We start from the raw sequence: 93,154 nt of genomic DNA on the forward strand, positions 1-93,154 counted from the left end.
GGGTGGCGACAAGGAGATCCCCTACCTGCACATGGTCAAGGAAGAGAACCCCTTCATGGGCTTCCGCGCCGTGCGTTACTGCCTGGCCAATCCCGACCAGTACAAGGTTCAGCTCCGCGCCCTGCTGCGCGCCAGCGCCTTTGGTGACGTCAAGATCATGATCCCGCTCGTCACCTGCGTCGAGGAGGTCGTGGCCGTCAAGGAGCTCGTCGAGCAGTGCAAGGCCGAGCTGACCGAGGAGGGTCGCAAGTTCAACGAGAACATCGAGGTCGGCATTATGGTCGAGACGCCTGCCGCTTCGCTGCTCGCTGACCGTCTGGCCGAGGTCGCCGACTTCTTCTCTATCGGCACCAACGACCTGATCGGCTACACCATGTGCGCCGACCGTGGTAACGACACCATCTCCAACCTGTACCAGGTGTACTATCCCGCCGTGCTCCGCTCGCTCAAGAACATCATCGAGAGCGGCGTGAAGGCCGGTATCATGGTCGGCATGTGCGGCGAGGCCGCTGCCGATCCGCTGCTTGAGCCGCTGCTGATCAGCTGGGGCCTGGAGGAGTTCTCGATGAGCGCTCCGTCCATCCTGCGCGCCCGCAAGACCATCAGCCAGTGGACCAAGGCCGAGTGCGACGAGCTCGCCGAGAAGGCGCTCGCCTGCAACACCGCCGCCGAGGTCAAGGCACTGCTCGAGTCCGCAGCTCGCTAATTTGGTATCAGAGGTAACCGCGTGGTTGGAATGGGCCGGCCACGCGGCCCTCACATATACAGGGGGTACTGTAAATGTTCTACACGCTAACCGCTAACCCGGCTGTCGACATGACGGTTTCGAGCTCTCCGCTCGAGCCCGACGAGAACGTCCGCACCGGCTCGGCCAGCTACACGGCTAACGGCAAGGGCCTCGACGTGTCCTTCGCCTTTAAGAAGATGGGCGTCGACACCGTCGCGCTCGGTTTCTTCGCCGGCTTCACGGGCAAGTTCATCGTCGAGGAGGTCATGAACCTGGGTTGCCTCTGCCGCCCGGTCTGGACCGACGGTATCACGCGCATCAACACCTACGTCAACGATGGCCAGCACGAGTACGGCATCCTGAACCCCGGTGCTCCGATCACGCCGCAGCATCAGGAGGAGCTCTACAACATCCTGGACACCGCGGGCGATCTTGAGTGCCTGATCGTCTCCGGCTCCGTGCCTCCCAAAGCTACGCCCGACTTCCTGGCTCAGGTCATGGAGCACGCTCAGGCCCGTGGCGCCGACGTCGTCCTGGACCTGTCCTCCGACAAGCTCAAGGAGCTCGCTCACAAGAAGCCGCTGCTCATTAAGCCGAACCATCACGAGATGAAGGCTATCTTCGGCGTGCCGGTCGACACCGACGACGAGGTCCGCGTTGCCATGAAGCTGGCTCACGAGGCCGGCGTCCAGAACGTGCTGCTCACCCGTGGTAGCCGCGGTGACGCTTACTTCTCCAACGGCGAGGACATCTGGTATGCCAAGCGTGAGTTCAACATCAAGCTTGTCTCTTCCGTCTGCGCCGGCGACTGCACCCTCGCTGCGTTCCTGCACAAGTGGTACAGGGATCGCGACAACGTCGAGGAGGCCATGAAGCTCGCTATGGCCACCGGCGCCAACGTCGCTGAGTCCGTCGGCATCGGCGACTTCGGTCACGTTGACGAGTACAGCAAGCGCGTTGCCGTCCGTAAGCTCGATCGCAAGTAAGCGAAACGCGACAAACTCGTGCGCATACGGCGTCCCGGTTTCGACCGGGGCGCCGTTTTTTTGTCCCACTCGAACCTCGGAGCCGCGCTTCACGCGTTCCACACCGTTCACCGAGTTGTTGTAGCCTTTTGCCGAAGCGTGGAATATACTTTCATTAACACGTTGCTTCGTGAAAGGAACATTCATGATTTACACGCTTACTGCAAATCCCGCTATTGACTACAACATCTCCTGCGATGGCCTGTCCGCCAACACCGTCACCCGCACCCGTAACGCTGTCTACACCCCCAACGGCAAGGGTCTCAACGTTTCTTTTACGCTCGACCACTACGGCGTCGACACCACGATCCTTGGATTCTTCGCCGGCTTCTCGGGCGAGTTCATCGTTAAGGGCGCCGAGGCCCTTGGCGTGCCCGTCAAGCCTGTGTGGACTGACGGTATCACGCGTGTCAACGTGTTCCTCAACGCCGGTCCCGACACCGAGTACAACATGGTTAATGCCGGTGCCGCCATTAACGAAGCCAACGAGCAAGAGATGTTTGAGCTCATCGATTCACTTGACGACATGACCTGCCTGGTCATTAGCGGCTCGCTGCCCCCCAACACCTCCGAGGGCTTCCTTGCCGAGGTCCTGCGCCGCGTCAAGGCCAAGGGGGCCGAGTTCGTGCTCGATATCTCGAGCCATCAGCTGGCAGACCTCATTGCCATGGAGCCGCTGCTGATTAAGCCCAATGACGACGAGCTGCTCGATATCTTTGGCATTAAGGTAAGCGGCGGCGACGATGAGTCCGTCAAGGGTGCCATGGCCGAGCTGCACGCCAAGGGCGCTAAGAACGTGCTGCTGACGCTCGGCGGCGCCGGTGCGTACTTCTCCAACGGCGAGCACATCTGGTTTGCCAACCGTACTTTTGAGGTTAAGCTGCTGTCGACGGTGTGCGCCGGCGATTCTTCGCTGGCCGCCTTCCTGTCCGTGTGGCACGACGCCCCGGAGCGCGTCGAGGACGCCCTGCGTCTCTCGATGGCCACCGGCGCTAACGTGGTCGAGTGCCCCGGTCTGGGCGACTTCGCCAAGGTCGATGAGTATCAGAAGGGTATTGCAATCCGTCAGGTTTGCTAGTTTCGGCACCTTGCCTGAATAGTTCAATTATTTCGCATCCGTCTTAGACCAGGACGGATGCGTTTTTGTTTATCGGACTTGCGTGTGCAGTGGAGGCTGTTTCTTGCTAGACTTCTTGCAGACGCAATCGATAGCCAATTTGATAGTCGCAGGAGGCCATAGGCATGTGCAATGTTTCGCTCAACGGTACGCAGCCGACCGATGCCTCTATCCGTGTCCTGCGTGCGCTTGAGGCAGCAGGTCTTGAGGCTTGGTACGTGGGTGGTTGGGTACGTGATGCGCTGATGGGATGCCCCAGCCACGATGTCGACATGTGCTGCAGCGGCCTGTGGCTGGAGTCCAAGGCGGCACTCGAGGCCGCCGGCATTGCGGTAGTTGAGTCGGGCATTAAATTTGGCGGCATTACGGCTATTTGCGATGGCGAGCGCATTGAGGTCACCACCTATCGCCTGGACGGCTTCTATACCGACGGTCGTCATCCTCAGAGTGTGGAGCGCGCCGCTTCGCTTGAGGACGATCTGGCGCGCCGCGACTTTACCGTCAATGCCATGGCGTGGCATCCCGAGCGCGGCCTTGTCGACCGCTACGATGGCCAGGGCGACCTAGACCGCAAGCTGATTCGTGCCGTCGGAGATCCCAAGCGCCGCTTTAACGAGGATGCCCTGCGCATGTTGCGTGCGGTGCGTTTTGCCTGCCGCCTGGACTTTGTGATTGAGCCCGAGACCAAGTGTGCCCTTGCCGAGTGCGCGCCGCTGCTCGATGCCGTGGCGCGCGAGCGCGTGGGTATTGAGCTCGAGGGCATTCTATCGACCGGCCACGGGGGAGACGCGATGCTGCGCTACCCCGAGCTCATCTGCGCCGCCGTGCCCGAGCTTGCGCCGGCTCGTGGGTTTGACCAGCGCAGTGTCTATCATGCGTTTAACGTCTACGAACATATCGCCCGCGTGCTGACGGTGGCAGGGGAGCTGGCGCTGTGCGATGGCGTGGCGCCTTCGCCGAGCTTAATGTGGGCAGCGTTTTTGCATGACGTCTCCAAGCCCGATTGCTTTACGGTCGATCACGCCGGCAGCGGCCACTTCTACGGTCATCCCGAGCTCGGCGCCAAGAAGGCGCGCGTCATTATGGATCGCCTGGCGCTCTCGCACGATTTGGTGCGCGATGTGTGCCTGCTCATCAAATACCATGACAAGCCGCTGCGCCCCGAGCGCTCCTGCCTGCTCAATATGATGCGCGCGCTTTCGGGCGAGGGCGTCGACACGCCGCGTCTGATGGACGAGCTCATGGATCTTAAGCGTGCTGACACACTTGGTAAGGCCCCGTCGTGCTTCTATTACGTCGAGACGATTGAGGAGATGCGCGCGATGGCGCACGAGCTGCTGAAGGCGGGGGAGCCCTATACGCTCAAGATGCTCGCCATTAACGGCGGCGACCTGATCCGCGCCGGTGTGAAGCCGGGGCCCGAGCTAGGCCAGCTACTCAACGCCGCCCTCGAAGCCGTTATCGAGGACAACATCCCCAACGATCGCGAAACCCTTTTGGTTCATCTCAACTTGAATTAGCTAATTAGTTGACCTGCGCGTTCCATAACCTGTCGACAATTTTTCGGCAATTTGGAATTTCTTCTTGCGCTGATGTTTTTTGTCCCGTAATATATTTCCTCGCAGCACGGCAGTGCAGATGTCATGTGGCCCGTTCGTCTAGCGGTTTAGGACGCCGCCCTCTCAAGGCGGAGATCACCAGTTCGAATCTGGTACGGGCTACCACTTCTTTTCTGCCGAGGCCTATGGCCCGTTCGTCTAGCGGTTTAGGACGCCGCCCTCTCAAGGCGGAGATCACCAGTTCGAATCTGGTACGGGCTACCACGCATCTGATACCCGGTCTTTCCACGGAAGGCCGGGTTTTTTATTATCAAACAACTGTCTGTCATTCCCGTTTGAACAAGAGCTTTGCGTTCTGCTTATGGCCCTTACGGGTACAATAACCAAGATATTTTGACTGTTAGAAGGAGTCTCATGACGGAGTCCTCTCAGCATACGTCCAAGCCCCAGGTCGAGGTTGAGGACTCGGGCGGCGATGACAATAAGAGCGCACGCCGCGGCGCAATCTTTATCGGCGTTGTGCTGGTGGGTTATATCGTCTATCTGGTGGTAACCGGGCAGATGGGGCAGTTCTGGGCTGCTATGTCGAGCGTCCAGGCGCCCTGGCTCGTTGTCGCGTGTCTTTGCATGTTCATGTATCTGTTCTTTGGCATTGTGGCCTATGCGATCGCCGTCTGGCTCGACCCCAATTCACCCGTCGGCATTCGCGATCTGATCTCGGTCGAGGCGAGTGGCATTTTCTTTGGCAACCTGACGCCCATGATGATGGGCTCTACGCCTGCCCAGATCTACCGCCTGACCAAGGCGGGCCAAAATGTCGGCGAGGCCGGAGCCACGCAGTTCACGCGCTTTATCGTGTATCAGTTTGGCCTCGTTGCCTGGGGGGCTATTCTACTGCTTGCTCGCATGCCGTTTTTTGCCGAGCGCTATGGCGACATGACGCTGCTGTGCGTCTTTAGCTTTGGTGGGCACTGCTGCATCTTGCTGGGCATCTTCGCCGTCGCGCTCATGCCTAAGACCGTCACGCGCGTTGCCCATTGCATCATCAATTGGCTCGAGCGCATAGGTGTCTCGGCCACTAAGATCGAGGGATGGCGCACGTTTGTCGACGGCGAGATCTACTCCTTCTCCGAGAAGTTCAAGCTTTCGGCCGGACATTTTTCTTCCATGCTGCTCACCGTGTTTATCACCATGCTGCAGCTCGCGTTTTTCTATCTGGTTCCATATTTCCTGATGCTTGCTTTTGGCCACCACGAGGTCGACTTTTTTTCGGTCATGGCCGCGAGCGCCTTTGTCCAGCTGCTGAGCTCTGCGGTTCCCTTGCCCGGTGGAACTGGTGGCGCTGAGGGCGGCTTTGCATTGTTCTTGGGTCATTTCTTTGGGTCGGCTTCGACCGCCGGCTATCTGCTGTGGCGCCTCATTACATTTATTGCGCCGACCATTTTGGCTGCGCCCCTGCTGGGCCTTAAGAGCGCCCACAACGAGAGCATCCATGCGCGCTGGGATCGCGTGATGCGCAAGCTCGGCCGCGAGCCTCAGACGCCCTCTGCGCCCACTAAGCCGCACCCCACGAATGCTGTTACCGTTGATCCCAGGAAGCACGCTCAGAAGGCTTCTGGGACCGCTAAGCCGGCTCATAAAGCCTATGTGCGCCAGACGGGCGACGGTATCCGCGTATCTCCGTCGGCGCTCAATAAGAAGAAGCACCCTAAGTCGCGGTAGGGCAGTCGTGCGTTCTTCATGATGCGGGGCATAGTTGTGCTGTATGGGGGATAATCCTCTTACGTAGATTATCTCTCATCTGTTGATGAATGCCCGTATATCGAAGGGACACGCCCATGGCCACCAGCAAACCGCGTATTGATCGCCGCATCGTTCGCAGCCGCAATGCCATCCTTTCCGCTTTCGAGCGCCTGCTCATGGAAAAGCCGCTGGCAGACATTACGGTGAGTGCCATCGCGCGCGAGGCCAATGTCGACCGCAAGACCTTTTACGTTCACTTTGGTACGGTTGACGGCCTGCTCGATGCCATTGCCGTCGATGTGGTGGAGATGATTGTCGACTCGGTCGAGAAAACGCTTGCTTCCATGGACGGCGACACTAACGAGCGCGCCCTGGGCGCGGCGGCGACCTTCTTTAAAACCGTTAACGAGGCGTTATGCAACAACCTGGTGCTCAATCGTCAGCTGATCGAGAACATTCCGCTCGATGATTTTATGGCTCGTCTTCGTGCGCCGCTCGAGCACGAGATTGCCGAGCGCGACTTGCTGCCCCACGGCCTCAAGGACGAGATGTTCGATTACTATCTGGCGTTTTTGCTGTCCGGTATTATCGGTATCTATCGCACGTGGGCGCTGTCTGACGGTTCGGTTCCTATCGAGCGTGTCTCGGAGGTCGCCAACGACCTGACTCTCAATGGCCTGTCGAGTCTGGAATCTCGCTTGGATTAGGCCTAGTTGGGCTCGTCGGCGTGGAAATTCCTGTTCACGAGGTTCTCCGGTGCCTTGGAGACCTCGCCGGCGTAGGAGCTGTAGCCTGAGGATTCTTAAAAGAAAGCCCAGTTTATCCTTCCCACTCCAATTGGGAATCCTCCGATGCGCCTTCGCACGCTCGCATGACCTCGATACCGTGCGAGCGTGCGAACTCGACGAGCTCTGCGTTGCGGGCGTTTATGGTGCCGAAGGCGGCGGGACACACGATAAGGCGCGCGCAGTGGACGAGGAGCTCTTTGGCGCGGGCCATGGTTCTATCCCCGATCGGCTCGAAGGCGCGCTCGGCCACGCATTCCGCCGCCAGGTCGCGCGCGAGCTCGCAGTCGATGTCCCCTTCGTGCAGAACGCCCGTGTAGAACGCCTTGCCCTGCCGGATGAGCTGGCGAAACACAGCCGACCCCGTACCTGCGCCGGCGATGACGAATGTGTGCGCATCGCCGTGCGGGCGTCCAATTTCCACGCTGCCGAAGCGCTCGTTGAAGGTGCCATGTTGAAGGCCGTAGAGCTCGCCAATCGTCTCGCGCGTGAATATGTCCTCGGGTGCGCCGGCGCGGAAGACCCGGCCGTCCTTCACGCAAATCACCTTGTCGGCGCTTTTCTGCGCGAGCTCGAGTTCGTGGATGGACATGATGACAGCCACATTCCGCGATTTCGCAAGGTGGCGAAGTATTCGCAGCAGGTCGATCTGGTAGCGGATATCGAGATACGACGTGGGCTCGTCGAGCACGAGCACGCGCGGATCCTGCGCGATGGCGCGTGCGAGCATGACGCGCTGGCGTTGCCCGTCGCTTATCTGCATAAAGTCGCGCTCGGCGAGCTCTTCCACATGTGCGGTTTTCATGGCCTCGTCGACCCGACTTTGGTCGTCGGGCGAGAGTGTGCCCATTCGCCCGGTGTAGGGGTGCCTTCCCGCCTCTACGACATCGCGGCAGGTGAGGAGCTCGGTCCGGGGGCGATCTGTCAGCATAACGGCAAGGTTCCTTGCAAACTCCGCCGTCTTCCATCGGGAAACCTCCCGCCCGTCGAGCTCGACCGCGCCGGCAAGCGGTGCCAGATGGCGTGTGATGGTTTTCAAGATGGTCGACTTGCCCGAGCCGTTCGGCCCGATGAGCGCCACGACGTCGCCCGCGCGAACCTCCAGATCGACGCCTTCGACTACGACCTTCTTGTCGTAGCCCGCCGACAGGTCGCTTATGTGGAAAAGCGGCGCTCCGTCAGCCTGCGTTTCGACCGTAGTTTCGAGGTTCGGCTCCGCTCGGAGGAGGCGTTCCGCGCGCAGTTCCGCACGAGCCGAAAGTGCCTTCTGGCGCTTTCGTGCGAGCTCAGGACTGTCTAAGCATGGAATGTCCCCTCCGAGCGTTTTGGGCCGCGGCACGAATTCCCCCATCTACCTCACCCGCTTCTTCAACATGAGCGCGATAACCACCGGAGCGCCGAAGATGGCGGTGACGGCGCTGATGGAAAGCTCGACGGGAGAGAACAGCGTGCGCGCGATCAAATCGCAGCCCGCGCAGAAGATGGCGCCTCCCAAGAAGCACGCAGGAATCACGCGGATGGGCTTCGACGACTTTAGCGCCGACTTCACGAGATGCGGAACCGCGATGCCTACGAACGACACCGGACCAGCGAACGCGGTCACGCAGGCGGAGAGCATGCTCGCTAGAAGGACGAGCACCACGCGGAAGCGTTCGACGTTCACGCCGACGCTTTTCGCGTAGGCTTCTCCCAGCTGGAAGGCGGAAAGGGGCTTCGATATCGCGAATACGCATGCGCTCACGGTGACCACCACGACCGCGATGACCGCGATGTCGTCCCAGCTCGAACCCGAGAAGCTACCCAAAGACCAGTTGTGCAGGTTCACGATGGACTGGTCGTCGGCGAAGGCGATGAGGAAGTTCGTCGCCGCCGAGCAGATGTATCCCACCATGACGCCCGCCACGATGAGCATGGCCATGGAACTTATGCGCCGTGCGATGAGGAGCACGAAGCCGATGGTGATAAGCGAGCCCAGAAACGCTGCGGCCACCATGGCCGGCGAGGACATGGCCTGGTTCGCGCCTAGAAGTACGATCATCGTAAGCGCGACGACGAACTTTGCGCCCGAGGAGACGCCCAAGATGAACGGGTCGGCGATGGGGTTGTTGAAAAACGTCTGCAGCAGGAACCCGGAAAGCGAAAGTGCCCCGCCGAGAAGCACGGCTGAAAGCACGCGCGGCAGGCGAATCTCCCAGATGACCTGGCTTTCCATGGAATTGGCCGCGCCGCCCGAAAGGATGCCGGGGATGTGGTCTGCGGGCACGAGCACGCTCCCGATGCACAGGTTGGCCCCGACGAGCACGATGAGGGCAACAGCGAGCAGCGCCGTCACGACGCGACACCGCGCGGCGCGCCCCGATTCGTCGTATGCCATGGAAAGCCGGCTTCTCATGGTGCTAACCGAGCTTCCTCAGATAATGGAAGTCGCTCGCGTCATTGCCGGTGAACGCCCCGTGCAGCTCGTCGATAATGTCGGCGGTAGAAGTCATCTGCTGGTACATGTCGGCGCTTGTGACCCAGACGTTGCCGTTCTTCACGGCTTTGAACTGCGACAATAGCGCGTTTTTGCCTACGAAGTCGTTCAAGGTGGTAACTGACTCGTCGATGGTGCCGTTGTAGACGATGATGTCGGCATCCTTCGCCGTCGCGTAGAAGCGCTCCATTTCGAGCGTTACTGACGAACCTGACGTCGACGCCGTCTGCGCGTCATCGAGCGCATAGCTGCCGCCTGCAAGCTCGATCATCTGCGCCACGTAGTCGCCCGCCCGCCGCGTGACGGCGGCCCCGTTCGAGTTAATGTAGAAATACGCCACGGTTTTACCTGACGACGCGAGCCCCGACGTTTGCTCGACGCGGGCCTTCTGCTCGTTGAACAGGTGCGCGGCCTCGTCTTCCTTGTCGAATAGGACGCCGAAAAGCTTAATCCACTCAACGCGCCCGAGTGCTTCGGGCTCGCTCGACGACTGTTCGGTGAGCACGACGAGCCCGAGCTTCTGCAGCTTTTCCTTCACATCGGGCGTGTGGTTGATCATGGTGTTCTCGATGGCGAGCGTGCAGCCCGAGGCCGATATTCGCTCGTAGTCGGGCGCGCTGTACTTGCCGCCGTAGGCGATCGCCCCACTTTCGAGTGCGCTTTTGAAGCCCACGACCGAGCAATCGTCGGCCTTCGTGCCCGACATGAAGATATTGTCGTTCGCATCGAGCGCGTCGACCAGGCACATCGTCGCCGATGACACGAGGTACACCTTGTCGGCGGGGCGCCTTATGACCGCGATGTCGGAGCTCAACCCATCAGGTACCTTCGCATCTTGCGGCACCACGAGGAAGCGCTCTCCGTTCGAAACACAGATAAGCCGCAGGCCGCCTTCGAACTCGTCGACAGTGAAGTGCTTGGCGTATTCAAGCTGAAGCGTCCCCGTCGGCTCCCAGCCGCAGCCCAAATCGGCGTTGTGGAAGTCGGCCGCGGCGCTTGAAGCCGTTCTCGCAGGGGAGCCGCCACTTGCATCGTCGCCCGATTTTTCCTTCATGGTGGATGGGTCGAAGTAGAGCGTGTAGTCGATGGTGTGCGGCGTCGACATGGCGACGGTCTCGGCCGACACGGCGATGTCCTCGTCGAGCGTGACGGGTATCTCGAACGTGGAGTTGCCGCCGTCGTTTACGGGCGCGTAGTCCACGCCGTCGACGGTCATCTTGTCGTAGTTCGAACTCGACCAGGTGATGGTCGCGGTGTAGGTGTCGCCATCCTTCACAATTGTGGTGGGTGAGGCGATGCTTGCGCGCCCTGACCCGCCGGAAAGCGAGACGCTCACAGTGTATTCCTGAGAGCCCGCCGTGGCACCGGTCGCGTTTGGGCTCGCACTGCACCCCGCGAAGGGAAGCGCGAGCAGGGCGACGAGAACGCAGGCGATTACGCGCGCCGCGATGCTGCGGCGCTTCCTGTTTTCCCCCTTGGGAAGAATCGACCGCATGGCGTTACTTCAGTGCGTTGGCGCGCAGATCGACGCCGGCGGATTCGAATACGAGCGTGCGGTCGTACCACCGCTCCCTTTTAATGCTCCACGCGGCGCAGGCGGTGTCCTCGTCGAGCGCTTCAACGGGCACGTCGTAGGTGTACTTGCCTTCCGCGTTTTCCACATAGGGGATGAAGTCGGCCTCGCTCGCGGCGGCAGCCTCGTCGCCCGTGCCCATGAAGAGCTTGCCGTAGCCCGTGCCGGAAAGCGTCATCACGCAGTGCATGGAGCCGTTTTCCACGATGAGCTGGGCGTCCACAATCCTGAACATGTTCGAGCTGGAATCTACGGTGATCGGATAGGTGCCGTCGGCCACCTTGTCGGCGGTGATGGGGGCAGCGCTTGCGCCCTCGGGCGCATCGGCCGCCTGTTCGGTCTTTTCCTGGGAATCGGCATCGCTTGCCTTTGCGCTGTCGCTCGAATTTCCGGCGCAGCCGGCGAGCGAGAACGCGCAAAGCACCGCCGACAGGGCGAAGACAAGGGTTTTCTTCAACAAGGGGGGGGGTTCCTTTCAATCGGTTTGACCTCCCGCGCCGTGCGGTGGGCGGGCGGGATGCGAATGAAACGGGCATGCGCCGTCGGTCCGGGAAGGCGCATGCCCGTTTCACGGGGACGCAACCGGCGCCTCCGTGCGCGGCGAGTTTACAGCTTGGCGATGGCGTCGTCCACGTGCGAGACGTAGATGTCGTCAACCGCGGCGTTCTGTCCCAGGCCCTGGAGCAGGCACGTCACTTCGAAGCCGGCGGCCACGAACTTCGCAGCCCAGCTGTCGGGGTCGGTCTCGTCTGCCATGTCGTTGTTCGCGTGGTCGCCCGCGACCACCATGAACGGCGCGAGCACGGCCTTCTTGTACCCTGCGGCGCTCGCAGCGGCGATAACATCCTCGCAGGTCGGTTCAGCCTCGACGGTGCCGACGAAGAACTGCGTCAAGCCCTCGTTCTTGAACACTTCCTGCATCTTGGCATAGTCGGCGTTGGAATCGGCTTCGGTGCCGTGGCCCATGAGGCACAGCGCCGTCTCGCCGTCGTCGAAGGACGCCATGTTCTCCTTAATGGCTGCGGCCACCTTCTTGTAGTCGTCGTCGGAGGTGAGCAGCGGGTCGCCGAGCGAGATCTTGTCGAACTTGTCGGCGTACTTGTCGAGCTCGTCTTTCACGTCGGAGTATTCCAGGCCAGCCATGAGATGCGTCGGCTGCACGACGATTTCCTTCACGCCGTCTTCCACGCAGCGGTCGAGCGCCTCGGTCATGTTGTCGATCGTGATGCCGTCGCGCTTCTTCAGCTTGTCGATAATGATCTGCGCGGTGAAGGCGCGGCGGATGTCATAGTCCTGCCAGTACTTCTCGCGGATAGCGTCTTCGATGGCGCCGATGGTGATGTGGCGCGAGTCGTTGTAGCTCGTGCCGAAGCTCGTGACGAGGATGACCGGCTTCGCGGCCTTCTCCTTTTCACTCGATTTCCCGGAACTCGCGGAGGTGTTGGAGCAGCCCGCGAGCGCGACTCCGGCGAGCGCGACGGCTCCGGTTGCTGCGGCGCCCATGAAGCCGCGGCGTGACATCTGGTCGGACATGGTTTTTCCTTTCCTCGGTTTGCCGGTCCCCCGGCGACAGTTGCTTGTCGGCACAAGCGAAAGAAAAGCGCACCCCTCGGGGTTCACAAGGAGCTAACGCCACGGCGATGCCGTGAGGAAAAGGCGAAGCAGTCTGGCTTGGGGCGCGAGGCGGTTCGCCCGCGCGTCCTATACAGTAATGTCCCTTGCCCAGGATTCCCACCTGGTTCCCTCCGCAAGCCAGCGCGGGCTGTGCGGGCGCCGCGCCGGTCATTTCCTTTTATCCGATTGTCATATGCTCGTTGCCGAAACTTTTACTATGATAGTGGGCACTTGTGAACGTGTCAAAGCCAGGGCGGGCTGCATTGCGCCTCCTGCCTGCGTATTTGCGCCGATTGCCGCCGCAGGCGCCGTGTTTTGCCCGCTGCGCGAATGGCGGCGTAAACGGTTGCGATGAGAAACGGGAAGGGAAGGCTCGGATGATTCATATCGTTGGCGCAGGCTCGGGCGCCGCCGACCTTATCACGCTGCGCGGGGCTCGTCTTCTGCGCGCGGCCGACGTGGTCGTTTGGGCGGGGAGCCTTGTGAACCCCGAGCTGCTCGCCGAGTGCAAGGAATCCTGCATCGTCTACGACAGCGCGCACATGACCTTGGAGGAAGTGCTCGACGTGATGTGCGCGGCGGATGCGCGGGGCGAGGAAGTGGTGCGCCTGCACACGGGCGACCCGTGCCTGTACGGCGCCATCCAGGAGCAGATGGACGCACTCGACGTGCGCGGCGTGGACTACGAGGTGGTGCCCGGCGTGTCGAGCTTTTGCGGTGCCGCGGCGGCGCTTCGCCAGGAATACACGCTGCCGGGAATCAGCCAGTCGGTCGTGATCACGCGGCTTTCCGGACGTACCCCCATGCCCGCGGGCGAGGGCATGCGCACCATGGCGGAAAGCGGCTCGACTATGGTCATCTTCCTGAGCTCGGGTATGCTCGCCGAGCTTTCCGCCGAGCTTTTGGCCGCGGGCCGCAGCTCCGACGAGCCGGCGGCGCTCGTGTACAAGGCGACCTGGCCTGAGGAGCGCGTGGTGCGATGCACAGTGGGCACGCTCGCCGATGCGGGCGCGCGAGAGGGCATCGACCGCACCGCGCTCGTGGTGGTGGGCCGTGTGCTCGGAGCTCGCGGCGGGCTTGCGCACAACGGCGCGCAAGCGGAGTCGTATGAGCGCAGCAAGCTTTACGACCCTTCGTTTGCCACGGGGTATCGGAAGGCGAGCAGCTAGCGTGGCCTTCGAGCACTACATATATACCGGGACGACGCGCCTGCGCTGCGGCTACACCACGGGGAGTTGCGCCGCGCTCGCGGCGAAGGCGGCCTGCGAGATGCTCTTGTCACGAGAGCCCGTCGGCCGCGTGTCGATCGTCACCCCCGGCGGGCTGCCCGTCGAGGCGAACGTGGTCGACGCATGCATCGGCGAGGGGTGCGCCCAGTGCGCCGTGCGAAAGGACGCAGGCGACGATGCCGATGTGACCGACGGCGTGCTCGTGTACGCGCGCGTGGGACATGCGGGGTCGGGCGCGGGCGCTGCGGGCAGCAAGGGTGTGCCCGCGCGCGAATCGGAAGTTTCCGTCGATGGCGGCGTGGGCGTGGGGCGCGTGACGTTGCCCGGGCTCGAGCAGCCGGTGGGGGCGGCCGCCATCAACGCGACGCCGCGCACGATGATTACTTCGGCGGTGCGCGAGGTGTGCGCCGCGCACGGCTTTTCTGGAAATATTGCTGTGACGATTTCGGTACCCGAGGGTGTTGCCCTTGCCGGAAAGACCTTCAACCCGCACCTGGGGATAGAGGGCGGCATCTCCATCCTGGGCACGACGGGCATCGTCGAGCCGCGCAGCCTCGCTGCCTTGCGCGACAGCATCGAGCTCGAGATCCGGCAGCATGCGGCTATGGGGCGGCGCGGAGTCGTGCTCACGCCCGGCAACTACGGCGCGCAGTTCATCTCGGGGCATTTCCACCTAAACGGTGCGCCGGTGGTCTTCATCTCCAACTTTGTGGGCGATGCGATTGATTGCTGCGTTCGCGAGGGATTTACCAATGTCCTTCTTGTGGGACACATCGGCAAGCTGGTGAAGGTCGCGGGCGGCATCATGGACACCCATTCGCGTACCGCCGACTGCCGCGCGGAGATTCTGGCCGCCCACGCGGCCTTGGCCGGCGCGGGCGCGAAGACCGTGCGCGAGATCATGTCGTCGGTCACGACCACGGCGGCGCTCGAGGTAATCGAGGCCGCCGGCGTGGGGGACGCTGCGCGCGCCTCGCTCGCTGCGGCAATCGAGGACAGGTTGCGCCGCCGCGCGGCGGGCGCATGCGACATCGCCGCGGTCGTGTTCGACGCCGAGCGCTGTGAGCTTTTCCGCACGTCGGGCGCCGATGCAGTTATCGGGGAATTGGGGGCGACGTATGAGTAAAGGCGTGCTGTACGGGGTGGGCACGGGGCCTGGCGACCCCGAGCTGCTCACGATCAAGGCCGTCCGCACAATCGAATCGTGTCCGGTCATCGCCGCACCGCAGACGGCGGACGGGGTCATGGTCGCGCTCGACATCGTGCTCGGCGCCGTCGACCTTACAGGCAAGACGGTGATCCCCGTGCGATTCTCGATGACGCGCGACGCCGAGCGCCGCGCGGCCGAGCATGCCTCGCTTGTTCGCGAGCTTGTCGCGCACCTGGATGCGGCCCGCGACGTCGCGCTGCTGAACCTGGGGGACCCAAGCATCTACGCCACCTTCCAGCGCATAGCGCCCGACGTGCGCGCCCGCGGGTTCGAGGCGCGCGCCATTCCCGGCGTGCCGAGCTTCTGCGCGGTCGCCGCAGCGCTCGAGCGCGACCTCACGCCCGAGATGTCGTCGCCTCTGCACATCGTGTCCGGCGGCTACGACGACGTGCGCCGCGCAATCGGCTGGCCGGGGACGAAGGTGGTCATGAAGGCGCGCCGCTCGCTTGCGGACACGAAGCGCATCCTTCGCGAGGAGGGCGCCTTCGACGGTTCCGAGCTCGTAGAGGACTGTGGGCTTCCGGGCGAGCGCGTGTACCGCTCGCTCGACGATGTGCCCGATCGGGGCAGCTACTTCTCGACGATGGTGGTGCGCTAGATGAGGGTTTCCTGCATAGCGTTCACTGAGAGGGGATATGCGTTGGCGGAGCGCACCGCACGCGCGCTTTCCGATTGCGCGCAGACAGGTGAGGATGACCCTGGCTGGGACGTTTCCGTTTCGCGCGGGTTCGGCGAGGGGAAGGCCGACCTGCGCGCATGGACGGCGCTCGCGTGGGAAGCGTCGGACGCGCTTCTGTTCGTGGGCGCGGCGGGCATCGCCGTGCGGGCGATCGCGCCGCATGTCGCCTCGAAGGCAACCGATTCCGCGGTTGTGGTGATCGACGAGGCGGGGCGCTTTGCCGTCCCACTTTTGTCGGGGCATTTGGGCGGTGCGAACGAGCTTGCGCAAACTGTGGCACGCGCGGCAGGGGCCATCCCCGTCATCACCACGGCGACCGACGTCCGCGGCGTGTGGGCGGTGGATACGTGGGCGCGCTGTGCGGGGCTCGCTGTTTCGAATCCCGAGGCTATCAAGCGAGTGTCGGCACGGCTGCTTTCGGGCGGGCGCGTGGCGCTCTATTCCGACATGCCGATTTCGGGACAGCCGCCTGAGGGGGTTGACATTGCGTCCGACCGCGCTCGGGCCGATATCGTCGTGTCGCCGTTCGCTGGCGCGAATGCAGGTGCGTCCGTTCGCGCGGCGGAGACAACGGGCGAGGTCGTACCCGCCGGTGAGACGGGGAAGCCGGCGGGCGTGCGGGCTCAGGCGCCTGCGCCCGAGCCGCTTCGCCTTGTCGTGCCCTGCATCGTTGTGGGCATAGGGTGCCGCCGCGGTGCGTGCGCCGAAGCGATCGGGGAGGCGTTTCTTCTCGCGTGCGGGCAGGCGGGTATCTCGCCTTCGGCCGTGTGCGAGGCGGCGACGATCGACGTGAAGGCGCGCGAGGAGGGTCTGCTCGCCTTCTGCCGCGCGCGCAATATCCCGCTCGCGACGTATTCCGCAGAGGAGTTGTCGCAGGTCGAAGGCAGCGTTTCGCCATCTGATTTCGTGCGCGCGACGGTGGGAGTCGACAACGTGTGCGAGCGTGCGGCGCTCGCGGACGGGGGCATACTTATCTTCCCGAAGCTCGCTCACGGCGGCGTGACCGTCGCGTTTTCCAAGGTAACTATCGAACTTTCGTTTAAGGAGCGGTGATGGGAAAGCTCTTCGTAGTGGGGATCGGCCCGGGCGGCCCCGACGGCATGACGATTGCGGCTCGGCGCGCGCTCGAGGCGGTCGACATCGTTGTGGGGTACACGAAATACGTGGAGCTCGCGCTCGCCGCCGTGCCCGACGCGGCGCGTCTCGCGACGCCGATGATGCACGAGGTCGAACGGTGCCGCGTGGCGCTTTCGCGCGCGCAGAGTGGAGAAGCGGTGGCGCTCGTGTGCAGCGGTGACGCGGGCGTGTATGGCATGGCGAGCCCCGTGCTGGAGCTTGCGGAGGACTACCCCGATGTAGACGTGGAAGTTATCGCCGGGGCCACCGCGGCTCAGAGCGGGTCGGCGGTGCTCGGCGCCCCGCTTGCCCACGATTTCGCGGTCGTGTCGCTTTCCGACCTGCTCACGCCGTGGGAGGTCATCGAGCACAGGCTCGCCGCCGTGGCGAGCGCCGACTTCTGCATCTGTTTGTACAACCCGCGCAGCAGAAAGCGCGCCGACAGGCTCTCGCGCGCGGCGAAGATTATGCTCGAATGGAAGGCCCCCGACACGCTCTGCGGTTGGGTACGTAACATCGGGCGCGAGGGGCAGCAATCGGGCATGTGCAGGCTCTCCGTGCTGGGGGAGTTCGACGCCGACATGTTCACTACCGTGTTCGTCGGCAACGCGGACACGAAGCGCGTAGGCGGCCGTATGGTCACGCCGCGCGGGTATCGGGAGATTCCATGCGAAAGGTAACGATCATCGGGGCGGGGCCCGGAAACCCCGACTTGCTCTCGCGCGCGGCGCTCGACGCGATCGACATCGCCGACGTGGTCATCGGCGCTCATCGCGCGCTCGTCGGCATCGACGTGCCGCCCGACGTGGTGAGATGCGAGCTCGTTAAGACGGCGGACATCGTCGCCGCGCTCACCGATGCGGCGTCGTGGCAGCGCGCCGTGGTCGTGATGACGGGCGATGTGGGGCTGTTCAGCGGCGCGCGCCGCTTGGTGGAGGCGCTCTCCGGCGACGCGCAGGTGGACGTGCGCGTCATTCCCGGCATAAGCTCAGCGTCGTATCTCGCCGCGCGCCTCGCGCGTCCATGGCAGGATTGGCGCTTCGTGAGCGCTCACGGCGTGGCGTGCGACATTGTGGCCGAGGCCGAGCGCGCAGGTGAGCTCTTCCTCGCCACGTCGGGCGGGGAAGACCCCTCGCGACTTTCGGGCGAGCTTGTGCAGGCGGGCTTCGGGGACGCACGCGTGACGGTGGCCGAGCGCCTGTCGTACCCCGACGAGCGCATCACCTGCGCGACCGCAAGTGAAATCGCAGGTCAGACGTTCGACGACTTGAACGTGATGCTTATCGAGTTCACAGACTGCGCCGGGTCGCCTGCGGGCTCTAGCGCAGCCTCCGAGGCGCCGGCCGGCGCGTCTGCGCCCGCGGCGGCTTCTTTCGTGGCGGTCTCTGCGGGCGCATTCCGCGCCGCGAGCTCCCGCTGGCCGTACGCTTCCTCGGGCATTCCCGACGAGCTCTTCATCCGCGGCGACGTTCCCATGACCAAGCAGGAGGTGCGCGCCGTCGCGCTCGCGAAGCTGCGCCTTACCGCGACCGACACCGTGTGGGATGTCGGCGCCGGCACGGGGAGCGTGTCGATCGAGGCGGCGCTCGTCGCGCGAGCGGGGTCGGTATGGGCGGTCGAGCGCAACGCGGCCGGCGTGCGGCTCATCCGAGAGAACGCGGATGCATTCGGGTGCGGCAACGTGCATGCGGTCCCCGGTGTCGCCCCCGAAGCGCTCGCGAAACTGCCCGTCCCCGACGCCGTGTTCGTCGGCGGGAGCGCGGGCGAGCTTCCCTCCATCGTGGAGGCGGCTCTCGAGAAGAACTCGCAGGTTCGCCTGTGCGTGCCATGCGTCACCGTTGAGACGCTCACCGAGGCGTGCGCGCTCCTCTCGGGTTCGCGCTTTAAGGGGTTCGAGGCGTGCCAGGTGTCGGCCGCCCGCGCCGAGGCTGTAGGCTCGCACCATCTTATGAAGGCGCAAAACCCCGTGTTCCTCGTCAGCGCGCGTGGTGCGGCCGCGGATGCCGAGGAGCTTGCCGAAGTCGGGGCGCTTGCTGAATCGCCTGTCGGCGAGGACCCCTCTGCGGAGGGGAACCCATCCGTTGAGGTGGTCTCGCTTGCTAATTGCAACGCCGCAGGTGGGGAAGGCGGCGCCCGGTGATTACGTCCATCCCGCGCTTCATGGTCGCTGCGCCCTCGAGCGGGAGCGGCAAGACGGTCGTAACGTGCGCGCTCCTGCGCGCGCTCGCGCTCCGTGGTCTTGCGTGCGCGGCCTTCAAATGCGGCCCCGACTACATTGACCCGCTCTTTCATCGCCGCGTCGTGGGTGCGCGCTCGGGCAACTTAGACGGCTTCTTCACCGACGCCCCGACGCTGCGCGCCCTGCTCGCACGCGGCGCCGCGGGCGCGGATGTCGCGGTGCTCGAGGGGGTCATGGGCTTCTACGACGGCATGGCGCCCGGCGTGGCCGACGCGAGCAGCTATCAGGTTGCGCGCGACACGGAAACGCCGGTCGTTTTAGTGGTGAACGGGCGCGGGGCGTCTTTATCGCTCGCCGCCGTAATCCGCGGCATCGCCGAGTTCCTGCCTTGTGCGAACGTGCGCGGCGTCGTGCTGAACAAGACGAGCGCCGCTGCCTGCGCCTACGCGGCGCCTGCGATCGAGAAGCACACGGGCGTCGCGGTTTTGGGGAATATCCCCGCCGACGAGGCGTTCTCGCTCGAAAGCCGGCATCTGGGGCTTGTGACCGCCGACGAGGTCGAGCAGCTCTCCGCGCGCATCGACAAGATGGCCGAGCTGGTGGAAAAGAGCGTCGACGTCGACCGCTTGCTTGAAATAGCGGCGACGGCACCCGATATCCGCGAGGAACCTTACCGGTTGGAGCCGATCGCGGGAGCGCGGCCCATCGTCGCCGTCGCGCGTGACGAGGCGTTCTCGTTCTACTACGAGGAGAACCTGCGCGCGCTCGAGGACCTGGGTTGCGAGCTGGCCTTTTTCAGCCCCCTGTGTGATAGCGAGTTGCCCCGGGGGGCAAGCGCCCTCTATCTGGGGGGCGGCTACCCGGAGCTCCATGCGCGGCAGCTCTCCGAGAACGCGCCGATGCGCGAGGCGGTGCGGTGCGCGGTGGAATTCGGCATGCCGACGGTCGCCGAATGCGGTGGGTTTCTGTACCTGCAGCGCGAAATCGCCGATAGCGAGGGGCGGCGCTGGCCTGTTGCGGGCGCCCTTGAGGGCGCGAGCGAGAACGGGGGAAGGCTGTCCCATTTCGGGTACGTGGAGCTCACTTCCCAACGCGACGGGCTCTACGGGCCGCGCGGCACACGCATCCACGCGCACGAGTTCCACTACTGGCAGTCCACCTGCCCGGGCGGCGACTTCTGGGCGCAGAAGCCCCGGCGCGACAAGGGCTGGCCGTGCATGTCGACCACCCCGTCCCTGGTTGCGGGCTTCCCGCATGTGTACTATCCTGCGAACCCCGACGTTGCGCGCGCGTTCGCGTCTGCCGCAGCGTCGTTTGCAGAGAGGAGACGGCATGGCTGAAGCAACCGAAACCGCGCTTGCCTGCATCCGCGAGGAAGTCGAGCGCGCGTTCTCGTCGGCGCCGGGCGCCGTGCTCGAAGCCACGCTCTCCCGGATCGAGCCCGCAGACGAGTGCGCCCGCGCCGCCGCGTACGCCGCGTGGGACTCCATCGCGCACCCCTTGGGGGGATTGGGCGACTTTGAAGACGCCGTCGCGTGTATCGCCGCAGCTCAGGGGAGCGCCGAGGTGGCCGAGTTTCCCCGTGCGCTCGCGGTATTCTTCTCCGACAACGGGATCGTTGCCGAAGGCGTGTCGCAAAGCGGGCAAGACGTGACGCGAGCCGTCGCGCGCAACATGTGCGAGGGGGCCACGAGCGCCTGCCGCATGGCGGCGTTCGCGGGTGCCGAGGTCGTGCCCGTCGACGTGGGTATGGCCCGGGGCATAGAAGACGCGCGCATGGTGCGCGCGAACGTGCGGCGGGGGAGTGGCAACATCGCGCACGGCCCCGCTATGTCTCGAGATGGGGCCTTGCGCGCGATCGAGGTCGGAATCGCCGTCGCGTGCGGGCTTGCCCGCGCCGGCGTGCGCCTTCTCGCCGCGGGCGAGATGGGCATCGGCAACACGACCACCTCGGCGGCGGTGGCCGCAGTGCTCATCCGGGCGGACGCGCGGAGCCTCGTCGGGCGCGGCGCGGGGCTCTCGGACGCCTCGCTCGCGCGCAAGCGCGACGTGGTCGAGCGCGCTATCGACGCGAACTCGCCCGATCCCGCCGACCCGATCGACGTGCTCTCGAAGGTGGGCGGCTTCGACATCGCGGCGATGTGCGGCTTCTACCTGGGGGCCGCGGCCTCGAAGGCGCCGGCGCTCCTCGATGGGGTTATATCCTGCACGGCGGCCCTGTGCGCGGTGCGCCTGTGCCCCAACGCCTTGGGCTACCTCGTGGGCACCCACGCATCAAGCGAACCCGCAAGCCGGGAGCTCCTTCGCGAGCTCGGCATAAAGGCGCCCCTCGACGCAGGCATGCACTTGGGCGAGGGTGCGGGCGCCATGGCGTATCTGCCCCTTCTGGATTCTGCGCTGCGCGTGTACCGGGATGGGAAGACGTTCACGGCGACTGGCATGGCTGCTTACGAGCATTTCGAGGCCGGGAAATGACGGTGACGCTCGTCATCGGCGCCGCCGCGAGCGGCAAGAGCGCCTACGCCGAGTCCCTGTGCCTCGGGCACGACGGCCCCCGCGTGTACCTGGCAACGATGGAGCCCTTCGGGGAAGATGGCGCCCGCCGCATCGCGCGCCATCGGGCGCTGCGCGAGGGCAAGGGGTTTTCCACCCTCGAGCGCACGCGTGACGTGGGCGCCGCAGTGCCCGGGCTTCCGCGCGGCTGCACGCTACTTTTGGAGGACGTGGGCAACCTGGTTGCGAACGAGCTTTTCGCGGAAGGCGGCTTGTCCCCGCGTGACCCCGACGCTGCGGCGCGCGAGGTGCTCGGAGGCATCGAACGGCTCGCTCAGGCCGCTGCGTATACGGTGGTGGTCACCGTCGACGTGTTCGCCGATGGGATGCGCTACGATGAGGGGACCGAGGCATGGAGGCGCGCGCTCGCGCGCGTGAACGCGGGCGTGGCGGCGCTGGCCGACCGCGCAGTCGAAGTGGTATGCGGGATTCCCGTGTGGATGAAAGGTGAAGGACCTACAAGGTGAAGATAGCAGAGGCAATCGGCGCGGCGTTCGGAACGTTCTCGCGCATCCCCGTCCCGAAATCGGCCTGGACCGATTTCGGGTCAACCCATGCGCTTGCCGCGTTTCCCCTGGTGGGCCTTGCGGAAGGGTTCCTCATGACGGCGTGGGGACACGTTGCGAACCTGCTCGGCGTGCCCGCGACCATCGTCGCGGCCGTGCTCGTGGCGCTGCCTGTGGCGGTGACGGGAGGCATCCACCTAGACGGGCTCTGCGACACCTCCGATGCGCTTGCAAGTTGGGCCCCGCGCGAGCGAAAACTCGAGATCATGCACGACCCGCGGGCGGGCGCCTTCGGGGTCATCGGTGTTGTTGTGTACCTTATTCTGCAGTTTTCCCTGTTCACCGCGCTGCCGCTTACGGCGGGGGCGTTCCTCGCGCTTCCGTGCTCGCTCGTGTTCTCCCGCTCGCTTTCGGGGCTCGCCGTTGAATGCTGGCCTGCCGCGCGGGCGGACGGCATGGCCGCGGGGCTCTCGCCTGCGAAGAAGCGCGCGGCGATCGTCGTGCCGCTTTGCGCTTTCGCTGCGGCTTCGGCTGCAGGGATGGTCGCGTGCGCTCAGGCCGTCGGCGCCCTTATGGCGATGGCGGGGCTTTTGGCGCTCGCGTGGTACCGCCATGTTGCCCTGTCCCGCTTCGGCGGGGTGACGGGGGATTTGGCCGGATGGTTTCTGCAATGGGCCGAGCTCGCGATGCTTGCCATGCTGGTGGCGGGGGGCATGCTCCTATGATGCTCGTGGTAGGTGGCGCGCATTCGGGGAAGAGGGCCTTCGTGCGCGAAAAGCTCGGGTTCGCGGCGGACGATTTCGTCGACGCGGCGCAGTTTGCGGAGGGCGGCGTGCCTGCGGCTTTTGCCGGCCGTGTCGCTTACTGTGCTGAGGAACTCGTACGCGCGCTCGACGCTGACCGGGCGCTCGAGCGGCTGATCGGCTTCGACGTAGTGATTCTGTCCTTGGTCGGCTCGGGGGTCGTCCCCATGAGTGCGGAAGACGCCCAATGGCGCGAGCGCGCGGGGCGCCTGGGATGCGCGCTCGCTGCGCGCGCCGACGTCGTCGTGCGCATGACGTGCGGGATTCCCCAGGTCATCAAAGGAAACCTTGCCGATGCACCTCGAGGGACGCAGGGCGCGGGTGCGCCTTTGGAAGTCGTCTTCGTGCGCCATGGTGCCACGGCGGGCACGGAAGACCATCGCTACAGCGGGGCGGGCACCGACGAGCCCCTGTCGAGTGCGGGCGAGCGCGCTTTGCGCGACCTCGCGTGCGATCGTGACGTGTTCCGTGTTATCACGAGCGGCATGGCCCGCACCGACCAGACGGCGCGCATCCTCTTCCCGAACGCGGAGCTTATGGCGTGCCCCGGTCTGCGCGAGATGGATTTCGGCGACTTCGAGGGGCGAAGCGCCGCCGAGCTTAAAGAGGATGCGCGCTATCGCGCCTGGGTAGACTCCTGGTGCGAGACGCGCTGCCCGCATGGCGAGGGCAAGAGCGATTTCACCCGCCGCGTCATCGCGGCGTTTCGGGAGGCGTGCGAATCGGAGCGCGCCCAGGGGAGTGGGCGCGCCGTCTTCGTCGTTCACGCGGGTACCGTGAAAGCATTGCTCTCCGAGCTAGCTGTCCCGAAAATTGGATACTTCGACGTGCATACCGAGCCGGGCGGCGCATGGGCCGCCACCTGGGATGGGCGCTGCCTTCGCGACGTTCGCCCCGCTTCGGGGGGCGATGCCCGGTGATGACGATTCTTGCCGTCGCCGCCGGGTTCGCGACCGACCTTGCCTTCGGCGACCCGCGCTGGCTTCCCCATCCCGTCGTCGCCATGGGGCGCGCGATCACGTGGGCCGAAGGCCGCCTGCGGCGCGCATTCCCGCAAACGTCCGCGGGCACGCGCGCCGCAGGACTTGTGCTCGCCGTGGCGCTTCCGCTTGCGTGTGGGCTTTTGACCTGGGGAATCCTGCATCTTTGCGGCATGGTTCACTCCGGCCTGCGCTTCGTGGCCGAGGCATGGGCGAGCTATCAGATTCTCGCGGCATGCGAGCTGCGCCGCCAGAGCCTGGCCGTGGCCCGTGCGTTCTCGAGGGGCGGCCTTGTCGCGGCGCGTGAAGCTGTCGGGCTCATCGTGGGACGCGACACGTCTGTTCTCGACGAGCAGGGCGTCGCGCGCGCCGCCGTGGAAACGGTGGCGGAGAACGCGAGCGACGGCGTCATCGCGCCGCTTTTCTACCTTATGATCGGGGGTGCGCCCTTGGGCATGGCGTACAAGGCGGTGAATACGCTCGACAGCATGGTGGGCTACAAAAACGAGCGCTACATCGACTTCGGCTGCGCCTCGGCGCGCCTCGACGATGCGGCGAACTGGATTCCCTCGCGCTTATCGGCCCTGCTTATGATCGCCGTATGCCCGATCGTCGGGCTCGACGCGCGCGGGGCGGCGCACATCTGGCGCCGCGACAGGCGTCGCCATGCGAGCCCGAATGCGGCACAGACCGAGTCAGCGTGCGCGGGCGCGCTCGGGCTGCGCCTGGCAGGACCCGCGGTGTATTTCGGCAAGCTCGTTGAGAAACCGACGATAGGCGACGCGTCCCGCGAAATCGAGTGGGGCGACATCGCCCGGGCGACAAGGCTCATGCTCGCCGCGTCCGTATGCGCGCTCGTCGTCTTCGGTGCCGCGCGCGCGGCGGTCGTGCTCGCCGTGGGGGCGATGGCATGAGGGAAGACCACGCCGCGCCCCGGGCTGCCGGGGGAATCCTGCGCGCCCGTGCGCATGGGGGTAGCACGCAATCGCTTGGCATCGCTTGCGAAGGGGACGCCTCCGACCTCATTGACTTCTCGGTGAACGTGAATCCGGCAGGCCCCTCGCCGCGCGCCGTCGCCGCAGCTTGCAAGGCGCTTTCTCGAATCGACGCCTACCCCGATAGGGAAAGCCTCGCCCTCGTTCGCGCCCTAGCGCGCGCCCAGGGCATTCCCGAAGATACTATCGTCTGCGGCGCGGGCGCGTCCGACATCATCTGGCGGCTCGCCGCGGCGGTGCGCCCGAAACGCATCGTCGTGTGCGCGCCGACGTTTTCTGAATATGCGGAGGCGGCATCGTACTACGGCGCATGCGTGCAGGAGTTCCCGCTCTCCGAAGCGGACGACTTCGACGTGCCCGCCTCCTTCGCCCGCGCGATCGAGGGGCCGGGAGACGTGGCGTACCTCTGCAATCCGAACAACCCGACGGGGCGACTCGTCGACCCCAGCGTGATCGATGCCGCGGCTTGCCGCTGCGAGCAGGTGGGCGCGCTGCTCGTCGTGGACGAGTGCTTCCTCGGATTTGCGCCCGACGCCCGCGAAAGGAGCGTGGCCGCACGTGCCGCGTGTTCGCGCCATGTGGCCGTGCTCTCCGCGTTCACCAAGCTCTACGGAATGGCGGGGTTGCGGTTGGGATATCTGATCAGCGGAAACGCCCAACTCATCGAGGGGATTCGCCGGGCGGGGCAGGCGTGGCCCGTCTCCTCGGTCGCCGAGGCCGCGGGCATCGCCGCCCTGGAAGACGTTGAATATGTCTCGCGCACGCGCGATGTATTGGCGGGCGAGCGAGCGTGGCTTTCCCACGAGCTCTCCTCACTCGGGCTTTCCGTCGTGCCATCGGATGCGAACTTTCTTTTAGTCCGCACTCCGGCGAAAGACATCCCCGAGCGCCTGTATAAACAGGGGGTTTTGGTCCGCACGTGCGACTCGTTTTCGGTACTGTCCCGTTTCTGGTGCCGCGTCGCGGTGCGCACGCGCAAGGAGAATGCCCGGCTTGCGATGGCGTTCAGCCGCGCGCTTCGGGCGGAAGGTGCATCGGGCGAAGGCGAACCCGACGAACGGGGCGGCGTTTCTTGTGGCGGCGCTATGGCGGGCGCGGATGGCCGAGGTTCGGCGAAGGAGGTCGATACCCGTGGGTAGGGCGAAGCCCATCATGATCCAGGGCACAATGTCGAACGCGGGTAAGAGCCTGCTTGCGGCGGGGCTGTGCCGTGTGCTTTCGCAGGACGGCCTGCGCGTGACTCCCTTCAAGAGCCAGAACATGGCGCTCAACAGCGGTGTCACGGCCGACGGGCTCGAGATGGGGCGCGCCCAGATCATGCAGGCTGAGGCGTGCGGCATCGCGCCCGACGTGCGCATGAACCCCATCCTTCTCAAGCCCGAAAGCGACCACCGAAGCCAGCTCATCGTGGCCGGCAAGGCGCAGGGAGCCTTCGCTGCGAGGGACTACTTCGCGCGAAAGAAGGCGCTCATGCCGCAGATTTTGGAGGCGTTCGATTCGCTCGCGGAGGAAAACGACGTCATTGTCATCGAAGGCGCCGGCAGCCCCGCCGAAATCAACCTTTCCGAAAACGACATCGTCAACATGGGGCTCGCGCGCGCCGTGTCCTCCCCCGTGCTGCTCGTGGGCGACATCGACCCAGGCGGGGTGTTTGCCCAGCTCTACGGTACGGTCGCGCTCTTTGCGCCCGAGGATCGCGCGCTTTTGCGGGGGCTTGTGGTGAACAAGTTCCGCGGCGATGTGGAAATCCTGCGCCCGGGTTTGGCCCCGCTCGAGAAGATGTGCGGGGTTCCCGTCGTGGGGGTCGTGCCGTATCTTACGCTCGACCTGGATGACGAGGACTCGCTCGCGCCGCGCCTATCTGCCCGCGAGGCGCGCGGCGTCATCGACGTCGCCGTCGTGCGTCTTCCGCATCTTTCGAACTTCACCGACTTCGACCCGCTTTCGCGCGTGCCCGGCGTGGGCGTGCGCTACGTTTCCTCGACGACCGATCTGGGCCGACCCGACCTGGTGGTGCTCCCCGGCTCGAAGACCACGCTCGACGACGCGCGCTGGCTTGCGGCTAGCGGCATCGGAGCCTGTGTACGCGCGCTTTCGGGCGCGGGCACGCCGGTGCTCGGCATATGCGGAGGCTACCAGCTTTTGGGAGACGAGCTTTCCGACCCGCACGGCAGGGAAGGCGCTGGCACCGCGCGCGGGCTCGGGCTCATCCCTGCAAGTACGGTGTTCAAGGAGGAAAAGCGCCTCGCCCAGTCGGCGCTGCGCATCACGGGCGCCCAAGGCGCGTTCTCGGTGTGGAACGGCATGACGGCGCGCGGGTACGAGATTCACGACGGCGAAACGACCGTCTCCTGCGCCCCTGCGGGCACGATTGGCGGCAAACCAGAAGGCGCGGCCTGCGGAAACGTGTTCGGAACCTATCTCCACGGCCTGTTCGACGAACCGGGGGTGGCGCTCGCCCTCGCGCGCTCGCTCGCGCGCATGCGCGGCCTGCCCGAGAACGTCGTGGGTGCTGCGGGCGCGGCGTCCGCGGCCGATCACCGTGCGCGCGAGTTCGACCGCCTGGCCGACGTCGTGCGCGGGGCGCTCGACATGGAGTATGTCTACCGCATTATCGAGGAGGGCGTATGATCCACGTGTATCATGGCGACGGCAAAGGCAAGACCACGGCGGCGATGGGCCTCGCCCTTCGCATGCTCGCTGCAGGCCGCCGCGTCGTCGTCGTGCAGTTCCTGAAAGACGGCGAAAGCGGGGAGGTGCGCCTGCTCGCCGAGCATTTCGGCGTGCCCGTGTTCGCGGGGAAGGTGTCGGACAAGTTTACCTGGTCGATGACGTCGGAAGAACTTGCCGCGACGTGCGAGCTGCACGATGGGAACCTCGCTTCCGCGCTCGCCGAGCTCGAGGGCGCGCAAGAGGGACTGCTCGTGCTCGACGAGGCGCTCGACGCGCTTTCGAAGGGGCTTGTCGACGAGGCGCTCGTGGAGCGCGCGCTCGATATGTCCGCGCGCGGCGTCGAAGTAGCGCTCACCGGGCGCGCGCCTTCCCACAAGATCGTGGAGAAGGCCGACTACATAACCGAGATGCGGTGCAAGAAACATCCCTACGAGCAGGGGATATGTGCAAGGGAAGGAGTGGAGTACTAGATGGATTCCAAGGAGATGGCGCCCGGCGACATCGAGCGGCGCAGCTTCGAGATCATCACCGAAGAGCTCGGCGGCCGCACGTTCCCGCCGCTCGAAGAGCCCGTCGTGAAGCGCGTCATCCACACCACTGCCGACTTCTCGTACGCCGATTCCCTCGTGTTTACCCATGACGCCGCGCACTGTGCGCTCGACGCACTGCGCGCAGGGGCCACGGTGCTCACCGACACGAACATGGCGCTCGCAGGCATAAGCAAGCCCGCGCTCGCGAAGCTCGGCTGCAAGGCCGTGTGCTTCATGGCCGACCCTGATGTCGCCGCGGCTGCGCGCGCCGCGGGCACGACTCGCGCCGTTGCGAGCATGGACAAAGCTTGCGGCATCGAGGGTCCGCTCATCGTGGCCGTCGGCAACGCTCCCACAGCACTTCTGCGCCTCGCCGAGCTCATGGACGCGGGGAAGATCGCGCCCGCGCTCGTCGTTGGGGTGCCGGTCGGGTTTGTGAACGTGGTCGAGGCGAAAGAGGAGCTACTCGCACGACGCGTGCCAGCCATCGTCGCGAGGGGTCGCAAGGGCGGCTCGACCGTGGCGGCTGCCATTATGAACGCGCTGCTCTACCAGATCACGCGCCCAGGCGGCCCGAAGTGACGGCGCCCGCATCCGCGCCGGCGCTGCGCATCTTCGCCGGCACCACCGAGGGCCGCCTTCTGTGCGAATGGGCGAGCAGGGCGGGCATCCCCGCCCGTGCCTACGCGGCAACCGAGTACGGAGGCGAGCTTTTGGGCGAGCTTCCGGGCATCGAGGTGCATGCGGGCAGGCTCGACGATGCCGACATGGAGCGCGAGCTTTCCGGCGCGTGCATCGTTGTCGACGCCACGCACCCCTTCGCTACGCTCGCAAGCGGCAACATCCGGGCCGCTTCGCTCGCCGTGGGTGCACGATGCCTGCGCCTTGCGCGCCCGGTCGAGGCGCTGCCCAAAGGCGTCGTGGCGGTCGCGTCGATCGCCTGCGCGGCGCGCTTTCTCTCCGAGAACCCGGGTCGCGCGCTTCTCACGACGGGGAGCAAGGAGCTTGCTCCCTACACGAGCGTCGCCGATTTCGCGGAGCGCTTCTTCGTGCGTGTGCTCCCGCTGCCCGGTGCTATAACGAAGTGCATCGACGCGGGGTTTTCGCCGTCGCACGTCATCGGCATGCAGGGGCCCTTCACCCGCGAGCTCAACGAGGCGATGCTTCGGCAGGTGGGCGCCCAGTGGCTTGTGACCAAGGACTCGGGAACCGTAGGCGGCACGGCCGAGAAGCTCGCCGCAGCGCGCGCCGTGGGAGCGCGCTGTATCGTGGTCACCCGTCCCGCCGAGGGAGGCGGGGCCCTTTCGCTTCGGGAAGTGGAAGATGCGCTCTTACGGGAGTTCGCGCGCTAGGCGCTCGCCGTGCCTGCGAGGAGGATCGCCTCGAGCAAGCTCGACCCGTACAAGCCCGTCATCCACCAATAGCTCGAGGACGCCCGGAACTGGCGCAAACAGCCCTTCAATAAGTTGCGGTGAAATAGTGTCTGTTTTTGCTGCTAGATAGCATATTCAGTCCCTAAATCACCGCAACTTGTCGGTGGTGGCTTACTGGTAGCGTAGGCACTCCACCGGGTCGAGCTTTGCCGCGCGTCGAGCGGGGTAGAAGCCAAAGATTACGCCGATGCCGACGGAGACGGCGAAGGCCAGCAGCACCGTGGCGATTGAAAAGCTCGGTGTGATTTGCCCGCTGGCACCGAGCTCGCTGAGAACCCCTGATCCTGCGGCAAACATCGCGAGGCCCCAGGCCAGCAGATAGCCAATCAGGACACCCAGCAGGCCACCGGTGACGCACAGCGCCGAGGACTCGGCCAAAAACTGCGCGGTGATATCGCGGCGACTGGCGCCCAAGGCACGGCGAATACCGATCTCGCGGATGCGCTCAGTCACGTTGGTAAGCATCATATTCATAATGCCGATACCGCCGACAAGCAGCGAGATACTGGCGACAGCGCCCATGATGAGCGAGAAGGCGCCCATAAACGAGTTGAGTGCATCGATGGCGCTTTTCATGGAGGTTGCCGATACGCTGTCGTACTCATCATCCTCCGAGATGCCCTTCATCGTGCGCACCTTAGACTCGATGGTCTTGCAGAGCTCGTCCATGTCTGTGCCCTCGGCGGCAAGTGCCGTCACGCTGGGGAATGAAGGATTCTCGTCGCCAAACAGGCCGGAGATGGTTTCGCGTGGCATATACAGCGTGAGCGAGCCCATGGAGTCGCTGCCGCCATCAATCACGCCTACAATCTGCACCTCGCCGTTGGACACCTTGATGGTTTTCCCCAGTGCGTCCTGTTCGTTGCCGTAAAGCTGATCGGCGCCGCCGCGGCTGATGAGCGCAACGCGCGAGCCTGATTGAGACTCTGCCTGTGAATAGACACGTCCCGCAACGAGCTTGCTGGCACCCACGGCGTCGAGCATGTCGCTGTCGACACCCTGTGCCATAACGGTATAGCTTTTATCGCCAGACTTGTACTCGGTATACGCGCTGTCGACAATGCCGATCTGCTCTATCTGCGGCACCAGTTTTTGAAGCTTCTCGATATCCGACTCCGTGAGTTCTTGGGACGAATAGATCTGTACCATACGAGCTGCGTTGAGGCCCAGGCTGTTTACCAGGCTGTTTTGGATGCCGCCGATGAGCGAAGTCATGGCGATAACCGAGGCGATGCCGATGACAATGCCCAGGATGGTGAGCAGGCTGCGCCCCTTGTTGGCCTCGAGCGAGTGAAGGGCTTCCTGGATAAGATCGCGGGCGCTCATGCCATCACTCCTTTCGGCGGGTTGGCGGAGGCGGAAATCATGGGCAGGTTATCTACGGCGCTGCGTAGGGTCCGCGGTGCATGCGGAATATACGCGCCGTCGTGAATGCGACCGTCGCGGATGGTCACGGCACGGTCGGCCTCGGCGGCGATGCTGGGGTCGTGTGTGATAAGCACGATGGTTTTACCGCGCTCCTGGAGCTTGTGGAAGGTTTCCATGACGAGCGCTCCCGTGGCGGAGTCCAGGTTGCCCGTCGGCTCGTCGGCCAAAATGATGGGTGGATCGTTGACAAGGGCGCGCGCGATGGCGACGCGCTGCATCTGGCCGCCCGAGAGCTCGGATATGCGGTGGTCCCAGTGGTCGACGGGCAGCGTGACGGCCTGCAGCGCGTGCACGGCGCGCATCTCGCGCTGGCTGCGCGGCACATTGGTGTAGGACAGCGGCAGCATGACGTTTTCGATCACCGTCAGGCGCGGCAGCAGATTAAAGCTCTGAAAGACAAAGCCGATGCTCAGCGCTCGCACCTCGGTGAGCTCGTCATCGTCGAGCTCGGCGACGTTGAGCCCTTGCAGGAAGTATTCGCCCGCCGTCGGTTTGTCCAGGCAGCCCAGGATGTTCATGAGCGTCGACTTGCCCGAGCCCGAGGGGCCGGTGATGGCAACGAACTCACCGGGATCTACTGCCAGGCTCACGTTATGCAGGATGTGGGCGCAACCGGCCTCGCTCTCAAAGATGCGGTGCACGTTGCGGATGTCGATGACGGGACGCATTACTTGCCCTCGTCGGCAGGCATGTTGTCGCCGCCGTCTGCCGTCATGCCTGTGCCGGTATCCGTCACGATGGTGTCGCCGTCGCGTAGCTTGGTAACCGGGACGTCTGGATTGATCTCGTTGCCCTGGTCGTCGCGCTTGACCTGCGTCTTACCGACTACAGCCTCGTTGTCGTTTTGCGTTACGACGGTCACCTTCACGCGGCGCGTCTTTTTACCCTCCGAATCGGTGGCCAAATTGACGTAATAGTGCTCGCCATCTTCGGTCATCAGCGCCATAGTCGGCACCATCACCACGTCGTCGAGCTTCTCGGTCACTACCGAGACCTCGGCAGTCATACCCGGCTTAAGGCGACTGTCAGGTGCTTCGATGAGGATGTCGACGTTAAAGGTCACGCTGCCGCCGCTCCCGGAGGAGGAGTCGGAGTTTGCCACCGAGGCGATAGCCGTGACGGTGCCCTGGCTCACGATATCGGGAAACGCGGGATAGGTCACGTTGGCGCTTTGGCCCACGGCAATTTTGGCGATATCCTTTTCGCCCACCTGAACCGTCACCTTCATCTTGGACAGGTCGGCGATCTGCATGCACTGCTTGCCGCCGCTCGTATCGCTTTCGCCCATGATCATGCCGCCTGTTACCGTGGCGCCCACCTTGGCGTTGAGCGCCACGATGCTGCCCGAGCTCGGGGCCGTGACCGTACGGCTGGCGGCCTTGGCGTTCGCCTGATCGAGGTTTGCCTGGGCCGATGTGAGGCTGCGCTGCGCGGCCGATACGGCGTTCGTGTCCGCTGATGCGGCGGAGATGCCAGCCGCCGCGGAACCTCCGCCGACGTCCGTCGTTGGGTTGGCCTGCGCGGCAGCTGCGGCTTTCTGCGCGTTGGCGAGGTCTTCTTGAGCGGCTGCAACTGCACGCTGCGCCTCGGCAACGTTGCGATCGAGCTCGTCGTTTTTAATGGTCATAAGCACGTCGCCCTCGTTGACGGATTGGCCTGCCTGCACGTTGATCGAATCGACCGTGCCGTCGACAGAAGGGGAGACCACTGAGGACGAAATGGGTTTGAGCTGGCCTTTTGCCTCGACCGTTGTGCTAAACGTGCCCTCGGTCACCATGTCGGTCGCAGGCCCGCTATCGCCCTGTGGCTGCGCATTGATAAACAGGGTTGCAACAATAGCAATGAGCGCGATGACACCCACGATGCCGGCGGCAATGCCGCGTCGAATCAGCTTTTTGCGTCGACGTTCGGCACGTTTTGCCTTGAGCTTGGCATATGCCTCTTCATCGGAAATCTCGGCCGTATTGTTCGTGCGTCCGCTCTGCTTTTCGGCATGTACGTTTGTAATCAAAGGAATCGTTTCGGTGGCACCTTCGGGCGTGTACTCGGCATCATCCGGGCCTGGGGTGATGGTGGGGACATTCGGCATAGCGTCTCCTTTATAGAAAGTTCCTCAATAAGTATATGCGCCCGTCGCGTAAGGCGGGCGCATATGGCGGATTCTTTCGGAACTGTTAGATTGGTCGCAGCGGCTCCACGTTGTGGGAATGCGCGCGTTGCACTACGAGTGGACAACCACGCACAGGCCGACTTTGATGCAGTCGTGAAGTGCCTTTGCATCGGCCAGGCGCAGGTTGATGCAACCGTGGCTGCCGCACCACTTGTACGACTCGGCATTATCGAAGCTCTTGTCGTTTTGCCAGGTGGCGTCGTGGAATCCGACCATATTGCCCTCGAACGGCATCCAATAGCTGACCGGGCTCTCGTATTTGGGCTTGCCGGTCTCGGGGTCCTTGGCACCGATAAGCTTGCTGGCGCCATTGTTGCTGTTGATCTGCCATACGCCCTCGGGGGTGGCGTCCTCTCCCGGCTTGCCGGAGATAAAGTTGGCCTCCCAAACGATATTACCGTTCTCGTCATAGTAGCGCGCGTGCTGCTCGGACAGATCGACGTCGATATACGCCTTCCAGTCGGGCTCTCCCTTTGCGGTAAAGGTGTCGGCCTTCTGGGAGTACTTGATCTCGATTTCGCCGGTCTGCTTGTTGTTAATGGCGTCCTCGACCTGCTTGGCGAGCGAGCTGCTGTCGATGGACCAACCAAAGTCACCGCCTTCGACGGCACACTGCTTGCCATCGGCGCGCGTCCACCAGCGAGTGGAGCCCACGGTATTAAAGCCGTTGGCGAGCTCGGCTGCCCAACTGCTGATCTGCGACGTATCGAGCGTGGGGTTGGCCGGATCGGCAAAGCTGATCCACTGCAATACGGAGCTGCCATCAACCTTGCCGGCATCCTCGCCGTTGAGCTTGAGGGTCACGTTGACGCCCAAGAAGTTGTTGGCGGCATCGCATGCGGCCTGAATCTGATCATCGGTCAGCGTTCCATTGAGCGGCTCATAGGCATCGTTGCCGAGCTTGGAAAGATCTACGGTCTCGGCCAGCGAGGCAAGCTCGAGCTCGGCATACTTAATGACATGCTCGCGGTTGAGTTTTTCGTTGGAGCGCGCCTTCTCGACGGTAAACTTGCCGGCCTGCTCGTCATAGGAGCTATTGGCCTCGAACGCGCCCGAACGCCCCTCGTTAAACTCGTCGATGGCGGCGCCCAGATCCTTCTCAAACTGCTTTTGGTCAAAGGTGTCGGAGAGCATGGACAGGTCGACGTCTTGATCAAGATCGACTTCGTTGGAGCTAGCGGTTGTTTTGGTCTTGCCGCTTAAGGATTCTACAAGGCGAACCGGCCATACAATGGCTTCGTTGCGGCTGATAATCTCTTTTGCGGCAGCTTCGCCGTCGACAATGGGCTCATCGGACTCGGGCTGATAGGTCCAGCTAAAATCATCGCCTGTCACGGTGAGCTTATAGTGCTTCCAAGCCGAGTTGACCTTGGTGGCGGCAGACGAAGCGTTGGAGAACGAGACATCGACGCCGGCGATAGTGGTGTTGGGGTAGGCTACCTGCGAAAACGCTACAACGCCTACGATATAGACAATGACGATAAGACCCAGAACGACAAAGAGCGTCGTCTTTTTGCCCGACTTATTGTTCTCGGCGGGTTTGCGTGCGGGGCCGCGATCGCCTCGAGCGTGCGTGGGGGGCTGCTTGGGCGCATTGCCATTTGCCTGGCGCTGCTGATGCTGCTTGTTCGGACGTTGGGAAACGTTTGCCGCACCTCGCTGCTGACCGCGGCTCGGCGCGATAGGACGCGGCGACTGAACGCCGCCGGTGTGCCTGCTCGGCTGCTGCGGATCGGGAATCAGTTGAGTTCGATCGTTTTGCGACATCGTATGCATATCCTTCGGATTTCGCCTTGCGGCTCATCGTGTTTTTACTGGGCTTGCATTATAGCGATTACCCAGTTGTTTGTGGTATGGAAACGGTGGCATTCAAAAGAGGTGGGACATTTGTCCCACCTTCGAGTCTTTCTTTGTCGCTATCCGCACTCACCGCATTTTGCACAGGCCGAAAGTGCGGCCGGAGCCTGCGCGATGCCACCCTTTGCCGTCTCGCGCAGCGTGGCCGGCAACGCGTGGCCCACGGAGAGCATGACGTGCGCCATCTGGTCAAACGGCACCAGGCTCTTGATACCGGCAAGTGCAAGCTGCGCCGAGCTAAATGCCGCGGCCACGCCGATGGCATTGCGGTTTTGGCACGGCACCTCCACGAGGCCGCCCACCGGGTCGCAGACCAGGCCCAGCAGGTTGCTCAGGGCGATGGAGCTGGCGTCGAGTGCCTGCTCAGGCGTGCCTCCGAGCATCTGCACCAGCGCGGCGGCGGCCATGGCGGCCGCGCTTCCCACCTCGGCTTGGCATCCGCCCTCGGCGCCGGCGACGCAGGCGCTCGTGGTGAGGTTGAGGCCGATGGCGGCGGCGCAGTAGAGGGCGTCCATGACTTGCTCATCGTCCAGTTGCAGATGGTCGGCGAGCGCCAGCACGCAGCCGGGCACGACGCCTGCGGAGCCTGCCGTGGGAGCGGCGACGATCACTCCCATCGTGGCGGAGCGCTCAAGGACGGCCATGGCGCGGGCCACGGCATCGGTCTGGACGGCGCCCATCAGGCTTACGCTCAAGTCGTTGCGGCCGGTGGCATCAACGAGCTTGGCCTCGCCGCCGATGAGGCCGCCGAGCGAGCGCTGTGGATTGGAAATGGGGGCTGTGGTCTCTTCGCGCATGACGTCGAGTACGCGGCGCATGGCGGCGATAGCGTGTGCCTCGCCGGTCAGACGTGCCTCGCGCACGGCCATGACGGCGCCGATGTTGAGCCCCAGTTCCTCGCACGCATCGAGCAGCTGCTCGCCGTCGTCGAAGATTTCCTTTGCCGAGACGCCGGGGGAGAGCGACGAGGCAGAACCGGGGAGTTCGATAAAGGTCGCGTAATCGACATTGTCGAGCTTGCGGAGCATGGGGACGACGGTGTCGTCGGGGGCGCCGTCGGTCTCAAAGACGGAGTAGGCCTGGCCGCCCACTTCGGTGCGGTAGGTGCGGCAGAAGGCGATGTTCACATGGGCGTAGGCGAGCAGGTTGGTGAGCGCTGCGAGCACGCCGGGGACGTCCTGGTGCGCCACGAAGAGCGTGGAATACATGCCCGAGATGTCGACGCCGACGCCGTTAATGCGGCTGATGCGCATCTTGCCGCCGCCTAAGCTCTCGCCGCGGACCTGCGCCGTGGCGCCCGTGGCGTCGACCATGTCGATGTCGACGGTGTTGGGGTGGATGGAGGCGTCGTCGCCCTTGATGTCAAAGTGATATTCGAGGCCCTGCTCACGTGCGAGGTCAAAGGCCTGCTTGATGTTCTCGTCATCGGTGTCGAGGCCCAGAATGCCCGCGACGAGAGCGCGGTCGGTGCCGTGGCCGCGGTAGGTGTGGGCGAAGGAGTTCCACAGGCCAAAGGTGACTTTGGTGATGCGGCCTTCCAGCAGGCTGGCGGCAACTTGTGCGCAGCGCAGGGCGCCGGCGGTGTGCGATGAGCTGGGGCCGACCATGACGGGGCCCAAGATCTCGAATGCCGAGGTCGTAGCTAGTGTTTGTGGCTTGCCTGCCATATGCGCTCCTGTTCTATCCCGTCGTCCCGAGGGGCGGGGCATAAGGTCGCCTGCTCGGACAGTCCTGACTCGCACGGAGAGCACATTAAGTGCTCTCCGGCTCGTGCGGAACTCGCGATCGACCTTATGCCCCGCCCCTCGGGACTAAGGATACATGGTAGAGGCGCTCGTGCTGCAAAATTCATGAGCTGGTGACCTATTCTGCGTCCCAGGTCGGCTCATCTTCACCACCGGTTAATAAAAAAGAGGTACCGGTTGGTCCGGTACCTCTTTTGGTGCGTTTCGATTTGGCTGTAGCTTTTGCCGCTAGCTTACAGGCCGCAGGCTGCTTTGAGTTCTTCGACTCGGTCGGTATTCTCCCAGGTGAAGTCGGCGTCTTCGCGGCCGAAGTGACCGTAGGCTGCCGTCTTTTCGTAGATGGGGCGACGCAGGTCTAGGTCGCGGATGATTGCGCCCGGGCGCAGGTCGAAGGTCTTCTCGACGGCCTCGACGATCTTGTCCTCGGCAACATACGCGGTACCGAAGGTGTCAACCATGATTGAGAGGGGCTTGGAAACGCCGATGGCGTAGGCAAGCTCGACTTCGCAGCGGTCGGCCAGACCGGCGGCGACCACGTTCTTGGCGACCCAGCGCGCGGCATACGCGGCGGAGCGGTCAACCTTGGTGCAGTCCTTGCCGCTAAAGGCGCCGCCGCCGTGACGGCCGTAGCCGCCATAGGTGTCGACGATGATCTTGCGGCCGGTGAGGCCCGTGTCGCCCATGGGGCCGCCTACGACAAAGCGACCGGTGGGGTTCACATAGATGTCCGCGTTGTCCCACGGCATGTTCTCGGCAGCCATGACCGGGGTGATGACGTGCTCGATGAGGTCGGCCTTGATCTTGCCCATGTCCTCGATCTCTGCGGCGTGCTGCGTGGAGATGACGATGGTCGTGACCTCGACGGGCTTGCCTTCCTCGTAGCGCACGGTGACCTGGGTCTTGCCGTCGGGACGCAGATAGGCGAGGGTGCCGTCGTGACGCACGGCGGCCAGGCGCTCGGCCAGGCGGCTCGCCAGGTAGTGCGGCATGGGCATGAGGGTCTTGGTCTCGTTGGAGGCATAACCGAACATCATGCCCTGGTCGCCGGCGCCGATCAGGTCGATCGGGTCGGTGGTAGCGCCGGTCTGGGTCTCGAAGGACTCGTCAACGCCCTGGGCGATATCGGGCGACTGCTCGTGGATGAGGCTCATAACGCCGCAGGTGTCGCAGTCAAAACCGAACTTGGCACGGTTGTAGCCAATGCGGCGGATAACGCCGCGGGCGATTTCCTGTACGTCGACGTAGGCCTGGGTGCGAATTTCGCCGGCAACGATGATGGTGCCGGTGGTCACGAGGGTCTCGCAGGCGCAGCGGACGTTCTCCACGTTGGCAGGCACGCCGTTGGGGGCGATGTAGCCCTGCTCCTGGAGCTCTATTTCTTTGGCGAGGATTGCGTCGAGGACGGCGTCGCTGATCTGGTCAGCGATCTTATCGGGATGACCTTCGGTAACCGACTCCGACGTAAAAACAAAGGACCCGTGTTGGGGTGGAATGGAACGAAGTTCTTCTGACATGATTGTCCTTTCAAAAACGTGTCCCGGCGACCGTTACCATTCCGCCGGGCTCTCTATGCAAGGGCACATCATAGCGCGTAAATCAAACATTCACACCCTTTCCGCACCTACTCATTGGGGACAGACTTAAATGATCAGCCTTACCGAAGAGTTTCCTCAACGACCAGTCGTTTAAGAACGTTCCCAACGACTGGTCATTTAAGTCTGTCCCCAATGAGTAGGTCGGTGCCCTTTGTGCGGAGGTGGGCAGTATTGCTTTATACTGGTGCGGTTAGACATCCATCCTGCAATCGAGGAGATTTCCATGGCATCAGACGTTCGCGTCCGCTTTGCACCCTCACCCACGGGCAAGCTGCACATCGGCGGCGCCCGCACCGCTATCTATAACTGGGCTTTCGCCCGTGCAAACGGCGGCACGTTCATCCTGCGCATCGACGACACCGACCCCACCCGCTCCACCGACGAGAATACGCAGATCATCCTGCGCGCCATGCGTTGGCTGGGCCTGGACTGGGACGAGGGTCCCGAGGTGGGCGGCGACTTTGGCCCCTACGCCCAGACCGAGCGCCTGGACCTGTACGAGCAGGCCGCCCAGAAGCTTTGGGACGAGGGCAAGGCCTATCCCTGCTTCTGCACCAAGGAGCAGCTCGACGCCGACCGCAAGGCCGCGCAGGAGCGCAAGGACCCCTTCCAGGGCTATCAGCGCCGTTGCCGCGATCTTGATCCCGAGGAGGCCCGCCGCCGCATCGAGGCCGGCGAGTCCTACGTTCTGCGCATCAAGGTGCCCGAGGACCGCGGCGACGTCCGTATCCACGACGCCGTCCACGGCGAGGTGACCTTCGACGCCAAGGAGCTCGACGACTTCGTCATCTTCCGCTCCGACGGCACGCCCACGTACAACTTCGCGACCGTCGTCGACGACGCCATGATGAAGATCACCCATGTCATCCGCGGCGATGACCACCTGTCCAACACCCCGCGCCAGGTCATGGTCTACGAGGCCCTCGGCGCGCCCGTGCCTACGTTCGCCCACATCTCCATGATCCTGGGCGCCGACGGCAAGAAGCTCTCCAAGCGCCACGGCGCCACCTCGGTGGAGGAGTACCGCGACGCCGGCTACCTGTCCGATGCCTTCGTCAACTATCTGGCGCTGCTCGGCTGGTCGCTCGACGGCGAGACCACGATCATCCCGCGCGATGTCCTGGCCAGCAAGTTCTCGCTCGACCGCATCTCCAAGAATCCGGCGACCTTCGACCCCAAGAAGCTCGACTGGGTCAATGCCGAGTACATCAACGGCATGTCCGATGCTCAGTTTGCCGATGAGATCATGGTCCCCGAGCTGCACGAGGCGGGTCTCATCGAGGGTAATGTCGAGTACGGCGAGGATTGGATCGACGCGCTTGCCGCCATTGTCAAGCCGCGCACCAAGATGCCGGCCGACGCCGTGACCGTCGCCGCCCCCATCTTCGCTACGGCCGAGACGCTCGAGTATGACGAGAAGTCCGTCAACAAGGGCCTTGCCAAGGAAGGCATGGGTGCCATTCTGGATGCCGCCAAGGCCGCGCTCGAGGGCGTGGACGAGTGGACGGCTGCCAACATCGACGCCGCGCTTGAGCCGCTGCCCGAGCAGATGGACCTCAAGAAGCGCGTGGTCTTCCAGGCTGTGCGCGTCGCCGTCTGCGGCAACATGGTGAGCCCTCCGCTGGGCGAGACCATGGCGCTCGTCGGCCGCGACGACTGCCTAGCGCGCATCGATCGCGCCCGCACGATGGCGCTGTAATCGCTGCGCAAACGTTTGTATCCGAGCCCCGTTCACCTGAGCGGGGCTCTTGTTTCTGTACCGATGAGTGGGTTGCTGGGACAAAATAATCAGTAGTGCTTGTCCCATGTTCGAGCGACGCAACAAGCTCGACACTCGTATCGGCCATGGGACAAACACTACTGATTATTTTGTCCCAGCCCTTTCAGGTCCGTTCGTTAGAGGTGGTGTATGGCTCAACAACTGTCGCTGTTTGGTTCGCCGGAACCGGAGGAAGCTCCGGTGAAGTCCGTGCCTGCTGCTGCCCCGGCCAAGCTCGAACCAGCACCCGAGCCCATCACCGCCTACGCGAGCGTGGTCCTCGACATCCCGACGCGTGCGCTGTCCGAGCCGTTTGCTTACGGCATTCCCCAATCCCTTGCCAACGAGGCGCAGATCGGATCCACGGTCCTGGTCCACTTTGGTAACCGTGCCGCCGCGGGCTATGTTGTCGACATTGCTCCTGAGCTTGGCGATCTGCAGGGCAACAACGCCCTCGACCCTGCGCGCATCAAGCCCATCGAGGCCATCCTCAGCAAACCGCTCTTTACCGCCGAAGCCGCCCGTATCGCACGCTGGATGAGCCGCGAGTACGTCGCAACGCTTTCCGAGTGCCTGCGCCTGTTTTTGCCCCCGGGCGGCAGCCCGCGTGTGGTCAAGGGCGATGACGGCGTATGGGCCGTTGAGCGCCCCGCCGTCAAGCCAATCCAAAACCGCTGGGTCATGCTCACGCCCGAGGGCTTCGACTATACGCCGCCCAAGACCGCGGTTCGCCAGCGTCAGCTCATCGAGGCGCTCCAGTGCGGACCGGTCACGACGCGTGACCTCAACCTTCTCTACAACAGTATGTCGGCGACCATCAAGGCGCTCGAAAAGCGCGGCGTCGTGGTGGTAGAGGAGCGCCGTGCTTGGCGTGGCTGCAGCGAGCAGACTACTCTGTCCTCGGCAAGCGGTAAGGCGCCGGTCTCCCTTACCAACGGCCAGCAACAGGCACTCGCGCAGATTGAGCGCGCCCGTCTGGACGCTCATGGCGACGTGGTGCTGGTTGACGGCGTCACCGGCTCCGGCAAAACCGAGGTGTACCTCTCCGCCATCGAGCGCGTGCTGGCGGCCGGCCGTTCGGCCTGCGTGCTCGTGCCCGAGATCTCACTGACGGCCCAGACCGTCGGCCGCTTCCGCTCGCGCTTTGGCGAGACGGTCGCCGTGTTCCATTCGCGGCTTTCGGCCGGCGAGCGCCTGGACCAGTGGGATATGGTTGCTAGCGGTGCGGCCCGCGTGGTCGTCGGCGCTCGCTCGGCGCTCTTTTGCCCGCTCAGCGACTTGGGCCTCATCATCATCGACGAGGAGCACGAGACCAGTTACAAGCAGGGCTCCAGTCCGCGCTACCACGCGCGCGAGGTGGCGGCCGAGATGGCGCGGCGCTATCGCTGCCCGCTCGTGTTGGGCTCCGCCACGCCCTCGGCCGAGGCCCTCGACCGCTGCCGTCGTGGCACGTATAACGGTGCCACTTGGACGCGTGTCGAGATGCCCGAGCGCCCGGGACACGCCGTGCTTCCCATGGTCCGAATTGCCGACCTGCGCCGTGAGTTTTCTCACGGCAGCCGCTCCATGTTCTCAAAACCCTTGATGGAGGGCTTGGATCGCGTGGTCGAACGCCGCGAGAAGGCCGTGCTGCTGCATAACCGCCGCGGCTTTGCGCCGTTTTTGATGTGCCGCGAGTGCGGCTGCGTCCCCACCTGCAACCACTGCTCCACCGCGCTTACGTATCACGAGCGCACGCACACGCTGCAGTGCCACACTTGCGGTTCGTCTTGGCGCGTGCAGCCGTATCCCGCGCCCACGAGCCGTTGCCCCAAATGTGGCAGTCGCTACCTGGCAAAAATGGGGCTGGGCACGCAGCAGATCGAGGACGCACTGCACCAGATGCTGCCCGAGGACGTCGCCATCATCCGCATGGATGCCGATTCCACGCGCGGCAAGGATGCGCACAAAAAGCTGCTCGAGCAGTTCGATGCGGCCGATTGCGCCGTGTTGCTGGGCACCCAAATGATCGCCAAGGGTCTCGACTTTCCCGAGGTCACGCTCGTGGGCGTGGTCAATGCCGACTTCGCCCTCAAGCTGCCGGACTTCCGCGCAGGGGAGCGCGCCTACGATCTGCTGGAGCAGGTGGCGGGCCGCGCCGGCCGCGGCGATCGTCCCGGCGAGGTCATCATCCAGACCTATCTGCCCGAGGATCCGGTCATTCGCGCCGTCGCCGAGCACGACCGTTCTATCTTTACCGACTACGACCTTGACCAGCGGCGCGACGCGCTGTATCCGCCGTTTGTTCGCCTAGTCAACATTTTGGTGTGGTCGGCGAACCGAGACGACGCGCAGGACTACATCGGGCGTATTGCAAAGCTTCTTAAGCGTCGTTGGCATGCCGCCGCGCCCGACTTTTTGCGGGCGGGGAGCGCCGTGCCGCAGGTGCTGGGCCCGGCTTCGTGTGTAATCGAGAGAGCCAAGGACCGTTACCGCTTCCATCTGCTTGTGAAGTCGCCGGTAGGGTACCATGTCTCTGATGATATCGACGCCTGCCTCAAAGAGGTGGGCTCCGTGCGCGGCGTGAGCGTGAGCGTTGACGTCGACGCCTATGATTTGATGTAACAACCTGAAAGGATGGCCATGGAAGCCAACGGAATCGTACTGTCGCCCGACCCTCGTTTGCGCCAGGAGTGTGCCGTCATCGAGGAGATCACCCCGGCGATCGAGGCGCTTGCCGAGAAGATGAAGAAGATGATGTTCGACAACGGCGGCTGCGGCCTGGCTGCTCCGCAGATCGGCGAGCTTATTCAGCTCGTCACCATCGACTGCGACTACAGCGACAAGAACGACTACGACCCGTACGTGCTCATTAACCCCGTCATTGTTGAGCAGAGTGACCATCTGGTGCCCTTTAGCGAGGGCTGCCTTTCCATCCCTGGCATTAGCTGCGAGATCGAGCGTCCCGACCATGTCGTCGTCGAGGCGTACGACTTGGATGCCAACCTGATTCGCTACGAGGCTTCGGGCGACCTGTTCTGCGTGTGCCTGCAGCACGAGATCGATCACCTGCATGGCAACACTATGTTCGAGCGACTGAAGCCGATGCAGAGGCTCAAGGCCGTCAAGGAGTACCAGGACGCCCTGGCCCGCGGCGCTCGACCGGGCGAGACGGAGTAGGTCCCATCGTCCCCGGTGCTGAGCGCCCACATATCATCCCGTGCTCAAACATTCTCGCTTTGCTGCGAAACTGCGCGCGGGACGATATGTGGGCGCTCAGCACCGGGGACTGCGTTGTTCTGGCTCGGTTCGCCCGGGTGCCGTTGGGCCAGGGAGGGGCGTCTTCGCTGATAGGTCTTTGTTGGGAGAGAGCTGCTTTTATTGCGGCTCTTTCTTTGGTTTTGGGTATATTTGTTCTTGTTGAATTGTTATTGCGGATGGCCTGGGAACCTTGCTTTCCGCTGTTCTTTGTAGCCGTCTCGGCTTTGGTTGAGGGGAGACGATCTTTATGCGTATTGTGTTTATGGGTACGCCTGATTTTGCTGTGCCTTCTTTGACTTCGCTTGTTGAGGCTGGGAATGAGATTGCGCTTGTTGTTACTCGTCCTGATGCTGTTCGCGGGCGTGGTAAAAAGTTGGAGCCGTCTCCTATTAAGGCCGAGGCGCTTGAGCTTGGGTTGCCGGTTATTGAGGCTAATCGTATGACGGCCGAGGTTGTTGAGGCGCTCCAAGCTGCGCAAGCCGATATTTTCTGTGTGGCTGCTTATGGTTGCATTTTGCCGGATGAGGTGCTGCATATGGCGCCGCTTGGTATTGTGAATGTTCATGCGTCCTTGCTGCCTCGCTGGCGTGGTGCTGCTCCCATCCAGCGTGCCATTCTTGCTGGTGACGGGGTTGCCGGAGTTTCCATTATGCGCATTGGACATGGCGTGGATACTGGTGCTTATTGTGCTCAGGCTTCCACGTCGGTTGCCGGTAAGCATGCCGAGGCGCTGACTATGGAGCTCGCTGAGCTCGGCGGCAAACTGCTTGCCGATACGCTTCCTTCTCTTGCCGATGGCACCGCCGTGTGGATCGAACAGGATGAGGCGCTCGTTACCCATGCTGCCAAGATTTCTAAGCAGGAGATGCGCCTGGATCCGCACATGGCGGCGCTTGATTGTGTGCGTCATGTGCTGGCCTCGTCCGATACCGCGCCTGCTCGTTGCGTGATTGCCGGCAAGACCGTGCGTGTGCTCGATGCTGCGCCTGCTGATGTGTCGCTTGTTGAGGGTCAGGTTCTCGTTCAGGCTAAGCGTGTTTACCTTGGTCTTTCCGATGGCTCGGTTGAGTTGCTCGAGGTTAAGCCTGATGGCAAGCGTGCTATGACTGCTTCTGCTTGGGCTGCTGGCTTGCAGGGTGCCGATCTTTCGTGGGGTGTATTGTCATGAGCAAGCTGTCTCCCGCGCGCAAGCTTGCGCTCGATGTACTGATGGAGGCCGATCGCTGCGGCATGTATGCGCGCGACGTGCTGTCCTCTCGCGCATCGGCCAAGGCTATTGACCAGCGCGATTCCGCTTTTGCCGCCCGCTTGGCGCTGGGCGTGGCCGCCACGCAGGGTATTTTGGACGAGCTGCTCGACCAGTTTCTCGATAAACCCAAAAAGGTTGCGCCGCGCGTTCGCATGGCGCTTCGTATCTCGGCCTTCGAGATGCTCTACCTGCATACGCCGGGCCGCGTTGCCGTGAGCCAGGGTGTTGAGCTGGTGCGCAGTGGTGCTAAGTCTGCTGCGGGCCTGGCAAACGCGGTGCTGCACAAGGTTGCGGACAACGTTGAGGACTTTGCCACGGCATCCGACGTGGATGAGTCCGAGCGACGCTTGGTTCGTCTGTCGCGCCTGATGGGTCTTCCGCGCTGGCTATGCGCTCGCATTATGGCGTCGTTTGACACTCCAGAGGGTGCGCTCGGCTTCGCCGGCAATCTGGCGCCCGCGCCGCTCGCTTTGCACGAGAACGCCTTTGCAACCAAACCTGATCCGTACCTATCGCAGCTTGTGGCGCCTGTGTTCCCTGGCTGTCATGCTCCGGTCGATGCTCAGGTTACGGTTACGTCGGGCGTATTTGAGCGTGCTGCAGCCGTGGCCTCGGACCTTAACGCCCAGCTTATCGCCACGGCTGCCACGCGCCCTGGTAGCTGCCTTGAGATTGGTGCCGGCCGTGGCACCAAGACCTATGTGATGATGTGCCAGGCCAAGCGTGCGGGCTATGAGCGTCAGCATACGGCGCTCGATCTGCATGATCGCAAGTGCGATCTGAATCTCGCTCGTCTGCATAAGGCCGGTATTCAGGGCGTTCGCACGGTTTCGGGTGATGCCTGCGAGCTTAATGAGGTGCTCACATCGTTTGATGCCATGCTTGGCGAGCCGGTTACGTTCGACACGGTCTTTATCGATGCGCCATGCTCTGGCACCGGAACCATGCGCCGTCATCCTGAGATACCGTGGCGCCTGACCGAAAAAGATGTGACGGTTGAGCTGCCCAAACTGCAGCTTACGATGCTCAAAGAGGCTGCTGCGCGCGCGGCTACCGGCGGCGAGCTCATCTATGCGACGTGCTCGGTTTTCGACGAGGAGAACACGCAGGTCGTGGAAGCGTTCTTGAGCTCTCCCGAGGGTACCGGTTTTAGCCTGGAGCCGCTCTCCGAGGCGCAGATTCTGCAACTTCCCGAGTTCGATCCGGCCAAGAAGCTCGTCTCCGTACGCCAAAACGACCGAGGCCTCTTCCAAAGCGTGCCGGTAAACGCCGACTCCTACGACGGCCACTTCTGCGCCAGGCTAGTGCGCAACTCATAGAGCTATCCATAGCGCAAAGAAATAGCCCCGCGATCGGTGCCGGTCGCGGGGCTGATTGGTTTCTAGTGGCTGTGTGGGCAGTTGGCGCAGCAGCCACTCGTGGCGCTGGTGCTTGAGCCACCGCTGCGCTGGTCGGTGTTGTAGAAGCCGCTGCCCTCAAACTTGATGCCGCTGGCCGAGAACGTCTTGGCGGCCGGAGCACCGCAGTTGGGGCACACGACCTCGGGGGTCTCGGACATGGGATGCTCAACCTCAAAAACGTTGCCGCAGCTCGAGCACTTGTAATCGTAGCGCGCCATAATACTTCCTTTTCAGCACAAAGCGGGCAGATTGCTCTGCCCGCAAAAATTCAAACGTCTGTAACTGTACCCTATATCGGGCGTATTATCACGCTTCGCCCCAGAATCTATGCGTGTTGCGCAGGAGCTGTGCGGTTTTGCCCTCAGCGGCCGCAACGTCGGCCTCGTCAGCCTGCCAGGTCCAGTTGCCCGTGGCCACGCCCGGTACGTTCATGCGCGTGTCGTCGCCAAGCCCCAGCACGTCCTGCAGCGGCATCATCACCAGGGGAGCGTCGCTTGTCAGCGCGTCGCTCATCAGCTTGGCTGCCACCTCAACACCGCTCGGCTCGTCGCCGCCCGCAAAGGAGCGCGTGCACCAACCGGCGAGCGTCGACGTGTCGTGCGTTGAGGTGTACATAATCTTGCCCGGCGTGGGTTGCACGCCGTTGCGGACGTCGTAATCGCTAAACTCCAGTACGTCCATACCAGGGAAGCCGCAAGTCGAAGCCATGGCGCGAACGCCGGGCGTCAGGTAGCCCAGGTCCTCGGCGATAAAGTTGAGCGGCCCCAGCTCGTCATAGGCGGTCTGGAACAGGTCCTTGCCCGGGCCTGCCAGCCAACGCCCTTCGGCGCAAGCCTTGCCAGCGGGGATACTGAAGTAGCTGTGGAAGCCCAGGAAGTGATCCAGACGCACGCGGTCGTAGAGCGAGAACGCACGACGTAGGCGATCCATCCACCAGCTATAGCCGTTCTGCTTCATGTGGTCCCAGCGGAACGTCGGGTTGCCCCACACCTGACCCTCGGGCGCAAAGTTGTCGGGCGGCGCACCGGAGATCTCGATTGCCTTGCCGGTATCGGATAGCCAGAAGTTCTCGGGTTCGCTCCACGCATCTGCCGAATCGTCGGACACGTACATAGGAATATCGCCGATGACCTCGATGCCCTTCTTGTGCGCGTAGTTCATGAGCTCACACCAAGCCAGGTCAAAGCGGTACTGCATGTACGCCTGCAGCTCCGCCTCGTCGTGGAAGCGCTTGTCGTCGATCAGGTGCTCGTTGTAGCGCGCGACATCCGCCGGCCAATCGTGGCGCGACTCGCCCTCAAAGTATTTCTTGACGGCCATGTAGACGCAGTACTTCTCGAGCCAATCGGCGTTGCGATGCTTAAACGCCGTGTAGAGCGGATCGGCATCCTCGCCGCCACGGGCCTTCCAAGTTTCAAAGTCGGCGGCTAGCTCCTTGTGACTCTCGGGCAGCAGGTCGATATTGCCAGCAAAAGCCGAAGGACCGGCGTAAGGGGAGCGGAAGAAGTCCGTGGGGTTGACGGGCAGGACCTGCCAGTAGCGCATGCCCATTGCGGCCAGATGGTCGATAAAACGACGCGTTGGCGCGCCGATCGTTCCGGGCTTACCGTCGTCGGTCGGCACCGATGTGATATGGCACACAACGCCCGCACCATGATCGAGCGGCTCTTGCAGACGCTGCTCGGCGTGGTGATAGATGATCGATGAACCCAGCGGATACAGATCGAGCGTGACGGTGCCGTTGTGAATCTCGCACTCGTGGCCACTAATCACGTCGCTTGCACATTCGCCGAGCGCCGGAATCGTCACGCGGTGCGAGTTGCGCAGGCTGCGGTTGATGATAACCGTCGCGGACTCGCCATCCTTGCCCGTGCGGTTGTATGCCAGCACCTCGTCGTTGAGCGCGAAGGCCTTGATCTCGCCGTCGATCATAAACGGCAGTGCGCGGCGTACGGCGGAGGCGTTTTTGACAATAGCCAGCGTGTCGAAGTCGTGCAGTTGGTCCTTGGTCGGCAGGGTGCGGCGGTTGCCCGGATCGGTTAGACCCTCCAGGCCGTATTCGTCGCCGTAGTAGATCGAAGGCACGCCGGGGAAGGTCATCTGCATGAGCGTGGCGAGCCAAAAACGGCTCTTGGCCAGGCCCATCGAGTTCTCGTCCAGGCGCCATTTGCTGCGTTCACACTCGGGCAGCTGCGACTCGTCGGGGCCGCCGCCGAGCACCGAGATGATACGCGGGCGATCGTGGCTCGACAGCAGGTTGAGCGCGCAGGACAATGCCTCGCTCGGGTAGTTCTCGCGCAGGGTCTCGATATCCTCAGCGGCCTCGTAGGCGTTCTTGTAGCCCATCAAAAAGCCGATGACCATGTCGCGGAAGGGGTAATCCATAGCAGAGTCCAACTCGGAGCCCTGTAGGTAGCGACGCAGATGGCCGTAGCTGATCTTGTTGGAGGCGTCTTCCCAGACTTCGCCGAGCAACAGAGCGTCGGGCTTTTCGGCAAGTACTGCCTTCTTGATCTCGGTCAGGAAGTCGTCCGAAAGCTCGTCGGCCACGTCTAGGCGCCAGCCATGAGCGCCGGCACGTAGCCATTTACGGATCACGCCGTCCTTGCCCAGGAGCCGCTCGCGTACCAGCTCAGAGCTCTCATTGATGGCGGGCATATTGCCCACGCCCCACCAGCAGTCGTATGAGCCGTCCTCATGGAAATAAAACGCATCGCGCCATGGCGAATCCTCGCTCTGCCACGCGCCCACGCCGGGGTAGTTGCCGTAGCGGTTGAAATAGATCGAGTCATCGCCCGTGTGGTTGAAGACGCCGTCGAGAATAATTGAAATGCCGAGCTTCTCGGCCGCCCCGCAAAGCTCGGTAAAGTCCTGCTCGGTGCCCAGGATTGGGTCGATCTTGGTGTAGTCGGCCGTGTCGTAGCGGTGGTTGCTCGCGGCCTCAAAGATGGGGTTGAGGTAGATGGCCGTAAAGCCCAGCTCCGCGATGCGGGGCAGGTCATTTTGGATGCCCTTGAGCGAGCCGCCGTAGAAGTCCCAGGTCTTGATGGAGCCGTCCTCGGCGCGCTCGTATACGGGCGGCTCGTTCCAGTCCTCGACCATGCGGCGCTGGATTCCGTTGCGCGGTTTTTCGACTTCGGCCAGCGTGCGCTCGCGCCAGTTTTCGTCGCGGGCGTAGCGGTCGGGGAAGATCTGGTAAACCATGCCACGCTCGTACCACTCGGGACGAACTTCGCGGTGCTTATAGACGGTAATCTGGAAGGACGGCACCTCGGCGTAGTCGTAGGTTACGCCTTCGCCGCCGGTGCGGCCCTGCGGTGCGCCCAGGCGAACCTCGGGCTGGCCCTCGATATTGCAGATAAAGCTGTACCAGATAAGACAGGGCTCGGTACACTCAAGCTCTACGGAAAATATGCCGTCGCCTTCATGCGTCATGGGATACCGAGACTCGCCGATCTCATCGACCCAAGTGCGCAGGGTGAGCGTTGCCTGGTTGGGGTCGGCATCCTCCAAGATCACCGAGAGCGAAACGGAAGTGCCAGTGGTCACAGCGCCAAACGGAGTGCGAAACTGCGGCAGGCGGCTGTTGTGTATCAATCTCATAGTACGGTCCAGTTCAATAGAATCATGGCCTGCTGGCCATGGGCTTTACGCACAGGATGTAAGTATATCTGTTGTACACAGGCTGTATAAACAACATCCGTTTACCATCGGCGAACGGTTGTCCTAGAAAATCGTTTTACCAACTATCCACAGAGAAGGGGCGCCCGGTTGGAGCGCCCCTTACTTATGGTTTGATGAGGTTTTGGATCGTCTGTGGGCTAGCGGCGCTTGCGGGTGGCCGTTGCCTTGCGGACGGACGTCTTCTTGGACGGCGCTTTTTTCTCGGTCGCGGCGGCGGGGGAGACCGGGGGCTCCTTGGCGGGTTCGACCTTAGGCTCGGCCTTTGCCGTAGCCTTCGGAGCGGTCTTCGGTGCCGGCTTGGGCTTTGCCTCGGGCTTGGGCTCCTCTTTGACGGCGGCGGGCTTAGCCTCTGCCTTGGCAGCTGCGGCCTTGGTCGTGGACTTCTTGGCCGTCGTCGTTGCGCGCTTGCGCGTGGTGGTCTTGGCGGTCGGCTTGGCCTCGACAGCTGCCTTGGCCTTAGGCTCGGCGGCTGCCTCCTTAACCTTGACGGCGGGCTTTGTGGCAGCCTTCGGAGCGGCCTTGGTCGCAGTAGCCTTGGCGGCCGGCTTGGCCTCAGCGATCTCGGCCTTTACCTCGGGAACGACCTCGGCCTCGGCGGCCTTCTTGGCAGCTGCGGTGGTGCGCTTGCGCGTGGTCGTTGCCTTGGCAGCGGTGGCCTTGCTCGCAGTCGCAGCCTTGCTCGCAGTCGCAGCCTTGCTCGCAGCGGCCTTCGTGGTCGTGGTCTTCATAGCCGTCGTCTTACGAGTCGCGGTCTTCTTTGCCGCAGGCTTCGCAGCAGTCTTCACCTCGGGCTCGGGCTCGGGAGTAACCTCGACCTTCACCTCAGGCTCGGCCTTAACGGGCGCAGCCTCAACCGGCTTCTCTTCGGTCTTGGGCTCCTCAGCGGCTACCGGCTCAGCAACAGCCTCAGGCTCGTCGACAACAGCCGCCGGCCTCTCGATCTCCGGGTGCATAAAGAAGTACAGGTCCAGATACTTGTCGGCCGAGCGCGTCCAGCTAAAGTCCTGGCTCATGGCCTGCGTGACCAGCTGGTTCCAGGCATCGCGGTTATCCCAGAACAGGCGTGCCGCGCGGAACACGGCGTCACCCATCTCGTCGCCGTTAAAGTTAGTAAACGAGAAGCCCGTGCCTTCGCCGGTAAACTCGTTATACGGGATTACGGTGTCCTTCAGACCGCCGGTCTCGCGCACGATAGGCAGGGTGCCGTAGCGCATGGCGATGATCTGCGACAGACCGCAGGGCTCGAACTTCGACGGCATCAGGAACATGTCGGCTGCGGCGTACATGCGCTGCGACAGCGCGGGATCGAACTCGATGCGCGCGGCCATGGTGCCGGGGTACTTGTCCTGGAAGTAGCGCAGGCCGTCCTCGTAGTCGCGGTCGCCGGTGCCCAGCACCGCCACCTGCACGCCGCCGGCCAGAATGCGGTCGAGCGCGTACATGACCAGGTCCATGCCCTTTTGGCGCGTCAGGCGCGTGACCATCACCATGAGCGGGCGGTCGTCGCGAACCTCGAGCCCCAGCTCTTCCTGCAGCTTGGCCTTGCACACGGCCTTGCCGGAGCGGTCTTCAACCGTGTAGTTGGCGGCAATGCGCTTGTCGGTCGCCGGGTCAAAGCCCGCCACGTCAATGCCGTTGAGGATGCCCTGCAGCGCGTACGAACGCTCGCGCAGAACGCCGTCCAGGCCCTCGCCAAACTCGGGCGTCTGGATCTCGTTGGCATAGGTGGGGCTCACCGTAGTGATGGCATCGGCATAGCGCAGCGCGCCCAGCATGTAGTTGATGCTGCAGGCGTCGCAACGCAGCTGCGAGGCGGCCGCCGGAATGTGCGCCACACCCAGGATGTCCTCCATCACGGTGTCGCTAAACTGGCCCTGGAACGCCACGTTGTGGATCGAGAACACGGTCTTGACGCGGTCATACAGCGGCAGGCCCTGGTAAAACTCGCGCAAGAACACGGGCGCCAGCGCCGTTTGCCAGTCGTTGCAGTGCAGGATGTCGCACTCAAAACCGGCCGGCAGGTGCTGCAGACTCTCGGTGATGGCCTTGGAGAAGAACGCAAAGCGCTCGCCGTCATCAAAGAAGCCGTACGGATAGTCGCGCGCAAAGTAGCGCTCGTTGTCGATGAACATATAGGTGACGCCGTCGTGCTCGAGCTTCTCGAGTCCGCAGTACTCGTTGCGCCAGCCCAGGCTCACGTAAAAGTCGGAGAAGTGCTCCATCTGCGCCTTGTACTCATCCTTGATGGTGGCGTACTTGGGCACCATCACGATGACCTCGGCGCCGGCGCGCACGAGCGCCGCAGGCAGCGAGCCCGCCACGTCGCCCAGGCCACCGGTCTTAACAAACGGTGCGCACTCGGCCGAGGCAAACACGATCTGCATCTTTTTGCTGGAATCTGCCATATTGTCTCCCATGTTGCAATTCGAGAATAGCCGCCTGGCGCTAACCGGGCGGCTATTCTACATGTTACGAGCGATGTTGCGGTGCCAACGTTAACGTACGATGGTGGTGTCGGAAGTTAACGGAGCCTTGCCCAGCACCAGGATGTTCTCGGGCGTGCCGCGAAGCTCGGTGTTGGTGGGGACAACGTTGTTCTTGTCCAGGATGGCGTTCTCAACGCGTGCGCCGCTCTTGATGATGCAGCTCTGGTTGATAATCGAGTTGGTCACCGATGCGCCCTCCTCGACCACGACGCCGCGCGACAGGATCGAATTGCGCACGGTGCCCTTGATGATGCAGCCGGCCGAGATGATCGAGTTGCACGCGTGACTGCCGGTCGCATAGCGCGAAGGCGGCACGTCGTGGGCCTTGGTCAGGATCGGGCGCTCGGGATCGAAGAGCTGGTCGGCCACGGTCTGGTCGAGCAGGTCCATGCTGCGGCGATACAGCGACTTCTCGCTAAACACGCCCACGACCTCGCCCTTGTACTCGTAGCTGCACACGTCGATGTTGCCAAAGTCGCCCTGGAGTGCCTCGAGCAGATCCAGATAGTCGGCGGCCTGGTAGTGGTCGATGATCTCGAGTAGCGTCTCGCGGTTGACGATGCAGCAGTCCATGGAGGCGTTGTCGCCGTACACGACGCCGGCGCTCACGCCCGTCAGGCGGCCGTTCTCGTTAATCTCGAGCTTGGTCTCGTCTTCGACGTTGCGCGTGGCCTTGCAGTACACAACGGTCATCTGGGCACCGGAGTTCTCGTGCGCCTCGATGATGGTGTTGAGGTCCATGTTAAAGATGATGTTGGTGCCCATCATCACAACATAGGGCTTGTCCGAGCGCTGGAACAGCGTCTTGTTGGAGATGATGTCGCGCAGCAGGAAGCGCATGCCGCCCTTGGTGGTGCCATACGCGTTGCCGGGCACCATGAACAGGCCGCCCTTCTTGCGGTCCAGGCCCCAGTCCTTGCCCGAGCCCACGTGGTCGATCAGCGAGCGGTAGTTACCCGGCATGACGACTCCAACGGTCTTGATGCCGGCATTCATCATGTTGGACAGCGGAAAGTCGATCAGGCGGTAGCGGCCCAAAAACGGAACGGACGCGATGGGGCGGTCCTTGAGCAGGACACTGCCGTAGGACGAAGAGTAGTTAGCGGTGATGTAACCGATGGCCTTGCGATTGATCATCGGATCATTCCCCCTTCCCGATAACGACGTCATTTCCAACGACGGCCGTATCCTTGGTGGTATCGACAGAGCCGAGCTTCACGCCCTCTTCGACCGTGGAGTTCTCGCCCAAAATAGCGCGGCAGATGTGCGCGCCGCTCTTAACGTGCGCACCCGGCAGCAGCACGGAGTCCTCGACCACGGCGCGTTCTTCGATGATGACATCGGTCGAAAGGATCGAGTGGCGAGCGGTGCCGTAGATCTTGCAGCCGTTGGAGACCAAGCAGTCGTCTAGACGGCCGTCCGGGCCAATGTAGTGCGGCGGACGCGTGGTGATGTTGGACATGATGGGGAAGTTCTTGTCAAACAGATCGAACTCGGGGTTGTTGCCCAACAGGTCCATCGAGGTCTCGTGGAAGCTGGCGATGGTGCCGACGTCCTTCCAAAATCCGTGGAACTCGTAGCTGTACAGGCGCTTGTTCTCGCCGAGCAGCTTGGGGATGATGTCCTTGCCAAAGTCGTGGCTCGAGCGCTGGTCCAGAGCATCCTCCTCGAGTGCCTCGATCAGCACGTCGGCCGAGAAGATGTAGATGCCCATGGACGCGAGGTTCGAATCGGGCTTCTCGGGCTTCTCGGTGAACTTGGTGATGCGGCCGTCTTCGGGGTCGGTGGTCAGGATGCCAAAGCGGCTGGCCTCCTCCCACGGCACGGGCATAACGCTCACCGTGAGGTCGGCGTTGTTCTCAATGTGCGTCTTGAGCATCTTGCGGTAGTCCATGCGATACAGGTGATCGCCCGAAAGAATCAGGACGTACTTGGGGTCGTTGGCCTTGATGTAGTCGAGGTTCTGCGTAATGGCGTCGGCCGTGCCCGCATACCAGGCGCCGCCGGTCTGCGTCTCGTACGGCGGCAGGATCGACACGCCGCCGTCGCGGCTGTCCAGATCCCACGCCTCGCCGGAGCCCACGTAGGCATGCAGCAGGTAGGGACGGTACTGCGTCAGAACGCCCACCGTGTCGATGCCCGAGTTGGAGCAGTTGGACAGCGAAAAGTCGATAATGCGGAACTTGCCACCAAAGCTAACCGCCGGCTTGGCGATCTTTTGGGTGAGTGCCCCCAATCGGCTGCCCTGTCCTCCTGCGAGGAGCATCGCGATGCATTCTTTCTTACTCATCGATTTCTCCTTCTGTCATCGATGTTCCTAACCCATTAGCGACGGGCGCGGCGCACTGTCACGCCCGTCGAGTAATGCCGTGCGGCAAAGGGAGCTCGCGCGCTTTATGCGTGCCAGATCTCGTCGCGATACTCGCGAATGGTGCGGTCGGACGAGAACCAGCCACTCGAGGCGGTGTTGAGCAGGGCCTTGCGGTTCCAGGTCTCCTGGTCGCCGTAGCTGCCCGTGAGGTTCTCCCATGCATCCACGTAGCTACGGAAGTCAGCCATGACCAGGTCGGGGTCGTTGTTGTTCATGAGCTCGTTGTAGATGCTCTCGAAGTTGCCCGAAAGACCCGCAAACGTGTTGTCCTTGAGCTCGTCCATCACGCGGCCCAGGCGCTCGCGGTCGCCGTTGAGGGTATCCCACGCAAAGTAGCTGTTGGATGCCCAGAGCTGCTCGACCTCGGGGGCGGTCAGGCCAAAGATGGCCTCGTTCTCGCGGCCGGCCAGATCGGCGATCTCGATGTTGGCGCCGTCGAGGGTGCCCAGCGTAATGGCGCCGTTCATCATGAGCTTCATGTTGGATGTGCCCGAGGCCTCCTTGCCGGCCGTGGAGATCTGCTCCGAGATCTCGGCGGCGGGGTAGATGAGCTGGGCGATGCTCACGCGGAAGTTGGGGATAAAGCAGACCTTCATGACCTCGTTCACACGGGCATCGTTGTTGATGACGTCAGCCACGGAGTTAATGAGGCGGATGGTCTCCTTGGCAAAGGTGTAGCTCGAGGCGGCCTTGCCGCTAAAGATGAAGGTCGTCGGCGTCACGTGGAAGTTAGGATCGGCGATGCGACGGTTGTAGATATCCATCACCTTCATGATGTTCATGAGCTGGCGCTTGTAAGCGTGGAAGCGCTTCACCTGAACGTCGAAGACGGTGTTGGGGTCGATAACCAGACCGGTCTCGGCCTTAACGTAGGCGGCCAGACGCTCCTTGTTGGCGCGCTTGGAGGCACCCACGGCCTTCAGGAACTCGGTGTCGTCCTTAAACTCCTTGAGTTTCTCCAGCTCAAAGGCGTCCTTAAGCCAGCCGTCACCAATGGCCTCGGTCACGAGCTTGGCATAGGTGGGGTTGGCCTCGGCAAAGAAGCGACGGTGCGAGATGCCGTTGGTCTTGTTATTGAACTTCTCGGGCGTCAGGGCATAGAAGTCCTTGAGCACGATGTTCTTGATGATGTCGGAGTGGATCTTGGCCACGCCGTTGACGCTATGGCTGCAGATCACGGACAGGTTGGCCATGCGAATCTCGCCGTCCCACAGAATGGCGGTCTGGCGCAGACGCTCCTGCCAGCCCTCCTGCGTGGTGTCGAACGACTCGTGCCAGCGACGGCTGATCTCGTCGATGATCTGGTACACGCGGGGGAGGAGCTTGGAGAACGTGCCGATGGGCCACTTCTCCAGAGCCTCGGGCAGGATGGTGTGGTTGGTGTAGCTCACGACCTGCGTCACGATGTTCCAGGCGTCATCCCACTCGAGCTTCTTCTCGTCGATCAGGATGCGCATGAGCTCGGGGCCGCACATGGCGGGGTGGGTATCGTTGGTGTGGATGGCCACAAACTGCGGCAGCAGCTCCCAGTTCTCGCCGTGCTCCTTCTCAAAGGTGTCGAGCAGGCTGTAGATGCCGGCTGAGACAAACAGGTACTCCTGCTTCAGGCGCAGCAGACGGCCGTGCTCGCCGGCGTCGTTGGGGTAGAGGATGGCGCTGATGGCCTCGGCCTCGGCGCGCTCGGCATCGGCCAGGGCGTAGTCGCCGCGGTTGAAGGCCTCCAGGTCAAAGTGCTCCACGACCGGCTCGGCGGCCCAGACGCGCAGCTTGTTGACGGTCTCGCCGGCATAGCCCACGACGGGGATGTCATAGGGGACGGCCAGGATGTCCTGCGTGTCCACCGTGCGGTAGAACGTGCGGCCGTCCTCCTCAAAGCCCTCAACATGGCCACCAAACTTGATGGTCACGGCCTTGTCCTGACGACGGACCTCCCAGGGATAGCCGTGGGTGAGCCACTCGTCGGTGGTCTCGACCTGGCTGCCGTTGACAATCTCCTGCTTAAACAGACCGTAGCGGTAGCGCATACCGTTGCCGTAGCCGGCAATGCCCTCGGCTGCCATGGAATCCAGGAAGCATGCGGCCAGACGGCCCAGGCCACCGTTGCCCAGAGCCGGATCGGGCTCCTGGTTCTCGATGACGGACAGGTCAAAGCCCATGTCGTCGAGCGCCTCGGCGACCATGTCGCGCACGCCAAAGTTGAGCAGGTAGTTGTCGAGCAGGCGACCGATCAAAAACTCGATCGAGAAGTAGTACACGCGCTTCTTGCCCTCGGCGGTGACGCGGGCGTCACTCTTGGTGGCAACGGTGCGCGCCTTCTCGGCCACGAGCTTTGCCAGGGCGTTAAAGCGGTCGAGGTCGCTGGCGGCCTCGACGCTCTTGCCGCTGATGCTCATAACGGCATCGCGATAGAGCTCGGTAAACTCCTGCTTGTTGTCGAAGATCTTATTCATACGTTCCTTTCCCCCGGGGATGTTTCTCCCGGAACGGTTATGACTCATATCCTACGCCCCGGCGGGGCGGGTGATTACAGCTGTAACGGCTTTGTTACGCATCCTTGGCAGACGGCTTAACAGAAGCAGACTTGGCCTTGGTAGCGGCCTTTTTGGCAGCCGGCTTCTTGGCCGCGGTAGCTTTAGCAGCGGGCTTTGCGTCAGCCTTTGCCTTCGCCTTAGCCGGAGCCTTCTTGGCGGCCGCAGGCTTAGGCTTTACCGAGGACGTGCGCTTCTTGGGCGCAGCCTTGGGCTCCTCAACCACCGGCGGCTTATAGCTGCTGGGACCGCGGCGCTTAAGCACCACGCCTGCCAGGCCGGGAACCTTAATCTCAATGGAGTCCATCTGCCCGTTCCAGGGATAGGGCTCGCTCGAGCAGGTGTAGGGCTCCTCACCGGCGTATCCGCTGCCGCCAAACTCGGGACGGTCGGAGTCAAAGATGACCTCCCAGTCACCCTCGCGCGGCACGCCCACGCGGAAGCTCTCGTAGCTCGCCGGGTCAAAGTTGATCAGAATCACCAGGTCGTCGTCGATATCCTCGCCCTGGCGCACAAAGCTCACCATGGACTGCTTGGAGTTGTCCGCATCGATCCAGGTAAAGCCGTCGTCGGTGTAGCCGCGCTCGTACAGGGCGGGCTCGGCGGTGTACAAGTGGTTGAGTGCCTTGATAAACGCCTGATGATGACGGTGAGTCTCGTACTCCTCGGTCAGGAACCACTGGATGGACTCGTAGTAGCGCCACTCGATAAACTGGCCGATCTCGTTGCCCATAAAGTTGAGCTTGGCACCGGGGTGCGTCATCTGGTAGAAGGCAAGCGTGCGCAGGCCGGCAAACTGGCGCCACCAGTCGCCCGGCATGCGGCCGATCAGCGAGCACTTGCCATGCACGACCTCGTCGTGGCTCAGCGGGCAGATAAAGTTCTCGGTAAAGGCGTACATGATGGAGAACGTGAGCAGTCCGTGGTTGCCGGGGCGCCACGGAAAATCGGTCTGCATGTAGTGCAGGGTGTCATTCATCCAGCCCATGTCCCACTTGTAGTGGAAGCCCAGGCCGCCGTCCTGCGGCGGATAGGTCACGAGCGGCCACGCGGTGGACTCCTCGGCCATCATCATCACGTCGGGGTAGTGTGCCTCCACGGCGCAGTTGACCTGGCGGATAAACGCGCTGGCGTCCAGGTCCTCCTCGGTACCGTACTTGTTGAACTTCTTTTGGCCGGGATCGTCAATGCCAAAGTTGAGGTACAGCATGCTGGACACGCCGTCCATGCGAATGCCGTCCACGTGGAAGTTCTCGAGCCAGTACAGCACGTTGGAGACCAGGAAGGAGCGGACCTCGCCGCGGGCGAAGTCAAACTTGTGCGTGCCCCAGTTGGGGTGAATCTCGTGCTCAAACAGCATGTGGCCGTTAAAGGTGGCAAGGCCGTGGGAGTCGGCGCAAAAACCGCCGGGCACCCAGTCCATGATCACGCCAATACCCGCCTCGTGGCATGCATCGATAAAGTGCATGAGCTGCTGCGGGTTGCCGTAGCGCGACGTGGCGGCATAGTAGCCGGTCGTCTGGTAGCCCCAGGAGCCATCGAAGGGATGCTCCATAAGCGGCATGACCTCGATATGCGTATAGCCCATGTCGCGCACGTAGTCCACGAGCTCAACCGACAGGTCGTCGTAGGTGTAGAACTCGCCGCGCTGTGCGGGGAAGGGATCCATGGGGCCGGGGTAGTTGCCGTACTCGTCGGGCTCGCCCTGCGGCGCGTCGCCGTGGCGCTTCCACGAGCCAATATGTACCTCGTAGATGTTAAGGGGCTGCGACATGTGGTTATGGCTGGCGCGGCGCTTGAGCCAAGCCGCGTCGTTCCACTGGTAGCCATCGAGGGTCCACAGCACGCTGGCCGTTCCCGGAGGGCACTCGGCCTTAAAGGCGTACGGATCGGCCTTGTAGAGCTTTTCGCCCTCGTTGGTCTCGATAAGGTACTTATAGAGCTGACCCTGCTCGGCGCCAGGAATAAAGCCTTCCCAAATAGCGCTCGTATGCACGGGCACCAGCGGGTTGGCTTGCTCATCCCAGTCGTTAAATTCGCCAATGACATGGACGCTCTTTACGTCGGGCGCCCAAACGCAAAAGCGCCAGCCACGCGTACGGTTCTGCGTGTCGGGGTGCGCGCCCATCTTTTCCCAACTGCGCTCCCACATGCCAATTCCAAACAGATAGACATCGTCCTTGGAAAGCTCCGGTGCATGCGGGGCGGCCTTACGGGTAGCGGGCTTTTTGGTTGCTGGCTTTAGCTTTGTATCGCTCACGTTTGATCCCATCATGACGCGGCAGCGTGTTGCCTTGGTGACTAGATGCGAAAGGTCCAAGGCTGCACGAATCGAAGGGACGGCGATAGTTCTATGATTCGTTCCACCTCGCGTGCTCGGTGGAACTTTCGGCACGAAATACGATAACACCTGTTCGTTACTTTTATGGAGAAAAGTGGATTTGCGGCGGCGTTTAATCGGCGAGCGCCATGTTTATACCACTGGCAGAATTGCGATGGTAAAACTCTTGACAGTTTTACCAATTAGGGTTTCAAAACTGTTAGGCTGACGTTTGGTAAAACGTTTTTAGCAGGTTGTTTACCATTTGACATCGAAAGGTACGTTTATGTCCCAGACCGCCGCTCCCAATGTTGCTTTTATTTTCGATTGCGACGGAACACTGGTTAATAGCACCCCCGTTTGGGCCTATGCCCAGCCCGAGTTATTGCGCCGCCACGGGATTGACGTGACCGTGGATGACTTTGCTCAATTTGAGCACCTGTCGTTGGAGGACGAGTGCCAGGCCTACCACGACACGTGGGGCATTGGCGCGAATGGCGAGGAGCTGTATCGCGAGCTGGGCGAGATTTTGATCGACGGCTACTCCAAGGTGCCGCCGCGCGAAGGTCTGCTTGCATTTTTGGAGAAGGCGCAGGAGGTCGGTATTGCCATGTGCGTTGCTACGTCCACGCCAGCCGAGCTGGTTATGTCTGCGCTTGCGGGCGCCGGTCTCGATGCCTACATGGAGTTTATTACTACCACGGGCGAGGCGGGGCGCTCCAAGCAGTTCCCCGACGTATACGAGCTGGCGCTGCGCCGCCTAGAGGAGCGTCACGGGTGCAAGTTTGAGCGCGTTTGGGTGTTTGAGGACGCCGTCTTTGGCCTAAAGAGCTCTGGCACCGCAGGCTTTAAGCGCGTGGGTATTTATGACCCGGAAGGCCGCATGGAGCGCGACGAGGTTCGCGACAACTGCGAGATCTTTATCGATAGCTATGAGGACCTGGACCTGGCCCGCGTGCTTTCGTTTGAGGGCTAGGCGAGGGCCATGGCTTGCAAGGTATTGGTAGTCTGTGGCTCGCCCGTGGTGGCGAGCGCGGATCTGTTGCGTAGGCTAGCGGGGGAGTGCGACCACGTTGTCGCCGTGGACCGCGGGCTCGACGCGCTGCTGGGCGCGGGACTAGGTTGCGACGTATATGTTGGTGACGTTGATACGGTGAGCGATGCGGGTCGCGCGCTGGTTGATGCCGCCACGGAGTTTGAAGTTGAGCGCCACGACCCCTACAAGGACTATACCGATCTGGCGTTGGCGCTCGATTCGGTTTGCCGTCGCTGGCCGGGTGCCGAAGTGGTTGCGACTTGCGCCACCGGCGGCCGTCCGGATATGGCGCTTTCCGTACTGGGGTTGCTCGCAGGCTATGAGGACGCTCCCATCTGGATCGCCGAGGACAAGGTAGTCGCCCGCATCCTTCATGCAGGCGAGTCGTGGACCATCGAGGGTGCCGAGGGCAAGACGTTCTCCATCATTGCCATAGCCCCCAACACCGAGGTGAGTGAACACGGTCTAGAGTGGGAGCTGGATCACAGCCCCCTGGGCTTGTTAGCCGACACGGGCATTAGCAACATAGTCCGATCAACTGCAGAGATCGAAGTCCATACCGGCACTGCAATAGCGTATTTGCTGCATCAGGGTTTTATCGGGACGGTCGGCGAGTATGAAAACCCGTAAGTGCGAGAAGCAATTACAAAAAACTTCTTGCACAACTAAGAATCTTCCCCTATAGTATCTCCTCGTCACGGGGGCGTAGCTCAGCTGGGAGAGCGCTTGACTGGCAGTCAAGAGGTCAGGGGTTCGATCCCCCTCGTCTCCACCATCGTGAATGCAAGGCCTCTGGGGAACCTGAGGCTTTTTTCATATGCAGTCACCGCGCAAACCAAAGTGACGCCACACCAGCGCCCACACCCAAAAAAGTTGCGCAATTTACTTCCCACTTCTGTGCATAGCCTCGTTGAGCTGACCGAGAGAAACTTTATTGGACCAGCAAAGACTGTTTATGAGTATTTAGACGGACCCAAGTGGAATTCTCGCAGGAAGGTTCTAAAAAAGCTACTGCAAAAATATCCTACGAAAGACCGGTCTATCCTACCTCGACTCTTTTCGTGTGATTTACCACGAATTGTTTCCGCTGCAAAGTCCTGGGGATCGTGGTTGGCTGTGGATATCGCATCTTATCCGCACTATTACATCGATCAGAGCTGCGAGGATGATTCCGAAAAGGCGAAAGTGATCATGAAGATTAAAGAAAAAGCTGAAGAGCACGGCCTACTATAGCTTGCCCTGCCTTTGCTGCGACCAAAAGCGGCATTCGCATACGCAGCATGTATGTGAATGCCGCCCGTAGAGCAAAAGTCTGTGCCACATCATCAAGATCGGCATGTTCGACGCACAAGAGTTCTATTCAATAAGGAACGTAGAAACATACAGCGGAACAAGCATTCTGGCTAAAAGGATCGGTGAACGGGCGATCGCGTTCTACGACAGCCCGTTCACTGACCTCAGCCTCAGGACCCCCCTGGCCCTGATCCTTCTCGCCACGTGGAACCTCCTCGTTCTCTGGACTGCATGGCAGCCCGAGCGTAACGGGGATGCGCGGGGAGGCGTTTAATGGCGGTGCCGAACCGCAATATCCGGCCGGGTGGACGACGGTGCCGATTCGCAATATAGGTGATGTCGAAAGGACCTAGGACTCAACTGAGAAGAGCATGGCGTTCGGGGACACCTCCGCTCACCGAATCATCACCTGCTGTCTAAACTGTTAGCTCATCAATCCACCAGCAGGAATACAATTGCATCATCATTAATATGATTGCTAAGGAGATACTTTAATGCCCGGATTGTTCGCGATGCACTCACTTGTTGTCTATAGGCTTTGGGCAAATACCTATAGACACAAAGAGGAAAGACTTGATGTCTCGAATTACGGCAATAAACCTTTACTAGACTACATTTTTAGTTTTGTTAATGACAATAACGCGCCGTTTCAAGTAAATGAAGGTGAACGGTTCATTCAGTTCGATTCTTATAGGCAAATAAATGACAATGTTTTGGTCAATCTAAAATCTGGTCGTGCGGGACTTCGTGTTGATGTCGTTGACACAAGAACAATGGCCGATAGTGGCATTTCCTACACAGAGGAAATGGCCGGAATGGTCCCTTCTAGACTACTCATAAAATGTACTCCCGGATTAGGCTACGCGCTGATTGGGATTGAATCCGTTCCGAATGGCGGAGGCGCCTCAGTGCCCGTCACAGCACTAAAGAATTATATTGCCAGTCATACAACGGGAATATCCTTAAAATCAGAACGAGTGCAAGAAAGATCTGCACTAGACGCATTTACGGGAGTGGAACAATTCGAACTTCGCCGTTATCGCCCCTCCAAAAACATTGAAGACGGTACCGTGGCAAACGTGGGAACTATGTCATTCATTGCAAAACATAAAAGAGGCCTTCGCATCCCTCTAGCGACAATTGATATGATAAAAGACAAGAAAGCGGTTGCGGAGTATTTTGGCGTTACGAGCAACTATTCTGGTCGAGAAGAAGTTTTTGCCACGCTAAAGCAACGTGACGGAAAACCTAAGACGTTTATGCTTGATAAGGAATTCGCAGTTCCCATAACTGAAGTATTAAATAAATCAGGACAGCCGCCACTTTCTGATGATCAGTTTATCGCCGTTTGTCTTGATAGTTTCGCCAGAGCAGAGGATGTCTTCAATAGAGATAAATAGTCTATTAGGTTACTCCGGAGGGTCGATAATATGGGCAAAATTGATTTCTGGCAACTTCTAATCAAATATATTGATACACTCCGCAATTATCAAACTAATAAAATATCGCACGGCGATATATTTGTTCAGCTAATTGTTCCTGCTTTGCTGTCGGTGGCTCTGTTTTTTAATTGGCCTGACGGCTGCATTAACCTTGAAGATTTAATATCTAATCTCATTAGCTGCATCTCTATAATTTCTGGCCTTATGTGTGGTGTTGCGGTACTTCTCTTTCAATTGCGCTTGCAAATGAGCTCTCAAAAAGATCCAAAACCACTCGATCGCGAGTTTACAATGGTTGATGAATCTTTTCATATATCTATGTGGACTGTTTTGGATGGGCTCTTCGTTGTTGGCTTGTTATGTATTGCCCCATTGACAAAAAACTTCAATGAGCTATTTTCCAGATTCTTATTCTGTCTCGCGGCCTTCTTTCTTCTTAACTTTCTACTTGTCACACTCATGACTCTAAAACGAATTAGCGCTGCATACACAGCGTTTTCACGCGGCTGGAAAATGTAGTCCCAAGCCCATGAGCTTTTGATAATAGTGCTTCACGGAGCCGCGCATATATAGAATAATCCAAATCAAATCAGAGTTTTGCGGACGCAGTCAACGATCTTGGTTGCATACGCAATGACTTACGAACATCGTTTGACGTGATCCGCTCCTTTCACCGATTGGCAAAACGATTTACACCTAATTATTGGCGCTGCTCAGGGGCATTTTCTTTGTTTGTGCCTTGATCTCGCTAAACTAGTAGCTGCTGCTACCAGGGCATTTTCTGGTGCACATTCTATTGGCTCTGCGAAGATCGGAGCGGGTATGTTTGCTGCCGAGTCCTACACCAGCCGTAACTACATTGCGATTGTTGCCATGGCCTGCCTATGCGTTTTGCTGGGCGGGCCTTCCTATGCCGCGGGCGCGGAGAGCCTCATCATTGCGGGCGCGACGTACTGTGTGCCGGGCGTGTCGGGCCCCGGCTGGGCCTGGACCGATGCCGACCACCTGGAGCTTAACGGCTACGCGGGCGAAGCCATCGGCGCCGACGGCGACCTGGTGCTGACGCTTGCCGGGCAGAACTCCGTGACGGAGTCGCATGCGCCCGATGCGGACATCACGCTGTGCGGCATGGAGGTGTGGGGCAACCTGACGCTTCGCGACGCCGGGACCCTGACGGCGACGGGCTCGCAGTGCGGGATCCACGTCTCGCAGGCGCTCGTGGTGGACGGATGCACCGTCGATGCCCGGGCAGACGGGGCCGATATCACGGACGAGGCGGTCGCCGGCGTGATCGCCGGCGACATGGCCGTGCGCGGCGGCGGGCGCGTCGTTGCCGCGGGCGCCGGGTACGGAGCGGGCGTGCGCGCCTACGGCGTGTATCTGCAGGACGCGGGCCTTGGCGCTGGCGCGGCCGGCTGCCGGCTTTCCGTCGACGCCTCGCGGCTCGATGCGACCGGTGCCGACGGCGGTGTTGCGTGCACGGGCGGGTCGCTTGTGTCCGCACGGTTTGTGACGCCTGCCGACGGGGCCTTTGGTGCTAGCGGCGTGTTGGATGCCTCCGGTGCGATGGCACCGCATGTGGTGGTTGTGCCCGATGTCGCCACGCCTCCGGCGGGGGAGACCGACAGGGGCGAGGTGACTGGCGATAGCGCGGACAAGCCCCCCGCCGATGCAAGCCCCGCCGCTGGAGAGCCCACCACAGTGCCCACGGCAAATCCCTCGATGAGACCCGCGGCCACAACAACCAAGACAACAACGACAGTAACCAAGACCACAGTCGTCAAAGTCCCCAAGCCCAAGGCTGCCACTGTGACAACAGCGGCACTCCCCAAGACCGGCGACAACAACTGGGTCGTCGCGTCCGTAGCGCTTTTCCTACTGGGGACAGTGCTCTTGGCCGCCGCATATCGCTGCTGAAATAGCTACCATTTGGAAGAAAGGGACATCCACAAGGTATAGCTATTTGCTTGTTTGTTTATAGGCGCCCAATTATCGAAGGCAGAGGCCATATGGACGCGACCATGGGCTGAATCGTGACATGCGACCCAGATCCACATGAGTGAGACAATCAATCAATATTGTCGCAGATTGGACTGAGGGCAACGAAAGGGCACCGGGATCTATGTCGACCTTGGTGCCCAAGTGAAAGACCAGCAGAGTTGCCTCGCAATATTCGGCGGTGCTAAAGCGGGCAAATATTAAACCGGGCTCATTGGTGGGCTGTGTGAGCTGGCTTCTTAGTGACATCACGGATTGTCTATAAGCAAAAGTCTGGTGTTTCGGAAATGTTATACCGTTCACCAAAACTGTCAATTTCCCTTTTCAACATAGCTGGCTCAATCTCTGCAAGCAGCCGCATAACGTCATAGATTCTTACGATGCCTCGTATCTTCTTACTCCTCATCCGCACGAGTTCGTAAATCAGTTGAACAGAAATAGTTGTTGTATACGTTTCGCCGCTTCTATCAAGATTTAATGCTCTTGCAGCATCATTTATCGCAGTGCAAAATAGGAGCTCAGGGGAAATCCCTTCAGCGGGGTTTTCGATTTTGATATTTACCTTATCTGCGCAAAGCTCAATTTCTGTTTCTCCGACTCTGCTTTGTTTGAGAAAGGGTTCCGTTTTACCTAGACCTAAATATTCCGTTCTTTTAAGACGCTGCCTGCGGCAGCTCTCCTTAAACATATTGTTACGACAATCTATGATGGCGGCATTCGCAATCTGGTCAGTCAGGCATGGGTAAAAACCTATTAGGATCCAATCGACCTCGCAAGATGCCTTGAAAAGGAGATCGTAAATTTCCGCATAAAGTGGGCATTGTCCACTGTCGAGGCGGGCCACTCTTGTTCCATCGTGAATGAATAATCCCTGAAAATCTGAATGAATTTCAATTAAATAGCCCAATTCAATGCGTCCACCATCACCGCTAAGTTCAGTAAGGTGATTGCGGTATTTAGGTAATTTGCGAGCATGACCTGTTTTTCCACCAAACAATCGAGCATCAAGGGAGCGCGTCAAATCATCGCAACATGCACAGCTTTGATGATATTTGGCCACTGAGACATAGTTTGCGACTAAACTCGCCATTTCCTCCGACGATACGTCGTCGGCTTTTAGCCTTGGCACCAGCTTTTCATAGTCAGCTTTCATTACCGATGTGAGCTCAGCAGATTTTGATTGAGCGTTTCGACCATGTTTGATGTTATGGTCGATTCTAAAATGCTCCAAACCAACAATGGATCCATTTTCGCGGGTAATAACAATATCAGGGCACTCGCTGCCTGCGTTAATAGATCCACTCACCTTCAAGGCAGCTTTCTTCTTGTAACCACCCGAGGCCATTGATAGATTAAGAACATCATTGAACACTTGCTCTTCGTGCGCGTTCTGGTCGCTTTTGTTCTTGCTCATGCTGGATCCTCCGCCCTTATAAGTTATACATAATTCAACTCGCGCCTTTTAACGTTGTCGATAGACGCTCACTGAAAGGTAAGCAATTCAGCAATGTCATCAAGGGAGCCAAGTCTCAAACCCTGATAGGGAATGTAACCGTTGAACACGTTGTGCGTTACACCATCCCTGTCCTCCTGTTTAAAGTCGATATCGCAGTCGTGGCCAGTGACGATTCGAAACTCATGTTGATATTCATATGCACGATTCTTGTGGAAAGTAACTTCACTGGCTGCCTGCTTAAAGTTGGATAACGCCACCTTGGGCTCAAATATGTCTCCGTCATAAGAAACCAGTCCAAAATTGATACCTTCAGGTTCCGCTTCCTGAAATCGAAGCAAAAACTCGACAGGATCCTTAATCAAAACTGCAGCGCCTCTATTTGAAAATTCGTCTCTAATGCGCCGCCCATCCTTACTCTGTAGGAAGAATTGATAATTCGAATCTTCAAGTGCCGTCATGCAGTAAATTGCACGACTTGAACCAACAGACATAAAACTTGTAAGGAGACCCTCGTAGGCATCAGACCTTCCATCTCCCGCCTCTTTTGATCTAAATTCATCAATCGCCTGCAGGTAGGGGATTCCCTGGATAAGTTGTTCCGCATAAACTCTCTGCGTCACAAATTTGATTAATGACCCGACACGCCACTGCTCAAGTACGCCGGCAATTTCCGATTTAGAGATTCGCCGAACCATACAATCATCTCCTTGCTGCTATTCTTCGCATCTTATCAAGAACTAATCCAGTGAGCTTAAACGATGGTGTATATGTATCAACGTTCTCCTCTTGCATTGTCAGATGACGCCGATTCGTCGACGAAAGATGGCCTGATCTAACCAGCCTCATAAGCTCACCAATATTCCGTTAGACTCGCACAAGCTCAAAATGAAATGGCTCCGATCAAAGCAAACGCCCTATGCGTAAAAATGCTCAATAATTGGATCGCGTGATTACTGGATTTTGTGTAAGAATTCTATTGGAGAGAAGCACGATGCCTGAATTTATATGCTCGGTATCTTCTTTAGCTGCGACAATTGTTATCGCCTTTATACAAATATATCAGAGCAAGCGCATGGAAGTATTCGAACGTCGTCAGGACGAGAGGGATGAGCGTAGGCACGCCGAAGGGAATAAGGCACGAGCGATTGAGTTCATCTCGAAGCATTACGCCGACAGAGGCCTGATTCCGCTTTGCGCCGTTGCCGCCATGCACAATGATCTTTTCCATTATTCACGTAAGATGTATTGGGAATTCTGCTGCCTAGTGCCGGAGGTGCAGAATCTGATTCTTAAATACTGCAGTCTTGACTTGCGGGTCAGGGGAGAGGATGACCTGTTCGTCCGTTGCATCGCCGCAGTCGAAGCCGTCCTCCGTGACCGCTTCCCAAAAGATGAATCTGTTCTTTATGATGATGGGAAATACGTGCTTCACAGCCTCGAAAGGTATGCGGGGGAGAGACTGCCAGAACCTCGGGTTAACCTTCTTCCCGAGTGCCTGGACTCTTCGTTCCTGCCCCCTGATAGCTGTACCCCGGGGTACGATTACCTTATCCGTAAGGTCCTTTCCGAGGCCTTCGAATCGAGGGGCGCTTCCTTCGCCCCCATTTCCTATCTAAAAAATGACTATCAATTCGAATCGAGCCTCGAGATAGAGGCCTGCCGATTCGCGTCGACCGCTGCATTCTACGCGGCAACCTACGGCTCTGGTGACGAGGCCAACAATAGGTACTACGGGTGCCCCGGCGGTTTCGATGGCGAGAGAATCGAGACCATGGAAGACCTATTTCTTCTTACTGTCTTCCAGATATATACCAAGCTTCTGCTTCCGAACAAAGGGTAAGAAATAACACGAGGCATTCGTTATTTGACTCTGCCTAATTCTGCCAAACTCATTTTCGAAATCTCACTCATTTCCTTCATTACCTGAACATACTTAAAATCAGAAATTGGTCGTAGGGCGTGACCAACGGAATCAAAAGAAAGCCCACTGAGAAGATGCCTTCAATCTCTTTGGGTTGGAGGCATTTTCTTTTTCGGAGAGTCTGCATGAATTCTAAAAATGTCTTTTTGACAAACTCCTTCTAAAAAGAACATCCAAACCATCTAGTCTGCTCTTAATACTCGGATATAAACACTAAGGAGGTAGTCATGTTATGGAGCTATGTTCAGCTTAATGACGGCACTCAGTTTGCCTACTCAGAGACAAGAGATGACGGGGCCGTTCGTGTAGCCGTCGAGCGTCCGGTTGATTTTAGCTTTGACCACGTTGAATGCTACTTGCCTACGGTCAAGTGGTTCAACTTCGAGGGATTTACTGCCGACGATCTGGATTTTTTTGACCGAGTTCGTTAGATCAAACGCTCCGTTTATCTTCGAGCTTGCAGAACGGCAAAAAGCCAGACCGGCGGTTTCGACGCTGGCCCTCGGACGTTCTACTGTTAATCGCCCAATTGAGACATGATTTCATTTGATTACATATCATCCGCGGTATCCCGCGTGCTGGCTCAATACGACGTCAGAGAAGCCTATTTATTTGGCTCGTTTGCCCGAGGCGAGCAAACGCCCAATAGCGATATTGACTTGCGCCTAGTCTGCGGCAACACCATGACGTTCGGCACGCTTTACGAACTCTCCCATGAGCTCGAGAGGGAACTTAGGCGAAAGGTTGATATCGTCACCAACCCACCAGAGCACATGCGCCTGCCCTTCCGCAAAAGTATCAAGCAAGATGAGGTGCGCATCTATGAAGCAACATGTGCGGGACGATGAGTTTGCGAATATCATCCTGCTATCTGATCCTCCCGTTGTACTCAACGTTGAGAACCTAAAGGCCATCCGCGATGGGGATGCGTTAATAGCCACGGGAAAGCCCAGCCGGTCTAACGCAAAAATAGCTCGCCACCCAATCGGGGGTTTACTTCGCGCTATACAGCTCTACGAGCAGATCCGACTCGACCTACGCCGTGCCTCGCTCTCTTCGGCATTGGCGCTCGCAAAGACCCTAAACTACGCCATCGAAGACCCTGTCAGGCAACCGGTTGCTCTGGAGTACGATTCGAAACCCTGTTCGTCCGAAACAATCAATAGTAAGAATATTGCTGTTTAACTTTCCTTTACGTACGTATTTAAATTAAACAATAATACGTATTAGAGACAGATTTTAAAGGAGGTTGCTATGGTTGCCGTGATAGACAAGAAACTCGTTTTCGGACGCGAACAGGTGCTGACTTCGACGCAGGCAAGCAAAAATTTTGGCGAAGCGAGACGTCGCGCTCGAAGAGAACCGCAATTTGTCTCAGACAGGAACGATGGCATCGATACTGTTATCGTTGGCTTCGACGAGTTCGAAGCGATGGCGGTCGAACTCGAACAGCTCCGAGAGGAGCGCCTGCACGCTATAGCCGCTGCAAGGCTCGCGCAGGGCGACACTGATTCGAATCGCAAGGGCATTCCGTTCTCCGATACCGTGGGACGTGAGAGGTTCGAGGCCATGCTAGAAGCCGAGGCAACCGATCCCATTTCCGACGAGGAGCTGTTCGAGTGAGCGTGGCTAGGTTTAAGGTTGAGTTTTACGACAAGACTGCCGAGAAAGAGTATCTGTCACTCGATGGCTCGGTTCGCGCTATGGCGGACAAAGGTATTGCGCGCCTTGCACTTCGGGCCGATGAAATTGGCAAGCCGCTTTCGGGTCTTCTTGCAGGTTGTAGGGAACTTAAGTTTCGTACTGATGGCATTCGCGTAATTTATCGCATCCGCGACGGGCACGTCGAAGTAGTTCAAATCATCGCAATAGGCGCAAGGGACAAGGTCAAGGTTTTCGACCTGACATCTAGACGCTTGGACAGCGATGATTGATTGCCTCAAGAATATCAATTTAGGTTGCATGGTCGAAATGCCCGGGTTAAACGCTCGTATTCAGTCAGCAGAAGGACGGCGTGATGAAAACGTTAAATGCAACGACATGCCCTGATAGTTGTTGCAGCAATTATCCTGAAAGCATGACTTTTGACAACTGTACAGCAGACGCAACCGACCCTATCGTGCCGAAAGCACCCCGTACTTTACCCGATGATCTGGACAGCATCGCCTTGATCGACGAAGCCATTCAGTCAACTATTGCGGACATGCCCAACGCACTCAGGCTCTTGGAGAACTCATGATGGCGGTCGCGTCGTTGGTGCTCGATGATTCTAGATCGCTCGGGACCATGGCCGCGGCCGTCATGAGCCTGCATAGCATGCTCATGACGATCGGACGCTGTTATACGACCGACGCCGCAGTGGACCGGGCTGCGCTCAAGCTCGGACGCGTCGAGTCCGTGCTAGCGGGTGCGCAGTTCTACGGCGGCCGGATCTAGCTACTGCTGCCGCTGTACCTGACCGTCAACAAGCCCGAGCTGGCGCTAGCCATCCAGCACGAGGATGGCTTCTATGCCGCGCGCACCTGCCTTACGCTCGACATGGCCTACAACACCGCGCGACTTATTTGCCGGCCCGAGACCTCGTGGATAAAGCGATAAAGGGCTTTTTACCTGCTGGTTTGTTGGGTGACTTGGCTGCTTTGGCTTGACTTACGCGCACGAATTTATAATCGAGGGCAAAAAGTTCTTGGTAAACCGCGCACGGCTATGTTAGTATCTCTTTTGCCGAAAGGCGACGGGCGATTGGCTCAGGGGTAGAGCATATCCTTCACACGGATGGGGTCACAAGTTCGAATCTTGTATCGCCCACCATCTAAAGCTCAGGTCAGAGGTGTTAAGCCTCTGGCCTTTTTCTTTTTGACACTAAAATCGAAGCGAAGTTACCTAAGGCGTTATATGTTACGCAGTTCACCTTAGGTGTCGTCATTGCGCGTTTTGAAAAATTCGTCTGCGTTCATTCATTGAATTCCCTGCGTAATCTATGTGCAATTGTGGAGACAGAGACCGCAGGCTCACAGCTTGTACCAGCTCGTTCATGCCTATGGCGGCTTTTCAACGAATTGCGTCAAGCTTTTGGTCAGTGTTTGGTCAGCTTCCCGTACTTACCCGCATGATGCCCCAGTAGATAATCGGCCATGCCCGCAATCCGCACGGCCCGCGGCCGAAACCAGGGGAGGCGCAAATGGACGAAATCGTCTGCGCAAACACTGCATTCCACTATTGGCGCTGCCCACCGCAGGTGCGCGACCTCTACCCGCGCTTACCTAGCTCCGAAGATGGCTGGCGAGCTCTATCCCAAGCCCCTTTTGTAACCGAAGTTCTCAAGACGCCAGTCATCACAGCAGCATCAACACGAAGCAACCTGCATTCCAAGACAAGACGGACCATCCGATGGAACAACGCCTATACGGAGAAGGTTTCCATCGACACGGGCATGGGCTTTAGCGTCACAGACCCTCTTAATACGCTATTCACCATGACTCGAAGCGTTTCTTCATGCGATCTGGTTCTGGCTATGTACGAATTTTGCGGATGGTTCTCGGTTTTTAAACCATCGCCCGCGGTTGACATGGCACTTGAGCAGGCAAAATCAGAAGAAGAGCAGTACACCACAGAAAGTCTGTTTGAACTAGACGAAACCCAAGACGAGGCCCCATGGAAGCGAGTCTATGCTCGGGTGCACCAGAAGGACAGCGAGAATGATCAAAGTGGACAGCGGGATGACGGATTCGGAAATAAAACTAACGGAAAGGGCACATCGCTTTGGATGAGAAGGCCTCTTATTGAAATAGAAGAATTACATAGATTTGCGGCGAAGGTTAAGGGCGAGATGTGGGGAAAGCAATTCTGCGAAGCCGCACAGCAGGTAATGGGTATTGCTGCATCCCCGCTAGAAGTTGCTGGAATCATGTTGCTAAGTCATCCGAGGCGTGCCGGCGGAGCGGAGTTTAAAAACATATTCGTCAACGACCTAACACCGCTGTCAAATTCAGCTCGGATAATCGCAGGTCAGAAAATCTGTTACGGCGATATCGTCATCGTAAACCCAATAACAATGAAGGCCGTGATTATCGAACTTCAAGGTGAGGTTATTCATGGATCGGGCGCTGTGCTTGACCACGATGCCACCCGAATGACAGCATTGCAAAGCATGGGATACGACGTATTTCTTGTAACCCATGACATGCTCAATGATCACGATCAGCTTGATGCCATCATTCACAGTGTGTGTGAGCGATTGGAGTTGTGCTACAAACCAAAAACCGAGGCGATGAGATGCGCTGAAACCAGATTGCGGGCCAACGTTCTGTGCAATTGGCTTGGTATTGGTAAGTAATAATTTCAATGTGAGCAATTTTAATACTTTATATGCTGTTAGTAATTAAGTGCCATTTTAAAACCATGCCGGTTTACTACGTTGGATTGAGGGTGGCTGAGCACACCGAATTCGCCGCTCGTAAAACCGCAGGTAGATCGCCTACCCGTTATGCGAAAGTAAGCGAGAGGTCGGAAATCCGGGAATCAGCGTAGTAAACCGATCTGTTTTTGAAGCGACAGGATGGATCGGGCATCGTGGGTCCTTTCGGCCCCACACCCGTTCCACGCGCCGCAAAATTGTTCAAAATTGTCCTTGCATCGGCTGGGGAGTTACCGTATAGTACTTCTTCGCACGGGGGCGTAGCTCAGCTGGGAGAGCGCTTGACTGGCAGTCAAGAGGTCAGGGGTTCGATCCCCCTCGTCTCCACCCGAGCATTGAATGAGGCTCCAACGCAAGTTGGGGCCTATTTTCATATCAATCGATTTACACATCTGTTGGCTGGGCAGCATCTTGGCTACATATCCATTGTTAATCATGAATATGAATGTTAATAACTTTACGTCTGTGGATGGCAAAGCTAGTCCGCAGCGCCAATAACAAAGAGGCCAGGCGTAATGCCCGGCCTTAAAACTCTCTGGTGGGCCCTCCGGGATTCGAACCCAGAACCCAGGGATTATGAGTCCCCTGCGCTAACCGTTGCGCCAAGAGCCCTTATGAACGGTGAATGCAATTCTAACAAAGGCAACTCAGACCTAATTTCTTCGCTTCACGACGTGAAATACTACCATGCACGAGCAAGTCGCACAACGCAAGATCAAGTCCGATGCTAACCAACAGCAATTCTAGGCGCGTCGCAGAAAAGACGCGATCTAAAAATTTAAGGCCTTTAATTCAGGGCTCCAACACACTTTTGCGTGAAATCAACCTGATGCCATTTCAAAACCATGCAGGTTTACTACGACGAATCGGCGACCCCCGAGCACCGTGTGTTCTCCGTTTGCAAAACCGCAGGTAGGTAGCCCGCCGGTTGCACGAAAAGGCGTGCGCGGTTGGACATTCCTGATTTATCGTAGTAAACCGGCATGGTTCTGAGGCGCTGGGGAGGGGCGCTTCGCAATCGGACCCGATAATGGGACTGGCGGCGCACGGAAAACCCTGTTGAACGGGGCGCGTCGTGTTCCACGCGCCAAGTCGGCCGGCGTACGGGCCGTGCGGGGGCCAGGCGCCCCGCGGGCTGGCGCGGTCCCGTGCGCGCCGACACTCGCGAAAATTTTTCCAAAATTGTCCTTGCATCGGCGGGGGAGTTCCCGTATAGTACTTTTTCGCACGGGGGCGTAGCTCAGCTGGGAGAGCGCTTGACTGGCAGTCAAGAGGTCAGGGGTTCGATCCCCCTCGTCTCCACCCGAGCATTGAATGAGGCTCCAACGCAAGTTGGGGCCTTTTTTCATATAGGCACACAAGGTCAAAGGCGGCACCATGATCCTCCTGGTCGACAAGATCGAAAAAAGCTTCGGCGCGCGCGTCCTCTTTAGCGGCGCGTCCTTCCAGATCAACCCCGGCGAGCGCTTCGCGCTCGTGGGCCCCAACGGCGCCGGCAAAACCACCATGCTCAAGATCATCATGGGAATCGACAGCCCCGACGCCGGCCAGGTCCAGTACGCAAAAGACTGCCAGGTGGGCTACCTAGAGCAGGAAACCAACCTAGAGCACAAGGACACCACCATCCTCGCCGAGGTCATGGCCGCCGCCAAGGAAATCCGCCGCATGGGCGAGCGCGCCAACGAGCTGCAGGCCCAGATCACCGAGCTCTCCGAGCAGGGCAAGGACGTCGACGCGCTCCTTAACGAATACGGCCAGGTCCAGGACCGCTTTGAGCACCTGGGCGGCTACGAGCTCGAGAGCAACGCGCGCAAGATCCTGTCCGGCCTGGGCTTTAAGGTCACCGACTTTGAGCGCCCGTGCTCCGAGTTCTCGGGCGGCTGGCAGATGCGCATCGCGCTGGCCAAGCTCTTCTTGCGCCATCCCGACCTGCTCCTTCTGGACGAGCCCACCAACCACCTGGACCTCGAAAGCGTCCAGTGGCTGCGCGGCTTTATCGCCAACTACGACGGCGCCGTCCTCATCGTCAGCCACGACCGCGCCTTCATGGACGCCTGCGTCGACCACGTCGCCGCCCTCGAAAACCGCCGCGTAACCACCTACACCGGCAACTACAGCAGCTACCTCAAGCAGCGCGAGGACAACCTGGAGCAGATGCGCGCCAAGCGTGCAGCCCAGGAGCGCGATATCGCCCACATGCAGGTCTTCGTCGACAAGTTCCGCTACAAGCCCACCAAGGCCGCCCAGGCCCAGGAGCGCATCCGCAAGATCGAGCAGATCAAAAAGGAGCTCGTCATCCTGCCCGAAGGCCACAAGCACATCGACTTTAAGTTCCCCGACCCGCCACGCTCTGGCGATATGGTCGTGGGTCTGGAGGGCGTGTCCAAGTCCTACGGCGACAAGCACATCTACAGCGATATCGACCTCAAACTCTACCGCGGCGAGCATGTGGCGCTCGTCGGCCCCAACGGCGCCGGCAAGTCCACGCTCATGAAGATCCTCGCCGGCCTGGAGCCGCCCACCACCGGCACCCGCGATCTGGGCACCAACGTCGGCGTCGCCTACTATGCCCAGCACGCGCTCGAGGGCATGACCGAGTCCAACACCGTCCTGCAAGAGATCGACACCGTCACGCCCAAGTGGACCGTGCCGCAGCAGCGCAGCCTGCTGGGTGCCTTCCTGTTTAGCGACAACGATTCCATCGAAAAGCAGGTACGCGTCCTCTCTGGCGGCGAAAAGGCGCGTCTGGCCCTGGCCAAGATGCTCGTGGCCCCCGAGGCGCTCCTGTGCCTGGACGAGCCCACCAACCACCTGGACATCGATTCGGTGGACATGCTCGAGAACGCCCTGCAAAACTTCCCCGGCACCATCGTGCTAATCAGCCACGACGAGCACCTGGTACGCGCCGTGGCCAACCGCGTCATCGATATCCGCGACGGCAAGGTCACGGTCTACGACGGCGACTACGACTACTATCTCTATAAGCGCGAGGACCTCGCAGCCCGCGCCGCCGCCGAGGCGTCCACTGAGAGCGCGCCCGCGGCGGCCAAGTCCACCAAAGCCAGCGCCGCCCAGGCCGACACCCCCGCCGCGGCGCCTAAGCCTGCCGAGGGCAAAAAGACCAAGGAGCAAAAGCGCGCCGAGGCCCAGGCCCGCGCCGCGCTCAACAAAAAGCTCAAGGGCGTGCGCAACCAGCTCAAGAAGATCGAGGCCGCGCTCGACAAAAAGCGTGCTCGCTATGACGAGCTTATGGAATTGATGGCAAGCGAAGAGCTTTATGCCGATCAGGACAAGTTCAACGCCGCGCTGGGGGAATATAACGGGCTTAAGCAAGAGCTGCCCAAGCTCGAGGACGAATGGCTCGAGCTTTCCACCCAGATCGAAGAGGAGACCGCGCGTGAACTCTCGTAAGGCCACTGCCGTGGCGATGAGCATTATCGCCATCGCGTGCCGCATCTGCGGCATCTTTATGAGCGCGATGACCGTGCTGCTGTGCTTTAGCGGCCTCACCGCCAAGCTGCAGATCGTGGGCTTTGTCGTTGAGCTTTCGCGCGCCCTGCCGAGCGCCATCGCCGGCTATGGCGTCATCACGTCACCCTTTGGCGGTGTGTTCCGCCTGGATTACGCCATCGTCGCCGTCATTTTGTTTGTGATCGACTACCTGCTCACGCGCGCCTCGCGCCGCGTCCGCTAGGGGGGGCGCCATGTCCAGCAGCTACCTCATGAACCTGCTCGCCAGCGCCGTTGCCGTCATCGTGGGTATTGTCATCCACGAGAGCGCGCACGCCGCCGCGGCCTGGGCGCTCGGCGACAAGACGGCCCGCTCGCGCGGCCGTGTCTCGCTCAACCCGCTTAACCACATCGACCCGTTTGGCACCATCCTCCTGCCGCTGCTTATGCTCGCGGCCGGCGGCCCGGTATTCGCCTTCGCCAAGCCCGTGCCCGTCTACCTCAACAACCTCAAGCACCCCAAGCACGACGAGGTCCTGGTGAGCGTGGCAGGCCCCGCGTCGAACATCGCACTCGCGTGCCTCGCGGCCGCCCTCATGCACGCAGCGTACGGCAACCTCTACGCCAGCATGTCCTTTGCCGTGGCGTCCCAAATCATGAACTTCGGTGCCACCTTTATCGTGGTCAACCTGTCGCTCGCGTTCTTTAACCTTATCCCGATCCCGCCGCTCGACGGCTCGTCGATCATCGTGCCGTTCCTCAAAGGCAAGGCGCTCGCCAACTACTATCATCTGCAGCAATACGCCATGCCGATCCTTATCATCGTGCTGTACCTGCTACCCATGTGGACCGGCATCGATGTAATCGGCCGGTATTTCGACGTTACCGTGTATCCGCTGGCCGAGTGGCTGCTCAACTTCGCAATCGCCGGCATCTAGGGTAAACTTACAGGTCGACCGTGCAAAACGGTCGCAACATGCACCCAAACCGCGCCGCGAAGGCGCCGTCAAAGGAGGTCGAAGATGTCGTATCGCGTGTCGACGCAGGTCTACAGCGGACCGTTCGACCTGCTGCTGCAGCTGGTAACCCGCCAAAAAGTTGATATCGGCGCCATCTCCATTAGCGAGGTGGCCGAGCAATACCTGGCCGAAGCCGAGCGCATCGAGGCGCTGGACCTAGACGTGGCGAGCGACTTCTTGCTGGTCGCGGCAACCCTTCTGGACATTAAGGCCGCCTCGCTGGTGCCCCAGGAGGCACCGCGCAACACCGACGACGATTACGAGGACGACGAAGACCTCGAGGAACTCAGTGCTCTCGACGGTGATGCCCTGCGCGAGGTCCTGATCCAGCGCTTGATCGCCTACAAGCAGTTTAAAGGCGCGGCGGCGGCCCTTGGCGCGCGCATGCAGGCCGAGAGCCGCATGCATCCGCGCGTGGCCGGCCCCGACCCCGAGTTTTTGGGCCTTATGCCCGACTACTTGGCCGGCATCACCCTGCGCGGCCTGGCCGTCATCTGCGCAGACCTGGACGGCAAGCGACAGACCTTCTTGCTGGAGGCCGAGCACGTGGCACCGCATCGCGTGCCGCTCGACCTGACCGTGGCCTCAGTCGACCGCTTTACCATGGCGCACCAAACCTGCACCTTCCGCGAGCTGTTGGACGGCGATGCCACCACCGAGCAGCTCGTCGTTACCTTTCTGGCCATGCTCGAGCTCGCCAAGCGCGGCTCGCTCACGCTGAGCCAGGACGAGATCTTTGGAACCATTCAAATCAACCGCGTCGAGGGCGCCGAGGCATACGTGCCCGGCGAGGGCCCCGAGCTCACCGAATAGGAGCGGCAACCATGTCAACCCTTTCAACGCTGGAGGCAAACAGCCTCAAAGGCGCCCTCGAGGCGCTGCTGCTGGTGTCGAGCGACCCGGTGAGCGCGCCCGCGCTGGCAGGCGCGCTGGATATCGCCCCCGGCGAGTGCGCGTCGCTGCTCGCCGAGCTCAAGGTTGAGTACGAGGAGGCCAACCGCGGCTTTCAGCTGCGCGAGGTCGCCGGCGGCTGGCGCCTGTTCACGCATCCCGCCTACCATGACGTGGTCGAGGCCTACGTGCTGAGCTGGGACACGCAAAAGCTGTCGCAGGCGGCGCTCGAAACCCTGGCCGTCATCGCATACCACCAGCCCGTGACGCGCGAGGTGGTCAAGGGCATCCGCGGCGTCAACTCCGACGGCGTCATCGCGTCGCTCGTCGACAAGGGTCTGGTGCGCGAGCTCGGCCGCGACCCCCAGCGCGGTCAGGCGATCATCTACGGCACGACCAACGCCTTCTTGGAAAAGTTCGGTCTGCGCTCCACCCGCGACCTGCCCGATCTGGAGCAGTTTGCCCCCGACGAGCAATCGCGCCAGTTTATCCGCGAGCGCCTGAGCGGCCGCAGCATTCAGTCCACGCTCGAGGAGCAGGCCGAGGACCTGGACGAAGAGCGCGAACTGCTCGATACCGATGTTGAAGATGTTGAGGCAGTCGAGGACTTGGAAACCCTGGTCGTCGACGAGACCTCGGAGGATTTGCATGACGAGGACTAACGAAGTAGGGGAGACGCGCGCCATGGGCAACGCAGTACCCGCAACCGACGCACAGCCCGTCTATCCGCACACCATGCGCCTGCAGCGCTTTTTGGCGCGCGCGGGCGTGGCGAGCCGCCGTGGCTCGGAGGACCTAATGACCGCCGGCCGCGTGACCGTCAACGGCGAGGTCGCGACCGAGCTGGGCACCAAGGTCGACGTCGACTGCGACCATATCGAGGTCGATGGCATGCCCGTCAAGCTCAACCAGGGCGCCGTGTACCTGATGCTCTATAAGCCGACGGGCTACCTCACCACCATGAGCGACCCTCAGGAGCGCCCTTGCGTGGCCGACCTGGTCCCCCGCGGCCGCTTTCCGGGACTTTTCCCGGTGGGCCGCCTGGACCGCGACACCACAGGCCTTTTGCTCTTTACCACCGACGGCGACCTGTCGCAGGACCTGCTGCACCCCAGCAAGCATGTCTATAAGACCTACCAGGCACTCGTTGACGGCCAGCTGTCCGACCACGATCTAGACCCGCTCCGCCGTGGCATCGAGCTCGACGACGGCCTGTGCCAGCCGGCAATCTGCCGCGTCATCAACGCGCGCGAGGCCGTGGCCGTGGCTCCACAAGGCGTCAAGCCCGGTACCACCGCCGTGGAGATCATCATCCGCGAGGGGCGCAAGAACCAGGTCAAGCGCATGCTGAGCAAGATCCACCATCCGGTAATCCGCCTGCATCGCTGCAACTTTGCCGGCCTTGAGCTCGAGGGCGTGGCCAAGGGCTCGTGGCGCGAGCTCACCGACCGCGAGGTGCAGATCCTCAAGGCCGGCGGCATCCCGCCCAAGCAGGCGAGCGCCAAGAGCAACGGCGGCAAGCCCCAAGACACGCCCGCCAGCCGCACGCGTCACCACGGCAGCCACGGCTCCGCACCCAAGCGCAACACCTACCGCGAGCGCTACACAGGCTAGGCAACCCGCCGCGCCCCAGCACCCGCGAACCATACCAGCACGTCAACCATCGAAAGGAAGCATTGCATGATCGTCGCCATCGACGGCCCCGCCGGTTCCGGCAAGTCCACCATCGCCAAGGAAATCGCCCGCCAGCTGGGCTTTAATAAGCTCGACACGGGCGCCATGTATCGCGCCGTCACCTTCGCCGCGCTCGACCGCGGCATCGATCTGGACGACGAGGCGGCCATCGACGCCCTCGCTGAGCAGATCGAGATTCGCTTTACCAACGGCACCGGCGAGGATACGCGCCTGACCATTGACGGCCAGGACGCTTCGGCCGCCATTCGTACCCCGCAGGTCGACGCCAACGTGTCCAAGGTCTCGGCCTACCCGGGCGTGCGCGCCGCCATGCTCATTCACCAGCGCCGCGCCGCCGAGGACCGCGATATCGTGGCCGAGGGTCGCGACATCGGAACCGTCGTGTTCCCTAACGCGCAGGTCAAGGTCTTCCTGACCGCCGACCCGCGCGAGCGCGCCCGCCGCCGCGTGCTGCAGCGCCACCAAAACGACGCTCAGCCGCTCACGCCCGCGCAACTCGAGGCCGAGGTCGACGAGACTCTCGACGCCCTTAAGCAGCGCGACAAGCTCGACAGCAGCCGCGAGGTCGCCCCGCTCATCCCCGCCGAGGACGCCGTGCACGTCGACTCCACCGCCCATACCATCGACGAGGTCGTCCGCATTATCGAGGGCCTCATCAACCAAAGGAGGTAGCCCATGCGCCTGTTTAAGCAGACGCCCGAGGACTATTACAACGCCCCCTACGCCGAGTTCCCGGCGCTCATCCGCGGTACCGTCGTCGTAGTCATGGCCATCCTTTGGGCCTTCTCCAAGCTCATGTGGCGTTGGAAGGTCGAAGATGCCGATCTGCTGTTTGAGCGCCAGGACGGCCGCGGTAGCGTGGTCATCTGCAACCACACCTCGATGGCCGAGCTCTTGGCCGTGGAGACGGCGCTGTTCTTTGGCGGGCGCCGCATCCGCCCCATCTTTAAGTCCGAGTTCGCCAAGAGCAAGATCGTACGCTGGGCCTTTAGCCGCGTGGGCGGCATTCCCGTGGAGCGCGGCACCGCCGACATGAAGTGCCTGCGCGCCGCCCAGCATGCGCTGCAGCGCGGCGAGGACGTCCTGATCTTCCCCGAGGGCACGCGCATCCGCTCGCGCGAGATCAAGCCCGAGGTCCATGGCGGTTTTGCGCTCATCGCTCAGATGGGCAAGGCGCCCGTCAACCCACTTGCCATCTGTGGCTGGTCCGACATCACGCCCGCGGGCAAAAAGCTCATGCGTCCCAAGAAGTGCTGGATTCGTGCCGGCAAGGCCGTCTCGCTTTCGGACGCGCCGGCCGGGCTTAAGCGTACGGAGCGCCTGGCCTGGTTTGAGTCCGAGGCCATGAACCGCGTCTACGCCATGCGAGACGAGCTGTGCGCCGAGCATCCGGGCAGGTTCTAGCCATGAGCGAGAACGTGACGAACACTGCCGTGACCGCGTCCGACCAAGCCACCGCGCCTACCATCGAGATCGCCGCCCACGCCGGCACTTGCTACGGCGTACAGCGTGCGCTCGATATGGCGCTGGCCGCTGCGCCGCAGACAGGGGAGTGCACTCAGGTCCATACCTTGGGTCCGCTCATCCATAACCCTATCGTGGTGCGCGAGCTCGCTGAGGCAGGCGTTAGCCTGGCTGAGAACCTGGATAGCGCCGCAACCGGTACCGTGATCATCCGCGCCCACGGCGTGGTGCCGCAAGTGATCGATGCTGCCCGCGAGCGCGGCCTTACCGTGGTCGACGCCACCTGTCCCTACGTGAAGAAGGTCCATGTGGCCGCCGAGCGCCTGGTACGCGAGGGCTACCGCGTGGTAGTCGTAGGCGAGCCGGGCCATCCCGAGGTTGAGGGCATCTTGGGCCACGCCGGCAATGATGCACAGGTCGTGAGCTGTGCCGCCGACGCCACCGCCTTGTCGCTCAAGGGCAAGGTAGGCCTCGTCGTGCAAACCACCCAGACTGCGCAGAACCTCGCCGAGGTCGTGGCTGCTATCACCCCGCGCGTGCAGGAGCTGCGCGTGATCAACACCATCTGCGCCGCCACGAGTGAGCGTCAACAGGCAGCAGCCACACTTGCCAACCGCTGCGACTGCATGGTCATCGTGGGCGGCAAGAACTCGGGCAACACCCGCCGCCTGGCTCAGATTTGCGCAGTCGCCTGCGAGCACACGCATCACATCGAGGAAGCTTCCGAGCTCCAGGCCGCGTGGTTTACCGACGCTCACCACATCGGCATCACTGCCGGAGCCTCCACCCCGCAAGAACACATCGAGCGCGCCGTCGCGCGCATCAAGGAGCTTTGCCGCTAACCATGGACCAGACCGTACCCGCATATGCCGCCGAGGTGGCCGATTACGGGCGCAGCCGCGACCCCGAGCCGGGTGAGGGCGCGCTCGTAAAGAACGTGCGTCCCGAATCGCCCGCGTGGGATGTGGGTATCGAGCCGGGCATGCGCGTGCTCACGGTCAACGGCGAGGCGCTCACCGACATGATCGTGTGGCTCTGGGAAGCCGACGATGATACCGTCGACCTCGAGGTTTTCGACCCGCGCGACGGCACCGTCGCCCCCGTCGAGCTCGACCGCTTTCCCGGCGAGGATTGGGGTTTGGAGTTCGATGGCCCCATCTTCGACGGCATGCGTACCTGCGTCAACGCCTGCGTGTTCTGCTTTATGACCATGCTGCCCAAGGGCGGCCGCTCCACGCTCTATATTCGCGATGACGACTACCGCCTGAGCTTTTTGCAGGGCAACTTTGTCACGCTCACGAACCTCTCCGACGAGGACGTGCAAAACGTCATCCAACGCAACATGAGCCCCATGAACGTGTCGGTCCACGCCGTGAGCCCCGACGTCCGCCGCCGCATGATGGGCCGCAACGCCCAACGTGGCATGGACGTGCTCGAGGCAATCATGGCCGCCGGCATCGAGATTCATGCGCAGATTGTGCTGTGCCCCGGCATGAACGACGGCGAGGAGCTGGAAAAGACCCTGCGCTTTTGCGAGGAGCACGAGCAAATCACAAGCCTGGGCATCGTGCCGCTCGGCTTTACCAAGCATCAGAACCGTTTTAGCTGGTCCTACAGCGACAAGCCCGAGCTAGCGCGCGAGACCATTGCCATGATCCGTCCCTACCAGGACCGTGCCTTCGAGCGCTTTGGCCGCCACACCTTCCAGATGAGCGACGAGTTCTATCTGGACGCCGGCATCGATCCTCCCGAGGCAGACTTTTACGACGGTTACCCGCAGTACTACGACGGCATCGGCATGATCCGCTCGTATCTAGACGAGACCGACGACGTGCTGGCTACCGATGCCGAGCGACTGGCCCGCGTCCGCGAGGCCATCGCCGCCCGCAGCCAGCACCTGCTGTGCCTCTCCGGCGCCAGCGCGCGCGACACCGTGGCGCGCTTTGTGGAGTCGCCGCATGGTCTCGCCGGCACTGTCACGGCCATCAAAAACCGCTACTTTGGTGGCAACGTGGACGTAACCGGCCTCATCGTCGCGTGTGACATTCTGGAGCAGCTGCCCCAAGATCTGTCGGGGGTTATGCTCTTTGTGCCTAAGCTCATGTTCAACGCTGACGGCATGACGCTTGACGAGTATCATCGTGACGATTTACTCGCAAGCCTTACCAGTCGCGGCGCCGAGGTCCATGTGGTATCGACCATGCCGCATGAGCTGCTCGATACCCTGGAGCATATCCTTGGCATTGTGCCCGCGGACTCTAACATTTCCACTGACCCTACCCATTAAAGGAGTGCAGATGAAACCTATCGTCGCCGTCGTCGGACGCCCCAACGTGGGCAAGTCCACGCTCGTTAACCGCCTGGCCCAGACCTCGGACGCCATCGTCCATGAGTCCCGCGGCGTTACTCGCGACCGCTCGTATCACACGGCCGATTGGAACGGCCGCGAGTTCACCATCGTCGACACGGGCGGTATCGAGCCGCTCAAGAGCGACGACGTCTTTGCCACGTCCATCCGCGACCAGGCCCTCGCCGCCGCCGAGGAAGCCGCCGTCATCCTGTTTGTGGTCGACGGCCGCACCGGCGTCACCGAGGAGGACGAGTCGGTCGCTCGCATGCTCAAGCGCTGCGACAAGCCGGTCTTTCTGCTGGTGAACAAGCTCGACAACCCCGAACGCGAGAACGACAGCATCTGGGAGTTCTATTCGCTCGGCATCGGTGAGCCCACGCCCCTCTCGGCCCTGCATGGCCACGGCACGGGCGACCTGCTCGACGATATCGTGGCCCTGCTTCCGGAGGAAGAGGACGAGGTCGCCGATGAGTTCCCCGATGCGCTGAACGTGGCCATCATCGGCCGCCCCAACGCCGGTAAGTCCTCGCTGTTCAACCGCATCCTGGGCGCCGACCGCTCTATCGTGTCCAACATTGCCGGCACCACGCGCGACGCCATCGACACCGTCGTGGAGCGCAACGGCAAGCACTACCGCATGGTCGACACCGCGGGCATCCGCAAGAAGAGCACCGTGTACGAGAACATCGAGTACTACTCGATGGTCCGCGGCCTGCGCGCCATCGACCGCGCCGACGTGGCGCTGCTCGTCGTCGACGCCTCCGTGGGCGTTACCGAACAGGACCAGAAGGTCATGGGTCTTGCCATCGAGCGCGGCTGTGCCATCGTTGTGCTGCTCAACAAGTGGGACCTGCTCGACGACGACCGTAAGCGCGAGGCCTGCATGGAGACCATCGACCGCCGTCTGGGCGTCATGGCTCCCTGGGCCCAGTACCTGCGCATCTCTGCCCTCACTGGCCGCAGCGTCGAGAAGATCTGGGCGATGGTCGACGCCGCCGAAAAGACACGCTCGCAAAAGATCAGCACCTCGCGCCTCAACACGTTCCTCACCGACCTGCGCGAGTTTGGCCATACCGTGGTGGACGGCAAGCGCCGCCTGCGTATGCACTACGTGACCCAAACGGGCGTCAACCCGCCGACGTTTACGTTCTTCGTCAACCACAGCGACCTGGTCAACGACACCTACCAGCGCTACGTAGAGAACCGCATGCGCTCGACCTTCGACTTTGCCGGCACGCCCATTCGACTCTTCTTTAGGAAGAAGGAGCAAAAGGATGCATAATCCGATTCTGCTGACCGCCATCTGCGCCGTGGTCTCGTTCTTTATCGGGGCGATTCCGTTTGGCCTGATCCTGGGCCGCGTGTTCAACCACACCGACATTCGCAAGGCGGGTTCCGGCAACATCGGCACCACCAACGCCCTGCGCGTGGCCGGCCCCAGGGTGGCCGCGCTCACCCTGCTGCTCGACTGCCTTAAGGGCGCCATCTGTGTCCTTATCGCGCGCCCGCTCATCGCGAGCGTGGGCTATGGCTTCCCCGTGAGCATCATGGCCCCCGGCGCCGCCGGCGACTGGATGCTTGGCGTCGTCTGCCTGGCAGCCGTGTGGGGCCATATCTTCTCGCCCTACCTTAACTTCCATGGCGGCAAGGGTATCGCAGTTGGTCTGGGTGTCATCCTCGCCTGGTACTGGCCTATTGGCCTGTCGCTGCTGGGCATGTTTATCGTAGCCGTCGCCATCACCAAGTATGTGTCAGTGGGTTCGCTTGCCGCAGCCATCGGACTTCCTATCGCTGCTTGCGCGGTCTTTCCGTACAGCAGCCTAGGCCTCAAGTTCTGCATGGCGATGATCGGTATCACCGTGGTGTGGGCCCATCGCTCGAATATCCAAAAGCTCATGGCCGGTAAGGAGTCCAAGCTCTCGTTTACCAAGCGCGTCACCGAGCCCGACGATAAGTAGGAGAGAGTCATGAATGTTGCGCTGATTGGCTCCGGCTCCTGGGGAACCGCCGTCGCCGGCCTCGCCGCCGAGCGAGCCGAGCGCGTGACCATGTGGGCCCACAGCGAGCAAACGGCCACCGGCATCAATGCCGAGCACCGCAATCCCCGGTATCTGGTGGACTACGAGCTGCCCGGCAACGTTGTCGCCGCCACGGACCTGTCGCAGGCGCTCGACGGCGCCGAGGCCATCATCTTTGCCGTGCCCTCCACGCACCTGCGCAGCGTATGCCATCAGGCAGCACCCTTCATCGCCGCCGACACCCCGGCACTCTGCCTCACCAAGGGTATTGAGCCCGAATCCGGCCTGCTTATGAGTGAGGTCATCGCCAGCGAGATCGGCAACGAGCGGCGTGTGGCGGCCCTCTCGGGCCCCAACCATGCCGAGGAGATCTGCCGTGGCGGGCTTTCTGCCGCCGTCATCGCCAGCAAAGATGCGCAGGTAGGGGAGACCTTTAAGGAGCTGCTGCTGTCCACGGCCTTCCGCATCTACCTGTCGCAGGATATGACCGGTGTCGAGGTTTGCGGCGCTATGAAAAACGTCATCGCCATCGTGTGCGGCATCTCCGCCGGCTTCGGCGCGGGCGACAACACGCTCGCCCTCATCATGACGCGCGGCCTGGCCGAGATCAGCCGTCTGGTTCACGCCCGCGGCGGTCAAGCCATGACCTGCATGGGTCTTGCCGGCATGGGTGACCTCATTGCCACCTGCACCTCCGAGCATTCGCGCAACCGCACCTTTGGCTACGAGTTTGCCCACGGCGTCTCGCTCGACGAGTACCAGGCACGTACGCATATGGTGGTCGAGGGCGCCGTCGCGGCCCGCAGCGTCAGTGAGCTTGCCCGTTCACTGGGCGTAGACATTCCGCTCACCTTTGCCGTGGAGCAAACGCTCTACAACGGTGTTACTTTGGATAGGGCGCTCGAGATTCTCACCGATCGCGTCCCTTCTCAAGAGTTCTACGGACTCACCGACTAGCGCAGAAAGGCTTCTACCATGGGTTCCATTAAAATCGCTCCGTCTGTCCTTTCGGCCGACATGGCCAACCTCAAGGGCGAACTCGACAAGATCGCCGGTGCCGACTACGTGCACTTCGACGTTATGGACGGTCACTTTACCGGCAACCTCACCTTTGGCGTTGACATCCTTAAGGCCGTCAAGCGCTCCACCGATGTACCGGTCGACGCGCACCTCATGGTGACGAACCCCGACGAGACGGTCGATTGGTACGCCGACGCCGGTGCCGACATGATCACCGTGCACTACGAGGCTTCCACGCACCTGCACCGCACGCTCACGCATCTGCAGCAGCTCGGCGTCAAGGCCGGCGTGGTGCTCAACCCCGCCACCCCCGTGTGCGTGCTCGAGAGCATCATCGACGTCGTCGATATGGTGCTGCTCATGAGCGTGAACCCGGGCTTTGGCGGCCAGAGCTTTATCCCGGGCACCATCGCAAAGCTTCACGAGCTCAAGGCCATGTGCGAGCGCCACGGCGTGTCGCCCCTGATCGAGGTCGACGGCGGTATCTCTTCCAAGAACATCGCCGAGGTCGTCAAGGCCGGCGCCAACGTGCTCGTGGCCGGCTCCGCCGTATTTAAGTCCGAAGATCCCGCTGCCGAGGTTGCGCTGCTGCAGAAGCTGGGCAACGAGGCCGCACAGGAGGCATAAACCCTTATGACCGCAGGTCAAAACCGCATACCCGTGAATCTTGACTATGCCGCCTCGACGCCCATGCGCGCCGAGGCGCTCCTTGCGCAGCGCGAGTACGATGACAGCGAGCTTGCCGGCGTCAACCCCAACTCGCTGCATTCGCTCGGCCGCAAGGCTGCCGCGCGTCTGGAGGTTGCACGTCGCGAGATCGCCCATAGCTTTGGCGCACGCGTCCGCCCGTCCGAGATTGTTCTGACCAACGGCGGCACCGAAGCCAACCAGCTGGCGCTGCTCGGTCTTGCCGAGGGCGCTCGTCAGCGCGATCGCAAGCGTAACCGCGTGATCGCATCTGCCATCGAGCACGATTCGATTCTGGACAACCTGCCGCTGCTGCGTGCCGCCGGCTTTACCGTCGACCTGGTGCAGCCCTGCCGCGCGGGCTACATTGAGCCTGCCACGCTTGTCGAGCTGCTAGGCGACGACGTGGCGCTCGTGAGCATCATGGTTGCCAACAACGAGACCGGCGTGGTGCAGCCCATCCGCGAGCTTGCCGCGGCCGCGCATACCGTGGGCGCCCTGTTCCACACCGATGCCATCCAGGGCTACTTGCATATTCCGCTCGATGTCACCGAACTGGGCGTCGATGCCATGTCCGTTGCCGCGCATAAGATCGGTGGTCCCGTGGCATCCGGCGCGCTCTACCTTAAGAACCGCGCGCCGCTGCGCCCCCGCATCTTTGGCGGCGGACAGGAAGCCGGACGTCGCGCCGGCACGCAGGACCTGCGCACGCAGCTCGCCTTTGCCGCTGCCGCCCGCACGCTGGCGCCCCATGTGGCCCAGGAGCGTGCGACGCTGCAAGCCCTTTCCGATAAGCTCTACGCCACGTTTACGGCCCATCCGCGCATTCACGCCACCATGGGCGACTACGCGCAGGCGGATCGTTTGCCGGGTATGGTGTCGATCTACGTTGATGGCATGGACTCCGAGGAGCTCATCATCAAGCTCGATGCCGCCGGCTTTGAGGTTTCGGCCGGTTCTGCCTGCTCGAGCGGAAGCATGGACCCGAGCCATGTGCTCAGCGCCATGGGCATTGGCCGCGAGCAGGCGTTGGGCGCACTGCGCATCTCCTTCGATGACCGCGTGAATCCGGACGATCTGGACAACTTTGCCCAGACGCTGCTCTCAATCGTAGGTGCCGCATGATCGTCGCCGAACTCGAGCGTGCGCTGCTGGCACGCTATCCCAAGACTGAAGCCGAACCCTGGGACCACGTAGGCTTATCCGTAGGCGACCCCGACGACGAGATCCGCGGCGTGGCCTGCGCGCTCGACGCTACCGAGGCCAACGTGCAGCGCGCCTTGGAAGCCGGCGCCAACGTGCTGCTGACGCATCATCCCATCTATATCAAGGCGCCCGAGGCCTTTTGCCCGCCCAGCGCGACGCGTCCCCAGTGCAGTGCGGCGCTGTACGAGGCAGCTCGTTGCGGCGTGAGCATCATCTCGCTTCACACCAACCTGGACCGCTCGCACGAAGCGCGCGTTCGCCTGAGTGAGCTGCTGGGCGCTGAGCCCATGAGCTCGTTGGAGCATGTGGACGACCCCGAGGCCTGCGGCCTGGGCGCGTTAGCAACGCTCAACGAACCGCGCACGCTGCGCGACCTTGCCACGCGCGCCGCCACGGCGTTTGGCAGCGACCCCCGTGTTTGGGGCGAGGCCGATTACCCGTGCCGGACCGTTGCCATTCTGGGCGGCTCCCTGGGTGACTTTGGAGAGCTTGCCATTGCCGCCGGTGCGGATGTTGTCGTGACGGGCGAGGCGGGCTACCACGTGGCGCAAGACCTTGCCTTGCGCGGGCTGCCAGTGGTTTTGCTCGGCCATGACCGCTCCGAGGAGCCGTTCGTTGATATATTGATGAACTCTGCAGTTGACGCCGGGGTCGACCCCCGTCATGCGATTAAAATACTGAACCCTTGCCAATGGTGGACTGTGACAAAAGGAGAGAACTTATGAGCGCCGGCGCTACGCTACTCAAGCTGCAACAGATCGATTTGGAGCTCGCCCGCAACAAGAGCGAACTTGCCAATATGCCGGAGCTCAAGGAGCTCGCTTCCAAGCGCAAGACCTATGTGAAGCTCAAGTCCGAGATGACCAAGCTCTACGCCCAGCGCAAGGATCTGGATATCGAGCTCGACGACCTCAACACCACCGAGATTCAGACCAATAACGCCATCGAGGTCGCCAAGAAGCGCCACGTTGACGGCTCTGACTACCGCGAGGTTCAGGACCTGGAGAACGAGCTCGCCACCCTGGCCAAGCGTCTGGACAAGATCGAGCACACCCGCAAGGACGTCATAGTCGCCCACAAGGAGGCGCTCGACCGCGAGGCCCGTGCGCAGGCCATCATCGCCAAGTTCGAGGAGGGCGTGAAGGCCGATACCAAGGCCGCCCGCGCCAAGGCCACCGACCTCCAGGCTCAGATTGATGCCGCCACCAAGGAGCGCACCGCGCTTGCCGCCACGCTGCCGACCGACGTACTCACCGATTACGAGCGTCTGCTCAAGCAGTTCCGCGGCCTGGCAGTCGAGACCATCAAGGGTAACATCCCCACGGTCTGCCACACCGCGCTGCAGGCGTCGTCCATGAGCGACCTCAACCACGACGGTAGTGAGATTACGCATTGCCCGTACTGCCACCGCCTGCTGGTGCTTCCCAACAAGGAAGCCTAAATGATGACGGCGGCATCCAACAATACAATGCAACTTGAGGGAAAAACGATCCTGCTGGGCATTACCGGCGGGATCGCCGCCTATAAGTCGTGCAATATCGTGCGCCTGCTGCAAAAGCGCGGCGCGCGCGTCAAGGTCGTTATGAGCGAGCATGCCACGGAGTTTGTGGGCCCGCTCACCTTCCGTGCGCTCACGAATGAGCCGGTCGCGGTGGGCCTTTTCGACGACCCCTCCGACCCCATCCACCATATTTCGCTGGCGCAGGAGCCCGATTTGGTGGCCGTGGCGCCCGCGACGGCCAATATCATCGCCAAGATGGCAAACGGTATCGCCGACGACCTCATCTCCACCACGCTGCTTGCCACACCGCGACCCATCGTGGTCGCACCCGCCATGAACAACGGTATGTGGAAGGCGCCGGCGACGCAGGCCAATATGGCCACGCTGCGCGAGCGCGGTGTCCACGTGGTGGGGCCCGGCAGCGGCTACCTTGCCTGCGGTGACGTGGACACGGGACGCATGAGCGAGCCCGAGGGCATCGTCGAGGCCGTCTGCGAGGTGCTCAACCCCGTCCCGCAAGACCTGGCGGGCAAGCGCGTCGTGATTACCGCCGGCCCCACGCACGAGCCGATTGACCCTGTGCGCTTCATTGGCAACCGGTCGTCGGGCAAGATGGGCATCGCCCTGGCGGGGGAGGCCGCTCGCCGCGGCGCTGCGGTCACGCTTGTGCTGGGGCCGACATCGCTCGACGTGGGCCGCGGCGTGGAGTGTGTGCGCGTGCAGACCGCAGCAGAGATGCTGCAGGCGGCTCTGAGCGCCTTTCAGACGGCCGATGCGGCCATTTGCGCGGCCGCCGTCGCCGACTACACGCCTGCCGCCCCTGCGGACCACAAACTCAAAAAGGCCAACGAGCGCCTGGACCACATCGAACTGGTCGAGACGATCGATATTTTGGCCGAGCTTTCACGCCAAAAGGGAGAGCGGTGCGTGATCGGCTTTGCGGCCGAGACCGATAACGTCGTGGAGTACGCACAGCGCAAACTTGCCCGTAAGGGTTGCGATGCGATCATCGCCAACGATGTCTCGCGCGCTGATTCAGGCTTCGGAACCGATACCAACAAGGCCTGGATCGTGAGCAAAGCGGGTACGCAAGAACTTCCCGTACTAACAAAACCCCAGCTTGCAGATACAATTTTGGACTTGCTTCAAAATATTTAAAAAAGTTCTTGCACAAGGGCAAAGTTTCGGGTTAATATACTCCCTGTTGCGAGCGAGAGCAGAGCAACAAACAAAAGCTTCGGGACGTGGCGCAGCTTGGTAGCGCACTTGACTGGGGGTCAAGGGGTCGCTGGTTCGAATCCAGTCGTCCCGACCAGAAGTTTGCAGGTCAGGCACCTAGTGCCTGACCTTTTTTGTTTTAAGCAATTGCTTAATTTTGATTAAGCAACAGGGTGCTAAAAATCTACCTACGCGATATTCGCCTTTTGCGGCTACTTGCGCGTTTTGCACGCGCTTGAGCCGATTTATTAACGCGATATGAATCTACATACGCGTAGCTGGTATACAGCCGAGTACGGGCTGTATTTATCGCGGCGATTTACACAGATATAGCGACTGTAACGGACAAGCGTGTCGCTGTATTTATTCCAGTAGTTCACTTGACCGGTGGACAAGTGAGCGGTTGCAACGAAACGGCAAGCGGGATGGGCCCTATACGAGGGCGCCGCAGAGGTAATAGAGGTGAAGTGCGGCAGGCGCTCTGAGAGGCGCAGTACGACCCCTTTTTCCTCGAACCGACTACCTTTGTACCATGAACCTCAAATTGTTCAAGTAATCGCCAAAAGAAAGGCCCGCGCAGGATTGCACGGGCCTTTCACTAGACAAACTAGAAGACAAACTAGAAGACAAGCTAGAAGACAGGTTAAAAACACCAGGCGAGGCATATGCAATACGAGTACGTCGCGCCGTAGTCGTTATAGTTACCGTTGCTATAGATACAGCGGAAGTACGCGGAGCCGCTCGGATCCACGGAGCGCGTCCAGTGATAAAAGCTCGACGACACCCCTGAATGGTTCGAGTACGTCACGCCCTTGGATTTGTAGTACTCGTACTGGGTACCGTCGGTCTGGCGGTCTCCGTAGATCTCGGTCATCGAGAGCAGGAAGACTTTATCGGTCGTGGCCGATGGGGCGCTGGCACTGCCACCACCCTTGTTATCGGTCATCTTCGTGACGGCCTTCGCCTTGGACTGGAGATCGATCGGTAGGAGCGACCAGAGGTCACCGGAATTGAGGCGGCCGCGGATCTCCGATTTCTCCCAGCCGCCGGCATTGGTGCTCGTGGCGTTCATTCGCTGCTCGTCCATGGCAGTGTTGGTTACCTCGAACGTGAGCCCAGCCTTACCGGAGCCGTCCGCGAGGTCATCGTGGTTGATACCGATGATGCGATACTCGAGCGTCTTGCCGTTCGTCAACTTCATCGAGAACTTCGTCCCCGCGTCCATCGCGGCCTTCGCCTTTGCGTACGCCGGCGACGCCTCGCCCTTGGCGGCGATGTCCTTGGCCACGGCCTCCTGCTCGTCGAGCGTCCAGTCCTTCGCGTCCTTGGCGACAGCCGCCTGGACGGTCGCGGAATCGGCTCCCGCAGAGCCGCCGCCGGTTGCGCCGCCCTCGACCCCGCCGGTCGTCCCATTGCTCACCGTGTTGCCGACCAGGTTGAACTGGTTGCGGATGGCCCCCGCCACGCCGGGTCCCGCGAACACGATCACCAGGCCGATGATGGCGATGATCAGGACGTACTCGATGATAGATTGACCTCGGGGGCGGGTATTCCTAGGAGATACCCCATTACAGTCTGAAATAGGCCATCGATAAATTTCGATGGCGAGCATTCGGCGCATTGCCTACGATACGGGCAAGCCCCGAGGGGCCGCCGATCGGGCGCCTCCGGATGGCCGTCTGCCCCTGCCCCGTAGAGGGCCCGGGGGGGTGTTGCCACCGGGGGCGCTCGCCGCTCC

The 93,154-nt window shown here is 61.3% G+C and carries 81 protein-coding genes and 8 tRNA genes (1 of these 89 cut by a window edge); 67 read left to right on the plus strand and 22 right to left on the minus strand.

Annotation, left to right across the window (positions count from 1 at the left end):
- The 8 genes from ptsP to DW112_RS05490 all read left to right on the plus strand — a co-directional run.
- Nucleotides 1-706 carry the 3' portion of a phosphoenolpyruvate--protein phosphotransferase gene (gene ptsP / locus DW112_RS05455; RefSeq protein WP_117779183.1) on the plus strand. It extends 998 nt beyond the left edge of the window, so only the last 706 of its 1,704 coding nucleotides appear in the window; the start codon falls outside the window, past its left edge; it ends in the stop codon at nt 704-706.
- Between the two features lie 74 nt (nt 707-780).
- On the plus strand, nt 781-1,713 hold the full coding sequence (locus DW112_RS05460) for a 1-phosphofructokinase family hexose kinase (RefSeq protein ID WP_055250439.1): 933 nt from the start codon (nt 781-783) through the stop codon (nt 1,711-1,713).
- A 184-nt stretch (nt 1,714-1,897) separates the two neighbouring features.
- Complete coding sequence (locus DW112_RS05465; RefSeq protein ID WP_117564111.1) at nt 1,898-2,830, plus strand: 1-phosphofructokinase family hexose kinase; 933 nt, start codon at nt 1,898-1,900, stop codon at nt 2,828-2,830.
- A gap of 164 nt (nt 2,831-2,994) precedes the next feature.
- Nucleotides 2,995-4,389 carry a CCA tRNA nucleotidyltransferase gene (locus DW112_RS05470; RefSeq protein ID WP_118328502.1) on the plus strand — a complete coding sequence of 465 codons (1,395 nt, stop codon included), beginning with the start codon at nt 2,995-2,997 and terminating at the stop codon, nt 4,387-4,389.
- Between the two features lie 127 nt (nt 4,390-4,516).
- Nucleotides 4,517-4,593 (plus strand) — tRNA-Glu (locus DW112_RS05475).
- A 22-nt stretch (nt 4,594-4,615) separates the two neighbouring features.
- A tRNA-Glu gene (locus tag DW112_RS05480) sits at nt 4,616-4,692 on the plus strand.
- 150 nt (nt 4,693-4,842) lie between these two features.
- The gene (locus tag DW112_RS05485; RefSeq protein WP_118328503.1) at nt 4,843-6,150 is read left to right on the plus strand and encodes a lysylphosphatidylglycerol synthase transmembrane domain-containing protein; all 1,308 of its coding nucleotides are present in this window, start codon (nt 4,843-4,845) and stop codon (nt 6,148-6,150) included.
- A 116-nt stretch (nt 6,151-6,266) separates the two neighbouring features.
- Nucleotides 6,267-6,878, plus strand: coding sequence for a TetR/AcrR family transcriptional regulator (locus tag DW112_RS05490; RefSeq protein WP_055250431.1), 612 nt, complete (start codon nt 6,267-6,269; stop codon nt 6,876-6,878).
- Nucleotides 6,879-6,990: 112 nt separating this feature from the next.
- Here the strand turns inward: DW112_RS05490 and DW112_RS05495 are convergent, their stop codons facing one another.
- The 5 genes from DW112_RS05495 to DW112_RS05515 all read right to left on the minus strand — a co-directional run bounded on the left by DW112_RS05495 (nt 6,991) and on the right by DW112_RS05515 (nt 12,535).
- The gene (locus DW112_RS05495) at nt 6,991-8,307 is read right to left on the minus strand and encodes an ABC transporter ATP-binding protein (RefSeq protein WP_118328504.1); all 1,317 of its coding nucleotides are present in this window, start codon (nt 8,305-8,307) and stop codon (nt 6,991-6,993) included.
- Nucleotides 8,308-9,330, minus strand: a complete 1,023-nt coding sequence (locus tag DW112_RS05500; RefSeq protein ID WP_055250426.1) for an iron ABC transporter permease — start codon at nt 9,328-9,330, stop codon at nt 8,308-8,310.
- Nucleotides 9,331-9,352: 22 nt separating this feature from the next.
- Nucleotides 9,353-10,924, minus strand: coding sequence for an ABC transporter substrate-binding protein (locus DW112_RS05505; protein ID WP_147351829.1), 1,572 nt, complete (start codon nt 10,922-10,924; stop codon nt 9,353-9,355).
- A 4-nt stretch (nt 10,925-10,928) separates the two neighbouring features.
- Nucleotides 10,929-11,459: a hypothetical protein gene (locus DW112_RS05510; RefSeq protein ID WP_233545867.1), complete on the minus strand. Its 531-nt coding sequence runs from the start codon at nt 11,457-11,459 to the stop codon at nt 10,929-10,931.
- A 149-nt stretch (nt 11,460-11,608) separates the two neighbouring features.
- The gene (locus DW112_RS05515; protein ID WP_118328507.1) at nt 11,609-12,535 is read right to left on the minus strand and encodes a sirohydrochlorin cobaltochelatase; all 927 of its coding nucleotides are present in this window, start codon (nt 12,533-12,535) and stop codon (nt 11,609-11,611) included.
- A 458-nt stretch (nt 12,536-12,993) separates the two neighbouring features.
- Between DW112_RS05515 and cobM the strand changes: the two genes are divergently transcribed.
- Genes cobM through cobK form a run of 17 tightly spaced genes read left to right on the plus strand, consistent with a single transcriptional unit; the run spans nt 12,994 to nt 29,421 of the window.
- On the plus strand, nt 12,994-13,785 hold the full coding sequence (gene cobM / locus DW112_RS05520) for a precorrin-4 C(11)-methyltransferase (RefSeq protein ID WP_118328508.1): 792 nt from the start codon (nt 12,994-12,996) through the stop codon (nt 13,783-13,785).
- 1 nt (nt 13,786) lies between these two features.
- Nucleotides 13,787-14,971, plus strand: coding sequence for a cobalt-precorrin-5B (C(1))-methyltransferase CbiD (gene cbiD, locus DW112_RS05525; protein WP_233545868.1), 1,185 nt, complete (start codon nt 13,787-13,789; stop codon nt 14,969-14,971).
- A 16-nt stretch (nt 14,972-14,987) separates the two neighbouring features.
- Nucleotides 14,988-15,653: a precorrin-2 C(20)-methyltransferase gene (gene cobI, locus DW112_RS05530; RefSeq protein WP_199585327.1), complete on the plus strand. Its 666-nt coding sequence runs from the start codon at nt 14,988-14,990 to the stop codon at nt 15,651-15,653.
- Nucleotides 15,654-16,787, plus strand: a complete 1,134-nt coding sequence (locus tag DW112_RS05535) for a cobalt-precorrin 5A hydrolase (RefSeq protein ID WP_117637723.1) — start codon at nt 15,654-15,656, stop codon at nt 16,785-16,787. It begins immediately after the preceding gene.
- Complete coding sequence (cobJ, locus tag DW112_RS05540) at nt 16,787-17,530, plus strand: precorrin-3B C(17)-methyltransferase (protein WP_118328509.1); 744 nt, start codon at nt 16,787-16,789, stop codon at nt 17,528-17,530. Before DW112_RS05535 ends, cobJ begins: the two co-directional genes overlap by 1 nt.
- Nucleotides 17,518-18,990 (plus strand): precorrin-6y C5,15-methyltransferase (decarboxylating) subunit CbiE, encoded by a 1,473-nt coding sequence (gene cbiE, locus DW112_RS05545; protein WP_117637725.1) that lies wholly within the window; start codon nt 17,518-17,520, stop codon nt 18,988-18,990. The genes cobJ and cbiE overlap by 13 nt, the downstream gene beginning before the upstream one ends.
- On the plus strand, nt 18,987-20,369 hold the full coding sequence (locus DW112_RS05550; protein WP_233545869.1) for a cobyrinate a,c-diamide synthase: 1,383 nt from the start codon (nt 18,987-18,989) through the stop codon (nt 20,367-20,369). Before cbiE ends, DW112_RS05550 begins: the two co-directional genes overlap by 4 nt.
- On the plus strand, nt 20,362-21,504 hold the full coding sequence (gene cobT / locus DW112_RS05555; protein WP_118328510.1) for a nicotinate-nucleotide--dimethylbenzimidazole phosphoribosyltransferase: 1,143 nt from the start codon (nt 20,362-20,364) through the stop codon (nt 21,502-21,504). Before DW112_RS05550 ends, cobT begins: the two co-directional genes overlap by 8 nt.
- Nucleotides 21,501-22,049, plus strand: coding sequence for a bifunctional adenosylcobinamide kinase/adenosylcobinamide-phosphate guanylyltransferase (locus DW112_RS05560; protein ID WP_089571793.1), 549 nt, complete (start codon nt 21,501-21,503; stop codon nt 22,047-22,049). Before cobT ends, DW112_RS05560 begins: the two co-directional genes overlap by 4 nt.
- Nucleotides 22,046-22,813: an adenosylcobinamide-GDP ribazoletransferase gene (locus DW112_RS05565; RefSeq protein ID WP_118328511.1), complete on the plus strand. Its 768-nt coding sequence runs from the start codon at nt 22,046-22,048 to the stop codon at nt 22,811-22,813. The genes DW112_RS05560 and DW112_RS05565 overlap by 4 nt, the downstream gene beginning before the upstream one ends.
- Nucleotides 22,814-22,854: 41 nt before the next feature.
- Nucleotides 22,855-23,811 (plus strand): histidine phosphatase family protein, encoded by a 957-nt coding sequence (locus DW112_RS05570; protein WP_233545870.1) that lies wholly within the window; start codon nt 22,855-22,857, stop codon nt 23,809-23,811.
- A complete protein-coding gene (cbiB, locus tag DW112_RS05575) occupies nt 23,811-24,785 on the plus strand; it encodes an adenosylcobinamide-phosphate synthase CbiB (protein WP_118328513.1) in 975 nt (324 codons plus the stop codon). The genes DW112_RS05570 and cbiB overlap by 1 nt, the downstream gene beginning before the upstream one ends.
- On the plus strand, nt 24,782-26,005 hold the full coding sequence (locus DW112_RS05580; protein ID WP_158571732.1) for a histidinol-phosphate transaminase: 1,224 nt from the start codon (nt 24,782-24,784) through the stop codon (nt 26,003-26,005). Before cbiB ends, DW112_RS05580 begins: the two co-directional genes overlap by 4 nt.
- Nucleotides 25,998-27,497, plus strand: a complete 1,500-nt coding sequence (locus DW112_RS05585) for a cobyric acid synthase (protein WP_233545871.1) — start codon at nt 25,998-26,000, stop codon at nt 27,495-27,497. The genes DW112_RS05580 and DW112_RS05585 overlap by 8 nt, the downstream gene beginning before the upstream one ends.
- A complete protein-coding gene (locus DW112_RS05590) occupies nt 27,494-28,009 on the plus strand; it encodes a cob(I)yrinic acid a,c-diamide adenosyltransferase (RefSeq protein ID WP_118289111.1) in 516 nt (171 codons plus the stop codon). Before DW112_RS05585 ends, DW112_RS05590 begins: the two co-directional genes overlap by 4 nt.
- Entirely contained in the window at nt 28,010-28,651 is a 642-nt protein-coding gene (locus tag DW112_RS05595; protein WP_117806204.1) for a precorrin-8X methylmutase, read from the plus strand.
- The gene (gene cobK / locus DW112_RS05600; protein ID WP_118328516.1) at nt 28,648-29,421 is read left to right on the plus strand and encodes a precorrin-6A reductase; all 774 of its coding nucleotides are present in this window, start codon (nt 28,648-28,650) and stop codon (nt 29,419-29,421) included. Before DW112_RS05595 ends, cobK begins: the two co-directional genes overlap by 4 nt.
- A gap of 192 nt (nt 29,422-29,613) precedes the next feature.
- Here the strand turns inward: cobK and DW112_RS05605 are convergent, their stop codons facing one another.
- The 6 genes from DW112_RS05605 to metK all read right to left on the minus strand — a co-directional run bounded on the left by DW112_RS05605 (nt 29,614) and on the right by metK (nt 38,216).
- Nucleotides 29,614-30,828, minus strand: a complete 1,215-nt coding sequence (locus DW112_RS05605; protein ID WP_118328517.1) for an ABC transporter permease — start codon at nt 30,826-30,828, stop codon at nt 29,614-29,616.
- Nucleotides 30,825-31,598, minus strand: a complete 774-nt coding sequence (locus DW112_RS05610) for an ABC transporter ATP-binding protein (protein WP_118328518.1) — start codon at nt 31,596-31,598, stop codon at nt 30,825-30,827. Before DW112_RS05610 ends, DW112_RS05605 begins: the two co-directional genes overlap by 4 nt.
- Nucleotides 31,598-33,019, minus strand: a complete 1,422-nt coding sequence (locus DW112_RS05615; protein ID WP_118328519.1) for an efflux RND transporter periplasmic adaptor subunit — start codon at nt 33,017-33,019, stop codon at nt 31,598-31,600. Before DW112_RS05615 ends, DW112_RS05610 begins: the two co-directional genes overlap by 1 nt.
- A 132-nt stretch (nt 33,020-33,151) precedes the next feature.
- Nucleotides 33,152-34,867 (minus strand): L,D-transpeptidase, encoded by a 1,716-nt coding sequence (locus DW112_RS05620; RefSeq protein ID WP_158571733.1) that lies wholly within the window; start codon nt 34,865-34,867, stop codon nt 33,152-33,154.
- Nucleotides 34,868-35,016: 149 nt separating this feature from the next.
- Nucleotides 35,017-36,624 (minus strand): L-serine ammonia-lyase, iron-sulfur-dependent, subunit alpha, encoded by a 1,608-nt coding sequence (sdaAA, locus tag DW112_RS05625; protein WP_118328521.1) that lies wholly within the window; start codon nt 36,622-36,624, stop codon nt 35,017-35,019.
- Nucleotides 36,625-36,935: 311 nt separating this feature from the next.
- The gene (gene metK / locus DW112_RS05630) at nt 36,936-38,216 is read right to left on the minus strand and encodes a methionine adenosyltransferase (protein ID WP_118328522.1); all 1,281 of its coding nucleotides are present in this window, start codon (nt 38,214-38,216) and stop codon (nt 36,936-36,938) included.
- Nucleotides 38,217-38,520: 304 nt separating this feature from the next.
- Between metK and gltX the strand changes: the two genes are divergently transcribed.
- The 5 genes from gltX (at nt 38,521) to DW112_RS05655 (ending at nt 45,864) form a co-directional block, all read left to right on the plus strand.
- Nucleotides 38,521-39,996: a glutamate--tRNA ligase gene (gltX, locus tag DW112_RS05635; RefSeq protein WP_118328523.1), complete on the plus strand. Its 1,476-nt coding sequence runs from the start codon at nt 38,521-38,523 to the stop codon at nt 39,994-39,996.
- 210 nt (nt 39,997-40,206) lie between these two features.
- Nucleotides 40,207-42,660 carry a primosomal protein N' gene (priA, locus tag DW112_RS05640; protein WP_118328524.1) on the plus strand — a complete coding sequence of 818 codons (2,454 nt, stop codon included), beginning with the start codon at nt 40,207-40,209 and terminating at the stop codon, nt 42,658-42,660.
- A gap of 18 nt (nt 42,661-42,678) precedes the next feature.
- Entirely contained in the window at nt 42,679-43,215 is a 537-nt protein-coding gene (gene def / locus DW112_RS05645) for a peptide deformylase (protein WP_117767144.1), read from the plus strand.
- A 328-nt stretch (nt 43,216-43,543) separates the two neighbouring features.
- Nucleotides 43,544-44,464, plus strand: coding sequence for a methionyl-tRNA formyltransferase (gene fmt / locus DW112_RS05650; RefSeq protein ID WP_118328525.1), 921 nt, complete (start codon nt 43,544-43,546; stop codon nt 44,462-44,464).
- A complete protein-coding gene (locus DW112_RS05655; protein WP_118328526.1) occupies nt 44,461-45,864 on the plus strand; it encodes an RsmB/NOP family class I SAM-dependent RNA methyltransferase in 1,404 nt (467 codons plus the stop codon). Before fmt ends, DW112_RS05655 begins: the two co-directional genes overlap by 4 nt.
- 62 nt (nt 45,865-45,926) lie before the next feature.
- On the opposite strand, the gene DW112_RS05660 is transcribed toward DW112_RS05655, so the two are convergent.
- From DW112_RS05660 to glgB, 7 genes are all read right to left on the minus strand, one after another.
- On the minus strand, nt 45,927-46,163 hold the full coding sequence (locus DW112_RS05660) for an FmdB family zinc ribbon protein (RefSeq protein WP_117583493.1): 237 nt from the start codon (nt 46,161-46,163) through the stop codon (nt 45,927-45,929).
- Nucleotides 46,164-46,251: 88 nt separating this feature from the next.
- Complete coding sequence (locus tag DW112_RS05665) at nt 46,252-49,548, minus strand: 4-alpha-glucanotransferase (RefSeq protein WP_118328527.1); 3,297 nt, start codon at nt 49,546-49,548, stop codon at nt 46,252-46,254.
- A 218-nt stretch (nt 49,549-49,766) separates the two neighbouring features.
- Entirely contained in the window at nt 49,767-52,034 is a 2,268-nt protein-coding gene (gene glgA / locus DW112_RS05670) for a glycogen synthase GlgA (protein WP_118328528.1), read from the minus strand.
- Nucleotides 52,035-52,124: 90 nt separating this feature from the next.
- Entirely contained in the window at nt 52,125-53,252 is a 1,128-nt protein-coding gene (glgD, locus tag DW112_RS05675) for a glucose-1-phosphate adenylyltransferase subunit GlgD (protein ID WP_118328529.1), read from the minus strand.
- Nucleotides 53,253-53,256: 4 nt separating this feature from the next.
- Nucleotides 53,257-54,405 carry a glucose-1-phosphate adenylyltransferase gene (locus tag DW112_RS05680; RefSeq protein WP_035138263.1) on the minus strand — a complete coding sequence of 383 codons (1,149 nt, stop codon included), beginning with the start codon at nt 54,403-54,405 and terminating at the stop codon, nt 53,257-53,259.
- Between the two features lie 104 nt (nt 54,406-54,509).
- Entirely contained in the window at nt 54,510-56,936 is a 2,427-nt protein-coding gene (locus DW112_RS05685; protein ID WP_118328530.1) for a glycogen/starch/alpha-glucan phosphorylase, read from the minus strand.
- Between the two features lie 94 nt (nt 56,937-57,030).
- Nucleotides 57,031-59,289 (minus strand): 1,4-alpha-glucan branching protein GlgB, encoded by a 2,259-nt coding sequence (gene glgB, locus DW112_RS05690; protein ID WP_118328531.1) that lies wholly within the window; start codon nt 59,287-59,289, stop codon nt 57,031-57,033.
- A gap of 331 nt (nt 59,290-59,620) precedes the next feature.
- Here glgB and DW112_RS05695 point away from each other — a divergent pair, with 331 nt between their 5' ends.
- The 7 genes from DW112_RS05695 to DW112_RS05725 all read left to right on the plus strand — a co-directional run bounded on the left by DW112_RS05695 (nt 59,621) and on the right by DW112_RS05725 (nt 65,022).
- Nucleotides 59,621-60,310, plus strand: a complete 690-nt coding sequence (locus DW112_RS05695) for an HAD family phosphatase (protein ID WP_118328532.1) — start codon at nt 59,621-59,623, stop codon at nt 60,308-60,310.
- 9 nt (nt 60,311-60,319) lie between these two features.
- The gene (locus DW112_RS05700; RefSeq protein ID WP_118328533.1) at nt 60,320-61,000 is read left to right on the plus strand and encodes a thiamine diphosphokinase; all 681 of its coding nucleotides are present in this window, start codon (nt 60,320-60,322) and stop codon (nt 60,998-61,000) included.
- A gap of 69 nt (nt 61,001-61,069) precedes the next feature.
- A tRNA-Ala gene (locus tag DW112_RS05705) sits at nt 61,070-61,145 on the plus strand.
- Between the two features lie 561 nt (nt 61,146-61,706).
- Nucleotides 61,707-61,937: a hypothetical protein gene (locus DW112_RS05710; protein WP_118328534.1), complete on the plus strand. Its 231-nt coding sequence runs from the start codon at nt 61,707-61,709 to the stop codon at nt 61,935-61,937.
- 220 nt (nt 61,938-62,157) lie between these two features.
- A complete protein-coding gene (locus DW112_RS05715) occupies nt 62,158-63,063 on the plus strand; it encodes a hypothetical protein (protein WP_118328535.1) in 906 nt (301 codons plus the stop codon).
- Nucleotides 63,064-63,093: 30 nt separating this feature from the next.
- Nucleotides 63,094-63,624, plus strand: a complete 531-nt coding sequence (locus tag DW112_RS05720) for a hypothetical protein (protein ID WP_118065458.1) — start codon at nt 63,094-63,096, stop codon at nt 63,622-63,624.
- Nucleotides 63,625-63,927: 303 nt separating this feature from the next.
- A complete protein-coding gene (locus tag DW112_RS05725; protein WP_118328536.1) occupies nt 63,928-65,022 on the plus strand; it encodes a hypothetical protein in 1,095 nt (364 codons plus the stop codon).
- Nucleotides 65,023-65,362: 340 nt separating this feature from the next.
- On the opposite strand, the gene DW112_RS05730 is transcribed toward DW112_RS05725, so the two are convergent.
- Together DW112_RS05730 and DW112_RS05735 are read right to left on the minus strand one after the other, a co-directional pair.
- On the minus strand, nt 65,363-66,517 hold the full coding sequence (locus tag DW112_RS05730) for a hypothetical protein (RefSeq protein WP_117636986.1): 1,155 nt from the start codon (nt 66,515-66,517) through the stop codon (nt 65,363-65,365).
- Between the two features lie 68 nt (nt 66,518-66,585).
- A complete protein-coding gene (locus DW112_RS05735; protein WP_117636987.1) occupies nt 66,586-67,254 on the minus strand; it encodes a hypothetical protein in 669 nt (222 codons plus the stop codon).
- Nucleotides 67,255-67,631: 377 nt separating this feature from the next.
- Here DW112_RS05735 and DW112_RS05740 point away from each other — a divergent pair, with 377 nt between their 5' ends.
- From DW112_RS05740 to DW112_RS05790, 10 genes are all read left to right on the plus strand, one after another.
- Entirely contained in the window at nt 67,632-68,399 is a 768-nt protein-coding gene (locus tag DW112_RS05740; protein WP_199584261.1) for a hypothetical protein, read from the plus strand.
- Nucleotides 68,400-69,016: 617 nt separating this feature from the next.
- Complete coding sequence (locus tag DW112_RS10180) at nt 69,017-69,328, plus strand: nucleotidyltransferase family protein (protein ID WP_118328537.1); 312 nt, start codon at nt 69,017-69,019, stop codon at nt 69,326-69,328.
- Complete coding sequence (locus DW112_RS05755; protein ID WP_118328538.1) at nt 69,303-69,665, plus strand: hypothetical protein; 363 nt, start codon at nt 69,303-69,305, stop codon at nt 69,663-69,665. Before DW112_RS10180 ends, DW112_RS05755 begins: the two co-directional genes overlap by 26 nt.
- A gap of 69 nt (nt 69,666-69,734) precedes the next feature.
- A complete protein-coding gene (locus DW112_RS05760; protein WP_117636992.1) occupies nt 69,735-70,103 on the plus strand; it encodes a hypothetical protein in 369 nt (122 codons plus the stop codon).
- A gap of 2 nt (nt 70,104-70,105) precedes the next feature.
- Nucleotides 70,106-70,414: a type II toxin-antitoxin system RelE/ParE family toxin gene (locus DW112_RS05765; protein WP_147327731.1), complete on the plus strand. Its 309-nt coding sequence runs from the start codon at nt 70,106-70,108 to the stop codon at nt 70,412-70,414.
- Between the two features lie 304 nt (nt 70,415-70,718).
- Nucleotides 70,719-70,916, plus strand: coding sequence for a hypothetical protein (locus DW112_RS10005; RefSeq protein WP_199585329.1), 198 nt, complete (start codon nt 70,719-70,721; stop codon nt 70,914-70,916).
- Between the two features lie 12 nt (nt 70,917-70,928).
- A complete protein-coding gene (locus tag DW112_RS10185) occupies nt 70,929-71,078 on the plus strand; it encodes a DUF3825 domain-containing protein (RefSeq protein WP_369831351.1) in 150 nt (49 codons plus the stop codon).
- Between the two features lie 138 nt (nt 71,079-71,216).
- Nucleotides 71,217-71,291: transfer RNA gene (locus DW112_RS05780), tRNA-Val, on the plus strand.
- 370 nt (nt 71,292-71,661) lie between these two features.
- Nucleotides 71,662-72,816, plus strand: coding sequence for a hypothetical protein (locus DW112_RS05785; RefSeq protein WP_117636995.1), 1,155 nt, complete (start codon nt 71,662-71,664; stop codon nt 72,814-72,816).
- Between the two features lie 335 nt (nt 72,817-73,151).
- Nucleotides 73,152-73,224: transfer RNA gene (locus DW112_RS05790), tRNA-Ala, on the plus strand.
- Between the two features lie 209 nt (nt 73,225-73,433).
- On the opposite strand, the gene DW112_RS05795 is transcribed toward DW112_RS05790, so the two are convergent.
- Nucleotides 73,434-73,509 (minus strand) — tRNA-Ile (locus tag DW112_RS05795).
- A gap of 617 nt (nt 73,510-74,126) precedes the next feature.
- On the opposite strand from DW112_RS05795, the gene DW112_RS05800 reads away from it, so the two are divergent.
- The 20 genes from DW112_RS05800 (at nt 74,127) to DW112_RS05895 (ending at nt 91,513) form a co-directional block, all read left to right on the plus strand.
- A tRNA-Ala gene (locus tag DW112_RS05800) sits at nt 74,127-74,199 on the plus strand.
- A 75-nt stretch (nt 74,200-74,274) separates the two neighbouring features.
- Nucleotides 74,275-76,308: an ABC-F family ATP-binding cassette domain-containing protein gene (locus DW112_RS05805; protein WP_118328539.1), complete on the plus strand. Its 2,034-nt coding sequence runs from the start codon at nt 74,275-74,277 to the stop codon at nt 76,306-76,308.
- Nucleotides 76,295-76,591, plus strand: coding sequence for a hypothetical protein (locus DW112_RS05810; RefSeq protein ID WP_022095101.1), 297 nt, complete (start codon nt 76,295-76,297; stop codon nt 76,589-76,591). Before DW112_RS05805 ends, DW112_RS05810 begins: the two co-directional genes overlap by 14 nt.
- A gap of 10 nt (nt 76,592-76,601) precedes the next feature.
- Nucleotides 76,602-77,285 (plus strand): site-2 protease family protein, encoded by a 684-nt coding sequence (locus tag DW112_RS05815; protein ID WP_118328540.1) that lies wholly within the window; start codon nt 76,602-76,604, stop codon nt 77,283-77,285.
- A gap of 84 nt (nt 77,286-77,369) precedes the next feature.
- Nucleotides 77,370-78,179, plus strand: coding sequence for a ScpA family protein (locus DW112_RS05820; protein WP_118328541.1), 810 nt, complete (start codon nt 77,370-77,372; stop codon nt 78,177-78,179).
- 11 nt (nt 78,180-78,190) lie between these two features.
- A complete protein-coding gene (scpB, locus tag DW112_RS05825) occupies nt 78,191-78,919 on the plus strand; it encodes an SMC-Scp complex subunit ScpB (protein ID WP_089571912.1) in 729 nt (242 codons plus the stop codon).
- 22 nt (nt 78,920-78,941) lie between these two features.
- On the plus strand, nt 78,942-79,871 hold the full coding sequence (locus DW112_RS05830; protein WP_199409033.1) for a pseudouridine synthase: 930 nt from the start codon (nt 78,942-78,944) through the stop codon (nt 79,869-79,871).
- A 66-nt stretch (nt 79,872-79,937) separates the two neighbouring features.
- Nucleotides 79,938-80,624 (plus strand): (d)CMP kinase, encoded by a 687-nt coding sequence (gene cmk / locus DW112_RS05835; protein ID WP_118328542.1) that lies wholly within the window; start codon nt 79,938-79,940, stop codon nt 80,622-80,624.
- A gap of 3 nt (nt 80,625-80,627) precedes the next feature.
- Nucleotides 80,628-81,356, plus strand: coding sequence for a lysophospholipid acyltransferase family protein (locus DW112_RS05840; protein WP_117806927.1), 729 nt, complete (start codon nt 80,628-80,630; stop codon nt 81,354-81,356).
- Between the two features lie 2 nt (nt 81,357-81,358).
- Entirely contained in the window at nt 81,359-82,258 is a 900-nt protein-coding gene (gene ispH, locus DW112_RS05845) for a 4-hydroxy-3-methylbut-2-enyl diphosphate reductase (RefSeq protein ID WP_118328543.1), read from the plus strand.
- 2 nt (nt 82,259-82,260) lie between these two features.
- A complete protein-coding gene (locus DW112_RS05850) occupies nt 82,261-83,703 on the plus strand; it encodes a DUF512 domain-containing protein (RefSeq protein ID WP_117648524.1) in 1,443 nt (480 codons plus the stop codon).
- Nucleotides 83,704-83,713: 10 nt separating this feature from the next.
- The gene (gene der, locus DW112_RS05855) at nt 83,714-85,048 is read left to right on the plus strand and encodes a ribosome biogenesis GTPase Der (RefSeq protein WP_118328544.1); all 1,335 of its coding nucleotides are present in this window, start codon (nt 83,714-83,716) and stop codon (nt 85,046-85,048) included.
- Nucleotides 85,041-85,724 (plus strand): glycerol-3-phosphate 1-O-acyltransferase PlsY, encoded by a 684-nt coding sequence (gene plsY, locus DW112_RS05860; protein ID WP_117648522.1) that lies wholly within the window; start codon nt 85,041-85,043, stop codon nt 85,722-85,724. The genes der and plsY overlap by 8 nt, the downstream gene beginning before the upstream one ends.
- A 9-nt stretch (nt 85,725-85,733) precedes the next feature.
- Entirely contained in the window at nt 85,734-86,741 is a 1,008-nt protein-coding gene (locus tag DW112_RS05865) for an NAD(P)H-dependent glycerol-3-phosphate dehydrogenase (RefSeq protein ID WP_118065472.1), read from the plus strand.
- Between the two features lie 18 nt (nt 86,742-86,759).
- The gene (rpe, locus tag DW112_RS05870; protein WP_117817346.1) at nt 86,760-87,431 is read left to right on the plus strand and encodes a ribulose-phosphate 3-epimerase; all 672 of its coding nucleotides are present in this window, start codon (nt 86,760-86,762) and stop codon (nt 87,429-87,431) included.
- Nucleotides 87,432-87,437: 6 nt separating this feature from the next.
- The gene (locus DW112_RS05875; protein ID WP_118065474.1) at nt 87,438-88,616 is read left to right on the plus strand and encodes a cysteine desulfurase family protein; all 1,179 of its coding nucleotides are present in this window, start codon (nt 87,438-87,440) and stop codon (nt 88,614-88,616) included.
- Entirely contained in the window at nt 88,613-89,422 is an 810-nt protein-coding gene (locus tag DW112_RS05880; RefSeq protein ID WP_118328545.1) for a Nif3-like dinuclear metal center hexameric protein, read from the plus strand. The genes DW112_RS05875 and DW112_RS05880 overlap by 4 nt, the downstream gene beginning before the upstream one ends.
- Nucleotides 89,419-90,138 (plus strand): zinc ribbon domain-containing protein, encoded by a 720-nt coding sequence (locus tag DW112_RS05885; RefSeq protein WP_118328546.1) that lies wholly within the window; start codon nt 89,419-89,421, stop codon nt 90,136-90,138. Before DW112_RS05880 ends, DW112_RS05885 begins: the two co-directional genes overlap by 4 nt.
- A 3-nt stretch (nt 90,139-90,141) precedes the next feature.
- On the plus strand, nt 90,142-91,356 hold the full coding sequence (gene coaBC / locus DW112_RS05890) for a bifunctional phosphopantothenoylcysteine decarboxylase/phosphopantothenate--cysteine ligase CoaBC (RefSeq protein ID WP_233545872.1): 1,215 nt from the start codon (nt 90,142-90,144) through the stop codon (nt 91,354-91,356).
- An 80-nt stretch (nt 91,357-91,436) separates the two neighbouring features.
- Nucleotides 91,437-91,513: transfer RNA gene (locus DW112_RS05895), tRNA-Pro, on the plus strand.
- Nucleotides 91,514-92,059: 546 nt separating this feature from the next.
- On the opposite strand, the gene DW112_RS05900 is transcribed toward DW112_RS05895, so the two are convergent.
- Nucleotides 92,060-92,881, minus strand: a complete 822-nt coding sequence (locus DW112_RS05900) for a DUF6273 domain-containing protein (protein WP_147351830.1) — start codon at nt 92,879-92,881, stop codon at nt 92,060-92,062.
- Nucleotides 92,882-93,154: the final 273 nt, after the last annotated feature.

The sequence above is a fragment of the Collinsella sp. AM09-41 genome (genome assembly GCF_003473245.1).
Classification (GTDB): Bacteria; Actinomycetota; Coriobacteriia; order Coriobacteriales; family Coriobacteriaceae; genus Collinsella.

Bases quoted from the DNA above. Each gene is read 5' to 3' on its own strand.
- DW112_RS05740 (WP_199584261.1), top strand. From the start codon at position 67,632: ATGGAAGTATTCGAACGTCGTCAGGACGAGAGGGATGAGCGTAGGCAC.
- gltX (WP_118328523.1), top strand. From the start codon at position 38,521: ATGGCATCAGACGTTCGCGTCCGCTTTGCACCCTCACCCACGGGCAAG.
- ispH (WP_118328543.1), top strand. From the start codon at position 81,359: ATGAGCGAGAACGTGACGAACACTGCCGTGACCGCGTCCGACCAAGCC.
- DW112_RS05665 (WP_118328527.1), bottom strand. From the start codon at position 49,548: ATGAGATTGATACACAACAGCCGCCTGCCGCAGTTTCGCACTCCGTTT.
- sdaAA (WP_118328521.1), bottom strand. From the start codon at position 36,624: ATGGCAGGCAAGCCACAAACACTAGCTACGACCTCGGCATTCGAGATC.
- DW112_RS10005 (WP_199585329.1), top strand. From the start codon at position 70,719: ATGGCGGTCGCGTCGTTGGTGCTCGATGATTCTAGATCGCTCGGGACC.
- DW112_RS05470 (WP_118328502.1), top strand. From the start codon at position 2,995: ATGTGCAATGTTTCGCTCAACGGTACGCAGCCGACCGATGCCTCTATC.
- DW112_RS05885 (WP_118328546.1), top strand. From the start codon at position 89,419: ATGAGCGCCGGCGCTACGCTACTCAAGCTGCAACAGATCGATTTGGAG.
- glgD (WP_118328529.1), bottom strand. From the start codon at position 53,252: ATGATCAATCGCAAGGCCATCGGTTACATCACCGCTAACTACTCTTCG.
- DW112_RS05610 (WP_118328518.1), bottom strand. From the start codon at position 31,598: ATGCGTCCCGTCATCGACATCCGCAACGTGCACCGCATCTTTGAGAGC.
- glgA (WP_118328528.1), bottom strand. From the start codon at position 52,034: ATGGCAGATTCCAGCAAAAAGATGCAGATCGTGTTTGCCTCGGCCGAG.
- DW112_RS05840 (WP_117806927.1), top strand. From the start codon at position 80,628: ATGCGCCTGTTTAAGCAGACGCCCGAGGACTATTACAACGCCCCCTAC.
- DW112_RS05680 (WP_035138263.1), bottom strand. From the start codon at position 54,405: ATGAGTAAGAAAGAATGCATCGCGATGCTCCTCGCAGGAGGACAGGGC.
- plsY (WP_117648522.1), top strand. From the start codon at position 85,041: ATGCATAATCCGATTCTGCTGACCGCCATCTGCGCCGTGGTCTCGTTC.
- DW112_RS05725 (WP_118328536.1), top strand. From the start codon at position 63,928: ATGTTTGCTGCCGAGTCCTACACCAGCCGTAACTACATTGCGATTGTT.
- DW112_RS05560 (WP_089571793.1), top strand. From the start codon at position 21,501: ATGACGGTGACGCTCGTCATCGGCGCCGCCGCGAGCGGCAAGAGCGCC.
- DW112_RS05805 (WP_118328539.1), top strand. From the start codon at position 74,275: ATGATCCTCCTGGTCGACAAGATCGAAAAAAGCTTCGGCGCGCGCGTC.
- cbiE (WP_117637725.1), top strand. From the start codon at position 17,518: ATGCGAAAGGTAACGATCATCGGGGCGGGGCCCGGAAACCCCGACTTG.
- DW112_RS05490 (WP_055250431.1), top strand. From the start codon at position 6,267: ATGGCCACCAGCAAACCGCGTATTGATCGCCGCATCGTTCGCAGCCGC.
- DW112_RS05590 (WP_118289111.1), top strand. From the start codon at position 27,494: ATGATCCACGTGTATCATGGCGACGGCAAAGGCAAGACCACGGCGGCG.
- DW112_RS05820 (WP_118328541.1), top strand. From the start codon at position 77,370: ATGTCGTATCGCGTGTCGACGCAGGTCTACAGCGGACCGTTCGACCTG.
- DW112_RS05505 (WP_147351829.1), bottom strand. From the start codon at position 10,924: ATGCGGTCGATTCTTCCCAAGGGGGAAAACAGGAAGCGCCGCAGCATC.
- DW112_RS05865 (WP_118065472.1), top strand. From the start codon at position 85,734: ATGAATGTTGCGCTGATTGGCTCCGGCTCCTGGGGAACCGCCGTCGCC.
- DW112_RS05515 (WP_118328507.1), bottom strand. From the start codon at position 12,535: ATGTCCGACCAGATGTCACGCCGCGGCTTCATGGGCGCCGCAGCAACC.
- cmk (WP_118328542.1), top strand. From the start codon at position 79,938: ATGATCGTCGCCATCGACGGCCCCGCCGGTTCCGGCAAGTCCACCATC.
- metK (WP_118328522.1), bottom strand. From the start codon at position 38,216: ATGTCAGAAGAACTTCGTTCCATTCCACCCCAACACGGGTCCTTTGTT.
- def (WP_117767144.1), top strand. From the start codon at position 42,679: ATGGAAGCCAACGGAATCGTACTGTCGCCCGACCCTCGTTTGCGCCAG.
- cbiB (WP_118328513.1), top strand. From the start codon at position 23,811: ATGACGATTCTTGCCGTCGCCGCCGGGTTCGCGACCGACCTTGCCTTC.
- DW112_RS05620 (WP_158571733.1), bottom strand. From the start codon at position 34,867: ATGTCGCAAAACGATCGAACTCAACTGATTCCCGATCCGCAGCAGCCG.
- scpB (WP_089571912.1), top strand. From the start codon at position 78,191: ATGTCAACCCTTTCAACGCTGGAGGCAAACAGCCTCAAAGGCGCCCTC.
- DW112_RS05760 (WP_117636992.1), top strand. From the start codon at position 69,735: ATGGTTGCCGTGATAGACAAGAAACTCGTTTTCGGACGCGAACAGGTG.
- DW112_RS05460 (WP_055250439.1), top strand. From the start codon at position 781: ATGTTCTACACGCTAACCGCTAACCCGGCTGTCGACATGACGGTTTCG.
- DW112_RS05465 (WP_117564111.1), top strand. From the start codon at position 1,898: ATGATTTACACGCTTACTGCAAATCCCGCTATTGACTACAACATCTCC.
- glgB (WP_118328531.1), bottom strand. From the start codon at position 59,289: ATGATGGGATCAAACGTGAGCGATACAAAGCTAAAGCCAGCAACCAAA.
- der (WP_118328544.1), top strand. From the start codon at position 83,714: ATGAAACCTATCGTCGCCGTCGTCGGACGCCCCAACGTGGGCAAGTCC.
- DW112_RS05595 (WP_117806204.1), top strand. From the start codon at position 28,010: ATGGATTCCAAGGAGATGGCGCCCGGCGACATCGAGCGGCGCAGCTTC.
- rpe (WP_117817346.1), top strand. From the start codon at position 86,760: ATGGGTTCCATTAAAATCGCTCCGTCTGTCCTTTCGGCCGACATGGCC.
- DW112_RS05730 (WP_117636986.1), bottom strand. From the start codon at position 66,517: ATGAGCAAGAACAAAAGCGACCAGAACGCGCACGAAGAGCAAGTGTTC.
- DW112_RS05815 (WP_118328540.1), top strand. From the start codon at position 76,602: ATGTCCAGCAGCTACCTCATGAACCTGCTCGCCAGCGCCGTTGCCGTC.
- DW112_RS10180 (WP_118328537.1), top strand. From the start codon at position 69,017: ATGATTTCATTTGATTACATATCATCCGCGGTATCCCGCGTGCTGGCT.
- DW112_RS05715 (WP_118328535.1), top strand. From the start codon at position 62,158: ATGCCCGGATTGTTCGCGATGCACTCACTTGTTGTCTATAGGCTTTGG.
- priA (WP_118328524.1), top strand. From the start codon at position 40,207: ATGGCTCAACAACTGTCGCTGTTTGGTTCGCCGGAACCGGAGGAAGCT.
- DW112_RS05700 (WP_118328533.1), top strand. From the start codon at position 60,320: ATGGCTTGCAAGGTATTGGTAGTCTGTGGCTCGCCCGTGGTGGCGAGC.
- DW112_RS05615 (WP_118328519.1), bottom strand. From the start codon at position 33,019: ATGCCGAATGTCCCCACCATCACCCCAGGCCCGGATGATGCCGAGTAC.
- DW112_RS05830 (WP_199409033.1), top strand. From the start codon at position 78,942: ATGGGCAACGCAGTACCCGCAACCGACGCACAGCCCGTCTATCCGCAC.
- DW112_RS05580 (WP_158571732.1), top strand. From the start codon at position 24,782: ATGAGGGAAGACCACGCCGCGCCCCGGGCTGCCGGGGGAATCCTGCGC.
- DW112_RS05605 (WP_118328517.1), bottom strand. From the start codon at position 30,828: ATGAGCGCCCGCGATCTTATCCAGGAAGCCCTTCACTCGCTCGAGGCC.
- DW112_RS05655 (WP_118328526.1), top strand. From the start codon at position 44,461: ATGAGCAAGCTGTCTCCCGCGCGCAAGCTTGCGCTCGATGTACTGATG.
- DW112_RS05500 (WP_055250426.1), bottom strand. From the start codon at position 9,330: ATGGCATACGACGAATCGGGGCGCGCCGCGCGGTGTCGCGTCGTGACG.
- DW112_RS05535 (WP_117637723.1), top strand. From the start codon at position 15,654: ATGAGGGTTTCCTGCATAGCGTTCACTGAGAGGGGATATGCGTTGGCG.
- DW112_RS05660 (WP_117583493.1), bottom strand. From the start codon at position 46,163: ATGGCGCGCTACGATTACAAGTGCTCGAGCTGCGGCAACGTTTTTGAG.
- DW112_RS05875 (WP_118065474.1), top strand. From the start codon at position 87,438: ATGACCGCAGGTCAAAACCGCATACCCGTGAATCTTGACTATGCCGCC.
- DW112_RS05720 (WP_118065458.1), top strand. From the start codon at position 63,094: ATGGGCAAAATTGATTTCTGGCAACTTCTAATCAAATATATTGATACA.
- DW112_RS05735 (WP_117636987.1), bottom strand. From the start codon at position 67,254: ATGGTTCGGCGAATCTCTAAATCGGAAATTGCCGGCGTACTTGAGCAG.
- fmt (WP_118328525.1), top strand. From the start codon at position 43,544: ATGCGTATTGTGTTTATGGGTACGCCTGATTTTGCTGTGCCTTCTTTG.
- DW112_RS05710 (WP_118328534.1), top strand. From the start codon at position 61,707: ATGTTCGACGCACAAGAGTTCTATTCAATAAGGAACGTAGAAACATAC.
- DW112_RS05785 (WP_117636995.1), top strand. From the start codon at position 71,662: ATGGACGAAATCGTCTGCGCAAACACTGCATTCCACTATTGGCGCTGC.
- DW112_RS05880 (WP_118328545.1), top strand. From the start codon at position 88,613: ATGATCGTCGCCGAACTCGAGCGTGCGCTGCTGGCACGCTATCCCAAG.
- DW112_RS05685 (WP_118328530.1), bottom strand. From the start codon at position 56,936: ATGAATAAGATCTTCGACAACAAGCAGGAGTTTACCGAGCTCTATCGC.
- DW112_RS05695 (WP_118328532.1), top strand. From the start codon at position 59,621: ATGTCCCAGACCGCCGCTCCCAATGTTGCTTTTATTTTCGATTGCGAC.
- cobT (WP_118328510.1), top strand. From the start codon at position 20,362: ATGGCTGAAGCAACCGAAACCGCGCTTGCCTGCATCCGCGAGGAAGTC.
- DW112_RS05755 (WP_118328538.1), top strand. From the start codon at position 69,303: ATGAAGCAACATGTGCGGGACGATGAGTTTGCGAATATCATCCTGCTA.
- coaBC (WP_233545872.1), top strand. From the start codon at position 90,142: ATGACGGCGGCATCCAACAATACAATGCAACTTGAGGGAAAAACGATC.
- DW112_RS05485 (WP_118328503.1), top strand. From the start codon at position 4,843: ATGACGGAGTCCTCTCAGCATACGTCCAAGCCCCAGGTCGAGGTTGAG.
- cobM (WP_118328508.1), top strand. From the start codon at position 12,994: ATGATTCATATCGTTGGCGCAGGCTCGGGCGCCGCCGACCTTATCACG.
- cobJ (WP_118328509.1), top strand. From the start codon at position 16,787: ATGGGAAAGCTCTTCGTAGTGGGGATCGGCCCGGGCGGCCCCGACGGC.
- DW112_RS05850 (WP_117648524.1), top strand. From the start codon at position 82,261: ATGGACCAGACCGTACCCGCATATGCCGCCGAGGTGGCCGATTACGGG.
- DW112_RS05495 (WP_118328504.1), bottom strand. From the start codon at position 8,307: ATGGGGGAATTCGTGCCGCGGCCCAAAACGCTCGGAGGGGACATTCCA.